The sequence below is a fragment of the Sinorhizobium sp. NFACC03 genome (assembly GCF_900103435.1).
GTDB lineage: Bacteria > Pseudomonadota > Alphaproteobacteria > Rhizobiales > Rhizobiaceae > Ensifer.
Genome location: NZ_FMXF01000010.1, coordinates 1 through 114675 on the forward strand (window position 1 = coordinate 1; position 114675 = coordinate 114675).

Here is a 114675-nt window from a genome sequence, read left to right on the forward strand (position 1 = left end):
GATCAATGTCCTATGGCCACGGCTGTCGTTGGCGAAGCGCCGGCTCACACCGTCGCTCAGCCTGTGGACGTCGAGATGGTCTTTCGAGATGTCGACCCCGATGCTATCGTTCATCATCTTTCGCTTGTCCTGTGCTTGTCATCCGGAGCCGAACTCCGGGTATCCGTTCAGGCCTCAAGGGAAAGACGAGGGCGATCCGACTCTAGCTCGACCCATCAAAAGGTCCGCAATTCCAACGATCCGACCCTCGCCGCTGCGGGAGGGCGGCGACCCTCCCGCAGCGGTTCCTTTCTGACCTGTTCGGCAGCCAATGTCATAAGACAAGCAATTCCAGGAAAAGTGTGAAGCGGTTTTCCGTCCGGAATTGCGCTATTTCAAAGACTTAGATCATTTCACCGTTTCGACGAAAAAATGAAATCATCTAGAACCAGCCGCGCCCAAGGCTGTCGAGCCTCCGGCAACAGCCCACAAAAAAGCCCCGCATCGCTGCGGGGCTTTTTTCATGCTTGGGAGTAAACCGTTTATCGCGGCAGGGTGGTTGAGCCCATCAGCGCCTCGTCGATCGCACGGGCGGCCTGGCGGCCTTCGCGGATCGCCCAGACGACCAGAGACTGGCCGCGGCGCACGTCGCCGGCGGTCCAGAGCTTCTCGACCGAGGTCTTGTAGTCGCGCTCGTTGGCAACCACGTTGGTCGAGCCGCGGCGGTCGGTGTTGAGCGTCAGCTTGTCGCCGAGATCCTTCAGCACGCTGCTGGTAAACGGACCGCGGAAGCCGATGGCGATGAAGGCAAGATCCGCCTTGATGATGAACTCCGTGCCGGCGACCGGCTTGCGGCGATCGTCCACCTGGCAGCACTTCACGCCGGTGAGGTTGCCATCCTCGTCGCCGATGAATTCGAGCGTTGCCACCTGGAACTCGCGGATCGCCCCTTCGGCCTGGCTGGACGAGGTGCGCATCTTCGTTGCCCAGAACGGCCAGACGGCGAGCTTGTCTTCCTTTTCCGGCGGCTGCGGGCGGATGTCGAGTTGGGTCACCTTGACCGCGCCCTGGCGGAAGGCGGTGCCGACGCAGTCCGACGCGGTATCGCCACCGCCGACGACCACGATGTGCTTGCCGCCGGCGAGGATCGGCTGCGACGGCCAGCCGACGCTGTCGATGTTCTCGCGGCCGACGCGGCGGTTCTGCTGCACGAGATAGGGCATCGCATCATGCACACCGGCGAATTCGACACCGGGGATGCCCGCGTCACGCGGCGTCTCCGAACCGCCGCAATAAAGCACAGCATCGTGGTCGTCGAGTAGGCGCTGCATCGGCACGTCAACGCCGACATTGATGCCGCAGTGGAAGGTGACGCCTTCGCCCTTCATCTGTTCGACGCGGCGGTCGATGAAGTTCTTCTCCATCTTGAAGTCCGGAATGCCGTAGCGCAGCAGGCCGCCGGCCTTGGTCTCGCGCTCGTAGACGTGAACCTCGTGGCCGGCGCGGGCAAGCTGCTGGCCTGCCGCCATGCCGGCCGGGCCGGAGCCGATGACCGCGACTTTCTTGCCGGTCTTGGTGACGGCCGGCTGCGGCACGATGTAGCCCATCTCATAGGCCTTGTCGGCGATCGCCTGTTCGATCGTCTTGATCGCCACCGGCGTGTCTTCGAGGTTCAGCGTGCAGGCTTCCTCGCACGGCGCCGGGCAGACGCGGCCGGTGAATTCCGGGAAGTTGTTGGTCGAATGCAGGTTGCGGATCGCCTCATCCCAGTTGCCGTTGTAGACGAGGTCGTTCCAGTCCGGGATCTGGTTGTGCACCGGGCAGCCGGTCGGCCCATGGCAATAGGGGATGCCACAGTCCATGCAGCGAGCAGCCTGCTTCTGCACTTCCGGTTCTGACATCGGAATGGTGAATTCACGGAAATGGCGAATGCGGTCGGATGCCGGCTGGTACTTTGCCACTTGCCGGTCGATCTCGAGAAATCCAGTTACCTTACCCATCGTACTATCCTGAAAGCTTTGCGTCTGAACAGGCGCTTTTGACAAGCGCGCGTGAGGGACCCCCGAACCAGTCTGTGATGAACCGGGAGCCTTGGTCACCGGGGCCTCCTATTCAGCCGCCTCTGCCATTTTCATGCGTTCCATATCCTCGAGCGCACGGCGGTATTCGACCGGCATGACCTTGCGGAATTTCGGCCGGTAATCCGTCCAGTGATCGAGAATCTCCTTCGCCCGGGGCGAACCCGTGTGGTGAAGGTGGTTGGATATCAGCTGATAGAGCCGCTCTTCATCGTGACGCGTCATGTCGCCGGAGACGTCGACCATGCCCTTGTGCATGATGTCGCCGCCGTGGTGATGCAGCTTCTCGAGCATGTCGTCCTCTTCCGGAACCGGCTGCAACTCGACCATCGCCATGTTGCAACGACGGGCGAAATCACCCTCCTCGTCCAGCACATAGGCAACGCCGCCGGACATGCCGGCCGCGAAGTTGCGGCCCGTCGTGCCGAGAACGACGACGACGCCGCCGGTCATGTATTCGCAGCCATGGTCACCCACGCCCTCGACGACCGCGACCGCACCGGAGTTGCGCACGGCGAAGCGCTCGCCGGCAACGCCGTTGAAGTAGCACTCGCCCGAGATCGCGCCATAAAGCACGGTGTTGCCGACGATGATCGATTCCTGCGGAACGATCGTCGCGTTTTCCGGCGGCCGGACGATGATGCGTCCGCCCGAAAGACCCTTGCCGACATAGTCGTTGCCGTCACCCACGAGATCGAAGGTGATGCCGCGTGCCAGGAACGCGGCGAAGGACTGGCCGGCCGTGCCCCTGAGGGTCACGTGGATGGTGTCGTCCTTCAGGCCCTTGTGGCCCCAGCGCTTGGCAAGCGCACCGGCGAGCATCGCACCGGCCGAGCGGTCGACGTTCTTGATCGCAGCTTCGATCTTGACCGGCGCCTTGGTTTCGAGCGCGACCTTGGCTTCCTCGATCAGCTTGCGGTCGAGAATGTCGTCGATCGGGTGCTTCTGGCGTGTGGTCCAGTAGGTCTCTTCCTTGGCGGCTTCCACCTTGTGGAAGATTTTCGAGAAGTCGAGGCCGTTCGCCTTCCAGTGGGCAAGTGCACCGTCCTTTTCGAGCAGCTCGGAGGCACCGATGATCTCGTCAAGCTTGCGCACACCAAGCGAAGCCAGGATCTCGCGCACTTCCTCGGCGACGAAGAAGAAGTAGTTGATGACGTGCTCGGCCGTGCCCTTGAAGCGCTTGCGCAGAACCGGGTCCTGGGTGGCGACACCGACGGGACAGGTGTTGAGATGGCACTTGCGCATCATGATGCAGCCGGCAGCGATCAGCGGCGCGGTGGCAAAGCCGAACTCGTCGGCACCGAGCAGCGCCCCGATGATGACGTCACGGCCGGTCTTGAGACCGCCGTCGACCTGAAGGGCGACGCGCGAGCGCAGGCCGTTCAGCACCAGCGTCTGCTGGGTCTCGGCAAGGCCGATTTCCCAGGGGCTGCCGGCGTGCTTCAGCGAGGTCAGCGGCGAGGCGCCGGTGCCGCCATCGAAGCCGGCGACGGTGATGTGGTCGGCGCGCGCCTTGGCGACGCCGGCGGCAACCGTGCCGACGCCGACTTCCGAGACGAGCTTGACCGAGACGTCCGCTTCCGGATTGACGTTCTTCAGATCGTAGATCAGCTGCGCCAGATCTTCGATCGAATAGATGTCGTGGTGCGGCGGCGGCGAGATCAGGCCGACGCCAGGCGTCGAGTGACGGGTCTTGGCAACTGTCGCATCGACCTTGTGGCCGGGCAACTGGCCACCTTCGCCGGGCTTGGCGCCCTGCGCCACCTTGATCTGCAGCATGTCGGCATTGACCAGGTATTCCGTGGTCACGCCGAAGCGGCCGGAGGCGATCTGCTTGATCGCCGAGCGCTCGGGGTTCATCGAACCGTCCGGCAGCGGCAGGTAGCGGTCGCTCTCCTCACCGCCCTCGCCGGTATTCGACTTGCCGCCGATCCGGTTCATGGCGATCGCCAGCGTCGTATGCGCCTCGCGGCTGATCGAGCCGAAGGACATGGCACCGGTCGAGAAGCGCTTGACGATGTCGGTAGCCGGCTCGACCTCGTCGACCGAGATCGGCTTGCGGCCGAGAGCCTCGGCGCTCTTCACCGTGAACAGGCCGCGAATGGTGTTCATGCGTAGCGCCGAGTTGTTCACCATCTCGGAGAATTCGCGATAGCGGTCCTGCGCGTTGCCGCGCACGGCATGCTGCAGAGATGCGATCGCGTCCGGGGTCCAGGCGTGGCTTTCACCGCGCATGCGGAAGGCATATTCGCCGCCGATGTCGAGCGTGTTGGCAAGAACCGGGTCGGCACCGAACGCCGCCTTGTGGCGGGCGACGGTCTCGGCCGCGATCTCTTCGAGGCCGATGCCTTCGATCGTCGTCGCCGTGCCGAAGAAGAACTGGTTGACCAGCTTCGACGACAGACCGACGGCGTCGAAGATCTGCGCGCCGCAATAGGACTGGTAGGTCGAAATGCCCATCTTGGACATGACCTTGAGGATGCCCTTGCCGACGGCCTTGATGTAGCGATAGACGACCTCGCTCGCATCGACCTCCTTGGGGAACTCGCCGCGCTTGTGCATGTCGATCAGCGTATCGAAGGCGAGATAGGGGTTGATCGCCTCGGCGCCGTAGCCGGCGAGCAGACAGAAGTGGTGCACTTCGCGTGGTTCGCCGGACTCGAGCACGATGCCGACCGAGGTGCGCAGGCCCTTGCGGATCAGGTGGTGGTGCACGGCGGCGGTCGCAAGCAATGCCGGGATCGCCACGCGGTCCGGACCGACCTGACGATCAGAGAGCACGATGATGTTGTAGCCGCCCTTCACCGCCGCTTCCGCGCGTTCGCAGAGACGGTCGAGCATATCGGGCATGCCTTCGGCACCGCGCGAAATGTCATAGGTGAAGTCGAGCGTCTTGGTGTCGAAGCGATCCTCGGTGTGACCGATCGAGCGGATCTTTTCGAGATCGCCATTGGTCAGGATCGGCTGGCGCACCTCGAGCCGCTTGGCATGGGCCATGCCCTCGTGATCGAGGATGTTCGGGCGCGGTCCGATGAAGGAGACGAGGCTCATCACCAGCTCTTCGCGGATCGGGTCGATCGGCGGGTTGGTAACCTGCGCGAAGTTCTGCTTGAAATAGGTATAGAGCAGCTTGCGCTTGTCCGACATCGCCGAGATCGGCGTATCGGTGCCCATCGAGCCGATCGCCTCCTGGCCGGTCGTCGCCATCGGCGACATCAGGATCTTGGTGTCTTCGAGCGTGTAGCCGAAGGCCTGCTGGCGGTCGATGAGCGAGACGTCGCGACGCAGCGCGCGCGGCTCCACCGGCTTCAGTTCTTCGAGGATGAGCTGGGTGTCTTCAAGCCACTTGCTATAGGGGTGCTTCTGGGCGAGCGAGGACTTCACCTCCTCGTCGGAGATGATGCGGCCCTGCTCCATATCGATCAGCAGCATCTTGCCCGGCTGCAGGCGCCACTTCTTGACGATCTTGTCCTCGTCGACCGGCAGCACGCCGGATTCCGAAGCAAGGATGACGCGATCATCAGAGGTGACGATGTAGCGGGCCGGACGCAGGCCGTTGCGGTCGAGCGTCGCGCCGATCTGGCGGCCATCGGTGAAGGCGACTGCCGCCGGTCCGTCCCACGGCTCCATCAGCGCCGCATGGTATTCGTAGAAAGCCTTGCGCTCGGGCGACATCAGCTGGTTGCCGGCCCAGGCTTCCGGGATCAGCATCATGACAGCATGCGACAGCGAGTAGCCGCCCTGCACCAGGAACTCGAGCGCGTTGTCGAAACAGGCGGTGTCCGACTGGCCTTCATAGGAGATCGGCCAGAGCTTTGAGATATCCTCGCCGAAGAGCGGCGAAGATACCGACGCCTGACGCGCGGCCATCCAGTTGACGTTGCCGCGCAGCGTGTTGATTTCGCCGTTATGCGCGACCATGCGGTAGGGATGCGCGAGCTTCCACGACGGGAAGGTGTTCGTCGAGAAGCGCTGGTGCACGAGCGCCACCGCGCTCTCAAACCGCGGATCGGACAGGTCCTTGTAATAGGCGCCGACCTGGTACGCCAGGAACATGCCCTTGTAGACGATCGTCGAGGACGACAGCGATACCGGGTAGAAATTGCTCTCCTCGCCCTTGTATTCGTCATAGATGCGGTTGGAGATCACCTTGCGCAGCGTGAAGAGACGACGCTCGAACTCGGGGTTCGTGGCGGCGTCGCGGCCGGCACCGATGAAGATCTGGACATGGCGCGGCTCGGTCGCGGCAATCTCGGGCGCCTTCGACAGCGACGCGTTGTCGACCGGCACGTCGCGGTAGCCGATGAGCACCTGGCCCTCTTCGGCGACGACGTCCTTGATCACCTGCTTGAAGTGTTCGACGAGCGCATCGTCCTGCGGCATGAAGATATGGCCGACGGCGTACTCGCCCGCCTTCGGCAGGGTGATGCCCTGCTTGGCCATCTCCTCGCGGAAGAAGCGGTCGGGAATCTGCACGAGAATGCCCGCGCCGTCGCCCATCAGCGGGTCGGCACCGACGGCACCGCGGTGCGTCAGGTTTTCGAGCATGAACAGGCCGTCGCGCACGATCTGGTGCGACTTCTGACCCTTCATATGCGCGACGAAACCGACGCCGCAGGCGTCATGTTCGTTGCGCGGATCGTAGAGACCCTGTTTTCGCGGCAGGCCAGTCGGGAATGCGGGCGTTTTTTCAGCCGTCGCAACGCTGTGTGCGAGGTTGAGCCCAGATTGCTGTGATGGCGAATGATCCGTCATCGTTTTCCCTCCTGTTAAACCCGGCACCGCCGGGCATGGCACCGCCCGCGCATGGCTCTTCGTTGCGCGCAAAGGCACGCCAAAAAGCCGGGGCACTATCGTCTCATGATCCTGATCAGGTCGCAAATAAGCACGGCATCATCAGGCACTGATGTCTGCGACCATCCTGACGGCAGGCGATAACAACCGGATGAAATCCGGCAAATCCTCCCGCTTCGCACGCCGGGTGCCATTTTTTTAGGCACTCGCGGCGATTGTTCCGGTCCCTAGACCGAAATAGGACAGCAAACCTGTCCTATTTCATGTGCTCTATGCCAGAAACTACCCCCCTCCGCAAGAGGCATATCAGCAAATAATAGAGAAGATTTTGCCGAACATTGCCGGAAGTTTCCGGCTTTTATAATTTAATTACGGCTTTCCGGCGTTTTCTTCCTTTTGGTTTCAAACTGGTCTCCAGTTGGCCTTTCGGCCGCTGACCGTGATTGATCCGGCCGAGAACTCGGCTAAGGTCGGCCAAATCCGTCGAAAAGACTGTAATACAGGGTGGAATGTGATGATTTTTTCGTCTGACAACTGGGCTGGCGCCCATCCCGCGATTGCCGAAAGCCTGATGGCGCATGCCGGCGGATATGCGTCCGCCTATGGCACCAGCGAGCTTGACCGGAAGGTGGAGAAGAAGTTCGCGGAAATCTTCGAAAGGGATGTCGCAGTCTTCTTCGTCGGCACCGGAACGGCTGCCAATTCGCTGGCACTTGCGACAGCCAATCGCGCAGGCGGCATCGCCTTCTGCCATCGCGAAGCGCATGTCATCGCCGATGAATGCGGCGCGCCGGAATTCTTCTCGCACGGCGCCAGGCTGAAGCCTGTCGATGGACCGCGGGGCAAGATGGAGGCCGCGCGCCTCGAAGCCGAGATCCGGCGCTTTCCGCTCGACAATGTCCACGGTGGCCAGCCGACAGCGGTCTCGCTGACCCAGGCAACGGAAAGCGGCACGGTCTATTCGCTCTCGGAGATCGAGGCGATCGCGGCCGTTGCCAAGGCGCACAAGTTGCCGCTGCATATGGATGGTGCCCGCTTCGCCAATGCGCTCGTCGGCCTTGGCGCAACGCCCGCTGAAATGACCTGGAAGCGCGGTGTCGATCTCGTCTCCTTCGGCGGCACCAAGAACGGCTGCTGGTGCGCCGAAGCGCTGGTGCTCTTCGATCTCTCGAAGGCGCACGAAATGCATTTCCTGCGCAAGCGCTCGGCCCAACTCTTCTCCAAGTCGCGTTTCGTCTCCGCACAGTTCGACGCCTACTTCGCCGGCGATCTCTGGCTGAACCTCGCGCGCCATGCCAACGCGATGGCTGCACGCCTCGCCGAGGGCATCGCCGCCTCGAAGACGAGCCGCCTCGCCTGGCAGGCGGACGCCAACGAGGTTTTCCCCATCATCAGGAAAGACGTGGCCACGAAGCTCAGGCAGGATGGCGCCGTCTTCTACGACTGGCCCGTGCCCCACGACCTCGATGGAAGTCTTGCGCCGGATCAGGGTCTCTACCGCCTCGTGACCAGCTTTGCGACGAAGGCCGACGACGTCGACCGGTTCGTCGCCGCGTGCTGAAGCAGTTCCAGGAAAACGGCCAGCTTTTCCATCCGGACGACCATCTCGCGACCTGAGCGGGGTGATCCCCCGCATCAAGCCTGTCCCTGCAGTGTCCTCACATTGGAGAGGATCTCGGCCGATAGTGCTGCACTCAGCTTGCGGTCCACGCCCTTGCTCGGCACCAGCACGAACTCGACGTCTTCGAGCGGCGGCAGGGCGCCGGCGGGGATCTCCTTCAACCCCTGCGGCACCATGCTGCGCGGCTGCACGAGCACCCCCATTCCGGCGCGCGCGGCCGCCGTCAGCCCGCTGAGGCTGCCGCAGGTGCAGACGATGCGCCACGGCAGGCGATGCCGGTCGAGCACTTCGAGCGCGACGCTGCGGGTGATGCTCGGCGGCGGAAAGGCGATCAGCGGCAGCACCTTGTCACGCCTGATCCTTTCGGGGTCGCGGGCGAGCCAGACGAGCGGCTCGCGATAGACGAGCTCGCCTCTCACGTCGCCGAGCCTGCGCTTGGCGAGCACGAGATCGATCTCGCCGTTGTCCTGCATCTGGTAAAGCACGCCGCTGAGCGCCACGGTCAGTTCGAGATCGACCGACGGATGAGCACGGACGAAATCTTCGAGTACCGCCGGCAGCCGGCTCATGACGAAATCCTCGGAAACACCAAGCCGCAGGCGACCACGCAGACTGCTTTCGGCAAAAAGCGCACGCACCTCACCGTCGATCGCCAGCATCGAACGGGCATGGGCAAGCAGTGCCAGCCCATCCGCCGTCAGCGACACGCGGTGGGTATCGCGGGCGACCAGGGTTCGCCCGAGCGAGGCCTCAAGCCTTTGAATATGCTGGCTGACGGTCGATTGCCCAAGCGACAGTTTCTCCGCCGCCAGCGTGAAACTGCCCATCTGTTCGAGCGCGACGAAGCTGCGCAACTGCACGAGATCCAACATGACTCATCCCAAATCGCGATAACTGTTATTCCTTGCATCCTGCTTCATAATGAGTGATCCCGGCAAGACGTTTCATCACCAGCAAGTGACCGGATATGCGCCGCTACCTTCCCGATACCTTCACCATCCTGCTTCTGGCGACGGTGCTCTTGGCATCCGTCCTGCCGATCCATGGTGAGGCGACCGCCTGGTTCGGATTGGCGACCAAGGTGGCGGTCGGCATGGTCTTCTTCCTGCACGGCGCCCGCCTCTCGCGCGACGTGGTGATCGCCGGCATCCTGCACTGGCGGCTGCACCTGACGATCCTCGCCTCCACCTTCGTGCTCTTCCCGCTGATCGGTCTTGCAATCGGCTTCGTCCCGACCTCGATCCTTCCGCAGTCGCTCTACACCGGCATCCTGTTCCTCTGCGTGCTGCCCTCGACGGTGCAGTCTTCGATTGCCTTCACCTCGATGGCCGGCGGCAATGTGCCGGCCGCGATCTGCTCGGCGTCTGCGTCCAACATCTTCGGCATGTTTCTGACGCCGCTGCTGGTCGGGCTGCTGTTTACCGCCGGCAGCCACGGCGGCGTGACGCTCGATGCACTGGAGCAGATCCTGCTGCAGCTGCTCGCCCCCTTCGTCACCGGCCAGCTGCTGCAGCCCTTGATCGGCAACTGGATCCGGGCGCGCAAGGGCCTCTTGGCGCCCGTCGATCGCGGTTCGATCCTGATGGTCGTCTATCTCGCCTTCAGCCAGGCGGTGACATCGGGCCTTTGGCAGACCTATTCGCTGGCAGATCTCGGCGTCCTGGTCGTTATCGAGATCGTCATGCTGGCGCTCGTGCTTGCCGTCACCATGTTCGGCAGCCGCCTGCTCGGCTTCGACAAGGCGAATGAGATCGCCATCACCTTCTGCGGCTCGAAGAAGAGCCTTGCGAGCGGCGTTCCGATGGCGAGCGCCATCTTCGCCGGGCAGAACATCGGCGCGATCGTGCTGCCGGTGATGCTGTTCCACCAGATCCAGCTGATGGCCTGCGCCGTCATCGCACAGCGCTACGCCGCCAAGAAGCAGGCCTCCGCCGTGCCCGCGCCGGCCAGATCCTAAAGCCTGTCGCGCAAAAGTGCGCAGCGGTTTTGCGACAACGACATGCGAAACATCAAAAACTTGAAGCGCAAGGAGCGAATCTGAAAGATCGTGACGCGCTTTAGAAAGTCAGGAAAGTCCGAAGCGGTCTCCCTTCGGAACTGCGTGATTTCAATGAACCAATAAAAAAGCGGCGCCCCTGGGGGACGCCGCCTGTCTTGGGAGATTGTCTTCGCGGTTAGAGGGTCTGGGCCTCGATCTGCTTCGGCTGCGAGGCAACGGACGAAATCTCGATCCGGCGGGGCTTGGCTGCTTCCGGAATCTCGCGGGTGAGGTCGATGTGCAGCAAGCCGTTCTTCAGCGAAGCGGACTTGATCTCCACGTGATCGGCGAGCTGGAAGCGACGCTCGAAGGCACGCTTGGCAATGCCACGATGGAGAAACTGGCTTTCGTCGCCCTTTTCCTCGGCTTTTTCGCCCTTGACCGTCAGAGTGTGCTCACGGGCCTCGATCGAAAGCTCGCTCTCGTCAAAGCCAGCAACTGCCATGGTGATGCGGTAGGCGTTTTCGCCGGTGCGTTCGATGTTGTAGGGCGGATAGGTCTGGGCTTCACCCGGCTGACCGAGGCTGTCGAGCATCGTGAACAGGCGATCAAAGCCAACGGTGGAACGGTAAAGGGGAGAGAAATCAAAGTGACGCATTGTGTCCTCCTTGGAGCAACGGTTTGCGATGTCTGGTCGGCCACCCCATTCTGGCAGCGGCAAGACCGGTGAACGGACCCGTCTTCGGCGCCCGTGACCCTGATTTGGGGAGGCAAATTCGCGACTTCAAGACGCGAGCGCTTACGATTTTCCCGTGAACCCGACATGAACGGCCGCTTCGGCTTCCGTTCAGCCCCGGTGGGCTAGAAGAAAACTCTGGGCGGCAACTCCCAGGCTGAAGTGATACGTCCCTTCCTCTTCAGCAGCCGGAAACGGTGATCGTCCGGATTTCACCCACCGTTTCCGGCTTTTTTCTTTGACGACTGAGACCCTGCCGCCTATCCCTTGATGATACCGATCAACCCGCTCTTGGCCGTCACCACGTCATGACCTCGATCCTCCACTCGACACCGGACAATCCGACCCCGGAAAACTACGTGGCTGGGTTCTTCGATGGCGTCGGCGGTCGCAAGATTCGCTACGCGATCTTCAGGACGAAACAGCCTGTTGCGCGCGGCACGGTCGTCCTGCTGCAGGGCCGCAACGAATCGATCGAGAAATATTTCGAGACGATCGCTGATCTCACGGCTGCAGGTCTTTGGGTCGCAACCTTCGACTGGCGCGGCCAGGCGGGCTCCGAGCGGCTGCTGCCACACCCGGGCCGCGGCTACGTCGACCACTTCTCCGACTATGAACGCGACCTCAGCACCTTCCTCGAACAGATCGTGCTGCCGGATACGCGCCTGCCCTTCTCGATCGTCGCCCATTCCATGGGTGCGCTCGTTGCCCTGTCGCTGGCACCGATGCTAGCAAGCCGGATCGACCGGCTGGTGGTGCTGGCACCCTTCGTCGGCCTTGGCGGACAGGCGCTCGGCGAGCCCAGCATTGCGGCGATTGCGACCCTCATGCGCTGCATCGGCCTCGGCACCCTGCCGGCCCATCCCGACAAGGGCAACCGCCCGTTCGAAAGCAACGTGCTGACGGCGGACCGGCGCCGCTACCTGCGCAACATCGCACTGACCGACACGCATCCGGAACTGAGGCTTGGCCCGCCCACCGCGCGCTGGCTGAGCGAGGCCTTCCGCGCCATGCGCCGCGTCATCCGTCGCGAGCATCTGACGCGCATCACCCTGCCGACGATCATCCTGGCGCCGACGGCTGACCGTCTGGTGCCGCATCTCGCCGTCGAGTGGTTGGCGCGCAACTTCCGCGCCGCCCAGATGATCCCGATCGATGGCGCCCGCCACGAACTGCTGCATGAAGCGGATCGCTATCGCGCCCAGGCGATGGCCGCGATCCTTGCCTTTGTCATCCCCGAAGAGGGTGACGAACGCGAAAACAGCGCCGCCTGATACAGGCGGGCACACTCGCCAATCGTTTGATTTCGCATCTCGCTTCGGTATCAGCGCCGGAGCGTGGCGGCCTCAGCCTTTGAGGATTTCCAGCGCCTGAGCATGCAGTTCGGCGCTGCCGGCAGCGATGACTTCGCCGCCCATTTCCGCCGGTCCGCCCTGCCAGTTGGTGACGATACCGCCGGCCTGCTCGATCAGCGGAATGAGGCCGCCGACGTCGTAGGGTTTCAGTCCGCATTCGATCACCAGGTCGATATGACCCGCGGCGAGCAGCGCGAAGGCGTAGCAATCGCAGCCGTATCGGAAGAGCCGGACCTTGCTCTGCAGCGCCTCGTAGCGAGTCTTGAACGCGCCGGTGTAGAGGTGCGGCGATGTGGTGAACAGCACCGCATCCGAAAGCGAATTGCATGCACGGGTCGAAAGCACCTTTTCGCCACCGGGACCCCGGTAGGTCGCCTTCTCACCATCGGCGAAATAGCGCTCCCCGGTGAACGGCTGATCCATCAGGCCCATGACCGCTTCGCCATTGCGATAGAGGCCGATCAGCGTGCCCCAGACCGGAAGGCCGGAAATGAAGGCGCGCGTGCCGTCGATCGGGTCGATGACCCACACATATTCGCGGTCGAGCCCGACATTGCCATGCTCTTCGCCAAGGATGCCATGCTCCGGAAAATGCTTCTCGATCAGCGCACGGATCGCAGCTTCCGCCGACTGGTCCGCCTCCGTTACCGGATCGAAGCCGCCTTCGATCTTGTTGACCACGCTGGTGCCGATCCGGAATCGCGGCAGGGTCTCTGCCTTGGCAGCTTCAGCAAGGCGATCGAAGAAGGCGCGGTCAGGCAGCATGGCTCTCTCTCAGGGAAGCATGGACGAAGGAAGGTTCGTCCTGCATAGACGAAATTTACCGAAAGGCAAACGCGCTGATGCGATGGCAGCGGCCGCCAAATCGCCTGTGTTTTCATAATTCTAGCGTTTCAATCGGTTCAGATACCGCTTTCGACTGAAAAACGTTTGATGCACTGCAAAAGTCTTCACTGCTTCAACTTGACATTTGTGCAGTGCAATATTAAGGTTTGGGTACAGTCACCTGTGACTGTAAATACCCTCCTTGGGTGTTTCCTCCCTAGACTTGACCGCGCCGTTGGCGCGGTTTTTTTTGAAGCTCCGCGACAGATAATCCGAAGGTCACTCCGCTGCGAGCGGGAGGTAGGCGCCGTAGTCTTCGACATGGCGGGCAAGCGACGCGACGAAGGTCGTGAGATCTGCAACCAGCACGCCGAAGCCGGGCTTGCGCACCAGCGTCGTCTCATCCACATAGAGCGCCCGGTTGATCTCGATCTGCAGCGCATGCAGCCCGCGTGTCGGGCGACCGTAATGCTCGGTGATGAACCCGCCCGCATAGGGTTTGTTGCGCACGACGCTATAGCCGAGCTGCTGCAACAGATCGACTGCGGCGCGCGACAGTTCACCCGCGGCACTGGTGCCGTAGCGGTCGCCGATGATGAAGTCGGGACGCTGGGCGCTGCCGGGCAGATGCACGTTCCCGGGCATCGAGTGGCAATCGATCAGCACCGACAGGCCGAACTGCACGTGGGTGCGCGCGATCAGTTTGCGCAGGGTGGCATGGTAGGGCTTGTAGATCGTCTCGATCCGCGTCAGCGCGTCTTCCACCGGGAAACGTCCGCGATAGATCTCCATGTTCTCGGCGACCAGCCGCGGTATCGTGCCGAGGCCGCCGGCGACACGCATCGAGCTGATATTGGCGTGCGGCGGCAGCGGGCCGTCGAACATGCGCGGGTCAAGCTCATAGGGCTCACGGTTGACGTCAAGGAAGGCGCGCGGGAAATGCGCCAGCAGCATCGGCGCTCCGAGAAAAGTCGCGTTCTGGAACAGCTCATCGACATAGTGGTCTTCAGACCGACGAATCGAAACAGCGTCGAGCCGCGACTGATCGAGAAAGCGCTGGGGATAGGACCGGCCGCTATGCGGTGAATTGAACACAAAGGGAATGCGCTGGATCGGAGGTTCCAGGACCTCGAACAGTTCCCTCTCCGCAATTTCCCCCATCTGAACCCTTTTTTACCATATGCGGTTCTTACAATTGTCATCATGTTGCCAGTTGGTCCGCTCTGTGTCCATAGTGACCAATCACAGCTACCGGGGAATTGACGTCCCGCGTTCACGAGATATTTACCGCGTTGGGGTTTGGATAAAACGCCGCAATCTACGCGCAATAAACTGAAAAAAGAGAAGCACGGCCGAATTCATGACTGCGAAAATCCTTCTTGCCGAAGACGACAACGATATGCGCCGGTTCCTGGTCAAGGCGCTCGAAAAGGCCGGCTACAAGGTCATGTCCTACGACAACGGCGCCAGCGCCTATGACCGGCTTCGCGAGGAGCCCTTCTCGCTTCTCCTCACCGACATCGTCATGCCCGAGATGGACGGCATCGAGCTGGCGCGCCGCGCGACCGAACTCGATCCGGACCTCAAGGTCATGTTCATCACCGGCTTTGCCGCCGTTGCGCTCAATCCCGACTCCAAGGCGCCGAAGGATGCCAAGGTGCTTTCGAAGCCCTTCCACCTCCGCGACCTCGTCGACGAGGTCAACAAGATGCTGGCCGCCGCCTGAGCCACCACGGTTTTCCACAGTCGCTGCCGCTTGCGGCACACTGTGGCGACAAGCCAAGACGATTTCCGATCGACCGCCGCGATCCACAAGGATCTCCGGCGGTCTTTTCGTTTCAAGGCCTTAGCAGGAATCCCGCAAATCCGGGCCCTCGCCAGGCCGCCGCGACCGACCCCCGGATGGGAAAACACATGCCTTCGAAATTTCTCTCAAAAAACCTTCGAAAACCCTATTGACGCGACAACGGGTTTTGTGGTCTATGCGCCGACATCGGATGGGCGTGTAGCTCAGCGGGAGAGCACTACGTTGACATCGTAGGGGTCACAAGTTCGATCCTTGTCACGCCCACCATTCGAATTCCAAGGGCCTTTCGAGAAATCGAGAGGCCCTTTTCGTTTGTCCCGAGGCGCGCCGGTTGGCGACACCCTCCACCCATCCCAATTCTGTACGAAGTTTAATGTCCTGCGCCATGGAAGCGCCCCGTTCCGCGCCCTAGTTTGCATTCGCAATCCGATCGCACCCGCAGACCTTTAATCGCATCCGTAGACCAACGGCCGGCCACCCATCTCCCGTCTCGATACGCGAACGCGACGTCGTGCCGACCTCATCTTCTCTGAATGAGAAAGGAACGGACAATGCCTGGCCGTCAAGAACATCCTGCTCGTACACGGCGCCTGGGGCGATGCTTCCCATTGGCGTCACGTGATCCCGCCACTCCACGCCAAGGGCTACAGGATCGCCGCAGTGCAGAACCCACTGACCTCGCTTGCCGACGACGTCGAGCGCACGCGCAAACTGGCGGAATCGCTTGATGGCCCGACCCTGCTTGTCGGCCACTCCTATGGCGGCGCGGTGATCAGCGGCGCCGGCCATGCAGCCAATGTCATCGGCCTGGTCTATGTCGCGGCCTTCGCCCCCGATGAGGGCGACAGCCTCGGCAGCATCTTTGCGCGGCGCGACCCACCCTCCGGTGCTGCCAGTATCCGGCCCGACAAGGATGGCTTCCTCTGGTTGGCGCAAGACACCTTCCGCCAGAGCTTCGGCCAGGATTTGAACGAGACCGACGCGCTGGTCATGGCGGTGACGCAGAAGCCGATTGCCGGGCGTTGCTTCGAGGACAAGGCAGGGTCGCCGGCCTGGAAGGAAAAGCCCAGCTGGTATCAGGTATCGCGCCACGACAACATGATCCCGCCAGAAACCGAGAGTGGATGGCTGAACGCATCAAGGCAAAGAAGATCATCACCCTCGATGCCAGCCACGCTTCGCTTGCATCGCATCCAAAGGAGATCATCGCACTGATCGACGAGGCGATCGCTTCGCTCGGCTAAAGCATGTCGCGCGAAAGTGCGCAGCGGTTTTGCGATAACGCCGCGACGAAAAACCCCGTCGATCACCGGACCGACGGGGCCTTGTTCCAGGACCGCCGCCGACACCAACCGCCGTCGACGGATAACCATCCAAAGTCGACGCCTTAATGCACCATGGCGGAGGCGGCGGACATCAATTCGTCGCGACGCGGGGCGCCGAACATGTTCTGGCCGCCGTCCGGGACTTCCGTGAAACTCCAGCACACAACGCCATCACGATCGAGCAGGAACTCGCCGACGAGTTGCCCGGCCCCGGTCGCTATCATCCGTTCGTCAGCCTCGGTGATCTGGTAGTCTTCCGCCTTGTCGAGATAGGCCATAGCTGCGATCGGGTCCATCGGTTCCGGCAATTCGCCCGGCATATTCACCTTCATCGCCATGATCGTCTTCTGGGCGATCTTGTACGGCCAGGCGTCCTCGTCCTCGGTGAATTCGAGGTTGGGCAGCCCGAACGCCCGATGCGAGACCCGTTCCGGATCGGCGGCGGCCAGCAAATTCGGCACAGGATGATAACGGAAATAGAGGCGCGCTCGATCGATCGGCGTATTGACCACCGTCAGGCTCTCGATGCCCCGCTCCCGCAAGGCGCCGTCGAGTTGCGCCATGGCGGCGATCTGCCGTCTGCAGAACGGACAATGCAGGCCGCGGAACAGGCCGACCAGGACCGGTTTGCGGCCGCGAAAATCATCAAGGGCGATCTGACCTTCCTGCGTGATTGCGTCGAGCACCACGTTCGGCGCTCGGTCGCCCAGCTGCAACGGCCGTCCACTCAGCGGCTCAACCATGTTTCGTCTCCTCATCCCGGCCGGAACGCTCCAGCTACGCCTTGTGGCAAGGCAGGCGCTTTTTCTCCGGCAAACTGTGTGCAGCAATCAAAGCGCAGACGCCGCGCCCCAGGCGACGATCGGAAGTATCAGTCGAGAAACGGCAAAATCATCAACGCCTCGGGATCGAGACCATGTTGCGCACATATGTCTCTCGCCAAGGCGAAGTACCTTTCCGCTGCATCGAGATCGCCGGCTTCCAGGCAAAGCGTCGCCAAGCCATCATAACACGGAAACAGGAGCTGCGCCTCTTGCGTTTCTCCGCAAAGGTCGAGCGCCTCCTGATAAAGGCCGCGGGCGACATCTGCCCGGCCATGACACTGATGGATCTGGCCGAGCACCAGCAGCGACACCGGCAAGTGGTCGCGCTGGTCGAGTTCCCGGTCAATCGCAATCGCGCGCTCGGCTGCCGGCACGCCGTCCGGCGCACAGCGATCGGTGAAGGTGCAATAGGCGACGGCAAGGTTGGCGAGCAGACGCGCCTGAAAACCGAGGTCGCCGATACGCCTTGCCATGTCGAAACCGCAGCGGCAAACCTCAATCGCACGTCTCGGATCGGTGACCGCGTAGAACACCGCCAGATTGGTATAGCCGCGGCAGGCGGCATTCAACAGGTTCGCGCCTTCCGCTGCCGCGACGCTTCGCTCGACGATACCGATCGCTTCGGCGCTGCGGCCAAGGCGGGCAAGCGTCACGGCCTTGGTGTTCAGCGCTTCGGCCATGACCCGCATCGCCTCCCGCTCAGTCTCTGGGGTCTCCGGCGTATATGCCGCAATGCGATCCAGGGCGTCGTCCGCCGCCTTGAGGGCGCCGGCATAGTCTCCCATGCGGAAGGCGAGGTGGCCGCATTCCTGTGAAAGATGCGCACCTTCAATCGGCGCGCTCACGCCTTCGAGCAGCTCGGCGGCTGCCGCGAAGGAAGCCAACGCCTCGTCACGCCGCCCGGTTTCCCAGAGATGATGGCCGAACTTGCGCCGGATTCGTGCCGCGGCAATCCGGTCGTCCATGGCGCTGTAAATCTCCAACAGTGCGCCGTAGTGCTGAACCGCCGCCTCACGCTGGCCGGTCGGGCCCAGGAGATCAGCGACGCGTTCGCGTGCGGCAAGCCATTCGGGGCCCTGTTCGCCGGTGGCCGCCAGTGCCGCCATCGCCTGTTCATAAAGCCGGATGGCATCATCATTGGCATAGAGCGCCCGCGCCCGGTCTCCGGCCGCGACCAGGTAATGTGCGCCCTTGGCCTTCTGTTCGGAGAGGCCGAAATGGTGGCCGAGCAGCGCCATTTCCTCGGGCCGGTCGGTATCCTCGCCGAACCGGCGCTCCAGCACCTTGCCGATTAATGCATGCCCGTCCGTGCGCCGACTGAGCAGCAGATTGTTGTAGACCACCTCCTGCAGCAACGTCTGGGTAAACCGATAGGTCTGTGTGCCCAGGAACCCGCCGCCGTCCCTGGCTTCTTCGATGATCTCCGCATCGCAGAGCAGATCAAGAATCGTATCCACCGGTGTCCGCCCCGAAACCGCTTGCAGCAGATCCGCATCGAATCGCGGCCCGATCATCGCAGCGTGGTGCAGCATTCGGCGGGCGTCCGGCGGTAGCCGATCGACGCGGCCGAGCAGTATCGCCTCGATGGTCACCGGAATGTCGGCGGCCGCTTCGCGCTCCACCACCCGCCAGGTCGAGCCGACCCGCTGCACGGCGGATACATCGATCAGGCCGCGCACGATTTCCTCGATGAACAGGGGATTGCCCCCGGCCCGTGCCAAGATGCGCTCGGCGAGCGCCTGAGGCAGCCCATCCCTACCGAAGAATGCCGCAAGCAGCCGACGCCTGTCGGCTTCCGAAAGCGGTGCGAGGCGCAACGCCGTCAAGTTTGTATGGCCGGGCTTCAGCTGATCGGCATCGGCGTCGGGCCGCTGGGTGGTCAGCAGCATCAACGGGCTGCCTTCCGTCCGCTCGAGGACGAAGGATATGGCCTCGAGCGAGGCAGCGTCGGCCCAGTGCAAATCCTCGATCACGAGCAGTAAGGGCGTTCGTGACAGGCGTCGTTCAAAAATCGCCCTCACCCCTGCGAAAAGCTGCCGGCGCATCTGTTCCGGCTCCACATGGCGCAACAGCTCATCCTGGGAACCCAAGCCCAGGATCCGCAGAAACAGCGGTACGAGCTGTTCGAGCTTGTCTTGCGCAAATCCGATCTCGGCCAGTCCCGCGGCGAGTAGCTCTGTCGTCCGCTGCAGGCTGTCGCTCATCGAAATCCCGTAGGCACCGCGCAGCACCGCCGCGAGAACGCCATAGGACGGTTCTCCGAGCGACGAACTGCCGGCGCGGCGAACGACGACGTTCGAAAAGCGCGGATCCGCGGCCACCCGTTCGAGGAATTCTTTGATCAGCCGCGATTTTCCGAGCCCTGCCTCTCCCGTCAGACGCACCAGTTGCGCCGTCCCGCCGCAGGCAAGCTCGAGGCAATCAATGAGGCGCTTCATCTCCGCCTCACGTCCGATCAGCGGCGCACCGAGCCCCAGCGCTTCGAGACCGCGTGCCGTGCGCGGTGCCTCCAGAGACTGCGTCAGCCTGTAGACCTCGACGCTTTCCGCTTTGCCGCGCAGCGTCATCGCGCCAAGCGCCTCGTAGGCAAAGGCGTGGCAGGTCAACCGATAGGTCACAGGCCCGACGAGGATCTCCCCAGGCCCTGCCAGCGTTTGCAGCCGCTGCGCCGTGTTGACTGCGTCGCCGGTCACCGAATAGGCCTTGCCGTCGCCAGCGCCCAAACGCCCCGCCACGACGGTTCCGGTGTTGAGCCCGATATGGAGGTTCAGTGGCTCGCCGATCCGCCGCTGCCAGCGTTCGCCGACCCGCCTTGCCCGAACGGTCATGTCGAGCGCAGCACGAAGCGCTCTCTCGGAGTCGTCTTCGTGCGCCACCGGCGCGCCGAAGAGGGCCAGCAACGCGTCGCCGATGAATTTGTCGACGAAGCCACCGTAAGCCTCGACCGCCTCGGTCAGTTCTTCGAAGAGTTCGTTCTGGAAAGCCCTGAGGACTTCCGGATCCACCTGCTCGCTGAGACCAGTAAAGCCGCAGAGGTCGGCAAAGAGAATGGTGGCTGTGCGGCGGTCGGCGCCCGCCTCCTCTCCGCCAGAAGGTCGCGCCCGAGGCGTCTGTGCCGTCGCAGGTGGCGAAACCGTCGGCTTTATTGGTGCCGGGCTTCCAAGCCGGGTGCCGCAGGTGGGACAAAAGGAGAAGTGTGGCGGGCAGAGTGCGCCGCAACCGGGACACGGGCTATGCTGCTTGGCACCGCAATTCGGGCAAAACGCAAACCCGCCTTGGATCTCGCAACCGCACTCGTGGCAGTTCATCGACGACGAACCTTCGAACGAACCAGGCTGGCACGGCGAATGCGGAGCCAGCCGGGACATGATGGCTTCGAAAGAATGGACCCGCGTCACCTGCTTTGCAAGCAACAGCAACAATCTCGATGGGAGACCGCGAATGCGGCCTCCTCCAGGGCCTCCCGACGGTTTCCCGATCGAACAGTCCGGCAATGGTTCGTCGGCAATGTCGGCCTCAAGCGCTGTCAGGAGTGGGCACGGCGCGGCTTCGGTGGACGGGAAAACGTATCGAGATCGATGGCTGCACCTTCCGGCGCGCGGCACACCTCCTCCGGATGCCGATCGCTGGCCTCGACAGCGAAGTGGATCGCCGCCGTCTCGTTGGTGAAGAGGCCGCCAACGACGCCCTTGCGGTCGGAAACGACCCACCAGCCGTGCCTATCGCGGCCAACACGAAACGTGCGCGCGCGCGAAAACCACGCCGAATCTGCTGCGTACTGCCCATGATGGAATGATCCTCGTTGATCGGAAAAAGGCTTAACCGGCAATCCACGGAATGGCGGCCTGGATGCCATAGGCAAGGCCGAGAACGATACCGAGGCGGACGCCGATGCCGAGAAAGGCGTCGCGAACCGCGCTGTCGTTATCGTGGCGGTTCTCGATGTTGCCCTGGGCGCGTCGGCGCTGCTCGGCTTGAGCGGCAAGATGCGGCAAGCGTGACATGATCTGTCTCCTTTTTGGCATAAGGTCCCGCGCGCCGAGCTCAACGAATGAGGGGATGCTGGCAGGACGGGAATTGTTGAGGGAACTCAGCTCGCGAGCGCGATGCGGACGCCGCGGCCGATATGGGTGGAGGACGGAAGTTCGGTGAGCGGCTCGAGTGCCGCACGAATCTCGGCCGCCGTTTCCGCCGCAACCGGCGTCAATGGCAAGCGCAGTTCGGGGCTGAGGGCGCGCGCCAGATGCAGCGCATATTTGATCGGTCCCGGATTGGTCTCGCGCTCCAGTGCCACCAGCAACGGCCTTATCCGTTCATGGATGGCAAGCGCCGCCCCTGTATTGCCGGTCGTGATTGCCTGATGCATCGCCACCACCAGCCGCGGAACGACATTGGACGCCACCGATATGGTGCCGTGTCCGCCGCAAAGATTGAACGGCAGCGCCGTCTGGTCATGGCCGGAAAGCGGACGAAGGCGGTTTTTCAGCTCAGCCGACATCGAAAGAAGCCAGCCGATGTCGCCGGTCGCATCCTTGATGCCGACGATGCCGGGAAGCTCCGCCAGCCGCTCAAGCGTTCGCGGTGTCAGATCGACGCCGGTGCGGGCGGGCACGTTGTAGAGGATGACCGGCAAATCGACCGCCCTGGTTACCGCCTCGAAGTGCCGATAGAGCCCCTCCTGCGACGGCTTGCTGTAATAGGGCGCGACAATGAGCACCGCATCGGCGCCGAGCGCCTTGGCTTCCGCCGTCAGGTCGATCGTCGTCTCGGTACTGTTGGTGCCGGTTCCGGCGATAACGGGGATCTTCCGCTCGGCGACCTCGACGCAGCGCTCGATCACCATTGTCCGCTCGGTACGCGACAGCGTCGGCGCCTCGCCGGTGGTACCGCAAGCGACGATGCCGGAGATGCCGTGGCGTATCTGCCATTCGACCAGCGACATCAGACCGGCGACATCGACCTTGCCGTCGCGAAACGGTGTGACGAGCGCCGTGATCGCCCCGTCGAGGCGCAACGAGTGCATGTTCATGGAAATATCCTTCAGGTGGGAAACTGGCCGCGGTCGGTAGCCGCGATGGCAAGCTGATAGCTGCGGCAGGAGCGCAGGAAGGCGCCGAGGATTGCGGCGGCCAGATCGGCATGCCGCGCCTTGAACGTGAGCCGACCCGCACCTGGCGGCTGATAGCGCAGCGCACAGGTCCAAAGCCCGAGTTCGTGGCTGAGTGTTCTGAGACAGAGCTTTGCCTCAGTCGTAGACGTCAGGTGGATGACCGCATCGACCAGGGCATCGGCCGCCATCAGATCGCGGAACCGACGCGACGGCCACTCGTCCACGGCGAGACCGGGCAGTTCCCGGATCACGCGGACAGCCTCCCAGACATGATGCTCACGCAGGCGGCGAACCGCGCTCAGCCGAAGCAGTAGCACATCCAGGGGATCTGCATTCGCCTCGACAGTAACGGGCCGCTGGCGCAAACCCATATCGGGCAGAAGGCTCCGGACATGATGACGCAAGCTGAAATCGTGAAGAGACATGGAACTCATCCGTATTCGATGAGGGGAACCTAGCTCCATCAGGCGTCCGGATTCGATTCCGACTTCGCGCGCCCGGCATAAGATTTCCGTAAAGCCTCCCGATTGGTGCTGTCCAAGGCATTCATGCGCGGCTAGATTGACACTCGAAGGGACAGAAAACCCCGCGAAATGCAGGCGCGCGGCGTCGAAATAATCTGACGCAAAAGATGACGTGCACGCAATTTTGCGCTAGGTAGCCCCTTCTGTGGCGATAAGGATCGCCATATTTCGCGCAATGCCCTGTCCGTGAAGGAACATGCCCATGCCTGCCTATCGCTCACGTACCACCACCCATGGCCGTAACATGGCCGGTGCCCGCGGCCTCTGGCGCGCGACGGGCATGAAGGACAGCGATTTTGGCAAGCCGATTATTGCAGTGGTGAACTCATTCACCCAGTTCGTGCCGGGCCACGTGCACCTCAAGGATCTCGGCCAGCTCGTCGCCCGCGAGATCGAGGCGGCCGGCGGCGTCGCCAAGGAATTCAACACCATCGCCGTCGACGACGGCATCGCCATGGGCCATGACGGCATGCTCTATTCGCTGCCGTCGCGCGAGATCATCGCCGACTCGGTCGAGTACATGGTCAATGCCCACTGCGCCGACGCCATGGTCTGCATCTCGAACTGCGACAAGATCACGCCCGGCATGCTGATGGCGGCGCTCCGCCTCAATATCCCCGCCGTCTTCGTCTCCGGCGGCCCGATGGAAGCCGGCAAGGTCGTGCTGCACGGCAAGACGCATGCGCTCGATCTGGTCGACGCCATGGTCGCAGCCGCCGACGACAATGTTTCCGACGAGGACGTCAAGGTCATCGAGCGCTCCGCCTGCCCGACCTGCGGTTCCTGCTCCGGCATGTTCACCGCCAATTCGATGAACTGTCTGACCGAGGCCCTCGGCCTGTCGCTGCCCGGCAACGGCTCGACGCTCGCGACCCACGCCGACCGCAAGCGCCTCTTCGTCGAGGCCGGCCATCTGGTCGTCGATATTGCCCGCCGCTACTACGAGCAGGAGGACGAAAGCGTCCTGCCGCGCAACGTCGCCTCCAAGCAGGCTTTCGAAAACGCCATGGCGCTCGACATCGCCATGGGCGGTTCGACCAACACCGTGCTGCACATTCTCGCCGCCGCCCATGAGGGTGAAGTCGATTTCACCATGGCCGACATCGACCGGCTGTCGCGCAAGGTTCCGTGCCTGTCAAAGGTGGCGCCTGCGAAAAGCGACGTGCACATGGAAGACGTGCACCGCGCCGGCGGTATCATGTCGATCCTCGGCGAACTCGAGAAAGGCGGCCTCATCAACCGCGATTGCCCGACCGTCCACAGCGCCACGATCGGCGACGCCATCGACCGATGGGACATCACTCGCACATCGAGCGAAACGGTGCGCAACTTCTTCCGCGCGGCGCCGGGCGGCATCCCGACGCAAGTTGCCTTCAGCCAGGAGGCGCGCTGGGACGAGCTCGACACCGACCGCGAAAAGGGCGTCATCCGCTCGGTCGAACATCCCTTCTCCAAGGACGGCGGCCTCGCTGTGCTTAAGGGCAACATCGCCATCGACGGCTGCATCGTGAAGACCGCCGGCGTCGACGAGAGCATCCTGAAGTTCTCCGGCCCCGCCCGCGTGTTCGAAAGCCAGGATGCATCGGTCAAGGCGATCCTCGGCAACGAGATCAAGGCCGGCGACGTGGTCGTCATCCGCTACGAAGGCCCGAAGGGTGGCCCGGGCATGCAGGAAATGCTCTATCCGACGAGCTACCTGAAGTCGAAGGGCCTCGGCAAAGCTTGCGCGCTGATCACCGACGGCCGCTTCTCCGGCGGCACCTCCGGCCTCTCGATCGGCCACGTTTCTCCGGAAGCGGCCAATGGCGGCACGATCGGTCTCGTGCGCGAAGGCGACATGATCGACATCGACATCCCGAACCGCACGATCAGCCTGCGCGTCGACGAGGCGGAGCTTGCGAGCCGCCGCGCCGAGCAGGACGCCAAGGGCTGGAAGCCGGCCGAGCAGCGCAAGCGCAAGGTAACAACGGCACTCAAGGCCTATGCCGCATTCGCCACCTCGGCCGACCGCGGAGCAGTGCGCGACCTCGGCGACCGCTGAGACGAAAAAAACAGAGACAGTCCGAAGGCCCCCGATGTTCGGGGGCCTTTTTTCTTTGGCCGGATGTCAGGCTCTGGCCTGTTGCGCATCGCTGCCTTCTTTGCCCGGCAGCGTGCATCTGTTATTTTAGGCCACCCTAAGATTAAAACAGGTGGGTCATGGCGAACGCTTCCAAACTGCTCGGCACCTGGAAGATGCTCTCCTGGAAACGCAAGGTTGTCGCCACCGGCGAAACCAGCGATGCCATGGGGGCCGATCCTATCGGCTACCTCTCCTACTATCCCGATGGCCGCGTCAGCGCCGTCGTGGTGAGGCGTGATCGCCCCGCATTGAAAGGCGCCGTACCGACGAGCGACGAAAAGGCGGCGCTGTTCGACTCGATGCTCGCCTATGCCGGATCCTACAGGCTTGAGGATGGCCGGGTCATCCACCAGCTGGATGCGAGCTGGAACCCGGCCTGGGGCATGTCCGATCTGATCCGCCCGTTCTACGTGGAAGGCGACAGGCTGGTGATCTACGGCGCACCAGCCATCGACCCCCGGACTGGAGAAGAGGTCACATACAATCTCGAGTTTCGTCGGATATGACCAGCCGCCATTGCCAGACGTCAGAGATGACGCGTCTCGGCCGGCGCGTGGAACCAGTTGTTGTTGCGTCCGTCCATATATTGCACCGGCACCTCGGCGAGCACCGCCGGATCGAGGTCGTCGAGGCAGGCGACGTTGACCGAATAATAGGCACCGCCGATCTCCTCGATGTAGCCGTGGCCGAAGGCCGCGACGCCACAGATCTTGCAGAAACGGTGATGCACGCTGTTGCTGCTAAACTGGTAGTCGGCGATGTTGGCTTCGTCACACTGCAAGCGGAAACCGTCGGGCTTTACGATCGCGCCCCAATAGCGCCGCTTCCAGCAGATCGAGCAATTGCACTTGCCGGTGCCGGCATCGAGGTCGACATCGGCCTCATAGCGGATATTTCCGCAATGGCAGCTTCCCTTATAGGTCAGTTTCATAACCGTCACTCCTGCTTTCCGGGCCCAGGCAGACCCCACTTTGCCGCCCACCAATTTGACAACACGCTGTCAGATGAAGCTTATGCAATGCATTTGCCACATTGACAATATATTGTCAACTGAAAGCAATTGCTCGGTGCGCCCGTCAGAGATGGCGAACCTCGGCAGGTCTTTCTTCCCATCGGTCGTTGCGGCCATCCCGATATTCCACCGACACCTCGGCGAGGACGGTCGGATCGACATCATCCAGGGTGGCGACATTGATACAGAAGGCGCAATTGCACTTGGTCGTCCCGGCATCGAGATCGAAAGCCGCCTCCTATCGCACCTTGCCGCAATGGCAGCTGCCCTTGTAAGTCCTCTTCGCCATGCTCTCTTCTCCCTTGCTGAAAGGGCTTGCTGAAACGAGAGCACCATGACAATATGATGTCATTCAAAAAATTTTCACACAACGGGTGGCACTGTCAACATGAAAGACCCTGAACGCACGCACGCCGGCGACGCCTTTGCGGAATTTGCGATAGCCGCGTTGCGGCTTGCCGGTCCGCTGACGCAGGCCGGCGACGCACTCGCCAAGCCTTCCGGACAGACGAGCGCCCGCTGGCAGGTACTGGCAGCAGCAAACCACGCCCCCATGTCGGTCGCCGATGCCGCGCGCGCCCTCGGCCTCGCGCGCCAGGGCGTGCAGCGCATCGCCGACCTGTTGGAAGCGGAAGGCCTGATCGCCTACAGAGACAATCCGACCCACCAAAGGGCAAAACTCATGGTCCTGACGGCGGCCGGCGAAACGGCGCTGCACGAAATCAAAGAGCGGCAGGCGGCTTGGGCCGACAGGCTCGGTGCCGAATTGGGTGAAAGACGCCTGCGACAGGCCTCGGCCTTGATGGCGGAGATCATCGAAGTCCTCAAGGAACGATCCTCACCGGAAGATCCCGCCCCCTAGAGCATCCCGCTCTCAAGTGGAATCACTGGAGGCGGAAAGATGCTCTAGATTCAAAGTGCTAGAGCGTCCTTTGTGCGTTCACTTGAACGCACGGCGCTCTAAGCAACCGCCGTTCAAGCCAGCGTCAGGAGATCCGCGCGCAGGCGGTCCGGTCCACCTTCGCCAAGCACCGGATCGAGCGCCTCATGCAATGCCTTCCAGATGGGTATGGCACGCGCCAGCAGCGCTGCGCCCTCCTGCGTCAGCCGCAGCCGCCGCGACCTTCGGTCCTCCGGATCTGGAAAGATCTCGATCAGGCCCCGCCGTTCCAAGGGCTTCAGCGCCGCAGTCAGCGTCGTTCGGTCCATGGCGAGCAGCGACGCAACCGATCCCATGTTCGGAGGCGCCGGACGATTGAGCGACATCAGCAGGGAGAACTGCCCGTTGGTGATATCGAGGGACCGCAGCGCCTCATCGAACCGGCGGGCTATGGCACGCGCGGCACGCTGCACATGCAGGCAGAGGCAGGTATCCTTCACATGCAGGGTGGTCTCGAATGGAATTAAAGGCATCTTTGACATGGCTGATTAATGTTGATATCAACGTAATTAGTCAAGTGCAACGTTGGAAGGAGGAACGGGCATGAGACAGGACCACGCAGTCGTATCACCTCGGGAGTGGTTGGAAGCGCGCAAAGCACTGCTCGCGCTTGAAAAGGAACACACCCACGCACGCGACAAGGTCAATGCCGCCCGGCTGGCTCTGCCCTGGGTGAAAATGGAAAAGACCTACGTTTTCAACACGGTGACCGGGCGCAAGTCGCTGTCCGAACTGTTCGACGGTCGCAGTCAGCTCATTGTCTACCATTTCATGTTCGGCCCCACCTGGGAGGCCGGCTGCCCCGGCTGCTCCTTCCTGGTCGACCACTTCGCCGGCATGCTGCCACACCTCAACCACCACGACGTGACGCTGATCGCCGCATCGAATGCGCCGCTGGCGAAGATCGAAGCCTACAGGAAGCGCATGGATTGGCACTTCCCCTGGGTCTCTGCGGAGGGCAACGGCTTCAACCATGATTACCACGTCGCCTTTTCTCCTGACGAACTGGCAAGCGGCAAGGTCGCCTACAATTTCACCGAGATCGAAAGCGCCAACGCGCATGAGGAACTGCCAGGACTGAGCGCCTTCCAGAAAGGCGAGGACGGCGCGATCTATCACACCTATTCGTCCTATGCCCGCGGTCTTGAGGAACTGGTCGGCACGCTGATGCTGCTCGACCGCGCGCCGAAGGGCCGCAACGAAGACCACACCATGAGCTTCGTCCGCCGCCACGACGAGTACGAAAAGGTGCGCGGGCGCAAGGCAGACTGATCCTCCTCGTCCTTCGCGGGCGGAACCTTTCGCCTGCGAAATCGTTTCCAGAACGCTCGCGTGCCGGGCCGATGACCTGCGCCCGGACCAAGAAGGAAATCCCGTGAAAGCAGAACCGGAAGAAGCGCATCGCTGGCTCGAACAAATGCTGGGCTACTGGCAGGTTCGCACGGCCGGATCCGATGGCGAGCCCGACGGCAGCGGCCCCTGGACCGAACACGTTCGCTCGCTTCATGGCCTTTGGATCGTCTGCGAAGGTCAGGGAACGATGCCGGGCGGCAGCTTCGGCGAAACGCTCATGACGCTCGGCTACAATCCCGAGACGAAACGCTACATCGGTACCTGGGTCGGCTCCATGCTGACCCATATGTGGGTCTATGACGGCGAACTGGATGCGGAAGGCAGATCCCTGTCTCTCTACTGCGATGGACCGGATTTCGAAAACCCCGGCAGAACCGCGCGGTACCGGGACGTCATAACGCTCCTCGATCACTCCCGGCGCTTGCTGACGGCGCAAGTGCAGGCGCCGGACGGAAGCTGGAAAGACATGATGACGGCGGAATACCTGCGCCGGGATTGACCGCGGGACGAGCGACCGTGCCCGGTTCCCGGCCGCGTCCCGCTTCAACCCGCTCCGACGTCGGCCCATTCGAACATGCAACCAAGCGGCACGAAATGCGCCGCGCCAAGCAAACTGGAGGAAGGCAATGGCAGATCACGGCAAATTTGTTTGGTATGAACTGATGACGACGGACATGGCCGCGGCGGAGACCTTCTATAAGGACGTCGTCGGCTGGAATGCCCGCGATTCCGGCATGCCCGGCATGAGCTACACGCTGTTCAATATCGGCGAGCTGCCGGTTGCCGGATTGATGACGATGCCGGAAGGTGCGCTCGAAATGAAGGTACCACCCGCCTGGCTCGGTTATGTCGGCGTCGACGATGTCGATGCGACCGCCGCCAAGATCGCCGCCAAGGGCGGCAAGGTTCATCGGGCGCCGGATGATATCCCGGGCATTGGGCGCTTTGCCGTCGTCACCGACCCGCACGGCGCCGTGTTCGCGATCTTCAAGGGTATGGGCGATCCGCCGCCGGTCACCGATCCGATGTCGCCCGGCCTGGTCGGCTGGCACGAACTCGCGTCCGGCGACCTCGACACCGCCTTCCCCTTCTACGCCGAGCTCTTCGGCTGGACGAAGGACCAGGGCATGGACATGGGCGAGATGGGCACCTACCAGATCTTTGCCCATGGCGGCGCTCCGATCGGCGGGATGATGACCAAGCCGAAGGAAGTGCCCGCGCCCTACTGGCTCTACTACATCAACGTGCCTGCGCTCGACGCATCGATCGAGCGTATCAAGGCCGGTGGCGGCAAGGTCGTGCTCGAGCCGATGGAGGTGCCCGGCGGCGCCTGGATCGTCCAGGCGCTCGACCCGCAAGGTGCCCTTTTCGCGCTGGTCGCGCCGAAGCGCTGAACGGTCGCGTCAACCGACAAGCACGCGCATGAGACAGGGCCCGCCTCCCATCAGGAGGCGGGCCTCTTTTCTATCCGATGGGCGGTGTGCGGTGACGGAATGCAAGCCGCTGCCCTGCACCACGCGCATCCCTCGGTTGCGGCGCGACCCCTAGTATTTCAGGGTATTTCAAGGTTATTTAACACCTTATACGATAACAGGGGCAACGAGCACACTGATTTCGGATGGGTTTCTTGTCGCACGACAAGAATTGTCGCGACAGCCCAAGCGATGAGCGGCGACATGAGTGGAGCAACTTCGCGTAAATGAAGAACAAAGGCGGCAGCTATACGCCCCCGGAAACGGGCGTTGCAGAAGCGCGCACGGCGAAGGCGCTGCGCCGCAAGCTCCAATGGCTGCTCGCCATCGTCGTTGCCTGCACCGGCGTGCTCGCCACCGAGATCATCGCCGCCTCCTATAGCGATTTCGTCATCGCTCGCCGCAACCTGACCGAAGTCATAGCCTTCTGCCGCGTGCTCGACGCTGCAAACTACCTCTCGGCCGAGCGCGGCCCGTCCAATGGCGTGCTCGGCATCGGCGTGGCACCCGGTTCGCCGGTCCAGGCCCGGCTTGCCGAGTTTCGTACCCGCAGCGACGCGGCGCTCGCCAAGCTCACCGAGGACATCGACGGTGCCAGCCGCACCGAACGTGCCGGCGCCCTCTCCCCCATTCTCGTCGAAGTTCGCCGCCGCCTGATGCTGGCGCGCGCCGAGATCGACCGCATTGCCGCGCTTCCGCCCGAACAGCGGGACCTGACGGAGATCCAGGCTACGATCGAGGCAATGTTCGGCGTCATCGACGCGCTTCGCCCGGCGATCGACTGGAACATCCAACGCCTGACCAACACCGACCCGAACCTTGCCGGCATCGCACTTGCGGCACAGATGCTCGCCAATCTGCGCGAGGACGGCGGTCGCCTCGGCTCGCAGGTCATGGCCCCGGTTGCTGTCGGCCAGCCGCTCGAAGCAAAGAACATCGCCGATAGCGAGCGCACACGCGGCAGGCTGCAGGAAATCTGGTCGATCGTCGGCAAGCCCGGCGCCCTTCCCGGCCTGAAACCGGCCAATATCGCAGATCTCGCCAGGATCGACCGCGAGTTCTTCGGCGAAGGATTTGCGATCATCGACAGCATCGTCGCCATCGGCAGACAATCGGGCGCCTATCCGATGACCGCCGAGCAATTGACCGACCGCTTCGTCCCGAAGATGAAGCCGCTCGAGGATCTTCGCCGCGCCTTCATGGATGCGACCGTCGAGCGGCTTGCGGCAAACAAGACGAGGGCCTCGGTCAAGCTGGCGGTCGCCAGCCTTGCGACCTTCGCCCTGTTCCTAGTCTTGCTGGTTTTGATGCGCCGCGCCCGCTCGCTCGTCTTCGAACCGCTGCTCATCGCACGCCACAGCATCATCGAGCTCGCCAACGACCGTCCGATCGCCCGCCTTCAGGGCAAGGGCGGTGAAGGCGAGATGGGGCGCCTGTTCGACGCGATCGACGTGCTGCGCAAACGCCTCGACGAACGCGCGCTGTTGATGCAGCACCTTGAACATCAGGCTGAAACCGATGAGCTGACCGGCCTGCTCAACCGCCGGGCGCTGGAACTCATCGGCGGCGCGGAAGACACGGCCGACAGCAGCCAGGACGCCTGTCTGATCCTGATGGACATCGACCATTTCAAGCAGATCAACGATACCCACGGCCATCTGGTCGGCGACATCGTGATCAAGGAAATCGCCCGCGTCATCCGCAACTCCGTGCGCAACTCCGATCTCGTCGCCCGTTTCGGCGGCGAGGAGTTCGCGGTCATCACGCCCGGCGACAACATCGAGTCGGCCCTTGCGCTGGCGGAGCGGATCCGGGCCAACCTTGCGCGCGAGCCGATCGTCGTTGCGGATGGACAGCAACTGAAGGTCACCGCCAGCTTCGGCGTGGCGGAGGGCCGAACCGCAAACGGCGGCTGGAAGCACCTGATCGAGTGCGCCGACACGGAGCTCTATCGCGCCAAATCCGAAGGCCGCAACCGCGTCTGCGGCCACCCGGCAGAGGCGACCCTTTCCCACTTCACAAAGACGAAATCCGCGCGCGCGTAGCCAGAAAATCGAGCACGACCCGCACACGCGACGGCAAGGCTCCGCCTTGGCCGAGAAACACGGCATGAAAAGTCTCGATATCACCGGGATTGAGATGCTCGACCAGCGGCAGCAGTCGGCCGGCCTGGATATCTTCCCTGACCGTGAAGGTCGGAAGCCGGGCAAGGCCCACACCCGCAAGCGCAAGCTGGCGCAAGCCCTCGCCATCGCTGACCCGCACCCGTTCCGTCGGCGGCAGAACGATCTGCTTTTCATTCGACAGCAACGGCCAGCCATCGAACGCCCGTGTGTAGCTATGGCTCAGCCGGTTGTGCACCTCGATATCCTCGATGGTCTGAGGCACGCCAAAACGATCGAGATAGGATGGGGCACCGACGATCGTCATCGATGTGGTGCCGAGCTTGCGTGCGATCAGGCTCGATGTCTTGAGCGGTCCGGCGCGCACGGCGATATCGACCCGCTCCGCCATCAGGTCGACCACGGCATCCGTCTGCAGGATATCGAGGGAGACCGACGGAAACGCCGCCAGGAATTCGGGCAGCACCGGCATCAACGCATGCGTCGCATAGGACGCGCTGACATTGAGGCGCACCCGGCCCTCCGGCGTTTCGCCGGCGCCCGCCGAGCGCTCCGCTTCATCAATGTCGGCGAGGATGCGTACGACCCGCTCATAGAAGACGCAGCCTTCCGCCGTCAGTTGCAGCCGCCGCGTCGACCGATTGACGAGCCGGACACCAAGCCTTTCCTCCAGTCGCTGGACGAGTTTGCTGACAGCCGAGGGCGTCATGCAGCAGACTTTTGCCGCAGCCGAGAAGCCGCCAAGCTCCACCACCTTGGCAAAAACCGCCATCTCCCCAGAACGATTGACCGGCAAGCGCGACATGTGACTTCAACTCACAAATGATGTTCCTTCATGAGGTCTACATCGCAAATGACCCCAACACCACCTTCTCCTTGAAGCGAGCATCGACGGCCGGTGTCTCGCGCGAACAAAGCCAACGAGGAGATTGAAGACATGGAATACAGACGGCTTGGATCATCGGGACTGAAGGTGCCAGCCTTGAGCTTCGGCGCAGGAACCTTCGGCGGCAAGGGGCCGCTTTTCAGCGCCTGGGGCAACAGCGACGCAGCCGAAGCGCGACGACTGATCGACATTTCGCTCGAAGCCGGCGTCAACCTCTTCGACACGGCCGACGTCTACTCGGACGGCGCCTCCGAGAGCGTGCTCGGCGCCGCGATCAAGGGACGGCGCGATGCCGTGCTGATTTCGACCAAGATCGCGCTGCCGATGGGCGACGGGCCGAATGATGCCGGCACGTCGCGAGCGCGCCTGATCAAAGGCGTCGACGACGCCCTCAAGCGGCTCGGCACCGATTACATCGACCTCCTGCAACTGCACGCCTTCGACGCTGGCACGCCGGTCGATGAGGTGCTGTCCACCCTCGACAGCCTCGTTACCGCCGGCAAGCTACGCTACATCGGCGCCTCCAACTTCGCCGGCTGGCAGTTGATGAAATCTCTGGCCGTCTCGGAGAAGCACGGCCTCGTGCGCCATGTCGCCCACCAGGTCTACTATTCGCTCGTCGGCCGCGACTACGAATGGGAACTGATGCCGCTCGGCGCCGACCAGGGCGTCGGCGCGCTGGTCTGGAGCCCGCTCGGCTGGGGCCGCCTCACCGGCAAGATCCGCCGCGGCCAGCCCTGGCCGGAAGGAAGCCGCTTGCACGATACGGCCGCTTACGGCCCGCCCGTCGACGACGACAAGCTCTACGATGTCATCGACGTGCTCGACCAGTTGACCGAGGAGACCGGCAAGACGGTTCCGCAGATCGCCATCAACTGGCTCCTGCGGCGCCCGACCGTTTCGAGCGTCATCATCGGCGCCCGCAACGAGGAGCAGCTCCGCCAGAACCTTGGTGCCGTCGGCTGGTCGCTGTCGCCGGAACAGATCGCCCGGCTCGATGAAGCGAGCAAGACGACGCCGGCCTATCCCTACTTCCCCTATTACCGCCAGGAAGGGTTTGCCCGCATCACCCCCCCGCTCGTCTAACCGCAATGGAGCCAGTCTTTCGCACGCCTGAACGGGCGTGCGAAAGCGCTGCAGCGCCTTGATTTTCCTCAGCCACTTTCGCGCTTGCTTTCTTACTTTGCATTGCACAAACTTCCCGGAGATGGGGGCGCAAGACCTACCACGAAGGGGATCAAATTCGGCATGTCGATCAAGGCCAGTATCTATCACCTGACCCACTACACCTATGACCGTCCCGTAAGGCTGTCGCCGCAGATCATCCGGCTGAAGCCTGCGGCTCATTCCAAGACGAAGGTCATCAGCCACTCGCTGAAGGTTTCGCCCGCCAATCATTTCGTCAACCTGCAGCAGGATCCCTACGGCAACTACCTTGCCCGCTTCGTCTTTCCCGATCCGGTCAGCGAGTTGAAGATCGAGGTCGATCTCGTCGCCGACATGACCGTCTACAATCCTTTCGACTTTTTCGTCGAAGAAGAGGCGGAACACTGGCCCTTCCCCTATCCTGCAGATCTCAGCGATGATCTTGAGATCTATATGACGCCAGAACCGGTCGGGCCGGCGCTTGGCGCTTTCCTCGCGACAGTCGACCGCGCGCGGCAACGCACGATCGATATGGTGGTCGGGCTCAATGCGCGCCTGCAGCAGGAGATCGGCTACGTCATCCGCATGGAGCCCGGGGTCCAGACGCCGGAGGACACCTTGACGTCGGCCCGCGGTTCCTGTCGCGATTCGAGCTGGCTGCTGGTCCAGATCCTGCGCAATCTCGGCTTCGCCGCCCGTTTCGTCTCTGGCTATCTCATCCAGCTCACGCCCGATCTCAAGGCGCTCGACGGCCCCTCGGGCACCGACCACGACTTTACCGACCTGCATGCCTGGGCCGAGGTCTACCTGCCCGGCGCCGGCTGGGTCGGGCTCGACCCCACCTCGGGCCTCTTGACCGGCGAAAGCCACATTCCGCTTGCCGCAACGCCCCATTATCGCAACGCCGCGCCGATCTCCGGCGGCTTCTTCGGCGATCCCGACACCCGAACCGATTTCGCCTTCGACATGAAGGTGACACGTGTCGCGGAACATCCGCGCATCACCAAGCCGTTCTCCGACGAAAGCTGGGAAGCCTTGAACGCGCTCGGTGAACAGGTCGATCGCGTGCTCCAGGAAAACGACATACGGCTGACGATGGGCGGCGAGCCGACCTTCGTTTCGATCGACGACTTCGAGTCCGAGGAGTGGAACACTGACGCGGTCGGCCCAACCAAGCGCGAGAAGGCGGACGCGTTGATCCGCCGCCTGCGCGAACGCTTCGCGCCCGGCGGTTTCCTGCACTATGGCCAGGGCAAGTGGTATCCCGGCGAAAGCCTGCCGCGCTGGACCTTCTCGCTCTACTGGCGCAAGGACGGCGTGCCGATCTGGCGCCGCCCCGACCTCATCGCCGAGGAGGCAGGCCACCACGACGTCACCGCGAAGGACGCCGAACGTCTGTTGCATCTGATGGCAGGCGAATTGAGCGTGCCGACCGAGATGGTCCAACCGGCCTTCGAAGATCCCGCCGACTGGCTGCTGAAGGAGGCAAACCTCCCCGAGAACGTCGATCCCTCCAATTCCAAGCTGAAGGACCCCGAAGAGCGCAGCCGCATGGCCCGCGTCTTCGAACGCGGCCTGACGGCACCGACCGGCTACGTGCTGCCTGTGCAGGCCTGGAATGCGCGTGCCACTGGCGTGCGGTGGATGAGCGAGAAATGGCAGACGCGCCGCGGCCGCATCTTCCTCGTTCCCGGCGACAGCCCCGTCGGTTATCGCCTGCCGCTCGGCGCCTTGCCCTATGTCGCGCCCTCCGCCTATCCCTATATCCATCCGGTCGACCCGACCGTTCCCCGGAACGATCTGCCTGATTTCGCCGAAAGCAGCGCCCGCCCGCAGCATTCCCGCTTTCAAGCCGCGGAAGTACCGGAAAGCCCGCAGGCACAGCCACGCGACGAAATAGCCGGGCTGGTGCGCACCGCCATCAGCGTCGAGCCGCGCGACGGCAGGCTCTGCGTCTTCATGCCGCCGATGGCCAGCGTCGAGGAATATCTCGACCTCATCGCGTCCGCGGAACGCGCTGCAGCCGCGATCGGACTGCCCGTGCACATCGAGGGCTATGCGCCGCCTCAGGACCAGCGCATCAACGTCATCCGCGTTGCGCCGGATCCGGGCGTGATCGAGGTCAACATCCATCCGGCTGCCAGCTGGCAGGATTGCGTCGACATCACCACGGCGGTCTACGAAGAGGCGCGGCGGAGCCGGCTTGGCGCCGACAAGTTCATGATCGACGGGCGCCACACCGGTACCGGCGGCGGCAACCATGTGGTCGTGGGCGGCGCCAATCCCAATGACAGCCCGTTCCTGCGTCGTCCGGATCTTCTGAAGAGCGTCGTCCTGCACTGGCAGCGCCACCCGTCGCTTTCCTATCTGTTCTCCGGCCTGTTCATCGGCCCGACATCACAGGCGCCGCGCATCGACGAGGCCCGGCACGATCAGCTCTATGAGCTTGAGATCGCGCTCGCTCAGGTGCCGATGCCGGGCTCGGCGACCCCGCCGCCCCTGCCCTGGCTGATCGATCGGCTGTTCCGCAATCTGCTCGTCGATGTCACCGGCAACACCCACCGTGCCGAGATCTGCATCGACAAGCTGTTCTCGCCGGATGGTCCGACCGGGCGTCTCGGCCTCGTCGAGTTCCGCGGCTTCGAGATGCCGCCGAACGCCCGCATGTCGCTTGCTCAGCAACTGCTGGTGCGCGCGCTCATCGCCCGCTTCTGGAAACACCCTGTTGATGGCCGCTTCGTGCGCTGGGGGACGACGCTGCATGATCGCTTCATGCTGCCGCACCATGTCTGGCAGGATTTTCTCGAAGTGCTGGCCGATCTTCGCGCCCACGGCTTCGATTTGAAGCCCGAATGGTTCGAGGCCCAGCTCGAGTTCCGTTTCCCCTTCTGCGGCGAGGTCGAATATCAGGACGCCAGGCTCGAAATCCGTCAGGCGCTCGAACCCTGGCACGTGATGGGCGAACAGGGCGCGATCGGCGGCACAGTGCGCTATGTCGATAGCTCGGTCGAGCGCCTCCAGGTCAAGCTCGATACCGCCAACCCCGAGCGTTACGCGGTCGCCTGCAACGGCCGGCCCGTGCCGCTGACGCGCACCGGCTCCAACGGCTCGGCTGTTGCCGGCGTCCGCTACAAGGCCTGGCAGCCGGCCTCGGGCCTGCACCCGGTCCTACCGGTCAACACTCCCCTTACATTCGATATCTATGATACATGGTCGAATCGGGCGATTGGCGGATGCATCTACCACGTCGCCCATCCGGGTGGGCGCAGCTACGACACGTTTCCGGTCAACGGCAACGAGGCGGAGGCTCGGCGCCTGTCGCGGTTCGAGCCCTGGGGTCATTCGCCAGGAGGATATCCGCTTCACCCGGAAAGCCCGTCGATGGAATTCCCGATGACGCTTGATCTCAGGCGTCCGCCAGGAGCGTAAATGGCGAAAAAGCAAACAGCCGCCGAGAGCCATCGGGGCACCGAGGACGATCCGGTGTTCGGTTACCGCGCCCTTCCTGATATCGCCGACGAGATGCTCGACCGGGAGGGCAATGTCCGCCCCGTCTGGCAGCGGCTACTCGCGACCCTGGGGCGGCTCGACGAAACGGAACTTGCCAACCGCTTCGCCCGCGCCGACCGCTACCTGCGCGATGCTGGCGTCTTCTACCGTGTCTACGGTGCCAAGGAGGCCTCTGACCGGAACTGGCCGCTGTCGCATATCCCCGTCCTGATAGACGAGAAGGAATGGGCAACGGTTTCGCAAGGGCTCGTGCAGCGTGCCGAACTCCTGGAGAAGGTGGTCGCCGATGTCTACGGCGAGAACCGGCTGGTGCGCGAGGGCCTCCTGCCGCCGGCACTGGTCGCCTCAAACCCGGAGTTCCTGCGGCCGCTCGTCGGCGTGAAGCCGGCCGATGGTCATTTCCTGCATTTCGTATCCTTCGAGATCGGCCGCGGCCCCGACGGCAATTGGTGGGTGCTTTCGGACCGCACGGAAGCGCCCTCCGGCGCCGGCTTCGCATTGGAGAACCGGGTCGCGACCACGCGCGCCTTTTCCAATCTCTACGCGGAATCTCATGTCCACCGACTGGCGGGCTTCTTCGGTGAGTTCCGAGACGCGCTTCAGAGCCGCAAGCTGCATCCGGATGACCGCATCGCCGTGCTTTCGCCCGGCATCGCCAACGAGACCTATTTCGAACACGCCTATATCGCCCGCTACCTGGGCTTCATGCTGCTTGAAGGTGAAGACCTGACGGTCCTGGGCGGCCGGGTGATGGTGCGAACCGTCGCCGGCCTCAAGCCGGTGGGCGTGCTCTGGCGCCGCCTTGACGCGGCCTTTGCAGATCCCCTCGAGCTCAACCAGTCTTCGCATATCGGCACACCCGGCATCGTCGAGGCGCTTCGCGCCGGCTCCGTCTCGATCGTCAACGCGCTCGGCACCGGCATCGTCGAGACGCGCGCCTTCCTCGCCTTCCTGCCGGCGATCTGCCACCATTTGCTCGGCGAGGAGCAGAAGCTGCCCTCGATCGCCACCTGGTGGTGCGGACAGCAGACCGAGCGCGAACAGGTCGCTGCCAACCTCGATCGCATGGTCATCGGCCCGGCCTATGCGACGCGCCCCTTTTTCGATGACAACGGCCAGTCGGTGCTCGGCGCCACGCTCGACGAGAATGCCCGCGCCTCGATCGCCGATTGGCTCGGCGCCGAGGGCGGCAATCTCGTCGGCCAGGAGGTCGTCACGCTCTCGACCACCCCCGCCTGGGTTCGCGGCCGGCTGACGCCACGGCCCATGAGCCTGCGCGTCTTTGCAGCACGCACCCGTGACGGCTGGCAGATCATGCCCGGCGGTTTCGCCCGCATCGGCTCCGGCGACGATGTCGCGGCAATCGCCATGCAGGCAGGCGGCACTGCCGCCGACGTCTGGATCGTCAGCGACCGGCCGGTGGAACGCACGACACTGCTTCCGGCTGAGGAAAGCTTTACCCGCAACATGCCGGGAAGCCTGCCGAGCCGCGCAGCCGACAATCTCTTCTGGCTCGGCCGCTACATCGAGCGTTCGGAAGGGGCGCTGCGCATCCTGCGCGCCTGGCACGGCCGCTTCGCCGAAACCGCCGATCCGGACCTGCCGCTCCTGAGGGATGTCAGCGACTATCTCGGCGCGCTGGACATCGACACGCGCCAGGCGGTGCCCGACAGTCTGCTTGCCAACATCTCCAGCGCCCTTTTCAGCGCCGGCAACATCCGCGACCGGTTCTCCCCGGACGGATGGTTGGCGCTCAACGACCTGTCGCAGACGGCGCGCAAGTTTCACGCGACGGTGCAGGCCGGCGACGATGCGACCCGCGCGATGACGGTGCTGCTCCGCAAGCTCGCCGGCTTTGCCGGTCTCGTGCATGAAAACATGTACCGTTTCACCGGGTGGCGCTTTCTGTCGATCGGCCGATACCTGGAGCGCGGCCTTCACATGACGCGGCTGCTCGGCCATATGTCGGGCCCGGATGCGCCCGACGGCGCCTATGACATGCTGCTCGAGATCGGCGACAGCGTCATGACCCACCGCCGGCGCTACAATGTCAGCACCGCCGCCTTGACCGTGACCGACCTTTTGGCGCTCGACCCGCTCAACCCACGCTCGGTGCTCTACCAGTTGAACGAGATCAAGACCGAGGTGGAACTGCTGCCGAACGCCTTCGTCAACGGGCAGATGTCACCCTTCTACCGCGAGGCGATGCGCCTGCATTCGGGCCTCGCGGTGATGACGCCGGAAGCGATGAACCTGGGTGTCTACAATCGCCTGGAGCGGGATCTCGAAAGCCTGTCCGATCTGCTCGCGCGAACCTATCTCGGCTAGCGGGCGAAGGGACGGACATGCTCTACGATATCAGCCTGAAGATCACCTATGACTATGAAGTACCGGTTTCCGGCGGGCGCCATCTCGTGCGCGTGATGCCAGCGACGCTCCCCGGTCGCCAACGGCTCATCGTCGGTTCGCTGAGCTGCCAGCCAATGCCGGCCGAGCGCGCCGAAAGCATCGACTTCTTCGCCAACCCGTTCACCTCGATCCTGTTTCGGTCCTCTCACGACGACCTGACGATCCGCATGCAAGCGCGGGTACAAGTAGAATCGCAGCTTTTGACCGCGGATTTTTCGCCTGACCTCGCCGGCCTGCCGGCCGAGCTCTCCGCTTGCTGGTCCGTCGACGCCGACGCACCGCACCACTTCACGGGACCAAGCCCGCTCCTGCCGGAAGCACCTGACATTGCCGCCTATGCGCGGGCAATCGTCACGGACACCATGACGGTCCGACAGATCGCCGCGGCAGTTTGCGAGCGCATCCACCACGATTTCACCTATGACGGCGAGGCCACGACGGTGAACACGACACCGGGCGAGGCGTTCAAACTGAAGCGCGGCGTCTGCCAGGATTTCGCCCATGTAATGATCGTGGCGCTGCGAAGCCTCGGCATCCCCGCCGGCTATGTCAGCGGCTTCCTGCGGACAATCCCTCCACCCGGCAAGGAACGCCTCGAGGGTGCCGACGCCATGCACGCCTGGGTGCGGATCTGGTGCGGTACCACAGGCGGCTGGCTCGAACTCGACCCGACCAACAATATTCCGGCAGGAACCGACCATATCGTCGTCGGTCACGGGCGCGACTATGGCGACGTTGCGCCCGTCATCGGGGTCCTGAAGAGCTATGGCAGCCAGACGACGAAACAGGCCGTCGACGTCATTCCCGTGCCCTGACCCGAATTGACACACCGCAATTCTCGTTTTCAAACACGGCATGTGCCGCGGAACCCGCTGTAAGCACTGGTTTTCCTGCATTCCGTTAAAATTGCAGCGATCGTCGGAACGAATTCGTAAGCCATCGACGCTATTGATGCCCGCAAGCTTGCAACGTGTTCCTTTGGGGTGTGCAAAGATGGGAAGACGATACACTGTAGGCCGGTCCTTCGCAGCGATGCTCAAGGACCGGGGTGGCAATTTCGGCATTATGGCCGCACTCGCAGCGCCATTGATATTGGCAGCCGGCGGCGTCGCCATAGATATGGCCGGCATGATGACGGCCAAGAACCAAATGCAGGATGCAGCGGATGCCGCAGCGCTTGCGGCGGCCTCTTCTCTGGTTGCGAAGGATCCACCGACGATTGCGAAGGCAAAGGAAATAGCCGCGGCCTTCCTCAACAACCAGTCGGGCGGCACCGCCGTCGACGTTCCTGGCGGGCAGGATCCAGGCGGCACGGGATCGCTGGCCAAAACCGCTTCGGCGGAAGCGTCGACCGCCGGCCAGCCGGTCATCGAGATCATTGAAAACAGCAATGGCCCTGCCGGTAAGGCCTACAACGTCACGGTCCTGAACAAGCAGACGTTCCAGTTCAACGCGATGACACGCCTGCTCGGGAAGACATCAATCAACATCGAAACCCGTGCCACCGCCGAAAGCGCGACAGAGAGCAAGAATGCGCTCTCGATGTATCTGGTGCTCGACCGCTCCGGCTCCATGGCCTGGAAAACCAATACCAAGGACACGACCAAGACGTCGTGCCCGAACTACACGGAATCGAACTGGAGCAAGTATCCGAACCTGAAGGCAAGCAACCCCTGCTATGTGACGAAGATCGACGCGCTGAAAAGCGCTGTCGGCGATTTGGTCAAGCAGCTGAACACCGCCGACCCGAACACTCTGTATGTCCGCACGGCGGCCGTCTCCTACAATTCCGCGCAGGACACGGCAGGGAACCTCGCATGGGGTACAACCGGCACCTCGACTTATGTGAACGCCCTTGTCGCAACAGGTGGCACGGCATCGGGCAACGCGTTCAAGACAGCCTACAACCGCGTTGCCGCGACGACCGAGGATGACGCCCACAAGGCTAAGAACGGCCAGGTTCCCACAAAGTACATCGTCTTCATGACCGACGGCGACAACAACAACACGAGCGACGACACGACAACCCTGACGTGGTGCGACACCGCACGAAAGAACAAAGTTCAGGTCTATACCGTCGCATTCATGGCGCCGGATCGCGGCAAGGCGTTGCTCAAGGCCTGCGCTACGACCGAAGCGAATTACTTCCAGGCGGAAGAAGCCGCCGATCTGATCGCAGCCTTCAAGGCGATCGGTGAAAGAGCCTCGGCCATGGCTACGCGCCTGACGAAATAAAACACCAAACCTGTGCCCTTCTTGCCGCCCGGTCCTGCCGGGCGGCATTTGCTTTCGGTATCGCCGGCCTGCTCCACCAACGACTTCCCACCGTTTGAGACAGTTCTAATCCATTTAAAAACATCTGTTGCAAGCGCTTCGGATCGATGCATAAATTGCCTTTATCCCCGGTCGGGTCCGGCCTGCGACCTCCCAACGCAAAAGGGTAAAGACAGTTTCATGATGAACAGGCTCTCCACCAACGACGTGCCGCAGCCCGCCCTGAGGTCGTCCGAACCCGGCCAGCTCGCCGTCGAAATCCTCGAACGCCTGAAGTATCGCATCGGCAAGGATCCGAAGGTTGCCAAGCCGCACGACTGGCTGACGGCCGCGATCCTGGTCGCCCGCGACCGCATCACCGACAAGTGGATGGATTCCACCCGCAAGACCTATGCGACCGGTGCCAAGCGCGTTTACTACCTCTCGCTCGAATTTCTCATCGGCCGGCTGATGCGCGACGCCATGACCAATATCGGCCTGATGGACGAGATGCGTGATGCGCTCGCTTCGCTCGGTGTCGATATCGATGTCGTTGCCGAACTCGAGCCGGATGCGGCGCTCGGCAATGGCGGTCTTGGCCGTCTCGCCGCCTGTTTCATGGAATCGATGGCGACCGTCGACGTGCCCGCCTATGGCTACGGCATCCGCTACATGCACGGCCTCTTCCGCCAGCAGATGGCCGATGGCTGGCAGGTGGAGTTGCCGGAAACCTGGCTTGCCCACGGCAATCCCTGGGAGTTCGAGCGGCGCGAAAGCTCCTACGAAATCGGCTTCGGCGGGGTGGTCGAAACCGCCAATGTCGATGAGGAAATCCAACGTTTCGTCTGGAAGCCGGCCGAACGCGTCATCGCCACAGCCTTCGATACGCCCGCCGTCGGCTGGCGGGCAAAACGCGTCAACACGCTTCGCCTCTGGACGGCGCAGCCGATCGACCCGATCCTGCTTGCCGCCTTCAACGCCGGCGACCACATCGGCGCGCTGCGGGAGAGCAACAAGGCGGAAAGCCTGACCCGCGTTCTCTACCCCGCCGACGCGACGCCTGCCGGCCAGGAACTGCGGCTGCGCCAGGAATATTTCTTCTCCTCCGCCTCTCTGCAGGACATCCTGCGCCGGCATCTGCAGCAATATCCGGACTTCACCTCGCTGCCGGACGCCGTCGCCATTCAGTTGAACGACACCCACCCGGCCATCTCCGTTGCCGAACTGGTGCGCCTCCTGACGGATCTGCACGGCCTCGATTTCGAGCAGGCCTGGGACATCACCCGCCGCACGATCTCCTACACCAACCACACGCTTCTGCCGGAGGCGCTCGAAAGCTGGCCGGTGCCGCTCATCGAGCGGCTGCTGCCGCGCCACATGCAGATCGTCTACGCGATCAACGCCAAGATCCTCATCGAGGCTCGCCGGCAGAAGGGCGCAACGGACGACGAGATCCGCAACATCTCGCTGATCGACGAGAGCGGCGAACGTCGCGTGCGCATGGGCAACCTTGCCTTCGTCGGTTCGCATTCGATCAATGGCGTTTCGGCACTGCATACGGAGCTGATGAAGGAAACGGTCTTTGCCAACCTGCACAGGCTTTATCCCGATCGCATCAACAACAAGACCAACGGCATCACCCCGCGCCGCTGGCTGATGCAGTGCAATCCCGGTCTTTTCGGCCTGATCCGCGACGCGATCGGCGACGAGTTCATGGACAATACCGAGGCGCTGCAGGCACTCGATGCCTTTGCGGACAAGGCGGATTTCCAGGAGCATTTCGCCGCCGTCAAGCGCGCCAACAAGGTCCGCCTCGCCCAGCTCGTTCAGAGCCGGCTCGGCATCAGGCTCGATCCGTCGGCGATGTTCGACATCCAGATCAAGCGCATCCACGAATACAAGCGCCAGCTTCTGAATATCATCGAGGCGGTGGCGCTCTACGACCAGATCCGCTCGCATCCGGAACTCGATTGGGTCCCGCGCGTCAAGCTCTTCGCCGGCAAGGCGGCGCCCAGCTATCACAATGCCAAGCTGATCATCAAACTCGCCAACGACGTCGCCCGCGTCGTCAACAACGACCCGGCAGTGCGCGGCCTCTTGAAGATCGTCTTCGTGCCGAACTACAACGTCTCGCTCGCCGAGATCATGGTTCCGTCCGCCGACCTCTCCGAGCAGATCTCGACCGCCGGCATGGAAGCGTCTGGCACCGGCAACATGAAGTTCGCGCTGAACGGCGCCTTGACGATCGGCACGCTTGACGGCGCGAACGTCGAGATGCGCGACTGGATCGGCGAGGAAAACATCAAGATCTTCGGCATGACCGCCGAAGAGGTGACGAAGGCCCGCGCCGAGGGCCACAATCCGCGCGCCATCATCGAAGGATCGCGCGAGCTGTCGCAGGCACTGCAGGCGATCGCCTCGGGCGTCTTCTCGCCGGACGACCGCAATCGCTTCTCCGGTCTTATCGACGGCATCTACAATCACGACTGGTTCATGGTTGCGGCCGATTTCGAGGCCTATGCCAAGGCGCAGCGCGAGATCGACCAGCTCTGGACGACACCGTCCGACTGGTATGCGCAAGCGATCCGCAACACCGCACGGATGGGCTGGTTCTCATCCGATCGCACCATCCGGCAATATGCCGGGGAAATCTGGAGAGCTGGATGACGCCTTCGGCCGGCAAGGACCCGGAACCCGCAGCTTCAGGTCTGCTGTCAGCGCCGGATATCGCGGCCATTCTTTCGGGCACGCACGAAGACCCCTTCGCGGTCCTCGGCGTGCACCCCGCCGGCAAGGCCGTCCTTGCCCGCTGCTTCATCCCCGATGCCGAGACCGTGACGGTGGAAACGCTCGCCGGCAAGGAACTCGGCACGCTCGAGCGACGTGACGACGCCGGCTTCTTCGAAGGGTCCGTGTCGCTGAAGAAACCGCAGCCGGTGCGCTACCGCGCCCGCAATGAGGGCGGCGAATGGATCGTCGTCGATCCCTATAGCTTCGGTCCGGTGCTCGGCCCGATGGACGACTACTACATCCGCGAAGGTTCGCACCTCCGGCTCTTCGACAAGATGGGCGCGCACCCGATCCACCACGACGGTGCCGACGGCTACCACTTCGCCGTCTGGGCACCCAATGCCAAGCGCGTTTCCGTCGTCAGCCAGTTCAACGACTGGGACGGCCGGCGACACGTCATGCGGCTGCGCACCGACACCGGCATCTGGGAAATCTTCATTCCCGGCGTCGAAGGCGGCCTCGCCTATAAATACGAGATCCTCGATCGCAACGGTACGCGGCTGCCGTTGAAAGCCGATCCTTTTGCCCGGCGCTCCGAGCTTCGCCCCAACACCGCTTCCGTGACGACGCCGGAGATTGCGCAAACCTGGGACGACGAGGCACATCGCAAGCATTGGGCAACGGTCGATGCCCGTCGCCAGCCGATCTCGATCTACGAGGTCCATGCCGGCTCCTGGCAGCGCCGCGACAATGGCGAAATGCTCTCCTGGGACGAACTGGCGGACCGGCTGATCCCCTATTGCGTCGACATGGGCTTCACCCATATCGAGTTCCTGCCGATCTCCGAGTTTCCCTTCGATCCGTCCTGGGGCTACCAGACGACAGGGCTCTATGCGCCCACCGCCCGCTTCGGCGAGCCGGAAGGCTTCGCGCGTTTCGTCAACGGCTGCCACAAGGTCGGCATCGGCGTCATCCTCGACTGGGTGCCGGCGCATTTCCCGACCGACGAGCACGGTTTGCGCTGGTTCGACGGCACGGCACTTTACGAACACGAAGATCCACGCCAAGGCTTTCACCCGGACTGGAACACCGCAATCTACAATTTCGGCCGCCAGGAAGTCCTGTCGTTCCTCGTCAACAACGCGCTTTATTGGGCAGAGAAGTTCCATGTCGACGGCCTGCGCGTCGACGCGGTCGCCTCGATGCTCTACCTCGACTACTCGCGCAAGCACGGCGAGTGGGTGCCGAACGAGTATGGCGGCAACGAGAACCTTGAGGCGGTTCGCTTCCTGCAGACGCTGAACACGGAAATCTACGGATCCCATAAGGGCATCCTGACGATCGCCGAGGAATCGACCTCCTGGCCGAATGTATCGCATCCGGTCCATGCCGGGGGTCTCGGCTTCGGCTTCAAGTGGAACATGGGCTTCATGCACGACACGCTGCAATATCTGTCGCGCGAGCCGGTGCACCGCAAGTTCCACCACAATGACCTGACCTTCGGCCTGCTCTACGCCTTCAGCGAAAACTTCGTTTTGCCGCTGTCCCATGACGAAGTCGTGCACGGCAAGGGATCGCTGATCGCCAAGATGGCCGGCGACGACTGGCAGAAGTTTGCCAATCTCAGGGCCTATTACGCCTTCATGTGGGGCTATCCCGGCAAGAAGCTCCTGTTCATGGGACAGGAATTCGCGCAATGGCGCGAGTGGTCCGAGGAGCGCGCGCTCGACTGGAACCTGCTCGAATATCACCTGCACGAGGGCATGCGGCGCCTCGTGCGTGACCTCAACGGCACCTACCGCGCCAAGCCCGCCCTTCATGCCCGCGATTGCGAAGGCGACGGCTTTGAGTGGCTGCTTGCCGACGACCGCGACAATTCGGTCTTTGCCTGGCTGCGCAAGGCGCCCGGTGAAAAACTCGTCGCCGTCATCACCAATTTCACCCCCGTGTACCGGGAGAGCTACGCCATCCCGCTGCCGGTTGAAGGTCGCTGGAAGGAGATCCTCAACTCTGACGCGGAAATCTACGGAGGAAGCGGCAAGGGCAACGGCGGCGCCGTCTATGCCGGGAAGAGCACCACGGGAGCGATCATGGCCAACATCACGCTGCCGCCGCTGGCGACACTGATGCTGGAGCAGGAGTAAACTTCATCCGGTCCGCCCGCCGAAATCGGCAGGCGGAACGAGACTGTAAAATTCGAGGGCCGCAAGGCGTCGCCAAAAGCCGCCGTGACGACCCCGGAAGTCAATGATTGGGGAGGACAAATGGTGGAAAAGCGTTCGCAACCTCTGGCACGTGATGCCATGGCCTATGTTCTCGCTGGCGGTCGCGGCAGTCGTCTGAAAGAACTGACGGACCGACGGGCGAAGCCGGCGGTCTATTTCGGCGGCAAGGCCCGCATCATCGACTTCGCGCTATCGAATGCGCTGAACTCCGGTATCCGCCGCATCGGCGTCGCCACCCAGTACAAGGCGCATTCCCTGATCCGACACCTGCAGCGCGGCTGGAACTTCTTCCGCCCCGAGCGAAACGAAAGCTTCGACATCCTGCCCGCCAGCCAACGCGTTTCCGAAACGCAGTGGTACGAGGGCACCGCCGATGCCGTCTATCAGAACATTGACATCATCGAGGACCACGGCGTCGAGTACATGGTGATCCTTGCCGGCGACCATATTTACAAGATGGACTACGAATTGATGCTGCAGCAGCACGTCGATTCCGGCGCCGACGTCACCATCGGCTGCCTCGAAGTGCCACGCATGGAAGCGACCGGCTTCGGCGTCATGCATGTCGACGACAAGGACCGCATCATCGCCTTCGTCGAGAAACCGGCCGATCCGCCCGGCATTCCCGGCAATCCCGACATGGCGCTTGCCTCCATGGGCATCTATGTTTTCCACACGAAGTTCCTGATGGATCTCCTGCGCCGCGACGCCGCCGATTCGAAATCGAGCCGCGACTTCGGCAAGGACATCATTCCCTACATCGTCGACAACGGCAAAGCCGTCGCCCACCGCTTTGCTCAGTCCTGCGTGCGGTCCGATTTCGAGCGCGAGGCCTATTGGCGCGACGTCGGCACGATCGATGCCTACTGGCAGGCCAATATCGACCTGACCCATGTGACGCCCGAGCTCGACATCTACGACAGCACCTGGCCGATCTGGACTTTTGCCGAGATCAAGCCGCCGGCGAAATTCGTGCATGACGACGAGAACCGGCGCGGCTCGGCGACGTCGTCGCTCATCTCCGGCGACTGCATCATCTCCGGTGCTGCGCTCAACCGCAGCCTTTTATTCACAGGCGTCAGAGTTAATTCATATTCCCGTCTGGAGAATGCCGTAGTTCTTCCCGATGTGAAGATCGGTCGCCATGCGCTCTTGAGCAACGTGGTCATCGACAGCCGTGTCGTGATCCCGGAGGGGCTCGTTGTCGGTGACGATCCGGAGCTCGATGCCAAGCGTTTCCGGCGTTCGGAGAACGGCGTCTGCCTGATCACGCAAACGATGATCGACAAGCTGGGAATGTAGGCACTCCATGAACGTCCTGTCCGTTGCGTCCGAAGTCTATCCGCTGATCAAGACCGGGGGGCTCGCCGATGTCGTCGGCGCGCTCCCGGCAGCGCTTGTGCCGCACGGCGTCAAGACCCGCACCCTGGTGCCCGGCTATCCTGCCGTGCTGCAGAAGCTGAAGAAGAAAAAGAAGGTCGGCAGTTTCGCCAACCTGTTCGGCAATCCGGCGACAATTCTCGCCGCCGAGGTCGACGGGCTCGACCTGCTGGTCCTTGATCAGGCCGCACTCTACGCGCGCGACGGCGGGCCTTACGTCGATGCGACCGGCCGCGACTATGTCGATAATTTCCGCCGCTTCGCAGCACTCTCGCTTGCGGCGGCCGAGATCGCCGGCGGCGATGTCGTTTCCGGCTGGAAGCCCGATATCGTCCACGCTCATGACTGGCAGACGGCGTTGACGCCGGTTTACATGCATTTCGGCTCCGCTGCCGCGACCCCGACGGTCATGACGATCCACAATATCGCCTTTCAGGGCCAATTCGGCGCCTCGGTCTTCCCCGAGCTTGCGCTTCCCCCGGAAGCCTTCTCGATGCAGTTCGTCGAATACTACGGCGATGTCGGCTTTCTGAAGGGCGGTCTGCAGACCGCAAACGCGGTCACCACGGTCAGCCCGTCCTATGCACAGGAGATCCTGACGCCGGAATTCGGCATGGGCCTCGAAGGCCTGTTGAAGAGCCGCGTCGCCGATCTCTCGGGCATCGTCAACGGCATCGACGCCGATATCTGGGATCCGCAGACCGATCCGCACATCGCCCAGCATTTCAGCGCGACGACCTTGAAGCAGCGCGCCGGCAACCGCCGGGCGCTCGAAGAACGCTTCGGCCTCGAAAAGGGCAACGGCCCGATCTTCTGCGTCGTCAGCCGGCTGACCTGGCAGAAAGGCATGGACCTCGTCGCCGAGGTCGCGGACGAAATCGTCGCTATGGATGGCAAGCTCGTCGTGCTCGGTTCTGGCGATGCGGCGCTCGAAGGCGCGCTGCTGGCCGCCGCCTCCCGCCATCGTGGCCATATCGGCATGGTCACTGGCTACAACGAGCCGCTGTCGCACCTGATGCAGGCGGGGTCCGACGCGATCCTCATCCCGTCGCGATTTGAGCCCTGCGGGCTGACCCAACTCTATGGCCTGCGCTACGGTTGCGTGCCGGTTGTCGCCCGGACCGGCGGGCTTGCCGATACTATCATCGACGCGAACGAGGCCGGGCTTGCGGCCAAGGTCGCCACCGGCTTCCAGTTCACGCCAGTGAATGCCGACGGGCTGCGGCTTGCGATCCGGCGCGTGCTGCGTGCATACAGCGAACCCAAGGTCTGGGCGAAAATTCAGACCCAGGGCATGAAATCGGACGTTTCCTGGGCCACAAGTGCCGATCGTTACGTCTCTCTATATTCCGGTCTTCTCGGGAAAGGTTAAGTCAGCATGAAAAGAACGGTTACCACAACCCCCTATGGCGACCAGAAACCTGGCACGTCGGGGCTGCGCAAGAAGGTCCCGGTCTTCCAGCAGAAGAACTACGCCGAGAACTTCATCCAGTCGATCTTCGATTCGCTCGAAGGCTTTCAGGGCGAAACACTGGTGATCGGCGGCGACGGCCGCTACTACAACCGCGAAGTCATCCAGATCGCCATCAAGATGGCGGCGGCGAACGGCTTCGGCCGCGTACTCGTCGGCCGTGGCGGCATTCTGTCGACGCCGGCCGCCTCCAACGTCATCCGCAAATACAAAGCCTTTGGCGGTATTGTGCTCTCGGCCAGCCACAATCCCGGCGGCCCAACGGAAGATTTCGGCATCAAATACAATATCGGCAATGGCGGCCCGGCACCGGAAAAGGTCACCGACGCGATCTATGCCCGCAGCAAGGTGATCGACAGCTACAAGACGTCTGACGTCGCCGACATCAACCTCGATGCCGAAGGCAGCCAGGAGATCGACGGCATGACGGTGACCGTCATCGATCCGGTGGCCGACTACGCCGAGCTGATGGAAAGCCTGTTCGACTTCGCAGCCATCCGCAAGCTGATCTCGGGCGGCTTCCGCGTCGTCTTCGACGCCATGAGCGCGGTGACCGGTCCCTACGCCAAGGAGATCATCGAGAAACGCTTGGGCGCCCCCAAGGGCTCGGTCATGAACTTCATTCCGCTGCCGGACTTCGGCGGCCACCACCCGGACCCGAACCTGGTGCACGCCCGCGCGCTCTATGAGACGATGATGGCGCCCGACGCGCCGGATTTTGGCGCCGCCTCTGATGGCGACGGCGACCGCAATCTCGTCATCGGCCGCGGCATCTTTATCACGCCCTCCGACAGCCTCGCGATGCTTGCCGCCAACGCGCATCTGGCACCCGGCTACGCCAAGGGCCTTGCCGGCATTGCCCGTTCGATGCCGACCAGCGGCGCGGCCGACCGCGTCGCCGAGAAGCTCGGCATCGGCATCTACGAGACGCCGACCGGCTGGAAGTTCTTCGGCAACCTGCTCGACGAGGGCATGGCGACGATCTGCGGCGAGGAAAGTGCCGGCACCGGCTCCAACCATGTACGTGAAAAGGACGGCCTCTGGGCCGTCTTGCTCTGGCTCAACATTCTCGCCGTGCGCAAGGAAAGTGCCCTCGACATCGCTCAGAAGCACTGGGCGACCTACGGCCGCAACTACTACTCGCGCCACGACTACGAGGAAGTGGATAGCGATGCCGCCAACGGTCTGATCGCCAACCTGCGCGACCAGCTTGCCAGCCTGCCTGGCAAGTCCTTCGGCGCGCTCAAGGTGGCGACATCGGACGACTTCGCCTACAACGACCCGGTCGATCATTCCGTCAGCAAGAACCAGGGCATCCGCATCCTCTTCGAGGGCGGCTCGCGCGTCGTCTTCCGCCTGTCAGGCACCGGCACCTCGGGCGCGACTTTACGCGTCTACATCGAGCGCTTCGAGCCGGATGCGGCGCGACATGGCATGGAGACGCAAGGAGCACTGGCCGATCTCATCGCCGTTGCCGACGAGATCGCCGGCATCAAGACCCGCACCGGCCGCACCGAGCCGAGCGTCATCACCTGAGATACTGGGCCGCTTTATGCGGCCCTTTTTCTGTCGACCGAACACCCCCTTTGCCCGGAAGGGCAGAGGGGGTGTTCGGGCACATCTAGAACAAGAGGGCCGCCTTCATGCCGACCACCGGAAATCCACCCCTCGGCGCCACCGTCACGCCTGAGGGCACAGTGTTTTCCGTCTGGTCGCGCAACGCCGCGCGCATCGATCTCTGCCTCTTCGACAAGACCGGCTCCAGGCAATTGCGGCAGCTACCGATGGCGCGCAAGGGCGACCTGCACAGCCTGACGATCACCGATGCCGCGAAGGGCACGCGCTACGGCTTTCGCGCCGATGGCGTCTATTCCCCCGACCACGGGCTCTGGTTCGACCCCTCTAAGCTCCTGGTCGATCCCTATGCCGTCGAACTCGACCGAGCATTCCAGCATGATCCGCGCCTAATGATTTTTGGCGAAGACACCGCTGATCTGGTGCCAAAAGCCATTGTCACCGAGGCGAAGATCGTCAAGCCGAAGGCGCCACTCTTCCGTGCTGGCGGCCTTATCTACGAGATCGCCGTCAAGCCCTTCACGATCCTCCATCCGGATATCCCGGAAGCCAAGCGTGGCACCGTGGCGGCACTGGCCGAGCCCGTCATCATCGAGCATCTCAAGCGCCTCGGTGTTTCCGCGATCGAACTGATGCCGATCGTCGCCTGGATCGACGAACGCCACCTGCCGCCCCTCGGTCTCAGGAACGGCTGGGGCTACAATCCGATCGCGCCGATGGCGCTCGATCCGCGCCTGGTTCCGGGCGGTATCAAGGAACTGCGCAAGACGGTCGAGGTGCTGCGCAAGGCCGGCATCGGCGTCATCCTCGATCTCGTCTTCAACCACTCCGGCGAAAGCGACCGCTTCGGCACCACGCTGTCGATGCGCGGCCTCGACAACCTGACCTATTATCGTCATGTCACCGACCGCCCGGGCGAACTCATTAACGACACCGGCTGCGGCAATACCATTGCCTGCGACCACCCGGTGGTCGAGGCGCTGATCCTCGACAGCCTGCGCTATTTCGTGCGTGCCGCCGGTGTCGACGGCTTCCGCTTCGACCTTGCCTCGATCCTCGGCCGCGACATGGGTGGGTTCCATCGCGACGCCCGGCTCTTCCAGGCGATCTCGGCCGATCCGCTGCTTGCCGACCGCGTGCTGATCGCCGAACCCTGGGACGTCGGCCCGGCCGGCTACCAGCTCGGCAACTTCCCCTCCCCCTTCCTTGAATGGAACGACCGCGCGCGCGACGACATGCGCATCTACTGGCGCGGCGACCGTCATGCGATCGGCGCCTTGGCGACGGCGCTCGCCGGCTCGTCTGGCAGTTTTGCCCGCTGGGGCGAGAGCGGGACACGCACCGTCAACTTCATCGCCGCCCATGACGGCTTCACGCTCGCCGACATTGTCTCCTATGCCGGCAAACACAACGAGGCGAACGGCGAAGAGAACCGCGACGGCCACAACGAGAACCACTCCTGGAACAACGGCGCGGAAGGCGCCACCGGAGATCCGGAAATCCTGACGGCCCGACGTCATGACGTGATGGCGCTCATCGGCACGCTGTTTTCCTCCCGCGGGACGATCATGCTGACGGCCGGCGACGAAGGCGGGCGCAGCCAGAACGGCAACAACAACGCCTATTGTCAGGACAACGCCATCACCTGGCTCGACTGGACCGCGATGGACGACGATATCGTCGCCCACACTGCCGCCCTGTCAGCAATGCGCGGCCGTTTCAGCGTTTTCGATGAGACCGCGTTCCTGACCGGAAACGGCGATGTCGATTGGCGGCGGCTGGACGGACAGCCCATGGCCGTCGGCGACTGGGAGCATCCGGCGACGGACAATCTGATGATTGTGCTCGCCACCCGTGACCGCACGCAGAAGCGGGCGACGCGCCTTGCCGTCGTCATCAACCGCAGCCACGCGCCCCACCCCGTCAGGCTCCCCGACAGCATCGACGGAAAGTGGCAGAACGTGCTGGCAAGACCTGCCATTCCAGACCATGTCGCGCCGCGGTCCGTCACCTTCCTTGTCGAAGTTTTCTAAAGCTTTTCCACCGCTTGCAGGTTGCACCGGGCGGGCCTATAGATCGTTCGGGGGGCTTGTTTCGGGGCGTTTACATGCTGCAGGACATATCACTTTCTGAGATCAAGGTACTGGTCGGCAAGGAGGTCGGCGTTTCCGACTGGATCACGGTCACTCAGGAAACGATCGACAAGTTCGCCGAAGCGACCAGCGACTACCAGTATATCCACGTCGATCCGGTCCGCGCCGCCGCCGAAACACCCTTTGGCGGCACGATTGCACACGGGTTCCTGTCGCTCTCGCTGCTTTCGGCCATGAACTACAATTGCCTGCCGAAGATCCGCGAACAGACCATGGGCATCAATTACGGCTTCGAAAAAGTGCGCTTCATCGCTCCGGTGAAGAGCGGCGCCAAGGTGCGCGGCCACTTCGTGATGGCCGATGCGCGCTTCCGCGGCGCCAGCATGCTGATGATCACCTACGACGTCAGCGTCGAAATCGAGGGCGAGCGCAAGCCGGCGCTGACGGCCACCTGGCAGACGATCATCCAGTTCGATCCGAAGGATCGCCCCGCCGACGCTTGAGGCGGCATGGCCCACGCGTCCTGCCAGCACAATGAGAGCGGACAATTTTCAGACGGTCTGAGAAAGCCGGGAAGCGCTTGCAGGCACTTCCCGGCTCTTCTATTCAATGCCCCGCGTCGGCAGCACCTTCGGACAGCAGACCGAAGACGAAGGGCGAGAACGACCGCCAGCACTCGACCCGGAACTGGTCCTCACCGGTGCGGAGGAGAATGATCTCCGCCTTGCCGAAGATGGTGCGCGAGCAGGCGCCGACAGGGAAGATCGGCAGCGACAGATCCTGCGGGCAGCCGCTGTTAACAGCCACGTGCGCGCCCGCACCGCTGACGATGACGGCAACGTTGCGATGCGAAATGTCGACCGCCGAATGTAGTGTCCCGCTCGAAGCAGCCGCCGCCATCAGGTCGGCTTCGCCTTCATCGAACACCAGCCACTCGTCCGGCCCGATCCACAGGGCATGACGCTGGCCTGATGAGGCCGAGGTCTTCGGCCGCGTCGGCAGGGTGACGCCGAGCGCTGCCGAGAGCGCCGGCAGTGCATCGGCACCGGCGCGCAACGAGATGCGTGTCGCCGCCGGTGCCGGCGTCAGGATCGCTTCGGCCGAGCCGCCGCGCGAGGTGAGCGCCGCCTTGCGGCTTGCAATTGCCTGATCAACCATGGAGGCGACCCCCTTCCTTGTCAAAGAACACCATGTCGCTCACCTCGACGGCGATCGTGCGATCGGCCATCGGCACGTAGAGTGTCTGGCCGAGGCGCTCGCGCCCGCCGGCAACCATCGCCAGCGCGATCGAACGACCGCAGTTTTCCGACCAGTAGGACGACGTCACATGGCCAAGCATGGTCATCGGCTTTGGCTGGTTCGGATCGGCGACGATCTGCGCCCCCTCCTCCAGCACCACGTTCGGATCCTTGGTGAGCAGGCCAACGAGCTGTTTGCGGCCATCCTTGACGAGATCCGGGCGCTTCAGGCCGCGGATACCGACGAAGTCGGGCTTCTTCTTCGACACCGCCCAGGAGAGGCCGGCATCGTCGGGCGTCAGCGTACCGTCGGTATCCTGGCCGACGATGATGTAGCCCTTCTCGGCGCGCAGCACGTGCATGGTTTCGGTACCGTAGGCACAGGCGCCCATTGGCTCGGCCCGCGCCCAGATCGCTTCCCAGACCGCCTGGCCATAATCGGCAGGCACGTTGACTTCGAAGCCGAGCTCGCCAGTGAACGACATGCGGAAGAGCCGGGTCGGGACGCCGCAGATCTTGCCTTCGGCAACGCTCATATGCGGGAAGGCCTCGTTGGAAAGGTCGATGCCTTCAACCAGCGGCGCGATGATCTCGCGTGCCTTCGGCCCCTGGACGGCGATGACGGCCCACTGTTCCGTCGTCGAGGTCAGCCACACCTTCAGATGCGGGAACTCGGTCTGCAGATAGTCTTCCATGTGGTTCATGACGCGCGGCGCACCGCCGGTCGTCGTCGTCACGTGGAAGCGGTCCTCTGCCAGGCGGCCGACCACGCCGTCGTCATAGACGAAGCCGTCGTCGCGCAGCATGATCCCGTAGCGGCAGCGGCCCGGCTTCAGGTTGTCCCAGGCATTGGTGTACATGAGATTGAGGAACTGCGCGGCATCCGGGCCGACGACCTCGATCTTGCCGAGCGTCGAGGCGTCGAAGACACCGGCGACGTCACGCACGGTCTTGCATTCGCGCCCGACCGCCTCGTGCATGTCTTCGCCGGCGCGCGGATAGAACCAGGCGCGCTTCCAGTTGCCAACGTCTTCGAACTCGGCGCCATGCGCCTCCTCCCAGGCATGGATGGGCGTCTTGCGCGCCGGATCGAACAGGGGTCCACGCGAATGGTTGACGATCGCGCCGAAGGTTATCGGCGTATAGGGCTGGCGGAAGGTGGTGAGGCCCACCTGAGGGATGTCCTTGCCAAGCGCTTCGGCGGCGATCGCCAGACCGTGCATGTTGGACAGCTTGCCCTGGTCGGACGCCATGCCGTTGGTGGTGAAGCGCTTGATATGCTCGATCGAGTGCATGCCTTCGCGCACCGCCAGTCGGATGTCCTTGGCGCAAACGTCGTGCTGGAAGTCGATGAAGGCCTTGACCGTCGTGTCGGGGCCAGCCCCTTCCGCAGCGCCGATCATGCCGCCGGTCCAGCCGAAGCGATTTTCACCAGAAAGCGCCACCTGCGCCCCGCCTTCGGCACCGGCCGCACGGGCGGTCAGTTCGCCGGCGGCAAGCGCCTCGTCGATCGTTGCCTGAAGATCGTCGGTGCCGTTGCAGGCGCCGATCGACAGGCAATCCTGCAGATAGGTGCCGGGCAGGAAGCGCTGCGTTGCCGCATCGAACTTCACCTTGCCGCGCGACTGCGAGAAGAGGTGCACCGACGGCGTCCAGCCGGCCGAGACCAGCAGCGCGTCGACGGCGATCTTGCGGGCCGAACCGCCACCGTTGCGGGCAACGCTGATCGAGTTCACGCGCAGCTTGCCGCCGGCCTTGATCACCGAATGCCCGGTCAGCACTTCGATGCCGAGACGGCGTGCCTCGGCGAGAACCGCCTCGCCGGGATTCTCGCGGCAATCGACGATGGCCGCCACGGTAACACCGGCGCGCTTCAGGTCGAAGGCGGCTTCATAGGCGGAGTCATGGGCGGTGTAGACGCCCACCTTCGAGCCGACGGCGACGCCGAAATGGTTGAGATAGGTGCGGCCGGCCGAAGCGAGCATGATGCCCGGCCGGTCGTTGTTGGCAAACACCATGTGCCGTTCGATCTGGCCGTTGGCGAGGATCACTTTCTTGGCGCGCACCTGCCACAGCCGCTCGCGCGGCAGCGACTTGTCGAGCGCCGCCAGATGATCGGTCACCCGTTCGACCAGGCCGACGAAATTGTGGTTGTAGTAGCCGAACCCGGTGGTGCGGGTCAAAAGCGTGACGTTGTCCATGGCGGCAAGCGCCTTGGCAGTCTCCTGCGCCCAGTCCCAGCCGTCCTTGCCGTCGATCGTCGTGCCGCTTTCATAGCGCAGCGCACCGCCCACTTCCGGCTGTTCGTCGCAGATGATTACCTTGGCGCCCGCCTTGGCGGCGGCAAGTGCTGCCGAAAGTCCGGCAACCCCGGCACCGATGACGAGAACGTCGCAATGGGCGTAGCGGCTCGCATAGTGATCCGGATCGGCTTCCGTCGGGGCGACGCCGAGACCGGCCGCGCGGCGGATGAAGGGTTCATAGATCGCGTGCCAGGCGGCCTTCGGCCACATGAAGGTCTTGTAGTAGAAGCCGGCGGCGAAGAACGGCGACATGAGATCGTTGAGACCGCCGACGTCGAAGGCGAGCGACGGCCAGCGGTTCTGCGATTCCACCTTCATGCCGTCGAAGACTTCCTGCACCGTGGCGCGCACGTTCGGCTGGCGACGGGCGGCATCACGCGAGACGTCGAGCAGCGCGTTCGGCTCTTCCGCACCGGCCGACAGAATGCCGCGCGGGCGGTGATACTTGAACGAACGACCGACGAGATGAATGCCGTTGGCCAGCAGCGCCGAGGCGACGGTGTCGCCCTCGAGCGCCGTCAACGTGCGGCCGTCGAAGGTAAAGCGCGCGGTGCGGGCAGGTGTCAGTCGGCCGACGCCTGGAATGCGATTGGCCCCCATCATTTCGCAGCTCCCTTATCCTGCTCGCTCTCAAGAATGGCGGCGATATCAGGCTTCGGCTCGCCAGCCTTGTAAGTGGTGTAGAAGCGGTCGCTGACCGTGTCGCGCGCGGCGTTGAAGAAACGGCCGCAGCCATGGATATGGCGCCAACGCTCGAAGATCAGACCCTTCGGGTTCTGACGCAGGAAGAAATATTCCTCGAATTCCTCGTCGGTGATGTCGGCGATGTTGGTCGGACGGGCGATATGGGCGTCGCCGGCGCCGCGGAATTCGAGCTCGGAGCGCTCTTCTTCGCAATAGGGGCAGTAGATCAGAAGCATCTCGAAATCCTCAGTGCGCAACGGCAGCGGCAGCCGCCTCGTCGATGAGCCGGCCGGTGCGGAAGCGCTCCAGCGTCAGGCCCGCGGCGAGACGATGCGGCTCGCCCTTGGCGATCAGATGGGCGAAGAGATTGGCCGAGCCCGGCGTCGCCTTGAAGCCGCCCGTACCCCAGCCGGCATTCAGGAACAGGCCCGGAACCGGTGTGACCCCCTGGATCGGCGAGCGGTCCTGGGTGACGTCGACGATGCCGCCCCACTGCCGCATCATCTTGACGCGGCGGAACATCGGAAAGAGCTCGCAGATCGCATCCAGCGTATGGGTGATGATCTGCAGGCCGCCGGTCTGCGAATAGGAATTGTACTGGTCGGTGCCGGCGCCGATGACGAACTCGCCCTTGTCGGACTGCGATATATAGGCATGCACCGAGTTCGACATGACGACGCAGGGGAAGATCGGCTTCAGCGGCTCGGAGACCAATGCCTGCAGCGGCTGGCTCTGCAGCGGCACACGCACGTCGGCCATCTGCATCAGCACCGAGGAATGGCCGGCGGCGGAGACGCCGACCTTCTTGGCACCGATGTAACCGCGGTTGGTGTCGACGCCGACGACCCGGCCGATCTCGTCACGGCGGATGCCGGTCACTTCGCAGTTCTGGATGATGTGCACGCCGCGGTCAGAGGCGGCGCGTGCGTAACCCCAGGCAACCGCATCGTGGCGGGCCGTGCCGCCGCGGCGCTGAAGGGCCGCGCCGTTGATCGGGTAACGCGCCGTCTTGGCGATATCGAGCGGCGGACAATAGGCCTTGGCCTGTTCCGGCGTCAGCCATTCATTGTCGATGCCGTAGAGGCGGTTGGCATTGATATGGCGCTTGAACGACTGCTGGTCGTGGATGTTGTGCGACAGCATCATGACGCCGCGCGGCGAATACATGACGTTGTAGTTCAGATCCTGCGACAGGTTTTCCCAGAGCTTCAGCGAATGCTCGTAGATGTCCATGCTCTCTTCATAGAGATAGTTGGACCGGATGATCGTGGTGTTGCGACCGGTATTGCCGCCGCCGATCCAACCCTTTTCGAGCACCGCGACATTGGTGATGCCGTGCTCCTTGGCGAGGTAATAGGCCGCACCGAGGCCATGGCCACCACCGCCGATGATGATCGCATCATACTCTTTGCGCGGCTCCGGCGACGCCCATTGCGGCGCCCACCCCTTGTGGCCGCGCAACGCCTCGCGCGCCACGGCGAAAACTGAATATTTGCGCATCGGCCTCACTCCATGAACCCCGTTCTCATTGGCGTTAGAGATCGCAAATCCGACGCCCGCGCAACGTTTCTTTTGCGACGCAATTGCGTGGACTTGCGCGCAGTTGCGACATGGTCTCCGATCGGCTACTTCCGGGGCGGGAACAGGTGCCGCCCCGCATCCCAGGATTTTTCAGCGCTTCCTCATGTCGTCGCTGGACTTTCGCCTGATGATCTGGTATCCGCTCCTCTAATCGTAAAGCTTCCAGCTTAGCGAATGTCATTCTTTTGCCTCCGGCACCTGACGGAGTCACAAACAACTCGAACCAAAGGAACGGGATTTCACGTGCAGGTACTTGTCCGCGATAACAATGTCGATCAGGCGCTCCGCGCTCTCAAGAAGAAGATGCAGCGCGAAGGCATTTTCCGCGAAATGAAGATGCGCGATTTCTATGAAAAGCCGTCCCAGAAGCGCGCCCGCGAAAAGGCTGAAGCCGTTCGCCGCGTCCGCAAGCTGGCACGCAAGCGTGCACAGCGCGAAGGCCTCCTGGCCCGCTGATTTGTCGTTTTTTCGACGCTTTCCGATGTAAGTCGTGGCGGGGGCGAAATATCGCCACCGCCTTTTTTTGGTATGGACATCTTTTCCGCCGACAGGCTAGCGTGATCGACGCTGCCGGTGACGGATGGCCGGCCGGAGCGTTTAACCGGACGGCTTGCCGAGGCACGATGAAGCCCGGCTGCGGAGTCCGCGGGAGTTTCAGCGGCTCTACTGCATAGTTCCTTAAATCGGGTTCGATTTAAGGGCAGAATTATGCAGAAACTCAACGTGTTACAGCGACCTTGGCGCGTCATGAAGACACGCGGCGCTGTAGGAACGGAAGCCGATAGCTTTCGAGACCTTGTCGATTTGAGGGATCAACCTTTGACACTTGCTGCCATGACTGCGGACGTCTCCGGTTTTACTGTCCATGAGGCGTCTCGCCGCCACCAGCGCAAGCCGAGGCTTGCCGCCATGCTGCTCCTTGGTTCGGTCCTTCTTCTCGCAGGCTGCACGACCGACGGCCCGGACTCGATGACCAACAAGGTCGAGCGCGAACAGGGCTCGCAGGAAAACATCGCCTCGCTCTCGAGCGTCATCGCCTCCAACCCGAGCGATCCCGAAGGCTACAATGTCCGCGGCTCGTCCTATGGCCGCGCCGGCGAATACCGCCGCGCCATTGCCGATTTCGGCCAGGCGATCCAGCTGAACCCACGCTTCTACCAGGCCTATGCCAACCGGGCGCTGGTTCACCGCAACATGGGCAACACCCAGGCGGCGCTTGCCGACTACAACATGGCGCTGCAGCTCAACGCCAACTACGACGTCGCCTATATCGGCCGCGGCAACCTCTATCGCCAGGCCGGCCAGCTCGATTCCGCCTTCAACGATTTCAACAAGGCGATCCAGCTCGACACGACCGATCCCCGCGCCTATCACAATCGCGGCCTGATCTACCAGGCACGCAACCAGCACGGTCAGGCGATCGAAGACTTCTCGACCGCGATCTCGCTGTCGCCGAGCTCGCCGGAGCCCTATAACGGCCGCGGCATTTCCTATGTCGCCCAGGGCGACGACGACAACGCCTTCTCGGATTTCAACACTGCGATCAACCTCAATGGCAAGCTCGCCGAATCCTGGGCCAACCAGGCGCTGATCTACGAGCGCAAGGGCGACAAGGCCAAGGCATCGAAGTCCTATTCGCACGCCTTGCAGCTCGACCCGAAATACGAGCCGGCGCGCGCCGGCCTTGCCCGCGTCAAGGCTTCGTAAGCCCTTCCCTATCATGTTCCTCGAAACGCCCGCGACAGTTCGCGGGCGTTTTGGTTTGTGCCGGTTGCCACTTGCCCTTTCCGCCAAAGCGGAACCTTCCCGGCCATCGTTCGTTTGCCAGAGGCGTCACACTGCCTGTTTCCTCGGATCGGCTCCGATCCAAGGGCAAGACATGCAGCTATTCGAAGTACTACCGCGACCAAGCGCCCTAAGGGACGCGCGGCGCAGTAAGAACGGAGACCAAGCCATGATCAAACGAACCCTCGTCACTGCGCTGGCACTGGCCGCGCTTGCCAGCGGCCCGGCCGCCGCGCAGAACTATGTCGCACTCGGCCGTCTCGTCTGCGGTTCGGAAGGCGGCACCGGCATGATCGTGACCTCGACGAAGAACCTGATGTGCACGTTCACCCCCACCAATGGCGGACCGAAGGCCGTCTATGCCGGCACGATCCGCAAGATCGGCATCGACATCGGCAAGACGGGCAAAAGCACGATGGTCTGGGACGTCTTTGCCAAGACCGGAACGCCGGTTAGCGCGTTCGCGCTTGCCGGCGAATACTACGGCGTCGGCGCCGATGCGAGCCTCGCGGTCGGCGGCGGCGCCAAAGTGATCGGCGGTGGCACGAACAAGGCCTTCATGCTGCAGCCGGTCAACGTTCAGGTCCAGGAGGGGCTGAACGTCGCGGTCGGCATCGACCAACTGACGTTGGCACCGGCCGGTTAGATCGGCCTCGAAGACGCATGACGCCTTGTTGCGGAATGCGTCGCATGCCCCACAATGCCTTCCAACGCAAAACGCCCGCCGAAAGGCGGGCGTTTCATTGTCGATCGATGCGAACAGCGTTAAGCGTGCAGCGCCTTGACGATATCTTCCGTCACCTTCTTGGCGTCGCCGAGCAGCATCATCGTGCCATCCTTGTAGAACAGCGTGTTGTCGATGCCGGCATAGCCGGAGCCGAGCGAACGCTTGACGAAAAGGCAGGTCTTGGCCTTGTCGACGTCGAGGATCGGCATGCCGTAAATCGGCGAGGACTTGTCATCGCGCGCGGCCGGGTTGGTGACGTCGTTGGCGCCGATGACATAGGCGACATCGGCCTGCGCGAATTCGGAGTTGATGTCCTCGAGCTCGAACACTTCGTCATAGGGGACGTTCGCTTCCGCGAGCAGCACGTTCATGTGGCCGGGCATGCGGCCCGCGACCGGGTGGATCGCGTACTTGACCTCAACGCCCGCAGCCTTGAGCTGGTCGCCCATTTCGCGCAGCGCATGCTGTGCCTGGGCAACGGCCATGCCGTAGCCCGGCACGATGATCACCTTGGAGGCGTTCGCCATCAGGAAGGCCGCATCGTCGGCAGAGCCCTGCTTGACCGTGCGCTGAATGCCATCGTCGCTGGCGGCCGCCGCGGTCTCGCCCCCGAAGCCGCCGAGGATGACCGAGATGAACGAGCGGTTCATGCCCTTGCACATGATGTAGGAGAGGATCGCACCGGAGGAGCCGACGAGCGCCCCGGTGATGATCAGCGCCAGGTTGCCGAGCGTGAAGCCGATGCCTGCTGCGGCCCAACCCGAGTAGGAGTTGAGCATCGACACGACCACCGGCATGTCGGCGCCGCCGATCGGGATGATGATCAGCACGCCGAGCACGAGCGACAGCGCGACGATCAGCCAGAACACCGTGGTGCTCTGGGTCAGCACGAGCATGACCACCAGCACGACCAGCGCGATTGCCAGACCTGCATTGATGGCGTGACGTCCCGCAAGCATGATCGGCTTGCCGGACATGCGCCCGTCGAGCTTCAGGAAGGCGATGACAGAACCGGTAAAGGTGATCGCGCCGATGGCGACGCCAAGCGACATTTCGACCAGCGCCTGGGCGTGGATGTCGCCGAGGGTGCCGATGCCGAAGCTTTCCGGCGCGTACATGGCGGCAGCCGCCACCATGACGGCGGCAAGACCGACCAGCGAGTGGAAAGCGGCAACGAGCTGCGGCATCGAGGTCATGGCGATGCGACGGGCAATGACAGCACCGGCGCCGCCGCCGATGGCGAGGCCGAGCACGATCAGCATCAGGCCACCGAAGCTGGGCTTTGCCAAAAGCAACGTCGTGACGATGGCAATGCCCATGCCGACCATGCCGTAGGTATTGCCCTTGCGGCTGGTGGTCGGATGCGAAAGTCCACGCAGCGCCATGACGAACAGGACGCCGGAGACGAGGTAGAGGAAGGCTGCGAAGTTAGCGTTCATCGGGCCGGCCTCACTTGTCTTTTTTCTTGTACATGGCGAGCATGCGCTGGGTGACGAGGAAGCCGCCGAAGATGTTGACGGCGGCAAGCACCAGCGCCACAAAACCGAAGCCGGTGGCAAGCCCAGAGGCGGAGATGCCGACGGCAAGCAGAGCACCGACGACGATGACCGAGGAAATCGCGTTGGTGACCGCCATCAGCGGCGTGTGCAGCGCCGGCGTCACCGACCAGACGACGTAATAGCCGACGAAGATCGCCAGCACGAAGATCGCCAGGCGGAAGACGAAAGGATCGATCGCGCCGCCGGTCGCGCCATGGGCGACAGCACCAGCCGCGTCCGGCACGTATTCTGCAGCGGTGCGGACCGCTTCCACCGCCCGGTCGAGATCGGCGAGCGCCTTGTCGAGAAGTTCATTCGCCATCACTTGTCCCCCTTGCTGGCGCCGAAGTTCGGATGCACGACCTCACCGCCATGGGTGAGCGCCGTCGCCTTGACGAGCTCGTCCTCCATGTTGAGCGCGAGCGCCTTGGTTTCCTTGGACACCATCGTTTCCAGGAAGGTGACGAGGTTCTTGGCGTAGAGACCGGACGCGGAGGCCGCGATGCGGCCCGGCACGTTGAGATGGCCGATGACCTTGACGCCTTCGACCTCGGCGACCTTGCCGGGCTCAGCACCCTCGACGTTGCCGCCGCGTTCGACCGCAAGATCGACCGCGATCGAGCCGGGTTTCATGCTTTTCAGCATGTCACGGGTGACAAGCCGCGGCGCCGGGCGGCCGGGGATGAGTGCAGTGGTGATGACGATATCCTGCTTGGCGATATGCTCGGCAACGAGTGCGGCCTGCTTGGCCTGATACTCCTTAGACATCTCCTTGGCGTAGCCGCCAGCCGTTTCAGCCGCCTTGAATTCCTCGTCCTCGACGGCGATGAACTTGGCGCCGAGCGAGGCGACCTGTTCCTTGGCTGCCGGACGCACGTCCGTCGCCGAGACCACGGCACCGAGACGGCGGGCCGTCGCGATTGCCTGCAGGCCGGCAACGCCCGCGCCCATGACGAAGACCTTGGCGGCAGGAACCGTACCGGCCGCCGTCATCATCATCGGCAACGCCCGATCATATTCGCAAGCCGCGTCGATCACGGCCTGGTAACCGGCGAGGTTCGCTTGGCTCGACAGCACGTCCATCGACTGCGCACGGGTGATGCGCGGCATCAGTTCCATCGCAAAGGCGGTAAGCCCGGCCTTGGCCATCTCGGCGATCGCCGCCTCGTTGCCATAGGGATCCATGATGGCGAGCACGATAGCGCCCGACTTGTAGCCGCCAATTTCGGCGGTCGTCGGCCGGCGCACTTTCAGCACGACATCGGCCGTCTTGGCGTCGGCGATCGTCCCGATCCGGGCCCCGACCTTTTCGAACTCAGCGTCCGGAATGCGCGACAAAAACCCGGCGTCCGCCTCGATGACGACGTCGAAGCCGAGGCTTTTCAGTTTCTTCACGGTGTCCGGTGATGCGGCAACGCGACCCTCGTTTGGGTCCGTTTCCTTGGCGACAAAGACAATCTCGCTCACAAATCCCCCTCCTTGGCCGCATCGAGCCAAGGCCGGAATGCGGGCATTCTCTCCGACTGCAAAGCGTGCGGCCAATCGAGCCTGCACGCCCCCATATGCCAGGCACTGGGGTGCCAGGCACATATATTCTGGAAACAGACACCCAAGGTGTTCGAACCGCAGGCGGTCCGACGCCGATCGACGCCGAACCGTGCTCGGCATCGCGGGTCTGCATTCCACTCCCCCCTCACGCAGTGAGGAAACACGTCCCATTGCAGTGAATGCCCGGGCGTGGAGATCTCTAGGCTCTACAGCACTGCACACCCTATTGGCTGCACAAAGGTCGCTGTAGCATTTTGAAGTGCTGCGCAGCGTCGACGCCTCCAGTCGACGGCATGCACCTTCGTCCGGGCTCGCGCCCGGTTGCCGAGGAAACGTCAAGCCCCTCGGCAATCGGTCCGATGACGCTGATTAGCGCAGGAAGAAGAAACCTGCGACGTTGAGCAGAATGAAGAGCACGAGCGAGGAGAAGAAGCCCATCGTCGTGAAGAATGCGGCAGCCATGGCAATCAACAGGGCCACGCAAAACAGCGTGCCGTACTTCGATGCGCTCAGGAACATGAGATAGGTCTTCTCGTGCTCCGGATAATCCATCGAAGCGCCCACATCGACCGGTCCAGAATGATGCTCAGCCATCGTTCAAATTCTCCCTGAATGCCACGGCGCGACCCTTGATCGCCGCCGCTCCTAATCGAAGCATGGCTCCCGCGAAAAGTCGCGAAAACCCTTATAGCTGCCCTTACACAATGCTTAGGCCGGGTGCAACGAAAACCCGTCCTTTAGCAGTACCTGATGGGGCGATATGTCGCGGCCGGCGGCAAGGGTGGCGCGCACGGGCGCGCCTCACCATCCGATGTCGACATCGAAGACTGCTAGCGGAAGACGGAGGTTCGATAAGAGCGTCCATAACCGGTTTGCGCCATGCGCGCGGTCGGCAGGATCGTCAGCGGCGCGAACGGCACCTCGCTGCGATCGGCAAACATCATGCGGCGTTCGAAAGGCTCCGAATCGAAAATCGGGTAGCGGTCGAGGATCGAGGGCCGCTGCCCCCTCACCTGCGCCACGAGCAGGGCGCCATCGGCATTGTAGACCCCCAGGTTCTCGCGCTTGGCGACCACAGTCTCGGAGGCGAAAATGCGCTTGTAGAAGGCGGTATGGCGCGGCCGGCAGGCCGTCAGGCAACGGTCGGCGGAAAAGTATTCGCAGGCCATGGCGACCGGGCGGAGCGTCAGGTAGGGAAGCGCCCGCATATCGTCACCGATGACGTCAGGATCGACCGCCAATCGGCCCGGATCGACGAGCACCATGCCGGCATCGAGGAACGCGTCGATCTCGGAGCCGAAGATCAGGCCCGATGTGCTGGTGCGATGCTCCGGCGTTACGTGATGTACGCGCACGGTGCTGACGAGGCTCTCGTCGAGATAGATGCCGAAGACATAGGCGTGGCTGTCGAAGTCGAGATCGTCGATCAGCGTGGAGCCCGTCAATTCCATCAGATTGACGGACTTGTAGGACTTGTAACGCAGCCGCGCGATGTCCTCCATGTCCTCGCCGGTTTCGACCCGCCGATATTCGACACGATCGAGCAATTGCATCAGCTTTTCAGAAAAACGCCCAGGCTCCGCCTGGTGAACCGTCTCACCCATATTCCAGACCTCATGGTTAACAAATCGTTAACCTATTGACGGAAAATGGGGCGGCAACCGCAAAACGGAACAGTTCACTGTTAACTTTTTGTTAACCCTAAAAATTCGTAAATTAATTCGGTTGATTTGGAGCAAAACGCACCAAATCGAGATGCATTTGCCCCAACTAATCAAGGACTTGCTGCCGAATGCGCAGCATCAAAACGGAACGGAACTTGGGGTCGCAGCGTCAGGCGATGCGCTTGCTGCTGGGTTTAGCGCCTCGTTTTGGCACACCGTTCTTGCAAAGCGTTGCAATAGCAGAAGCGGGCATGGGGGCGGCGAAGACGAAGCCCTGTATTAAATCGGCACAATTATGCTCGGTGATGAGCTGCAACTGATCCGTCGTCTCGACGCCTTCGACGACGATGCGCAGGCCGAGGGCGCGGGCAAGATTTGCCGTCCCGCGCAGGAGCTTGAAGCGGCGCGAATCCTCACGGATGTTGCGCACGAAGGACCGATCGATCTTGATGATGTCGACCGGCAGGGCATCGAGATAACTGAGACTGGAGTATCCGGTGCCGAAATCGTCGATGGCAATGGTGATGCCGAGACCCCGCAGCTCGCGCAGGATCGCCTGCACCTTGAGCGGCTCGTCCATCAGGCAGCTTTCGGTGACCTCCAGATGCAGCCGCGAAGCATCGAGGCCGGTTGCCTGAAGCGCATCCGTGACCATCGTGACGATTTCGCTGCTGCGTAGATCGAGCACCGAGAGGTTGACGGAGACGGACACATCGCTCGGCCAGTCCATGCAATCCCGGCATGCATGGTCGAGCACGAAACGCGTGATCTCCGTGACCAGCCCCAGTTCCTCGGCGAGCTGAATGAACACGTTCGGCGGCACCGGCCCGCGCTCCGGATGCGTCCAGCGGGCCAACGCTTCGCAGCATTCGACCCGGCCGCCGCTCGGCGCGAACATCGGCTGGTAGGAAAGCGTCAGGCTGAGCGCATTGATCGCCTCGCGCAAATCCGCCTTCAGCTTCTGGCGGTCGACATAGCGGGCGTCCATCTCGACTTCGAACGCAGTGCAGCCACCGCGGTTGCGCAGCTTGGTTTCCGAAAGCGCGAGATCCGCCTTGATCTGCAGGTCTTCGAGTTTCAGATCCACGTTCGGCGCGATGACGAAGCCCGCGCTCATGGTCATGTTGAAGGTGAAGCCGCTGGCAACATAGGTGCCGCGCAGTTCCGTGTGCAGCCCCCGCATCCGCTCTTCCAGATCGGCCACGTCAGCCCTGTTCGGAAAGAACACGACAAACTCGTCGCCCATCAGCCGCGCCGCGATCGCATCATCACCGGCGAGCGCCTTCAACCGGCCGGCGATCGCCTGCAGCAGCTTGTCGCCGACGATGTGGCCGCGCATGTCGTTGACATGCTTGAACTCGGTGACGTCGAGGACCATCAGGCCGACGAGCCGGTCCTCCTTCTCGTCGCCGCATGCGGCGGCCACAACCAGCTCTCCGAAGTAGTCGCGGCTCGGCAGCTCGGTCAGCTTGTCGAAGCGCACCATGTGCAGAATCTGCTTGTCCGCCTGTACGCGTGCCGTCACGTCCTCGAAGATCAGCACGATATCGCCATTGTCGCGGCGGCTGGCGGAAAACTCGAGGTGCAGTTCCTCGCTGACCGGGATCAATACCTGCGGGCGCTTGCCCTTGAGCAGAAGATCGAGCTGGCGCGAGATCGCCTTGGTCTTTTCGGCATCGAGCCGCATGCGCCGCGCGCCGCGCCGGATCACGTCATCGAGCAGCCAATCCTTGAGTTCGGTCCTGTCGCCAAGCGCCAGCAACTCGCTGGCACGCTCATTGGCCACCACCACGCGGCCGTCGCCATCCAGCATGAACAAGCCATGCGTCATATTGTTGAGCGCCGCGTCGAACTGGCCGGCAATCGTCGCGATCTCGCGCGCCGCCAAAACATTCTCATAGAGAAAGGCGCGCACATTGTTGGCCATCATCCAGGTGGAAAGGATGAACGGCAGGATGAGGAAGGCAAGCGCCAGCATGAACACGTCCTGCAGCGTCATCAGGCCGATCACGATCGGCAGGCATGCGGACGAGGACAGGAGAAGCACGGCCCGCTCCGAGCCGTAGTTGCGCCCAACGAGCGAGATCATCGAGGCCAGCGTCACCGATATGGTCGCAAGCTCTGAAAAGGAATCCTGACTGACGGCAATGGCATAACCGCAAGCGATGCCGCAGGTGAGCGTGACGCTGACACCGCCGACGATATAGCGGTTCTCCCATTTGCGGACCATCGCCCGGTCGGCATTGGAGAAATCCTGCCGGTCGAACCGCGCCATATCGACATTGCGCAGCGCCCAGAGCACGAAGATCACGCCGGAGCAGGCGAGATAAAGCGGATCACTGGTCTTGAGATAGACGAGCAGAAACGTCACGACATGCGACAACATGCCGATCAGCAACGTCTTGCGATGTTCGTAGAGCGAGCTCACGGATGACAGATACACGTCAGTCGGAAGAGCGCTCTGTCCAAGTCGCATCATGAACCAAGCTCCGGTTTACCGGATTGTTAGGGGTGATGACTTAACGAATGATTTCGTCTAACGCCCCGAAAAAAGTACCGAATCCCAGAATAACCACAGGGCCGTGCCGGCAAGACCCAAGAGTTCAACTCAATAGTGCGAACCGCGCTGAACAGTACTCGGTTTCTGCAACCAAACATAGGTATCCACGACACAAAAGGCCCGACTGCAACTTCGACAATTCAGCGATGCTGGCGGACGATCCAGAATTTGCGTGCGCGATGGTTACTCGATCTTAAAGAATTACCTGCGATTTCCTGCCGTTTTTAGTTCGTGTTCGCTACCGATCCGCCTTGGATCAGCGCGGTGATCACGCTCACTACGTTCTCAGTTGACTTTCATCAGCATCTGAAGGCAAGGCTTTTCTTAAGCGTATTACGGAGCCTGATGATGTCGAAACCTGTCGTTGCCATCCCCTGCGATTTCCGCGAATTCGACGGCAATGTCTGGCATGTCGTTGCCCATCAATATGTGCGCGCCGCCGTCGAAGGCGCCGGCGTTATGCCCTTCCTCATCCCGGCGCTCGAAACCGGCAACGACATTGACGAAATCCTCGACCGCGTCGACGGCGTGCTTGCAAGCGGCGCCCGCTCCAATGTTCATCCCTCGCTCTATGGCCGCGAGGCCAAGGACAGTGACGGACCTTTCGATCCCGGCCGCGATGCGACCAGCCTGCCCCTGATCCGGCGCGCGATCGAGCGCGGTGTGCCGTTGTTTGCCATCTGCCGTGGCATCCAGGAACTGAACGTCGCACTCGGCGGCACGCTGGCGAGCGAAATCCAGGATCAGCCGGGGATCTGGGATCACCGCAAGCCTGACGTGAAGGAACTCGACGTTGCCTATGGCATCCGCCAGGACGTCATCGTCAAGGAAGGGAGCTGCCTCGCGCCCGTGCTTGGCGCCGGCCGCATCCGCGTCAACTCGTTGCACCGACAGGCGATCGGCGCCGCTGCTCCGCGCCTGGCTGTCGAAGCGGTGGCTGACGACGGCACGATCGAAGCGGTTTCGGTGATCGGCGCCAAGGCCTTTGCCGTCGGCGTACAATGGCATCCGGAATACTGGGTGCGCACCGACACCCCCTCCGCCAGCCTGTTTAGGGCCTTCGGCGACGCGGTGCGGACTTACGCCGCCGGCCGTTTGGCCGCCTGACATCACGGCTTCCGCATCGCCGCCTGAGGCAACGACGCCGGGTGTCAAATCGCGCGTCGGCTGAACGGCGTTTCCGGCACCGGCGTCAAAGCCCTTCCGGTCGCAAACCAGGCTGCGATATTGTCGACGACGAGATCGGCCATGGCGTTGCGTGTGACCACCGAGGCCGAGGCCACATGCGGCAGGAGCGACACGTTCGGCAAAGCCATCAGCGCGTCCGGCACCTGCGGCTCGTTTTCGAAAACATCGAGCCCGGCGCCGGCGATCACGCCCTTCTGAAGCGCCGCGATCAGCGCCGCCTCATCGACCGTCGAACCACGCCCGACATTGATCAGCACGCCGTTTCCGCCGAGCGCCACGAGAACCTCCGCATTCACCGTATGCCGCGTCGCCTCGGTGCCGGGCACGATGACAATGAGCGTATCGACCGCCGCCGCGAGGCCGACGAGCGTCGGATGGTAGGCATAGGGCAGGCCCTCGCGCGGGCTGCGCGTGTGATAGGCGATCAACACCCCGAAGGCTTCCAGCCGCCTGGCGATCGAAAGCCCGATGCGACCGAGGCCGTAAAGACCGACGCTTCGGCCGCGCAGGGACAGCGGCGACAGAGAAAACGCGCCCTCGCGGCTCCAGCGTCCCTGGCGCAGCCATTGTTCTGCCTGAGGCAATTGCCGGAGTGTATTCAGCAGAAGACCAACCGCCGTGTCGGCCACCTCTTCGGTCAGAACATCCGGTGTATTGCTGACGGCAATGCCCTTGGCGGCAGCATGTGCGACCTCGACGCCGTCATAGCCGACGCCGAAATTGGCGATGATCTCGAGCTGCGGCAGGACATCCATCAGGGCACCGGGCAGCCGGCCGGCTACTGCAACCGCTTTCACGTCCTGCATATCCGGCGTCACCAATGCTGGATCGGCACTCTCGATCCTGACGACTTCGAATTGCCCGACCAGTCGATCGATGACCCGTTGATTGATCTTTCCGGGCACGAGAACGCGCGTGCGGTTCACAGACATGGGCAGCTCCTGTCGGGAGGGAGATCTCAGGCGATGACGCGCAACGGGCCCGTTGATTGGCGGATGCGCATTTCCGGCTTGATCAGATGGATACCGTCGGGTTCGTGGCTGCCGGAAAGCTTGTCGAGGAGCGCGCGGGCAGCACTGCGGCCGACATCGGCCTGGCCATTCCAGACGGTGGTCAATGCCGGCGTGGCGATCGACGCCTCTTCGAGGTCGTCGTAGCCGGTGACAGAGATATCGACGCCGGGCACCAGACCGGCGCGGGCGATGCCGTTCATCATGCCGATCGCCACCAGGTCGTTCCAGCAGACGACTGCCGTCGGCTTCTGCGGCAGGGAGAGCAGATGCACCGCCGCCTCGAAGCCACCCTGCTTCGTGCGGGGACCGGGGATGCGCAGCTCCGGATCGACCTCGATATTGGCCTTGCGCAGCGCGTTGACATAGCCCTGATAGCGGTCGCGCCCGGTCGACGTCTGGTCGGTACCGCCGACCATGGCGATGCAGCGATGGCCAAGGCCGATAAGGTGGTTGGTGGCAAGCGAGATGCCGTAGGCGTCGTCGCCGCGGAAGATCGGCACGTCCACGCCCTCGATCGAACGGGCGATCAGGATCGCCGGCATGCCGTTGTCCTCGGCAAGCTGGATGTCCTCCAACGGCGTACCGATCGCAGGCGACATGATCACGCCATCACCGCCGAGCTGCAGCAGCGTCTCGATGAAATCGCGCTGCTTGTCAACCGAATCGTAGTGGTTGGAGAGAATGAAGGTCTGCTTGTCGCGGTCGAGCTCCGCTTCGATGGCTTTGAGGATTTCCCCGTAGAACGGGTTCATGATGTCGTGCACGACGACGCCGATGATGCCGGAGCGGGATGTTCTGAGACTGGCGGCGCGGCGGTTGTAGATATAGCCGAGCGCGCGGGCCTGCTCCTTGATCTTATCGCGGGTGACGGTCGCCACCAAAGGACTGTCGCGTAGAGCCAGGGATACCGTTGCCGTCGAAAGACCGAGTGTTTCCGCGATCGTCGAAAGCTTAACCTTTTGCGCCACGATGCCCCCTGTAGCCTTGTTCCGCCCCCGGCCGCAGCCCCACAATCCAATCCGAGTGAGGTTCTTGCAGCATGCCTCACGGCACTTTTCGTACATCCCATCGGACGTACGCGTGCCATAAATTTAAATCCCTTTTAAACTGTTTAAATCGCCACGGCAATATGCGGCGAACAAGGCTCAGTCGGCGGCCCGTGCGGCCTGGAGATTACTGTCGACGGCGCGCAGCAGTTTCATCAGCGTGCGCACCTGCTTGTCGGTCAGGCCGCGTGTCGCGAGCTTTTCCGAATGCTGCCCCGCCTCGGCGATGATCTGCAGCCGGTTGCGGCCGGGCTCAGTAAGATAGACCTTGGTGAGCCGCGCATCGTCCTCGTCGGGACGGCGCTCGAGGAAGCCCTGCGCTTCCATCCGCCCGATCGTGCGGGTCATGGTCGGCGCCTTGACCCCAAGCCTGGCGGCAAGCCCACCCGCGGTCATGCCGTCGGCTTCGGCGAGCGCCAGCATTACGCCGTCTTGCCCGGCGTAAAGACCACTTTCAAGAAGATTGCGGGAGAGTACGGTGCGCATGGAACGCGCTGCCTGGACAAGGATAGCGGCAAGATCGTGCGGCTCATTCAGGAACTCGTCCTTCTTCTTGCCGTTCTTGCCTTTCTTTTCGGCCTTGTTCTTCTTGCCCATTGGACCTCCTGCCGAATCCCCGAGTCGAACACTTATAACAATACAGCTTGCGATTACGAACTGTATGACTCAAATAACAATTTTACGACAATTGACGTGGAGGATCGAAGAGAAATGTCGATGCCTGAGCCGCGATGGCAGGACAATCGGACCGACCTTCCGGCCGACGCTCGCCGTGACTGGATCGCCGTGCTGCCGCTCGGCGCCCATGAACAGCACGGTCCGCATCTGCCCTTCGAAACCGACACGCTGATCGCCGAGGGCATCGTCTCCCGCACGATCGCCGCCATGCCCGCCGGCCTGCCGGTAGCCTTCCTGCCGGCCGAGCCGGTCGGTTACTCCATCGAGCACATGGATGTCGCCGGCAGCCGAACCCTTGCCTATGGCGAGGCGGTCGAGCGCTGGCTCGGCATTGCCGGCGATCTCCATCACCTCGGCGTCCGCAAATTCGTGATGCTGAACGCCCATGGCGGCAACTCGCCGTTGATGACGGTCGTCGCGACCGAAGCGCGCATACGCTTCAACATGCTGGCCGTCGCGACGAGTTGGACCCGCTTCGGCCAACCGGACGGCTGGATCAAGCCGGAGGATAAAGCCTTGGACATCCACGGCGGCGACATCGAGACATCGGTGATGCTGGCGCTCCATCCGGACAGGGTCGACATGGCCAAGGCCGAAAATTTCACCTCCCGCCAAGGCGAATTTTCTGAACGCTTCAAGCATCTGCGCGCTTACGGTCCCCACGCCTTCGGCTGGAAGATGCACGACCTGAATGGCGAAGGTGTCGCCGGCAATGCCTCGGTTGCCACGGCGGCACGGGGTGAGATTTTGATCGCCCATGCCGTCCGAGGGTTTATCGAACTCCTTGAAGATGTCAGGGATTTCGATCCCGACGATCTGACCTGAAGCGGGGAGGCAAACACTTTCTTTGCGCTTTTGCGCTATCAGATGCGCAGTTCCCCGCGGGCGTAGGGCAGAAAAACCATGGCGAAGATCATTGCGCTCGGCGCCTATTTCTACCAGGCGGTCATCGCCTTTGGCCTGCTGATCGTCGTCGCCCACTGGCTGGCGCCGGCCGACTATGCCAGCTATTCACTGTTCATCTCCATCTGCCAGTTCGCTGCGATCGCCGCCTTCGAATGGGTGCGTTTCGCCTGCATGCGTTTCTACCCTGGGGCGGATGCGGACAGTGAAGCGGCGGAGCGGCGGGCGATCCTGACCGAAGCCCTCGCCTGCGCCATGCTGTGCCTGATCGCGGCGGGCGTGTCCTTGATCTTCGGCGTGCCGCCGGTCGTGGCGCTTGTCGGCGGCCTGGTCTCGATCGCACAAGGCGGCAGCGATCTGCATCTGACCATGCAGCGTTTTCGCCAGGATTTCCGCGCCTTCTCGGTGCTGCAGGGCTCCCGCGCCACCATTCTCGCCGCGGGTACGCTCCTCGGCGCACTCATCTCGCCAAGCTTCCTGTCGACCGTCACGGGCCTGCTCGCCGGTTACATTGCCTATGGCCTGCTTGCATTCCTTCTTTCCCGCCGCGCCGACACGCGCCCAGCCGCCGCGCTCGACAATGTCCGTATCCGCAAGCATCTCATCTATGGCAGCGTGTCGGCCGGGGCCGCCACTGCCGCCATGTTCGCGCCCTTGGCACTGAAGGCGATCTTCACCTCGGCGCTCGGCGCGACGGGTGCTGCCGGCGCCCTGCTTGCGCTCGACCTGCTGCAACGCCCGTTCGTGCTCATCGTTTCGGCCCTTCAGGCGATCCAATATCCGGAGATCGTTGCCGCGCATGACCGGACCGGCGATCGCGCCGCTCTTCCCCGCCAACTCGGGCAATACTACGCGCTGCTGACGAGCTTTGCGCTGATGATGGCCGCCGGTATCTTCGCTGCACTTCTCCCGGCCACCTGGCTCGTCATCAGCCCGGACCTGCAGCAAGGTTTCCTCGCAACCGCGCCTGCCATCATCGTCCTCTCGCTCGTTCGCACGCTGACGCAGATCATGCTGCCGACGCCGCTGCACCTGAGGCAACGCCTTGCGTTGATCCTGCTGCTCGCCGTAGCCGACTGCGTGCTTCTAAGCCTTGGAGCATTGGCAGTCCTGGCCTTGGCTGGGGCGAACGATGCGGCGTTAGCCTGGGGCAGCGCCATCGGCGCGATCCTCGCCGCCCTCATCGGCCTTCGCCTGATGTCCTCGCTCGCCTTCGATTTCTCCTGGCCGCCCGTGCTCTTCGCCGCCGCCGGACTTGGCGCGGCCGTGCTGGCCTTCTCCCTCTCCGGTGAAACCAGCTACGTTACGATCGGTACCGGTATTGTTGTCGGTGGTCTGTTCTGCCTGCTCTCGCTCAACCAGTTGCGGCTGATGATGCGGTCGCCGAGACCCAGCACGGCCTAGACGCTAAGAAAAACTGCACGAATTTCCGGTTAGATCGCGCCGAAAGAGCGGAGAGCGCCCCATGAACATCGTCGTCGGCATAGCGACCGCAGGCCGCCGCGAGGTCCTCTCCGAAACCCTGCTGCATCTGACGCGGCAGACGCGACTACCGGACGCCGTCGTCATCTGCCCAAGCACGCCGGAGGACGTCGACGAAGCCAGAATCGGCTCGCTTCCCTTGAAGGCCCGTATCGTCGCGGGCAACAAGGGTTCCAGCGCACAGCGCAACGCCATCCTCGACCAGGCGACAACCGCCGATCTGATCGTCTTTTTCGACGACGATTTCCTGCCGCGCAGCGATTTTCTTACCGAGGCTGAAAGGCTGTTCGATCGCGAGGCTGATCTCGTCGTGGCAACCGGCCTGGTTCTGGCCGACGGCATTCATGGCCCGGGCATATCGATTGCCGATGCCAAGGCGATCCTCGAGACGGATCCCGGCGCTCAGCCGCACGATGTCACACAGCCGGCCTTCAACGCCTATGGCTGCAACATGGCCTTCCGCGTATCGGCGATTGCCGCCGAACGCACCCGTTTCGACGAGCGGCTGCCGCTCTATGGCTGGCAGGAGGATGTCGATTTCTGCCGGCGTCTGGCCGCGCACGGGCGCATCGTGAAATCGCCGGCGCTGCGCGGCGTCCACCTCGGCAACAAGCGCGGCCGCACCTCGGGCCTGCGCTTCGGTTACTCGCAGGTCGCAAATCCGCTCTATCTGCGCAACAAGGGCACGGTCGGACTGAAATGGGCACTTCGCCTCATGGGCGGCAACTTCGCCGCCAACATCCTCGGCAGCCTCAAACCGCAAGGCCTCGTCGATCGACGCGGTCGGCTCAAGGGCAATCTGATTGCATTTGGTGATTTTGTCCGGGGTCGACTGGACCCGATGCGGGTTCTCGACCTTTGACGCTCCAAAATCGCGCAGAATGGATCAGATGTGCTGCGCCGCCAGCATGTTGAGCAGCACGACCGCACTCCCGTCCCAGGAAAAGCGCTTCGCATTGTCAAAGCCGGAACGCCGCAAATCTCGGCGAACGGCCTCGTCGGCGGAGATCGTCCGCATCGCGTCGACCAAAGCCTCCGTCTTCAACGGATCGAAGTAGCAAACGGCATCGCCGCAGGCCTCGCGAACCGGCGGAATATCGGCGGCGAGCACCGGGCACCCCTGCGTCATCGCTTCCAGCGGCGGGATGCCGAAACCTTCATAGAGGCTGGGAAAGACGAAGGCGACAGCGCGCCGCTGCAGCCCGGCGATCTCGTCATCGGTCAGGCGGCCCGGAAAGATCAGGTTGCCCTTCGACGTGGGCGCGATATCGCGGAACACGGTCGGGTCGGTGCCACCCACGACCACGAGCTTGTGGTCGCCGGCACCAAGTGCCTCGAAGGCGCGCACCGCAAACTCGACATTCTTGTTGGGCTTCAGCGTGCCGACCAGCAGGAAGAAGGGCGTATCGGCAAGCCCGAGCCGCTGGATGACGCCCTCGTCCGGCTGAAGTCGCGCGAAGTGATCCGTCGCGTTGTAGATGACGTCGATGCCAGCAGCCGGCACGCGGAAGACATCGGCAAGCTCCTGGCGCGAAAAGTTCGAGACGGTGCCGAGCTTTGCCCGCCTTGCAAGGATGAAACCGAGCGCCCCATGAAACAGCCGGTAGCCGCGCCCGAACGAGGCCGGATGGCGAAACAGGGTGACGTCGTGGATCACCACCACCTGGTCGCCGTGCAGCACCGGGCCGCTGCCGCCGAAGCCGATCAGCGTATCGCGGCGCGCGCGCCAATAGAGCGCGCCCTGCTCCCAGACATGGCCCGGTCCGGAGCCGAACGGCTCGACCGAAATCGCCTTGAGCCCGAGATCGTCGACAGCCTTGCCCGGAGTAAGCAGCCGCCAGCGCGCGTCCTTCAGCGCATGCGGCACCTGCCCGGAAGCGATGCGCGCATCCAGCGCTCGGGTCATCTCACGGGCAAAGCGCTGCACGCCGGTAAGCGGCTGGGTCAGGAACCGGCCGTTGATGGAAATCGTCTTCACCTGCACACCCCTAGGATCTGCCGCGCACTCTCTCCGATTTTGATGAAAGGAGGGTTATCGCAGACCGCTGAGGCGATCCGCCCGCGCCCGCCAAAATCGCCCGCGCCATTTGCGCATCGCCGCCGCATCTCCTATATGAAACCCGACTTGGATGCCTGCCCGCCGCATCCGGAAATCCTAGAGGTTCCCATGACCGAAACATCCCCGCAGAAGCCGATCCCCGTCACTGTGCTCACCGGCTATCTCGGCGCCGGCAAGACGACGCTTTTGAACCGCATCCTCAGCGAGAACCATGGTCGCAAATACGCGGTCATCGTCAACGAGTTCGGCGAGATCGGCATCGACAACGACCTGATCGTGGAATCCGACGAGGAAATCTACGAGATGAACAACGGCTGCGTCTGCTGCACCGTGCGCGGCGACCTGATCCGCGTGGTTGAGGGCCTGATGCGCCGCCCCGGCCGCTTCGACGCGATCATCGTCGAGACGACCGGCCTTGCCGATCCGGTGCCGGTCGCCCAGACCTTCTTCATGGACGATGACGTGCGCGCCAAGACCGAGCTCGACGCGGTCGTTGCGCTGGTCGATGCCAAGCACCTGCCGCTGCGGCTAAAGGACAGCCGCGAGGCCGAAGACCAGATCGCCTTTGCCGACGTCGTGCTGCTCAACAAGACCGACCTGGTCACACCTGAGGAACTGGAGCGCATCGAAGCGACCGTGCGCGTCATCAATCCGTCGGCCCGCATCTACCGCACCCAGCGCTCCGACATCGATCTTGCCAAGGTCCTCGATCAGGGCGCCTTCAACCTGGAAAGGGCGCTAGAAAACGATCCGCACTTCCTCGACCAGGACGATCACGAACACGATCACACCTGCGGTCCGGATTGCGGCCACGATCATCACCATCACCACCATGATCACGACCATCATGATCATGACCACGATCACGACCATCATCATCACCACGATGCCCCCTCGCCGATCCACGACGTGACGGTGCAGTCGATCTCGCTGCGCGGCGGCGAGATGAACCCCGATCGCTTCTTCCCCTGGATCCAGAAGATCACCCAGACGGACGGCCCGAACATCCTGCGCCTGAAGGGCATCATCGCCTTTGCTGGCGATGCCGAGCGTTACGTCGTTCAAGGCGTGCACATGATCATCGAGGGCGATCACCAGCGTGCGTGGAAGGAAGGCGAAAAGCGCGAAAGCCGCCTCGTCTTCATCGGCCGTGACCTCGATCGTGAAAAGCTCGAGCGCACCTTCAAAGCCTGCGAGGCGCAGCCGAACTGATGCCGACTGTCGCTCCCCTCGATCTCGAAGGTCACGTCGTCGGCGTGGCCTTTCTCAAAGGCGTCCCCTTCTTCGCCGAAGCCACCGGTGCGATCCATCGCCTCGACCTCGGCCACAAGACGACGGAGGTCCATGAGGGCCTGCTGTCGCTCGTGGTGGACGACGCCAACGACACGCTGCTGACCGGCGGCGAGGACGGCAAGGTCATGCGTACGGCCGCCGACGGCACCACCTCGCTGGTCACCGAAGCGCCACGCAAGTGGATCGCGCAAGTTGCGACAGGCCCGCAAGGCGCCGTCGCCTATGCCTATGGCAAGACTACGCATGTGCGTCTTGCGGAGGGCACGACGAAGGAATTTACCGAGGAACGCACCGTCGAGGGCCTCGCCTTCGCGCCGAAGGGTTTGCGCATCGCCGCTGCCCGCTACAATGGCGTGTCGCTGCATTGGGTCGGCACCTCCGGCCAGCCGATCGATCTCGAGTGGAAAGGTGCCCACACCGGCGTCACCTTCTCGCCGGACGGCCGCTTCCTGGTGACGACAATGCAGGAAAACGCGCTGCACGGCTGGAAACTCGACGCCAAGCCCGGCGCCGAAGCCCGCCACATGCGCATGACCGGCTATCCCGCCAAGGTGAAGTCGGTCTCCTGGTCAGCCAAGGGCAAATGGCTCGCCTCCTCGGGCGCCCCGGCCGCGATCGTCTGGCCCTTCCAGGGCAAGGACGGCCCGATGGGCAAGGCGCCGCTGGAACTCGGCACCCGCGCCGACATCATGGTGACCTCGGTCTGCTGCCATCCGGCCGAAGACATCGTCGCGATCGGCTATCAGGACGGCATGATCCTCGGCGCGCGCTTTGCCGACAGCAAGGAAGTGCTGCTGCGCCGCCCCGGCAAGGGCGCCATCACCGCCATGGCCTGGAACAAGGACGGCCGGCAGCTCGTCTTCGGCTCGGCCGAGGGTGACTGCGGTGTCGTCGATATCGCGGGGTAGCAGGCGAACAATGACCGCAGGCGCAGAAGCTCCACTCTATGCTGGCTCGGCCGTTGTGCCTCTGGCGGACGGCGAAATCTGGAACCGCATCCGTGCGGAAGCCCGGGCGCTCGCCATGCGCGAGCCGGTCATGGAGCAAACCCTGCGGCTGATCACCGAGGCGCGGTCGGATGCGGCGGTGCTCGCAGGTGTTCTCGCTTCCCATCTTTCCGTCGCCCGTGTCGACGAACGGTCGCTGGCGCAGCTGCTTTCGGACGTCTTCGACGCCGATGCAGCAGCTCTGCGCGCTGCCGAGGCGGACCTCCAGGCGGTGATGGAGCGTGACCCCGCCTGCCCGGGCCTCTTGCATGTCCTCCTCAATCTCAAGGGCTTCCAGGCGCTGCAGACCTATCGCGCGGCTCACCGGCTCTGGATCGATGGCCGCAGGCAAGTCGCCAACTGGCTCTCGAACCTCGCCTCGCTTGTCTTCGGTCCCGATATCCACCCGGCCGCAGCAATCGGCAAGGCGGTGATGCTCGACCATGGATCCGGCATCGTCATCGGCGAGACCTCCGTGATCGAAGACCAGGTTTCGATCCTTCAGAACGTCACGCTCGGCGGCACCGGTAAGGAAACCGGCGATCGGCATCCAAAAATACGCCAAGGCGTCATGATCGGCGCCGGCGCCAAGATCCTCGGCAATATCGAGGTCGGAGCCTACAGCAAGGTCGCGGCCGGCAGCGTCGTCCTGAAGTCCGTGCCGCCGCGCACCACGGTCGCGGGCGTGCCGGCAACGGTGGTGCGCATTCACCGTGTCGACGAGGTGCCGGCGGCCGAGATGGACCAGACGATCGTCTGATCCATCTCGGCCCGCGTCAGACCCGCTCCCGCTTCAGATCTTCACCAGCGCGGCGGTGACAAACATGAAGGCGGCGCCGGTCGCGAGACCGGCCAGAACAGGCGGCGTCAGGAACACGTCGCGCCCGCGCTCGCTTTGCCGCATCAGATAGGCGCCGACTTCGATGATCACCTGCAAGATCGCCCCTGCACCAACCGCAAGCGCCAACGCCGACCACTGCGCCGAGGTTGCAAGGCTTCCGAGCCACATGCCGATCACCGCCGGACCGCCGGCAAGCAGCGTCAGCCCGATGAACGTCCAGATGGACGGCCTCTTTTTCAGGATCGGAGCGGCAATGCCGATGCCCTCGGTGACGTTGTGGAGCGCAAAGCCCAGCACCAGGAAGGTACCGAGCCCAGCCGACCCCGCCGCAAAGGCGGCACCGATCGCCAGCCCCTCGCCGAGATTGTGCAGGCCGATCCCGAGCGCGATGTAAGTGGAAAGCGCAAGCCCGGCCGGCGCACCGCTTCGCCGCCCGATCGCTATCAGCAGGAGGAAGCTGCCCAAGCCCGCCAGCACCACCATGACCGGCCCTTGGAAGATCGCGGCCGCCTCGCCGGCAAGTTCGAGCGCTTCTGCACTCGCATCGACAAGCAGGAAGCCGAGCAGGCCGATCGTCAGTGACAGCAGGAACGCCATGCCGTCGCGGCCGACGCCACGCAGCACCGGATAGAACATCAGGCCGACGGCCACCGGCACGATGCCGACGATAATGCCGACCAGCGCCTGCAGTCGCAGTTGGCCTGTCGTTGCCTGCGGCGTCGGCACGGCGACGGCAATGTCGTGCACAAACGTGGCCCCGGTGTTGGTCACCACCTTCACAGCATGCGCCTCGCCCAGCATCCATGGGAATGGCAGGTTCAGCCATGCTGCCCTGCCCCGCGCGATCGGCCCCGACGGATCCTGGGTGAACTGCCAATAGGCGTCATCCACCTGAACCTGCGCCACTGTCATCGGTTCGGATCCACCGGCGCGAACAAGGAGGCGAAGGCCGCTATCGTCGAGCACGGTCCTTTCGAAGGTCAGGTTTTCGATAGGCGGCGCGCCATTGCGGAATCCTGACAACGGATCGGCCGATAGAATCCAGGCAACGGCAATGGCAAAGGCGATGAGAGGCAGCGCCAGCCACACCAGGTTGGTCTTTGCCGCGCGGATAGCAGCTCTCGGCAGGGTCTCGTTCATGCCAGCGCCTCCACCACGTCGAACATGCCGACCCAGCCGAGCTCGGTAAACTCGGTCTGATGCGGGTGGAACATGTAAAGACCGGGCTCATGCTCGGCGAAGGTGAATTCGAGAATGCCGCGCTGTGCCTGGCACTGGGTGATGAGATCGACGGTTTTCAATGTCGGCGTCAGCGTCGTGCCCTGATCGTAATAGTCGAAGAAATTGGCGTGCAGGTGGAACGAGTTGATTGGGTCGAACTCGATGACGTTGACCAGATAGATGCGCACCGGTTTGCCCTTCACGATCCGGATCGGCCGCTTCATGAAGGCGTGAGCGACGGTGTTGACCGCGTAGAACTCGTTTTCCGCATCGAAATTGGTGTCGAAGGCGTTCATCACCATCACCAGTTCCTGCCAGCCGGCATTCTCCGGCGTGCCGAGCAGTCGGGAGCGGGCGACGTCCACATGTTCCGGCCGGCGCTCCGGATCCGGGTCGATGACGAAGGCGCCGTACATGCCCTTGTGAATATGCCGGCGCAGCGGCATCGCATGGCAATGATAGAGATGGCAGCCAAACGGCTTGGCGTCGAACTCGTAAATGAACTCATCGCCCGGATCGACCATGCCCGCACCCGGCACGCCATCCATGCGTGCGGCATGGATGCCGTGGAAATGGATCGAGTGCGGATGAGACGCATAGTTGCGAAAGACGATTCTCAGCCGCTCACCCTCCTTCGCCCGCAGCGCCGGCCCGGGGACACGGCCGTTATAGGTCCAGGCGGGAAACTTGATGCCGGGAGCGATCTCGATCTCGCGATCCTCCGCCCTCATCTCGAAGGTGCGTAGCGTCCGCCCGTCCGGTAGCGTTGAAACGGTCCCGGTCTCCCAATCGGTCAGCATGTCGATCGGATCGAAGCCGTTGGCTGCGCTGTCAACATCGCCGACTGTCATCATCGCCCCATGCCCCATGGCAGGCATCGGGTCCTGGGTGGTGGCCCCCGCCGGCGCAGCATGACCGGCATGGCTCGCCTGCTCTTGGCCCAAGGTGGCGCTGGTGCAGATCGCGGTCCCGCCCGCCGCCGCCAGCCCGCCCATCAGAAGGCTCCGCCTTCGGAGCAGGTCTGGTCTTGTCGGCTTGTCCATTTTCGGCCCTCTCTCGATTGGATAACCCGCGCGCCACGCTGCGATCGGCATACGTCAGCAATGCGCCACATGCTTTTGCAAATCATTTGCAGCTACATCAATAATGCAAATGCAACTCATTCGCAATTAACTTGCAAATCGAGCGATCTTCCGGCCCACGGGACAACTCGGCCAAGGCCGCACCTGCGATCGGCCCTGAAACGAAAACGTCCCCGGAAGCACGCGCTTCGGGGACGTTGATCGGAAGCCGTTGCACGGACCGGAAGCGGGCTCATCCGCGTGGCAAAGCCCGACGAGCGCCAGTCTCACCAATCGAGTTCGAGTTGCGGAAGCCCGTTCGAGGTCTTTTCGATCGTCCGACCCGTCTCATCCACCGTCGCAGTGACCCGTTGACGGAAGGCCGAGAAGCTCTCGAAGGTGACGACGTCGACCGGTTCGTCGAATTTCATCGTCAGGCGATAGCGCCCCGGCTGCGCCGTCAGCGCCTGCACCGACAGGATTTCGCCTTCGAAAGCCTGGCCGAGATAGCGCCCCTTCACCCGCGAGCCCAGCATCCAGGGATTGAAGGGCGGCCGGTTGCCGACGGCAGCGTGCAGCGTGTTCCAGTCGCGAAAGCCGTATTGGGCGGCGATCAATTCAAGCGAACGGGAATGGCCGATGGTTTCGCCTTCGGCAGCAAGGCGGGTACGCAAGCGCCTGGCCTGATCTTTTAGGGCATCGAGTGAGGGAAGCGTGGTTGTTCCGCGCGTCATGAGAGGGTCTCCTGCAGCGGCATGCATTCCTTGGAGATGGGAGCCCGCATTGCCACCGGTTCGCATGCCGTTTCGGCTGACCGTGTCTCGAAGAAGGACTTCACCAAAGCATGACGCTCGCGGACGGCAGGGACCTTCACCCTGCCGTTTCCATAGGGGATGCCGTCTCGGCTGTCAAACCTCGCCTGGAAATGCAGCCTTCACGCCCGCACGAAAGGCGATTGCACAGGCGCAAGAGCTGTGGGACGACTACGGGACACGACGAGGGAGGACATCATGACCGACATAACGATACTCGCATTCGCGCTGGTTGCCTTCATCGGCATCGCGACACCGGGCCCGACGGTTCTGCTCGCGCTCACCAACGGCTCGCGTTATGGCGTGAGACGCGCAACCGCCGGCATGCTCGGCGCCGTGCTCTCCGATTTCGTGCTGATCGGCGCCGTCGCACTCGGTCTCGGCGCCCTGCTCGCCGCCTCCGAATTCTGGTTCACCGTCGTCAAATGGCTGGGCGCCGCCTACCTCGCCTTTCTCGGCATCATGCTGTTGCGGTCGAAAGGGACGATTCAGGTCGCAACCGAGGCAAGCGGCTCCGGTCATCCCGTTTCCGCTGTCGCCATCTTCGTCAAGAGCTTCCTCGTCGCCGTCACCAACCCGAAGGGCTACCTGTTCTTCACCGCCTTCCTGCCGCAGTTCATCGACGCCGCGGCGCCGCAAGCACCACAATATGCCACCCTGACATTCGTCTTCGCCTCGGTCGATCTTGCCGTGATGTTCGGTTACGCGCTGCTCGGTGCACAGGCCGCGGCCTTCCTCAAGCACTCCGGCGCCGTCTGGCTCGATAGACTCTGTGGCGGCGCGCTACTGGCGCTCGCCGGCTCGCTCGCCCTCTATCGCCGCGCCACCGCCTGAAATGCTGTTTCGTCAGCACGTGCTCGCAGCCATCGCCAGCGGCGACGTGACCTTGGCCTTCCGACGCTGGACGAAGCCGACGGTCAGGGCCGGTGGTACGCTGCGCACCGCAGTCGGCGTTCTCGCCATCGATGCCGTCGACGAGATCGAGGAAGGCGCAATCACCGACGGCGACGCGCGCAAGGCCGGCTTTGCCGACCTCGGCGCTCTCTTGAGGGCCGCTGCTATCGCATCGCCTTCCACCGAGCCGGCGACGATCCGCGCATCACGCTGCGGGAAATGTCCGACTTCGGCAGCGAAGAACGGGCAGAGATCGGCCGCAAGCTCGATGACTTCGACCGCAGCGCGGGCATGGCCTGGACGAGACCGGTGCTCACGCTGATCGCTGCCTGCGACGGAGCCACCGCCACGGAATTGAGCGCCGCCATCGGCATGGAAAAACTGAAACTCAAGAGGCGCATCCGCAAACTGAAGGAACTCGGCCTCACCGAAAGCCTAGCCGTCGGCTATCGCCTGTCCGAACGCGGCCGCGCCTTTCTCAAGGGGGCAGTAACGCACAAAAAGGCGGACGGCGCCGAGGACACCATCCGCTTCTCGTCTTGAGGCACATGCGATCCACGGGAACACAGCGCGAACACCATCGTTGCGCGTATCGGTGGCTCCTTCTAATCCCGATTGCCACTGTTGCGTGCCTGGAGCAGGTGTGAGACGACTTGCCACCGAGACGGGCAAGGCGAGGAGACAGGCATGATCGGCTACACCATGGTCGGGACGACGGACCTGAAACGCGCAGAGCGTTTCTATGATCCGCTGATGACGCTGATCGGCCAGGAACGCTGCTATTGTGACGAGCAGGTGTCCTCGTGGGGCCGAAAGGACGACGACAAGGCGCCGCGCTTCTTCGCCTGCTACCCCTTCGACACGCGTCCCGCCTCGGTCGGCAACGGCGCCATGACGGCCTTCCTGGTGGGAAGCGCCGGGCTGATCGACCGGTTGTTCGAAATCGCAATGGAGCGCGGTGGTAGCGAAGAGGGAAAACCGGGCTTCCGCCCGCAATACGGAGACGGCTTCTACGCGGCCTATGTGCGCGACCCGGACGGCAACAAGCTTGCCTTCGTCGGCTACGACGCGCGCACGGAGACCTAGTCGGTCCTTTGCCCGGGCACCCCTAGCGTCGCGTCGACCACCCGAACCAGATCGCCACGGCCGCGAGCATCAGTGCGAGCACGCGTCGCACCAGGCGTTCGCGTGACGGCGAGTTGAGGACCGGTTCCAATGCGCCTGCCAGAAACACGATCGCGGCATGCACCGCAGTCGCGACGCCCACATAGATCGCAGCAAGCGTCAGGTTCTGTGGCAACAGCGGCCGCGCGTCGTCAACGAAGGTCGGCAGGACGGTGACGAAGAACAGGGCCGCTTTCGGATTGAGCAGATTGGTGATCAGGCCACGTCGAAAATAGAAGGATGCGGGTTTGCCGCTCGGACCGGCCTCCTCGCCGTCGGCGTTCCAGGCGTCGAAGGCAAGATAGAGCAGGAAGCCGACCCCAGCCCAGCGAAGTGCGCCGTAGAGCGTGTCCGACTGACCGACGAACTCGGCAACCCCGAAGGAGGCGGCGAAGCCCACGAGTGCCAGGCCGAGCGCGACGCCGGCAACGGTCGCCATGCCGGGCCGACGCCCCTCCGAAGCCGCAACCATGGCGAGGTAGGCCATGTTCGGCCCGGGCGTCAGTTCGATGATGAAGGATGTCAGCAGAAAGGGCAGCAGGGTCGCTGCCCCGAGAATGAACGGATCCATGCGGGAGATTTCCATGCACTTGCAACGAGGCCTTGTCCGCAAGGACAGGTCAGCGACGCCGCGTTGTCAAGGAAGATCAGGAAATCATCGGGAGAGCGCGCGGCCCATGGGGCGTCTGCTCCCTCACCGGTCGCATCGGACCAGCGAGGGAGCAGCGAAAAATCCGCCTCCGCAGGGTTGGAGGCGGAAAGGGGTATCAAGCCGCGCGGCGGACCGGCGGCATCGTCAGCTTACGGCCGCTGGCGACGATCAGGCCGGCAGCGCCCTCAAGCCAGTTGTCCCGAAGCTCGAGCGCCAGGAACCGGTTGCGCTCAAACGGGCCGGGCATGACGAGGTGCTGCGTGCGGCCCGCGAAGAAGCCGAAGCGCTCGTAATAGGCGGCGTCGCCCACGAGCAGGATCGCGCCATGGCCGCGGTTCTTGGCCTCTTCGATCGCCGCCCGCATCAGCATGCCGCCGATGCCCTTGCCCTCATGATCAGGATCGACCGCGAGCGGACCGAGCAGCAATGCCGGCAGGGCATGGCCTTCGCGGTTGACACCGGCTTCAACGTTCCAGAGACGCACCGTGCCGATCACATGACCGTCGATATCACGCGCGACGAAGGCAAGGCCCTCGGCCGGCAGCCGGTCACTGCGCAGCTTTTCCGACGACTTGCGGCGCCGCTCCGGCCCCATGGCACGGTCGAGCAGGTTCTCGCGCGCGACGACGTCGCCCGGATTTTCGGCATCGATTACAAATGTAGTGGGCGCAAAGAATGCGCGCAGGGCGTCAACAACAGCGGCCATCGGGGCCTCCCGTCATCAAAACCGCTTCAGGCGGACCGAACAAAAATTGTGAAATGGCGCTCCCGCCCGAAGACGGGAGCAATCCGGATCAGATTACGTAGGCCTTCAGCGGCTCGAAGCCGTTGAAGGCGACGGCCGAGTAGGTCGTCGTGTAGGCGCCGGTGCCTTCGATCAGAACCTCGTCGCCGATCGAAAGCGTGATCGGCAGCGGATACATGTTCTTCTCATAGAGCACGTCAGCCGAATCGCAGGTCGGGCCGGCGAGAACGCAAGGCTCCATTTCGTCGGCATCGCGCGCCGTGCGGATCGGGTAGCGGATCGCCTCGTCCATGGTTTCGGCGAGACCGCCGAACTTGCCGATGTCGAGGAACACCCAGCGATGGGCGTCGTTGTCCGACTTCTTCGACACCAGAACGACTTCCGCCTTGATCACGCCGGCGTTGCCGACCATGCCGCGACCGGGCTCGATGATGGTCTCCGGGATGTTGTTGCCGAAGTGCTTCTTCAGGGCACTGAAGATCGCCTGGCCGTAGGCTTCCGCCGTCGGGACGTCCTTCAGGTACTTCGTCGGGAAGCCCCCACCCATGTTGACCATCTTCAGCTCGATGCCGCGCTTGGCAAGCTGCACGAAGACGCGCTTGGCATCCGAGAGAGCCGCATCCCAGGCGTCGAGCTTCGTCATCTGCGAACCGACATGGAACGAGACGCCGTAGGAGACGAGGCCATGCTGATGGGCATAGACGAGCACGTCGACAGCCATCTGTGGGACGCAGCCGAACTTGCGTGACAGCGGCCATTCGGCGCCTTCGCCATTGGTCAGAACGCGGCAGAACACGCGGGCGCCGGGAGCGGCACGGGCGATCTTCTCGACTTCCTCGTGGCTGTCGACCGCGAACAAATTGACCCCAAGCGCATGGGCGCGGGCAATGTCGCGCTCCTTCTTGATGGTGTTGCCATAAGAAATGCGGCTCGGGGTCGCACCGGCATCGAGCGCCATTTCGATTTCAGCGACGGACGCGCAATCGAACGAGGAGCCGAGACCGGCGAGAAGGCGCAGGATTTCCGGCGCCGGGTTGGCCTTGACGGCGTAATAGATCGAGCTGTCGGGCAGCGCGTGGCGGAAGGCCTTGAAGTTGTCGCGCACGACGTCGAGGTCGACAACGAGGCAAGGACCTTCGGGTCGTCGGGTGTTGATGAAGTCGATGATGCGTGCCGTGGTCATGGCCATATTCCCCTGATCCAAAATGCTCCGCTTTCGCGGAGGACAAAGGGCATACGCGCACATGCGCTGGAACCAGCCGGTGGAGACCCCGGAACCATGCATGCGCTCGATGCGCGAACGGTGAATCAAAGCCCGCCTAGGCTTCAATTCGGCTTTGTCTGCCATGGATTGGAGGGGATAACCCAACCGCACTTCCGGCAATGAAGGTGTGCCTCTTCAGTAACCCCGGCTGTTGGAAAGCCGGCAGACACCAGAAAGGCCCGCACCGTCGTTGCTTCAAGATGTCCTCGCATTTCCCGGTTGGCCGGAATAGCGACTGGAGGGGTTAGTTCCAGGTACCTTACCGATACCCTCACCTAATCGAGGGTCGGCGGACACCCACAGGCACGTGCGACTTTGGGCAAGGGCGTAGGTAAGAAAAAAGCCTGTCGCAATCAAGAGTTTTTTCGCACTGGCAGTTGAATTTTTTTCCAAGCAGGCAAAACTGGCGGTGTTCACAAACATTGAACGAACTGCGCCGGATCGATCACTGCTGTAAATTATTGAAAAGGGTCATTATTTTCAGCATGCGCCGGCATCCGCCGAAACCGGTGCATCAGGCGCAAGCGACGGACAATCTGCCGCCGGCATCATCGGCGCGAAAAGAGGCGTTCGCATCGAATCGGCGCAACGCGATTGAGAGCACGAAAGAAAGATTGCCATGGACACACTCACCCGCATCCGCGCCTTCATCGACGTCGTGGACGCCGAGGGGTTCTCGGCCGCCGCCAGGCGCGTCGGCAAGTCGAAGGCGCTACTTTCGAAATATGTGCGCGAACTCGAGGACGAGCTCGGTGCGCTGCTGCTCAACCGCACCACCCGGCAATTCTCGCTGACCGAAGCCGGCCATACCTATTACCGCACCGCCTCGGAAATCCTGAAGGAGATCGACAACCTTGCCGATCTCGTGCGCGCCAACAACTCCGACCTGAAGGGACGGCTGCGGATCACAGCGCCGCGCACTTTCGTCGATGCCGAGATCGGCCAGTCGCTCATCGACTTCGGCAAGCAGCATCCTGAGCTCTCGCTGGAGATCGTCTCGGACGACCGCTTCGTCGATCTCGTCGAGGAAGGCTTCGACGCTGCCATCCGCATAACGCGACTGGAGGATTCCACGCTTATCGCCCGCAAGCTCGACGATTTCCAGGTGCTGATCTGCGCCGCGCCGGAGTTTCTTGAGAAATCAGGCCCGATCGAACACCCGGCCGATCTTTCCAAGCTCCCCTGCATTCTCGACACCAATGGCCGCTCCTATTCCAACTGGCGCTTCGTCGAGTCCGACGGCTCGGCCTTCACCGTTCCGGTCAGCGGCCCGATCGAGGTCAACAGTCCGCTTGCCGCTCTGAGGGCCGCCGTCTCCGGCATGGGCGTCGCGGTCATTCCCGATTTCATTGCCCGGCCGAAGATCGCGGCGGGCGAACTCGTGACACTGTTCGACGATTTCCTGCCGCGCGACCGCGGCATCTATGCGATCTATCCGCATCGCCGCTATCTGCCGGCCAAGGTCAGGACGCTGGTCGATTTCCTGCATGCCTGGTTCCGCAAGCCACGCTGACCGCCAAGGAGCAGCCTAACCGACCCACGGACGTGATCGGCCAAGTCCCAATTCCGTCCCATTTCCGGTACATTCCCGGAAACGAATCGCGGGAAGATCGCCCCGCCGAAAGGATTGCCGTTTCATGAGAACCAAACGCCTCATCATGGCCGGCCTTGCCACCCTGCTTGCGCCGTCGCTGGCCCTTGCCCATCCGCACATCTTCGCGGAAGCGCGGCTCGAGGTGGTCTCCGACGACAAGGCCGAAGTCAGCGAACTGCGAAATGTGTGGCGTTTCGACGAGCTGTTTTCGTCGAGCGTGGTGCTCGATTTCGACAAGAACTCGAATGCGACGCTCGATCCGGACGAACTGGCGGAAGTCGGCCAGACCGTGCTGGAGTCGCTGTCTGAGTACAATTACTACACGACGATCCTCGACAACGGCAAAACCATCAAGGTCAACAAGCCGGACAGCATCACCGTCGACTACAAGGACGGGCAGTTGCTGATGATGTTTGCCGTCAAGCCGGCCGAGCCGATGCCGCTCAAGGGCAAGCTTTCCTTCGGCGTCTATGATCCGACCATGTATACGGCGATGGATTTCGCGACCGACAACGACCTGACCGTCGTCGGCGACAAGATCAACGCCTGCGAACACAAGGTCGTCCGCCCCGATCCCGACGAGGTTCTCGCCGAGAACAAGGACACCCTGACCGATGCCTTCTGGAGCGATCCGACCGGCACGGACATGTCGAAGCTCTTTGCAACCAGGATAGAGATCACATGCTGAACACCCGCAGGATCGGACGTCTGGTCACGGCAGCGCTCATCGTCACGGCGCTCTCCGCAACGCTTGCGGCGGCCCAGTCGCCGCTCGGCATCGGAACGGCCGAGCCTGCATTCAAGACGACCGGTTTCCTCGGCGGTTTCTTCGCCTGGGTGAACATGGAGCAGCAAGGCTTCTATCGGCTGATGACCAACGCGTTGAAGGGCATGCGGGAAAACCCCTGGCAGCTCTGGTCGCTGGTCGGGCTCTCCTTCACCTATGGTGTTCTTCATGCCGCCGGCCCCGGCCACGGCAAGGCGGTGATCTCCTCCTACATGATCGCCAACGAGACCGAGCTGAAGCGCGGCGTAATGTTGTCGTTCCTTTCCTCGATCTTGCAGGGGATCGTCGCGATCCTTTTGATCGGCGCCGTCTATCTGCTGCTGCGCGGTTCGTCGATCAACATGACCACGGCGACGCGGTGGCTGGAAATCGCCAGCTACGCGCTCATTGCCGCTTTCGGCGGATGGCTGCTCCTGCGCAAGCTGCGGTCGATGCTACGTCCGGTCGCCGTGGCCTCAGTCGCCGGCGGCGGGCATATCCATCTCGCGCACGATCATGATCATCACGATCACCATCATCACGAACACGGCGGGCACCATGGGCACAGCCATGGCCCTGGCGAAGTCTGCGCGAGCTGCGGGCATGCGCACGCCCCCGATCCGTCGATGCTGAAGGGCGATCGTTTTGCGCTCCGGGAAGCCTGGTCGGCCGTTATCGCCGTCGGCCTGCGTCCCTGCTCCGGCGCGCTGATCGTGCTGTCGTTCGCGCTCCTGAACGGGCTCTATCTCGGCGGCGTGCTCTCGGTCTTCGCCATGTCGATCGGCACCGCGATCACCGTCTCGATCCTCGCGACCATGGCCGTCACGGCCAAGGGCGTTGCGCTGCGCTACGCGTCGAGCACCACGTCAGCAGCCCGCATCTCCAACGGCATCGAGATCGCCGGGGCGGCACTGGTTCTGATCCTGGGGCTCGTTTTGTTGGGCGCTGCGCTGCAGGGGTGAATCACCTACCCGACGGGTACCACAGATGAATTTCGATACGCTTGAGTTCGAGGAAATAGCCGCGAAACTCGGAAAGGACGGCTGGGCCATTAAGTACATATGGTCCGGGGAATCCGCCGCCTTCAGGTTCTGGCTTTCCGAGAAACATGGAATTGGAGCAAGCGACGTTAACGGTGGCTACTCGTTCTGGGTCGTCGATGACTACTGGACGCGGCCCTCCGGCGCGCGGAATGACTATGACGCATGGTATTCGTTCGGCTACTTGCTCGAAGATTGCCCGGAGTCAACGCCCGAACAAGCCGGTTTCACACGTGTGCCAACCAAAAAAAGCGCGTTTGAGCGAGCCGGGCGCGGGCAAGTCTGAGGCAATTCCCGCTCTCGCGACTTCTTGAGGCTAACTCACAGCCCGCGCTTGCGCTGGTAGCGGGCTCGGAGCCAGAACAGCAGGAAGAAGGCCAGCACGAAGATCACGCCGAAGGCGGCGGCAAGCCAGGGCGAGATGTCGCCAAGCTTCAGCATGATCGACGGCAGCACGAAGAAGCCGAGGCCGGCAACGACGAGAATGATCGCAGCGGCGATCGCCGGTGACTTTTCCTTGTTCTGCATGACTTCCCTGCTGTTGTCTGGTGCGACCGAACGTCGGGCGCCTACTTGGACGCCTTCCGCTCCAAGTCCGCACGTATATCTTCAAGCCGCCGCTTCTGGCGACCATCCTCGTCGAAGTTATCAGCTGCGAGCCAGGTTTCGAATGCGGCATTGAGCAGCGGCCATTCGCTGTCGATCATCGAGAACCAGGCCGTGTCGCGGTTTTCGCCCTTGGAGATCATGTGCTGGCGGAAGATGCCCTCGAACGTAAAGCCGAGGCGCGCCGCCGTGTTGCGGCTTGCCATGTTCTCGCTGTGGCATTTCCATTCGTAGCGGCGATAGCCGAGATCCTCGAAGACGTGTTTCGCCATCAGGTAATGGACTTCGGTCGAGAGCGGTGAGCGAGCCATGGCGGCGCCATGGGCGACAGAGCCGACTTCAACGACGCCATTGGCGGGATCGGCACGCATGTAATTGGCCATGCCGACGACGATACCCGTCGCTTTGTCGCGAAACACTTCGGTGACCCAACCGGACTTCTCCTGCGCCGCCGTTAGCCAGGCATCAAAACCTTCAATGTCCTTGAAGTCCGGCTGCGTGAAATACCTGAGCAGCGGATTGATCGCCATGCCGCCGAGACCGTCCCAGAGGTCCTGAAGATGCCGGTCACGCTCATAGGGCTCGAGCTTGACGAAGCGCCCTTCGAGCGCGACGCCCTTCGGCGCCGGGCATCCTTTCCAGTTCTTGAGATCACGCATCGGCCGCTCCTCCGTTACCCCTTGCACTTCGCAATAGGCCAGAGTGGCGACCGATACAAATTCAAACTGGTTATGAACCCATGAGGATCAGGCGAGGATGCTAGGCCGTAGCCGGCACCTTGGCGGCCGATACGGTCGCCTCGATGTGGTCGACCAAAGCGTCCGGAAGGCCGAGGCGGCCGGCCAGCAGGTCGAGATAGCCACGCTCCGCACGCGTCTCCGGCTCGATCGTCAGGCGCGATGCGGTATAGACCTCGACGCGCTCTTCTTCCGTCTTGGCCGCACCGACGATCGCGTCGATATCGACAGGGTTGGCAAGCTCGTTGTCGAGGAAGGCGGCGGCATCGGCCGAAAGGCCGGAGACCGACAGTTTGTCCATGATGTGCTGACGCTCGGCCTCGTCGATGTGCCCGTCAGCGCGCGAGGCCGCGATCATCGCCCGCACCAGGGTCAGCGCGAAATCGTGGCTGACGGCCTCCGGCGCAGAAGGGAAGCCGGAATCGGCCGGCGGCGGCAGGAGTTCCGGTTCCCCCTTGGCAACGGTTGCGCCTCCCGGCGTGTTGCCGGCCTGATAGTTCTTGTAGGCCTGGTAACCGAGACCCGCGATGGCCGCGAGGCCGCCGAGCACGGCGGCATTGCCGGCCAGCTGGCGACCCGACTTGGTGCCGAGCAGGACCGCGGCGATGGCGCCCGTCGCCAGCGGATTGTCCTTGGCAAGCTGCGTTGCCTGGGTCGCGCGATCGCGCACCGTGCCGCCGGCACCGGGCACCTGCGATCCCAGAAACTGATCCAGCAATTTCTTCGCGTCGAACATCGGGTTTCGCTCCTTGTCGGTTCCGGGCGGTTAAGGTCAACCGAAACGGAGCGCCGCCCGCGCTCGCGCCGTCGAATGGATTGAGACATAGGAACGTTGCAGGGGAAATACAAATTCGCGCCAGGCGCGTGTGACGAAGAACACCGCGACCAACGAAAAAGGCCGGGCTTTCGCCCGGCCTGCAAATGTAGAACGCAGTGCTTCCCGCTCAGCCCTTGAGGGCGAAGGCTTCGGCCGCAAGCTTGGTGATTCCGGCCCAATCGCCCTTGGCGACCAGATCCTTCGGTGCAACCCAGGAGCCGCCAACGCAGACGACGTTCGGAAGCGTCAGATAGTCGCGCGCGTTGGAAAGCGAGATCCCGCCGGTCGGGCAGAACATCGTGCCGGCCAGCGGCGAAGACAGCGACTTGAGATAGGCGGCACCACCGGCCTGTTCCGCCGGGAAGAACTTCATGACGTCGTAGCCTTCTTCACGCAGGCCCATGACTTCGCTCGCCGTCGCGGCACCCGGCAGCAGTGGCACGTCGTGGTCGTTCGCGACATCGATCAGTTCCTGCGTCGTGCCGGGGCTGACGATGAACTTGGAGCCGGCTTCGACCGCCGCTTCGAATTGCGCGGCATTGAGGATCGTGCCGGCGCCGGCAACAGCACCTTCCACTTCGTTGGCAACCGCGCTGATCGCTTCGAGCGCTGCCGGCGTGCGCAGCGTGATCTCGATCGCCCTCAACCCGCCGGCAACCAGAGCGCGCGCCAGCGGCACGGCGGTCGCGACGTCGTCGATCACGAGGACCGGAACGACCGGCTGCAATTTGAGGATGGAAAGAAGCCTGTCGGTTTTCGCGCTCATGCCGATCGTCCTTTTTAAAACGATTGAATATGCCCTCCGCATACTCCGCCGGCCACCGGTTGTCGAGACCTAAGGGCGCAAGTGTGCGGCATTCTCATGTAAGCTGAAGATAAAATATTACCTACAACAAAGAGATGACTTGAGCCTTCGCACGAAAGCGATAGTTTGATGACGGCGAGCCTATCGAAATGGCGGATTATCCATGGCGAAGGAAATAGAACGCAAGTTTCTGGTCGCGTCCGACGGGTGGCGAGAGCATGCGGACAAGGGCATCGACCTCAGGCAAGCCTATGTCGTCACCATGGACGACCGCTCGCTGCGCGTGCGCATCCACGGCAACAAGTGGGCGCGCCTCACCATCAAGATCGGCAAGTCGGCGCTGGTCAGAAACGAATATGAATACGATGTACCTATGGACGACGCCCGTGAGATGCTGACGCAGGCGGTCGGCATCGTCATTGAGAAACGACGATATCGCATCCCGTACAAGGGCTTCATCTGGGAAGTGGATGTCTACGAAGGCGCGCTCAGGGGCCTGGTCGTCGCCGAAGTGGAGATGAAGCGCGAGACCGACTTGCCGGCGCTGCCCAATTGGATCGGCCGCGAAGTCACCGGCGACCGCCGTTATTCCAACCAGGCGCTTGCCACAGAGGGGCTGATGGAACCCCAATCATGACCTACGCCTTCCGGCCCGGACGGCCGTTCACCGACGATTTCCGCGCCATTGCCGCCGAGCAATTCACGCAGGCGGTCATGACCCTCGAAGACCGCCCTGATGGCCTCCACGAAGCTATCCATGAGGCCCGCAAGAACTTCAAGCGTCTGCGTTCGCTCTATCGGCTCGTCGCCGCCGACGCGCCGCAATTCCAGAAGCACGAAAACGCGCGCATACGCGACATGGCCCGCAATCTCTCAACCGTCCGCGATGCGGCAGCGCTGGTGGAAAACGCTCAATACCTGAGGGCATCGGCTGCCAGCGTCGAACAGGAGAAGGCTCTCACCCACATTTGCAAGCGGCTGGAGAAACGTCGCGACCGCATCGCTGCCTGCGAGACCGACATCGAGGACCGCGTTGCCGCAACCATCGTCACTTGTGAACACGCCCTGCAAGCACTGGCCCATGTCTCTTTTGACGATCGTCGCCGTAGAACCGCCGCCCGACTGACGAAAGGCTGGCAGCAGACGCTCAAGCGCGCCGCCCGCGCCAAGGAAGCCTGCGGCTCGAGCACCGATGCCGGCGCCTTCCACGAGTTGCGCAAGCGGGCGCAGGACTACCGCATGCATCTGGGACTTATGCGCGACACCTGGCCGTCTGCTATCCAGGCCAAGCGCAGCGAGGCCAAGATGCTGGTCGACACGCTCGGCCACCTCAACGATCTCTCCGTCATGATCCAGTTGATCAACGAAGATCCGGCGCTGGCCGGCAACAGCCAGGACCAGGCCCATCTCATCGCCGCCGTCATTGCCCGGCAGGAAACCTTGCGAGACGACGCGTTGACACTGGCAGCAACGGTCTTCCAGGAGCAGCCCGACGAAGAGAGCCGGACGATCCGTCTGCTCTGGCTCGACGCCGCGCGCTAGCACAGCCACCCCGGCGTATCCGCCCAAGGCGCGACAGAGTGCCCCTCTCGCCTGCCGCGATTGCGCTTGCGGCGCGAAAGCTGTATTTGCACCGGCCATGACCGACATTTCCACCACCCCGCGCCCTGAGACCCATGGTGAGACCCACGGCCAGTTTCTGGTGGCCGCGCTCTATCATTTCGCAAGCTTCCCGCGCTTCGCCGAATTCCGCGAACCGCTGCAGGCCGTCTGCGACGAGAACGGCGTCAAGGGCACATTGCTCATCGCCCATGAGGGCATCAACGGCACGATCGCCGGCACGGATGCCGGCATCGCCACGGTGCTTGCCTTCCTGCGCGCGCAGCCGGAGCTTGTCGCATTGGAGCACAAGGAAAGCCGCGCGTCCTCGATGCCGTTTCTGCGCATGAAGGTGCGGCTGAAAAAGGAAATCGTCACCATGGGTGTCGAGAACATCGACCCCAACAAGATCGTTGGTACCTACGTCGATGCGAAAGACTGGAACGCGCTGATCTCCGATCCCGAGACGATCGTCATCGACACGCGAAACGACTACGAGACGGCGATCGGCATCTTCAAGGGCGCGGTCGATCCGCAGACCAAGACCTTCCGCGAGTTCCCGGACTGGGTGCGCAACCACACCGGCCTGCACAACAAGCCGAAGATCGCCATGTACTGCACCGGCGGCATCCGCTGCGAGAAGGCGACCGCCTTCATGAAGGAACAGGGCTTCGACGAGGTCTACCACCTCAAGGGCGGCATCCTGAAGTATCTCGAGGAAGTGCCGCAGGAAGAAAGCCTCTGGGAAGGCGCCTGCTTCGTCTTCGACGATCGCGTCTCCGTCACCCATGGCCTTGAAGAAGGCGAGCACACGCTCTGCCATGCCTGTCGCCAGCCGCTGACCAAGGCCGATCTCCTCTCGCCGCACCACGAGGACGGCGTTTCCTGCATTCATTGCTACGAGGTCCGCACCGACGAGGACCGGGAACGCTACCGCCAGCGCCAGAAGCAGATCGAGCTTGCGAAGAAGCGCGGCGAACGCCACCTCGGAAGCTGAACGGCGGTTTCGCCCCTCATCCGCGCGGTGAGGGAGGCCCCTCATCCGCCTGCCGGCACCTTCTCCCCGCAAGCGGGCGAAGGGAGATCTGGCGCCGTCTCATCACAGATCAGGCTCCGGCATTTGGGCCGCCGCTTTCAAGCAGGTCCCGACCGGCAGCGAAGGTTCCAGCACGACGGCCGCTGTCGGGCACGTCCCCTCGCCCCGCCTGCGGGGAGAGGGCTAGGGTGAGGGGCAAACCTGCTGCTGCAGCTACCCCGGCAGCGCCTCGCATTCATCCAGCGCCAACGCGCTGCGGTCCCATTCATGCCGGCTGCGGGTGAATATCGCATCGGTCGGCTGGAACACTGAGGGATCGTCGAGCGTGCCGGCATAGATCGACACGCGTGGATCCCCTGGCGGGCCTGAGCCGAAGACCTGGCTGCCGCAGGTTTCGCAGAAATAGCGGACCGACACATTGCCGTTTTCGGCGCGTGTTTCGTAGCCGCGGCAGGTGCCTGACATTACCACGTTCGCGCGATCGAAGATCATGTAGCAGCAATGGCCGGTTCCGGTGGTGCGCTGGCAATCGCGGCAATGGCAGAAGCCGGAATAGAGGGGTTGCCCCTTCGCCTCGTAGCGGATTGCGCCGCAGAGACAGCCGCCTTTCATCACACTCATGTCGTCTCCTCCTCGAAGCGTCGGGAGGATAACCGCGCGGGACGCACGGTCAAAGAAAAACCGCGCGCCGGAATGCGGCGCGCGGTTGCTGTTTCGATCAGATAGAGAAGCTTACCAGCTCGGGATCAGCGCGCCCTTGAAGGTGTCGTTGATGAAGGCCTTCACCTTTTCGTCGTGGTAGGATTCGACCAGCGTCTTCACCCACGGCGCATCCTTGTCGGCCTTGCGCACGGCGATGACGTTGGCATAGGGCGACTTCTCGCCTTCGATCGCGATCGCGTCCTTCTTCGGGTGCAGGCCGGCTTCCATCGCGTAGTTGGTGTTGATGACGGCCGCATCGACGTCCTGCAGCGAGCGCGGCAGCTGGGCGGCATCAAGCTCGGCGAAGGTGATGTTCTTCGGGTTCTCGGTGATGTCGGCAGGCGTGACCTTCAGGCCGGCCTCTTCCTTGACCTTGATCAGGCCCTTGGAGGCGAGAACCAGCAGCGCGCGGCCGCCATTGGTCGGGTCGTTCGGGATGGCGATCGTCGCGCCGTCCTGGAGTTCGTCGAGGCTCTTCACCTTCTGCGAATAGACACCCATCGGCGTGGTAATCGTGGTGCCGACGCTGACGATCTCGAAGCCGCGATCGGCGATCTGGTTGTCGAGATAGGGCTGGTGCTGGAACGAGTTGGCGTTGAGATCGCCATCGGCCAGAGCCTGGTTCGGAACGACGTAGTCGGAGAATTCGAGAATCTCGATGTCGAGGCCCTTGGGTGCCGCGACTTCCTTCACCTTCTCCATGATCTGGGCATGTTCGCCCGGCGTGACGCCGACCTTGATGGTTTCGGCAAGCGCCGTGCCGGCGGTGAGAGCGGCAATCGCTGCCGCGATGATAAGCTTCTTCATGGATGTCTCCTTGTTCACGTTCAGTCTTGGGAGGAAATCAGGTCTTGCGGTTTTTCTTGTCGAAGCGCCGCGCCAGGCCGTCGCCGGCACTCTGGACGAGTTGCACCAGCACGATCAGCACGATGACAACGACGAGCATTACGTCGGGCATGAAGCGCTGGTAGCCGTAGCGGATGCCGAGGTCGCCGAGCCCGCCGCCGCCGACGGCCCCGACCATCGCCGAATAGCCGATGAGACTGACGGCGGTCATGGTGAGCGCCAACGTCAGAGCCGGACGCGCTTCGGCAAGCAGCACCTTGAAGACGATCTGCATCGGGGTGGCGCCCATGGCGCGCGCCGCCTCGATCAGCCCCTTGTCGATCTCGCGGATCGCCGCTTCCACCAGACGCGCGACGAAGGGGATCGTCGCGATCGTCAAAGGCACGATCGCCGCCTTGGTGCCGATCGAGGTGCCGGTCAAAAGCCGGGTAAAGGGAATGATCGCGACGACCAGGATGATGAAGGGCGTCGAGCGCGTGGCGTTGACGATCAGCCCGACGATGCGGTTGAGCGTCGGCGCCGGGAAGAGCTCGCCCTTGCCGCTGGTCGCGAGGAAGATGCCGATCGGCAGGCCGATCAGCGAGCCGATGAGGCCAGCGACGGCAACCATGTAGATGGTGTCGACGGTGGCACCACCGATGCGCAGGAGAATATCAGGCGACATAACCGAGCACCTCCGTTACCAGACCGTTTTCGGTGAAGAAGCGTTCGGCGCGACCGGATGTCTCGGCATCGGCGCCATAGGCAACGACCAGCGAGCCATAGGGCGCGCCGCCGATCTCGTCGATCGTGCCGGCGATGATGTTGACCTCGGCGCCAACCGATTTGATCAACTGAGAGATCAGCGGCCTTTCGGCCGCCGCACCAAAGAAGGTGAGCCGCACGACGGCACGGTCTCCAGGTGCGGGCTGGGCTTTGAGCGCCCGGGCCACCGCGTCCGGAAGCTTGGAGCCCGGCAAGCCCGAAAGCAGCGCGCGCGTCGTCTCGTGTTTCGGATGCGTGAAGACGTCGAAGGTGTGGCCGCGCTCGACGATGCGGCCGTGATCGATGACGGCAACATCCGAGGTCACCGCCTTCACCACTTCCATCTCATGGGTGATGAGCAGCACGGTCAGGCCAAGCTCGGCATTGATCCGCTTCAACAGGTCCAGGATCGACTGTGTCGTCTCCGGGTCGAGGGCCGAGGTCGCTTCGTCGGAGAGCAGCAGCTTCGGCTCGGTCGCAAGCGCGCGGGCGATGCCGATTCGCTGCTTCTGGCCACCGGAGAGTTCGGCCGGGTAGCGCCCGTGCTTGTCGGCAAGGCCGACGAGATCAAGCAGCGGCCGCACGCGCTGATCGATCGCGCGCTTGTCCATGCCTGATATCTCGAGCGGCAGCGCGACATTGCCGAAAACGGTGCGCGAGGAGAGCAGGTTGAAATGCTGGAAGATCATGCCGACGTTGCGGCGAAGCGTGCGCAGCGCCGCATCGTCGAGCCCGCCGACATCGACGCCGTCGACCAGCACCTTGCCGCCGCTCGGCTTCTCCAGGCCGTTAACGAGGCGGATCAGCGTCGATTTGCCGGCGCCGGAGCGACCGATGATGCCGGTGATCGAGCCACGGTCGACCGTCAGCGAGACATTGTCGAGCGCGGTGAAGGCGCCGCTTTGGCCCGAGGCGGGGAAATGCTTGGAAACGCCGTCGAAGACGACGGCTGCGTCAGCCGGTGACGTGGCTTTCAAGGCGGAAACGCTCATCGTTCGGAGATCCCCGAAAGAGGCGCAGTCGGAATGTGCGGATACATTAGGTGCTCTCGGATGTTCAAAACTCGTGATCCCGGCAAAGTCGGGATGGAAGGCGCGTCCGGTCAGGCCGACATTCGACAACGCATTCGGAACAGGGAGCACTTCTCTAGCATCAAGAAACCAGTCAGTTCAACTTTGGCGCCGCATGGCCCGCATGCGACATAATCTACGGCTCTTATGGAGAATTGTCCGGGCGTTTCACAGGCATGATTTTCCGCAATAGGAAGGAGATCGGCAAAACCATGCTCTTTTGCTGCACTGGGTGCCGCATCCCGCAGATCGCCATCTTGGAAATCCTTGTTTGAACGGACTGCACCCGACCGCATTTCATGCTAACGGGCAGGAACAGGGTTACGAGGTAAGAAATGCGCATCGTCTTGACCGGAAGCTCGGGCCGCATCGGCCGGGCGATCTATAACGCGCTCGCCGCAGACCATGATGTCATCGGCATCGACCGCACGCCTTTCGGCACGACCGCGATAGTTGGCGATCTCGTCGACGGCGAATTGCTGGAGCGGGCCATGGAGGGGGCGGATGCCGTGATCCATACGGCAGCACTGCATGCGCCGCATGTGGACATGCTCGCCGACCAGGAATTCGAACGCGTCAATGTGATGGGCACGCATCTGGTGATCGCTGCCGCCCAGGCGACGGGTGTCGGCCGTATCGTCTTTACCAGCACGACGGCTCTTTACGGCCACGCGGTCACCGCCGGAGGCTGCGCCTGGATCACCGAGGAGACACCGCCAAAGCCGCACACCATTTATCACCACACCAAGCTTGCGGCCGAAGCCCTGCTTGAAAATGCCGCCGACCGTGCCCTGCATGTGCGGGTATTGCGCATGTCGCGCTGTTTCCCGGAGGCGGCCGACCGCGTCGCGAGCTATCGCTTGCACCGTGGCATCGATGTGCGCGACGTTGCGGCGGCGCATGCGGCGGCACTCGACAACGGCGGCCCTTTCTTCCAGCGTTACATCATCTCTGGCGAAACGCCGCTGCTTCCGACCGATTGCCGCCGTCTGGCAGAGGACGCCGCAAGCCTGTTGCGCGAACGCGCGCCAAAACTGTCGCAGGCTTTTGCGGATCGCGGCTGGCCGCTGCCCGCCACGATCGACCGGGTCTACGACCCGAGCGCCGCAATCGAGAAGCTCGGCTGGAAGCCGCGCTACGGTTTCAAGGAAGTGCTGGCCCAGCTCGACCGGCAGAGCCTCGAGGTCCTGCCGGTCCGGTGGTGATCTTGGGGTAACGCAAATCCGGGAGAACCGTTTCGCGTTCTTCCCGGAGTTATGCTTGATGCGGGTCGGCTGAAACCACGCGCCCAATTGTCAGGCGTGGTTGCCCTTCGGGAACTCTTCGGCGAGCGCCTGGTACCAGTGACCGCTCTTCTTGATGGTGCGCACCTGGGTATCGTAGTCGACATGGACGATGCCGAAACGCATCTTGTAGCCTTCGGCCCATTCGAAATTGTCCATCAGGCTCCAGGCGAAGTAGCCGCGCATCGGGTAACCCTCGGCAATCAGGTCGGCCGTGACAGACAGATGGTCGGCGATGTAGTCGAGTCGCGGCTGGTCGTCGACGATGCCGTTTTCGACACCCATGTTGTAGCAGGCGCCGTTCTCGGTGATGTAGCAGTCGGGCAGCTGGTAGGTCGCGTTGAGCGTCCTGACCAGGCTACCGAGCGCCGGTGCGTAGACCTCCCAGCCGATATCCGTCTTGGTCTCGCTCACCGCCTTGGCGTTGATCGTCGCCGGGTACTCCGCACTCTTCGCCGGGTCGGCGCTGACCCGCATCGGCGTGTAGTAGTTGAGCCCCCACCAGTCGAGCGGCCGGGAGATCGTCTCCATGTCGCCGTCTTCGATCGTGGGCATGCGGTGGCCGAGCGCGCTCATGAAGCTCTCGGGGTATTCGCCTCTAAAGATGGGGCCGAAGAAGACACCATTGTGGAAGTCGAAGGCCCGTTCGGCCGCTGCTGTGTCGGCCTTGCGGTCGCTGCCAGGGTACACGGAGTGCGCATTGATGACGATGCCGGCAGGCAGGTTCGGCCGCTCCGAGCGGATGGCATCGACGCCGAGCCCGTGCGCCAGATTGGTGAAGTGCAGGGCATGCAGCGCCGCATCCATGTTGCGCTCGCCCGGCGCATGGATGCCGTAGAGATGGCTGAGCCAGACCGAACACCAGGGTTCGTTGAAGGTCGCAACCGCGTCGAGGCGATCGCCGAGGCGGGCGATCACCGTCTTGGCGTAACGCTGGAAGGCGTAGGCCGTCGTGCGCGCCGTCCAGCCTCCCTCGCCCATCAGCGCCAGCGGCAGATCCCAATGGTAGAGCGTGGCGAATGCCCTAATGTTGCGGGCCTTCAACCCGTCGACGAGACGGTCGTAAAAGTCGAGGCCTTTTTCATTGATCGGGCCAGTCCCTTCGGGAATGATGCGCGGCCAGGCAATCGAGAAGCGGTAGGCTTCGACCCCGAGGCTCTTGATCAGATCCAGATCCTCTTCCAGCCGGTTGTAGTGGTCGCAGGCGACATCACCATTGTGCCGCCCGAAGACGCGGCCCGGCATATTGGAAAAGGCGTCCCAGATCGACGGCTTCCGCCCATCGGCCTTGGTGGCACCTTCGATCTGGAAGGAGGCGGTCGCCACCCCGAATACGAAATCACCCGGGAAGCGCTGCGCCAGGATCTTGGGATCGATCATCTCTCTGCCTCGTCTTGTTCCGGCCCCGCCGGAAACGGGACCATGTTGTTTTCTTTTGTATCGCGGCCGACCTAAAGCCGTGCTGGCAAATGTCAACTCGCGAAAAAGGGCGGGAATGCCCCGCCCTTTCGCCGGTTCTTGTGCTCCGCTACACCTTTACCCACGCACCATTTCGTTTGGATGACTGGACGCAGGCGTCGACGAAGACCATGCCCTTCATGCCATCGCCGATGGTCGGATAGGTGACGGCCGGATCGACCTTTTCGCCCTTGCGCTTGGCGAAAATGGCGCGGGCCGCTTCCGTGTAGATATTGGCGAAGCCTTCGAGGTAACCTTCCGGATGACCGGACGGGATCCGGCTGACGCGGTTTGCCGCAGCACCCGCCCCGGCACCTGCCCGGGTGAGCAGTCGCTTCGGCTCGCCGAACGGCGTGTGCCAGAGATAGTTCGGGTCCTTCTGTGTCCATTCGAGCCCGCCCTTGGTGCCGTAGACGCGCACCATCAGGCCGTTTTCGTGGCCGGGCGCGACCTGGCTGCACCAGAGCAGCCCCTTGGCGCGCTCACCGTCCTTTGCCTTGAAGCGCATCATCACATGCGCATTGTCGTCGAGCTGACGACCAGGAACGAAGCTGTCGAGATCGGCCGAAAGCTCCTCCAGTTCGAGGCCGGAGACGAAGGCGCCGAGATTATAGGCGTGCGTGCCGATATCGCCGGTCGAGCCGCCGGCGCCCGAGCGCGCCGGATCGGTGCGCCAGGCCGCCTGCTTCTGGCCGGACTGCTCGATGTTTTCCGTCAGCCAGTCCTGCGGATATTCTATCTGCACCAGCCGCACCGCACCGATCTCGCCATTGGCCACCATCTCGCGCGCCTGCCGCACCATCGGATAGCCGGTGTAGTTGTGCGTCAGCACGAACAAGGCATCGCTGTCCTCGGCCGCCTTCTTCAGCTTCTTGGCGTCGGCAAGCGTCGAGGTCAGCGGCTTGTCGCAGATCACGTGGATGCCGCGCTTCAGAAACTCCTTGGCAGCGGCGTAGTGAACGTGGTTCGGCGTGACGATGGCCACCGCCTCGATGCCGTCCTTCAGCTTCGCCTCGCGGATCGCCATCTGCTTGAAGTCGGAATAGACGCGCGACGGGTCGAGCCCGAGCTCGCGGCCCGAGCTTTCCGCCTTTTCCGGCGTCGACGACAAGGCGCCCGCCACCAGTTCAAAGTGATCGTCGAGCCGTGCCGCGATACGATGCACCGCGCCGATAAAGGCGCCGGAGCCGCCGCCCACCATGCCGAGCCGGATGCGGCGTTCGCGCTTCTCGCTCGTTCCTTCGATTGCCATTTGGATTCTCCCCTGTTTCCGTTCGTGTGTTTTGCTTGTTACGCGTGATCGTTCGCGAGAATTGCCCCTCATTCGCGCGGTGAGGGCAGCCCTCATCCGCCTGCCGGCACCTTCTCCCCGCAGGCGGGGAGAAGGGACTGGATGCGCCCGCTCGCCAGGCCCCAAGCAACTCTCTCTGAGAGCGCTGCAGGTGCAACCGCAGCCACAGTCCGCGTCCCCTCTCCCCGCAAGCGGGGAGAGGGTTAGGGTGAGAGGCAAACGCTACCTCAGATCCCCAGCATGCGCCGGTTGGCGGCCTCGTCCGTGCCGCCGCCGGCGAAATCGTCGAAGGCCTTTTCGGTGACGCGGATGATGTGGTGCTTGACGAAGTCGGCACCCTCGCGCGCGCCATCCTCGGGATGTTTCAGCGCGCATTCCCATTCGACCACGGCCCAGCCCGCAAAATCATTGGCCGCCATCTTCGAAAACACCGCGCCGAAATCCACCTGACCGTCGCCGAGCGAGCGGAAGCGCCCGGCCCGGTTGACCCAGCCCTGATAGCCGCCGTAGACGCCCTGGCGTCCGGTCGGATTGAACTCCGCATCCTTGACGTGGAACATGCGGATGCGGTCCTTGTAGATGTCGATGTTGTCGAGATAGTCGAGGCACTGCAGCACGTAGTGCGACGGGTCATAGAGCATGCAGGCGCGGGCGTGGTTGCCGGTGCGCTCCAGAAACATCTCGTAGGTGATGCCGTCGTGCAGGTCCTCGCCCGGATGGATCTCGTAGCAGACGTCGACGCCACAGTCCTCGGCATGGTCGAGGATCGGTTTCCAGCGTTTCGCCAGTTCGTCAAAGGCGGTCTCGACGAGGCCGGCCGGGCGCTGCGGCCAGGGATAGACGAAGGGCCAGGCAAGCGCGCCGGAGAAACTCGCCATCGCGTTCAGCCCGAGGTTCTTCGAGGCGGTCAGCGCCAGCTTCACCTGTTCGACCGCCCATTGCTGACGCGCCTTGGGATTGCCGCGCACTTCCGGTGCGGCAAAGCCATCGAAGGCTTCGTCATAGGCCGGGTGCACGGCGACGAGCTGGCCCTGCAGATGGGTCGAAAGCTCGGTCACCTCGACGCCGTTGTCGCGCGCCGTGCCGGCAAACTCGTCGCAATAGGCCTTGGACGTCGCTGCCTTTTTCAGATCGATCAGCCGCGCGTCCCAGCTCGGGACCTGCACGCCCTTGTAGCCGCAGTCGGCCGCCCATTTGGTGATCGCGTCCCAGGAATTGAACGGTGCCGCATCGCCGGCAAACTGCGCAAGAAAGAGCCCTGGCCCCTTGATCGTCTTCATCCCGATTTTCCTCCCGATGAAACGGCCATTGATGATGTCGGCCTGTCCGGTCAGTCGGCGACAAGGAGGTACAATGGCACCTTGTTTTCGCCGCAACTGGCGGACCTGAAACGTTGCAGGCGCCAAAGCTAGCAGATTTTCAACCGGGGGCAACTGGCAAAGGCACAGATTCCCGAGAGATTTGTAATCGATTTCATATTGCGGCCCACCTGGTCGCCGACACCCCGTAGTCGTCGCAAACCGGCGGCCCGGAGAGACCGGGCCGCCGCGCGCGCAAACTCGCGAGAGTGCTTAGACGTAGCGGTTGACGACGTTTTCGAGCAGTTCCTGCTTGCCGGACTTCGGCTGCGGGTTAAGGTCGGACTTCAGCACCCAGGCTTCGATCTCCTCCAGCGAGAAGCCGCCGTCGAGCATCTTCTTGGCTTCCTGCACCTGCCAGCCGGCGTAACGCTGATCGAGCGGAGCGGAAAGCGCCTTGTCCTCGATCATCTTCGCCGCTGCCTTCAGGCCACGGGCGCAGCAGTCCATGCCGCCGATGTGACCGATCAGCAGGTCTTCCGGGTCGATCGACTGGCGGCGCAGCTTCGCATCGAAATTGGTGCCGCCGGTCTTGAAGCCGCCGCCTGCGAGAACCTGGTAGTAGGCGAGCGCCATCTCCGGCACGTTGTTCGGGAACTGGTCGGTGTCCCAGCCGGACTGGTAGTCGTTGCGGTTCATGTCGATCGAGCCGAAGATGCCGAGCGCATTGGCAAACGCCAGCTCGTGCTCAAAGGAGTGGCCGGCAAGGATCGCATGGCCCTGCTCGATGTTGACCTTGACCTCGTTTTCGAGACCGTAGTTCTTCAGGAAGCCATAGACGGTCGCGACGTCGTAGTCATACTGGTGCTTGGTCGGCTCCTGCGGCTTCGGCTCGATCAGGATCGCGCCCTTGAAGCCGATCTTGTGCTTGTACTCGACGACGAGATTGACGAAGCGGCCGAGCTGGTCGAGCTCGCGCTTCAGATCGGTGTTGAGCAGCGTCTCGTAGCCTTCGCGCCCGCCCCACAGCACATAATTCTGGCCGCCGAGGCGCTTGGTCGCGTCAAGGCAGGTCTTTACGGTCGCGGCGGCAAAGGCAAAGACATCCGGATCCGGGTTGGTCGCCGCACCCGACATGTAGCGCCGGTTGGAAAAGAGGTTTGCCGTACCCCACAGCAGGTTGACGCCGGTCTCGGCCTGCTTCTTTTCGAAGTGGTCGACGATCTCGTTGAGGTTCTTGGTGTTCTCCGCAAAGCTCTTGCCTTCCGGGCGCACGTCGGCGTCATGGAAGCAGTAGAAGGGAACGCCGAGCAGGTCGAAGAATTCGAAGGCGACGTCGGCCTTCAGCTTCGCCGCGTCCATGGTGTCCTTGAACCAGGGGCGCTCGAAGGTCTGGCCGCCGAAGGGATCGCCGCCCGGCCAGACGAAGGTGTGCCAGTAGGCGACGGCAAAGCGCAGGTGATCTTCCATGCGCTTGCCGAGAACAACCTCGTCCTTGTTGTAATGACGGAAGGCAAGCGGGTTGGCGCTATCAGGGCCTTCATACTTGATCTTGGCGATATCGCCGAAAAATCCTGTGCTCATGGGTTTGGCTCCTCTCAAGGATGATGCGAATGGGATGGATTTCGGCCGGCGTCGCCCGTTCGATAGGCGCGGCCATTACGTGGAAGGTAATTGGTTTCATTCCCTCGTCCGGCGATAGCTGGGGCATCGAAACGCCAAACGAAAGGAACACTTCGATGCACGACTTCAACGCCATCGCCGAAGCCTACATTGCCGCCTGGAACACAACCGACGCCGCCGCCCGCTCTGCGCTGATCGAGAAGGCGTTCACCGCCGACGTCGCCTACCGCGACCCGATCATGCAAGGCGACGGCCACGCCGGCATCGATGCGCTGATCGCCGGCGTCCACGGCCAGTTCCCCGGCTTCCGCTTCACGCTGAAGGGGGCTGCGGACGGTTATGCCGACACGATCCGCTTTTCCTGGGCGCTCGGCCCGGAGGGCGTTGCCTCGGTTATCGAAGGCACGGATGTCTGCCAGATCGAGAACGGCCGCCTGAAGACGATCACCGGCTTTCTCGACAAGGTCCCCGCCCGCTGAGCGGCCGGCACCCGAACCGGATCTGCGGTGCAGCGTCGTCACGACGCCGCACCCCTGATCGCCGGATAGAGCTCGCGGTAGCGCTGGTAGCTCGCCTCATAGACTGAGACCAGCGACGCTTCCGGCGCGATGGTTTCGGCAGTGAGCGGCGCATAGCAGGTGGCGACGGGATCCGCGCCCGTAGCGGCAATCAGGCCCAGGCGGGCTGCCCCGAAGGCGGCACCGAAATCGCCGTCGGCAGGCAGATCGACCGGCAGGTCGAGTGCCGTGGCGATCGACTTCAGCCAGTAGCGTGAGCGCGAGCCGCCGCCGATCGCGGTTACCCGCGACAGCGTCGTGCCGGCGGCGCGAAGGGCCTCCAGGCTATCGCGAATGGCGAAGGACACGCCTTCCATCACCGCCTGGGCCAGCACCACGCGGCTGCTTTCATGCCCTAGCCCGACGAAGGCGCCGCGGATCGCCGCATCGTTGTGCGGCGTGCGCTCGCCGGAGAGATAGGGAAGGAAGGTGACGCCGGTCGGCGCCTTCAGGTCATCACCAAGCTCGGCGCTCAAATCGACAGCACTGCGCCCGGCGATGCCCGAGTACCAGTTGAGCGCATCGGTCGCCGACAGGATGACGCCCATCTGGTGCCAGGTGTTCGGCAGCGCATGGCAGAAGGCGTGTACGGCGCTTTCCGGATTGGGCAGGTAACTCGCATTGGCGGCAAAGAGCACGCCCGAGGTGCCGAGCGAGACGAAGGCATGTCCTTCGCCGACGGTGCCCATGCCGCAGGCGGACGCCGCATTGTCACCGGCGCCGCCGGCAACCACGACGTCACCGGAAATCCCCCAGCGCGCTGCAAGCTCCGAACGCAGCCTGCCAGCCGCCTCGGTCCCTTCGACCAGGCTCGGCATCTGCTTCTCGTCCATGCCGGTGGCGGCAAGCAGGCTCTCCGACCAGCGCCGCTTGCCGGTGTCGAGCCAGGAGGTGCCGGCGGAATCGGACATTTCCGACATGTGCTCGCCGGTCAGCCATAGGCGCAAATAGTCCTTCGGCAACAGTACCCAGCACACCCTGGCAAAGATCTCCGGCTCGTTGGCGCGCACCCAGGCGAGCTTCGGCGCCGTAAAGCCAGGAAAGACGATGTTGCCGGTGATCGCCCGGAACTGCGGGTCGGCGTCGAGCGCTGCCGCCTCGCGGAAGCTGCGGGTGTCGTTCCAGAGGATGCAGGGCCGAAGCACCCGGTCGTCGGCATCGATGAGCGTCGCACCGTGCATCTGGCCAGAAAGGCCGATGCCGCGCACGGCTGCAAGTTCCCTGGGGTGCGCTGCCTTCAGGCCGGCAATCGCCTCCTCGGTTGCGCGCACCCACTCGGCCGGGTCCTGCTCCGACCAGCCGGGATGCGGCCGCGAGACGTCGAGCGCGCCGGAGGCCGAACCGATGATGCGCTGGTCGCCATCGATGAGCATTGCCTTGACGCCCGAGGTGCCGAGATCCAGTCCGAGATACATGCTTGCCTCCATTGAGCAATTCCAGACCGGTTTGCCGTCCGGAACCGCGCAGTTCCAAATCGTTACGCCGGCTCGACCGGCAGGTTATCCCTAAGGAAAATCTCGATGCGGATGCGCTCCTGCGCCCCGATCACCGCGAGTCCATCCGCACGGGCCTTCAGCACGCGGATGGCGCTGCGCACCTCATGCCCGGCATCCTGATTGAGGAGCGCGTCCAAGGTGCCGGAGGCGAGTGCCGCGCGGCTATGCGGTGTCAGCTCGTGCGCGATGGCGCAAATATCAGCCTGACGCCCGGCCTTTTCGAGTGCTGCGATCAGGCCGCGATTGCCGGCGCCGAGACTGTAGATGCCGGCGAGGTCCGCATGATCGGCGACAAGTCCCGACACAAGGTTCTCGACTTCGGTGGGATCGTCATGCCCCTCGACGACGGGCAGAAGCCGGCGGCCCGGGGCGCTTTCGGCCATCGCCGCGCTGAAACCTTCGAGGCGATCACGATGGTCGCGCACCAGCATCGAGCCGGCGACGATCGCGACCGGTCCTTCGCGACCGCTGAGGAAACGCCCCATCAAGGTGCCTGCGGTCCGGCCGGCGGCGATGTTGTCGACGCCGGCAAAGTGATCACGCGACGATCCCGGCAGATCGGAAACCAGCGTCACGACGGCAATACCGTCTTCACGCAGCCGATCGACAGCCGCAACGACCTCGGGCGCATCGATCGCAACCACGGCGACACCGGCAGGGGCGAGTGCCCGCGCCTTTTCCAGCGCCGCAGCCAGGGCCGCCTTATCGAAGGCCGGGACGGAGAGCACGGTGATCGCGGTGCGCTCGACCGCAGACCGCACTTTCGCCGCCTCCACCTCGACCGCAAGGCCGCGCATGAAGGTGTTGTCGCCCTCGGGCAGGATGAAGATCAGCGGGTAGATGCGGCTCTTGGCGAGATTGGCGGCGGCGACGTCACGCACATAGCCGAGCGTCGTTATGGCGCGCTCGACCTTGTCGCGGGTGACACCGCGCACGCCGGGACGATTGTTCAAAACCCGGTCGACGGTGGCGAGACTGACCCCGGCTTTAGCAGCGATATCGTGAACTGTCGGACGCATGTTTTCCTCCGGGTTCTGCCTTTAGAGGAATTTCTGATGTACGTAAATCAGAAATCTTCAAAACGGCGAAAACAGGCGTCCGTGCGCCGGCGGAAGGACGGCACGCTGTCACTTTAAACGATTGATTCCGAATGATTTAACGAGTGTTGTGAAACTTGCCGGATACTAGCCGAGCCGCTTGCTGAAAGCCGCAGTAAACGTGACCTCTCCGTGCGCGGAACCCGCCTCGGCCAACACTACATCCATGAAACCGTCCGTGACACGCACGACCGCAAAGCCGCCCATATAGGCAGCCTTCGGCTTAATGAGGTCGAGCCCGCTCTGCCGGTAGATCATTGCGGTTTCGTGCTGGTGTCCGTGGAACAGGCCGATGACGTTGTAGCCCTTGAGCGAGTCGAGCAGCGCCTGGCGCTGATCGACACTCCACCAATGCGGCGCGCCATCGCCTTCATCATCGAAGGTCTTGGCCTTCACATCCCAGACCTCGGTCGAAAACGCGTCCCAGCCATAGTGCTGGAACAGTATGACGGGCCGGCCATCGCCGGCATAGGCAGCCAGATCCTGTTTCAGCCAGGGCAGCGCATTCACCGCGCCCTTCGTCTCATCGCCGCCGAAGCGCTGCAGCTGCACAAGGTGCAACCCGCCCCAATCCCAGGAGTAGCAGTCCGAAAGCGGGTCGTAGTTGGTCACCGGCACCGGCGGCTTGTAGAAGACCGTCTGGCGATGATTGAGCTCGACATAATCGCGCAGCTCGCGGCGATACCAGTCGACATGCGGCGGCGGGCCGTCCTGGTCGAGGTCATGATTGCCGAGCCCGACGAATACGGGCATGTGGACGCGATCGCTCCCTGCCCCTTCCTGATAGCGGCTGGAGAACTGCTGCAGCTGCCGCCCTTCCCGCGGCTGGCGTACCTGGCCGCCGCCGTCGTCGGTGATGTCACCGCCAAGCACCAGGCCGAGTGGCTTGCCGATCTGCCGTCCGGCACTTGCGAGACCGCTCGGCTTGCCCGCGACCGTTTCCGGCCAGCGCATGGCATGCACGGCGTTGAGCGCCGCCACATGGCGCAGCAGGTTCGCGTCGGTCTTGCCTTCCGCCGCGCAGCTCGGCGCGAGCCCCTCGATCGAAACGAGGCAAGCATGAATGTCGTTGGAGAACAGGAACGTCGCATCGATGGCCGGTGCGGCAGCGCGACTGCGCGAGGCTGCAAGCCCCAGCCCGACGCCGGCAAGGCCCGTCATGAAAGACCGCCGTGAGATAGCCGTCGAAACCCGTTCCTTCATCCCGCCGCCCCTCGCCATCAGTCGACGGGAGTGTGCAGCAAGGCTCGGCTCGCGTAAACCGTGCGGACTTGTCTAAGGATGGAAACGAGGAAAGACGGGCGCTCGCCCGCCTACCTACCTCTCATGGGAAAGTATGATGGGCCGCCTCGACCCATCATCCTCTTGTCCTAGTGACCGCCGCCGCTGGGGCCGGCGCCCTGCGGCTTCTTGATCATCATCACACCGAGGATCAGCGACAGGAACAGCACCGTCAAAAGCACGAAGATATCGCCGAAGGACAGGATGACCGCCTGCTTCTGCGCCATGGCGGCAAGCTGCTTGACGGCGATCGTCGTGCCGTCGAGACCATGGGCGTTGAAGTTGGCGGCCATGTTGTTGAACCGCTCCATCGCCTCCGGATTGCCCCACTGCACATGCTCGGCGAGGCGCGCATAGTGGAAGTCCTGGCGCTGGGTCAGGATCGTATTGATGACCGCGAGCCCGACTGCGCCGCCGAGGTTGCGGGTGAGATTGAAGAGGCCGGACGCGCCGCGCATACGCGCCGGCGGCATGGTGCCGAGCGCGATGTTGTTGATCGGCACCATGCAGAGCATCAACCCGACGCCGCGCAGAATCTGCGGGATGAACAGCTCGTAGAAGTCCCAGTCGGCGGTCAGATGGCCCATGATCCAGGTGCCTGCGGCAAAGCTGGTAAAACCGATCGTCATCAGTGCGCGCGGATCGAGCTTGCCCGAAAGGATGCCGGCGACCGGCGCCGTGAAGAACATCGCAAGGCCCGAGACGAACATCGTCTCGCCGATCATCAGCGAATCGTAGCCGCGGATGCGCCCGAGATAGAGCGGATAGAGATAGGTGAGGCCATAGAGGCCGATGCCCATGACGAAGGAGAACATCGAGCCGAAGGCGAAATTGCGGTTGGCAAAGGCCCTGAGGTCGACGACCGGGAACTCCACCTTGAAGGCCCGATAGAAGAATATGATGGCGGCGATTGCCGAAGCGACTGCGCCCATGACGATGTGCTCGTCGTTGAACCAGTCGTTGGTGTTGCCCTCTTCGAGCACGTATTCGAGCGCGCCGAGGAAGATCGCCATGGATGCAAGGCCCCACCAGTCGAACTTCTTGAAGAGGCCGAGCTCCGGCTTGTCGAAATCGATGAAGGTCCAAGTGAGCGTGGCGACGATGATGCCGGGAATGACGTTGACGAGGAACAGCCAGTGCCAGGAGAAGGCGTGGCTGAGATAGCCGCCGACGGTCGGGCCGATCGTCGGCGCCAGCGTCGCGATCAGGCCGATGATCGGCGAGACGATGTTGCGCTTCGACGGCGGGAAGATGGTGAAGGCTGCCGCAAACACCGACGGGATCATGCCGCCGCCGATGAAGCCCTGGATGGCGCGATAGACGATCATCTGGTCGATGTTCGTGGCCGTCGCCGCAAGCGCGCTCGCCGCGGTGAAGCCGGCGGCCGAAACCGAGAACAGCACGCGCGTCGAGACGATACGCGCCAGCGTTCCCGACAGCGGGATCATGATGACTTCGGCGATGAGATAGGAGGTCTGCACCCAGCCGATCTCGTCCGAGCCGGCCGACAGGCCCGCCTGGATTTCGGCGAGCGAGGCCGAGACGATCTGGATGTCGAGGATGGCCATGAACATGCCGACGACCATGGCGAAGAAGGCGATCAGCCTCTTCGGATCCATATGTTCCTCGACCTTCGGTGCGGCGGCCGCCACCGAACCTGCTGTTGCCGTTGCGGCCATCTCAGCCACTCCTTGCAAAGGCGCGCCCTGAGGCGCGCCGGCGTTTGGGCCTGATTACTTGGTGGCGGCGACCTTGGTCTGATCCGGCGCCGTGCGCATGTCGACGTCGACGACGACGCTCAGGCCCGCACGCAGGTGTCCTTCGGCCAGCACGTCGGCCGGGAGCGTGATGCGCACCGGCACGCGCTGGATCACCTTGGTGAAGTTGCCGGTGGCGTTTTCCGCCGGCAACAACGAGAAGACCGAACCGGAGGCTGGCGAAATCGAGGCAACGGTGCCTTCGATCGCGTGATCCTCATAGGCATCGACATGGACCTTGACCTTGGAGCCCGGCACCAGATGCGCGATCTGGGTCTCCTTGAAATTGGCGTCGATGTAGAGCTGGTCGACCGGAACGAGGGCAGCGAGCCGCTGGCCGGCTGAAACGAGATCGCCAACCTGAACCGCCACGTTGCCGACGATGCCGTCATAGGGCGCCTTCAAGACGGTGAAGCCGAGGTCGCGATTGGCCTTGTCGCGCACAAGCTCGAGAGAGCGGATCTCGCTTTCGGCTTCGGTGCGCTGGGCTTCGAGAACCGTGATGCTCGCATTGGCAGCGGCGATATTGGCGTCGGCGCCGGCGAGGTTCGCCCGCGCCTGGTCGAGCGCCACATCGGCGTTGTCA

At 63.1% G+C, this 114675-nt stretch carries 98 protein-coding genes and 1 tRNA gene (1 of these 99 only partly in view); 48 read left to right on the top strand and 51 right to left on the bottom strand.

From position 1 onward, the window contains the following. Positions 1–521: 521 nt before the first annotated feature. Together BLU35_RS14555 and gltB are read right to left on the bottom strand one after the other, a co-directional pair. Entirely contained in the window at positions 522–1979 is a 1458-nt protein-coding gene (locus BLU35_RS14555) for a glutamate synthase subunit beta (RefSeq protein ID WP_058325223.1), read from the bottom strand. Between the two features lie 108 nt (positions 1980–2087). Further along, a complete protein-coding gene (gltB, locus tag BLU35_RS14560) occupies positions 2088–6812 on the bottom strand; it encodes a glutamate synthase large subunit (RefSeq protein ID WP_058325916.1) in 4725 nt (1574 codons plus the stop codon). Between the two features lie 553 nt (positions 6813–7365). Between gltB and BLU35_RS14565 the strand changes: the two genes are divergently transcribed. Beyond that, complete coding sequence (locus BLU35_RS14565; RefSeq protein WP_058325917.1) at positions 7366–8412, top strand: threonine aldolase family protein; 1047 nt, start codon at positions 7366–7368, stop codon at positions 8410–8412. A gap of 74 nt (positions 8413–8486) precedes the next feature. Here the strand turns inward: BLU35_RS14565 and BLU35_RS14570 are convergent, their stop codons facing one another. Next, entirely contained in the window at positions 8487–9344 is an 858-nt protein-coding gene (locus BLU35_RS14570) for a LysR substrate-binding domain-containing protein (protein ID WP_057254627.1), read from the bottom strand. A gap of 95 nt (positions 9345–9439) precedes the next feature. On the opposite strand from BLU35_RS14570, the gene BLU35_RS14575 reads away from it, so the two are divergent. Beyond that, positions 9440–10429 (top strand): bile acid:sodium symporter family protein, encoded by a 990-nt coding sequence (locus tag BLU35_RS14575; RefSeq protein WP_093233518.1) that lies wholly within the window; start codon positions 9440–9442, stop codon positions 10427–10429. Positions 10430–10646: 217 nt separating this feature from the next. Here BLU35_RS14575 and BLU35_RS14580 read toward each other — a convergent pair whose 3' ends face one another. After that, a complete protein-coding gene (locus BLU35_RS14580; RefSeq protein ID WP_057254625.1) occupies positions 10647–11108 on the bottom strand; it encodes an Hsp20 family protein in 462 nt (153 codons plus the stop codon). A 386-nt stretch (positions 11109–11494) separates the two neighbouring features. Here BLU35_RS14580 and BLU35_RS14585 point away from each other — a divergent pair, with 386 nt between their 5' ends. After that, the gene (locus tag BLU35_RS14585) at positions 11495–12460 is read left to right on the top strand and encodes an alpha/beta fold hydrolase (RefSeq protein ID WP_057254624.1); all 966 of its coding nucleotides are present in this window, start codon (positions 11495–11497) and stop codon (positions 12458–12460) included. Between the two features lie 72 nt (positions 12461–12532). Here the strand turns inward: BLU35_RS14585 and hisN are convergent, their stop codons facing one another. Together hisN and BLU35_RS14595 are read right to left on the bottom strand one after the other, a co-directional pair. After that, positions 12533–13306: a histidinol-phosphatase gene (hisN, locus tag BLU35_RS14590; RefSeq protein WP_058325919.1), complete on the bottom strand. Its 774-nt coding sequence runs from the start codon at positions 13304–13306 to the stop codon at positions 12533–12535. Between the two features lie 339 nt (positions 13307–13645). Further along, the gene (locus BLU35_RS14595; RefSeq protein ID WP_058325229.1) at positions 13646–14527 is read right to left on the bottom strand and encodes an N-formylglutamate amidohydrolase; all 882 of its coding nucleotides are present in this window, start codon (positions 14525–14527) and stop codon (positions 13646–13648) included. Between the two features lie 199 nt (positions 14528–14726). Between BLU35_RS14595 and cpdR1 the strand changes: the two genes are divergently transcribed. From cpdR1 to BLU35_RS14610, 3 genes are all read left to right on the top strand, one after another. After that, a complete protein-coding gene (cpdR1, locus tag BLU35_RS14600; RefSeq protein WP_034786813.1) occupies positions 14727–15092 on the top strand; it encodes a response regulator CpdR1 in 366 nt (121 codons plus the stop codon). 273 nt (positions 15093–15365) lie between these two features. After that, positions 15366–15440: transfer RNA gene (locus BLU35_RS14605), tRNA-Val, on the top strand. 351 nt (positions 15441–15791) lie between these two features. Next, positions 15792–16388: an alpha/beta hydrolase gene (locus BLU35_RS14610; RefSeq protein ID WP_353615030.1), complete on the top strand. Its 597-nt coding sequence runs from the start codon at positions 15792–15794 to the stop codon at positions 16386–16388. A 172-nt stretch (positions 16389–16560) separates the two neighbouring features. Here the strand turns inward: BLU35_RS14610 and BLU35_RS14615 are convergent, their stop codons facing one another. The 5 genes from BLU35_RS14615 to BLU35_RS14640 all read right to left on the bottom strand — a co-directional run bounded on the left by BLU35_RS14615 (position 16561) and on the right by BLU35_RS14640 (position 22857). Continuing rightward, positions 16561–17241: a peroxiredoxin-like family protein gene (locus tag BLU35_RS14615; protein WP_093233519.1), complete on the bottom strand. Its 681-nt coding sequence runs from the start codon at positions 17239–17241 to the stop codon at positions 16561–16563. Between the two features lie 128 nt (positions 17242–17369). Beyond that, entirely contained in the window at positions 17370–20630 is a 3261-nt protein-coding gene (locus BLU35_RS14620; protein ID WP_093233609.1) for an adenylate/guanylate cyclase domain-containing protein, read from the bottom strand. A 510-nt stretch (positions 20631–21140) separates the two neighbouring features. Beyond that, positions 21141–21326 carry a hypothetical protein gene (locus BLU35_RS14630; protein ID WP_057254618.1) on the bottom strand — a complete coding sequence of 62 codons (186 nt, stop codon included), beginning with the start codon at positions 21324–21326 and terminating at the stop codon, positions 21141–21143. Between the two features lie 86 nt (positions 21327–21412). Further along, a complete protein-coding gene (gene dapA / locus BLU35_RS14635) occupies positions 21413–22351 on the bottom strand; it encodes a 4-hydroxy-tetrahydrodipicolinate synthase (RefSeq protein WP_058325922.1) in 939 nt (312 codons plus the stop codon). Between the two features lie 11 nt (positions 22352–22362). Then, entirely contained in the window at positions 22363–22857 is a 495-nt protein-coding gene (locus tag BLU35_RS14640; RefSeq protein WP_093233520.1) for a hypothetical protein, read from the bottom strand. A 301-nt stretch (positions 22858–23158) separates the two neighbouring features. Between BLU35_RS14640 and ilvD the strand changes: the two genes are divergently transcribed. Beyond that, positions 23159–24997: a dihydroxy-acid dehydratase gene (gene ilvD, locus BLU35_RS14645; RefSeq protein WP_058325924.1), complete on the top strand. Its 1839-nt coding sequence runs from the start codon at positions 23159–23161 to the stop codon at positions 24995–24997. A 158-nt stretch (positions 24998–25155) separates the two neighbouring features. Then, positions 25156–25584: a lipocalin-like domain-containing protein gene (locus BLU35_RS14650; RefSeq protein ID WP_093233521.1), complete on the top strand. Its 429-nt coding sequence runs from the start codon at positions 25156–25158 to the stop codon at positions 25582–25584. Between the two features lie 20 nt (positions 25585–25604). Here BLU35_RS14650 and BLU35_RS14655 read toward each other — a convergent pair whose 3' ends face one another. Continuing rightward, positions 25605–26009 (bottom strand): GFA family protein, encoded by a 405-nt coding sequence (locus BLU35_RS14655; protein WP_058325926.1) that lies wholly within the window; start codon positions 26007–26009, stop codon positions 25605–25607. A 469-nt stretch (positions 26010–26478) separates the two neighbouring features. Here BLU35_RS14655 and BLU35_RS14665 point away from each other — a divergent pair, with 469 nt between their 5' ends. After that, complete coding sequence (locus BLU35_RS14665; RefSeq protein ID WP_093233522.1) at positions 26479–26952, top strand: MarR family winged helix-turn-helix transcriptional regulator; 474 nt, start codon at positions 26479–26481, stop codon at positions 26950–26952. Positions 26953–27065: 113 nt separating this feature from the next. On the opposite strand, the gene BLU35_RS14670 is transcribed toward BLU35_RS14665, so the two are convergent. Continuing rightward, complete coding sequence (locus BLU35_RS14670) at positions 27066–27512, bottom strand: MarR family winged helix-turn-helix transcriptional regulator (protein ID WP_093233523.1); 447 nt, start codon at positions 27510–27512, stop codon at positions 27066–27068. A gap of 61 nt (positions 27513–27573) precedes the next feature. Here BLU35_RS14670 and BLU35_RS14675 point away from each other — a divergent pair, with 61 nt between their 5' ends. From BLU35_RS14675 to BLU35_RS14690, 4 genes are all read left to right on the top strand, one after another. Continuing rightward, the gene (locus tag BLU35_RS14675; RefSeq protein WP_093233524.1) at positions 27574–28302 is read left to right on the top strand and encodes a DUF899 domain-containing protein; all 729 of its coding nucleotides are present in this window, start codon (positions 27574–27576) and stop codon (positions 28300–28302) included. Positions 28303–28405: 103 nt separating this feature from the next. Further along, complete coding sequence (locus BLU35_RS14680) at positions 28406–28882, top strand: DUF1579 domain-containing protein (RefSeq protein ID WP_093233525.1); 477 nt, start codon at positions 28406–28408, stop codon at positions 28880–28882. A gap of 127 nt (positions 28883–29009) precedes the next feature. Then, positions 29010–29777 (top strand): VOC family protein, encoded by a 768-nt coding sequence (locus BLU35_RS14685; protein WP_093233526.1) that lies wholly within the window; start codon positions 29010–29012, stop codon positions 29775–29777. A gap of 305 nt (positions 29778–30082) precedes the next feature. Then, positions 30083–31900, top strand: a complete 1818-nt coding sequence (locus tag BLU35_RS14690; protein ID WP_093233527.1) for a GGDEF domain-containing protein — start codon at positions 30083–30085, stop codon at positions 31898–31900. Here the strand turns inward: BLU35_RS14690 and BLU35_RS14695 are convergent. Continuing rightward, complete coding sequence (locus BLU35_RS14695) at positions 31872–32783, bottom strand: LysR family transcriptional regulator (RefSeq protein ID WP_093233528.1); 912 nt, start codon at positions 32781–32783, stop codon at positions 31872–31874. The two genes, BLU35_RS14690 and BLU35_RS14695, sit on opposite strands and share 29 nt — an antisense overlap. A gap of 132 nt (positions 32784–32915) precedes the next feature. Here BLU35_RS14695 and BLU35_RS14700 point away from each other — a divergent pair, with 132 nt between their 5' ends. From BLU35_RS14700 to BLU35_RS14755, 12 genes are all read left to right on the top strand, one after another. Beyond that, a complete protein-coding gene (locus BLU35_RS14700) occupies positions 32916–33950 on the top strand; it encodes an aldo/keto reductase (protein WP_093233529.1) in 1035 nt (344 codons plus the stop codon). A 162-nt stretch (positions 33951–34112) separates the two neighbouring features. Further along, a complete protein-coding gene (locus tag BLU35_RS14705; protein WP_093233530.1) occupies positions 34113–37439 on the top strand; it encodes a transglutaminase family protein in 3327 nt (1108 codons plus the stop codon). Further along, the gene (locus BLU35_RS14710; RefSeq protein ID WP_093233531.1) at positions 37440–39848 is read left to right on the top strand and encodes a circularly permuted type 2 ATP-grasp protein; all 2409 of its coding nucleotides are present in this window, start codon (positions 37440–37442) and stop codon (positions 39846–39848) included. 17 nt (positions 39849–39865) lie between these two features. After that, positions 39866–40744 (top strand): transglutaminase family protein, encoded by an 879-nt coding sequence (locus BLU35_RS14715; RefSeq protein WP_093233532.1) that lies wholly within the window; start codon positions 39866–39868, stop codon positions 40742–40744. Positions 40745–40922: 178 nt separating this feature from the next. Beyond that, positions 40923–42164, top strand: a complete 1242-nt coding sequence (locus tag BLU35_RS14720; RefSeq protein ID WP_093233533.1) for a vWA domain-containing protein — start codon at positions 40923–40925, stop codon at positions 42162–42164. Positions 42165–42383: 219 nt separating this feature from the next. Next, positions 42384–44849, top strand: a complete 2466-nt coding sequence (locus BLU35_RS14725) for a glycogen/starch/alpha-glucan phosphorylase (protein WP_093233534.1) — start codon at positions 42384–42386, stop codon at positions 44847–44849. Continuing rightward, positions 44846–47056: a 1,4-alpha-glucan branching protein GlgB gene (glgB, locus tag BLU35_RS14730; protein WP_093233535.1), complete on the top strand. Its 2211-nt coding sequence runs from the start codon at positions 44846–44848 to the stop codon at positions 47054–47056. Before BLU35_RS14725 ends, glgB begins: the two co-directional genes overlap by 4 nt. Before the next feature lie 120 nt (positions 47057–47176). Then, complete coding sequence (glgC, locus tag BLU35_RS14735) at positions 47177–48439, top strand: glucose-1-phosphate adenylyltransferase (RefSeq protein ID WP_093233536.1); 1263 nt, start codon at positions 47177–47179, stop codon at positions 48437–48439. 7 nt (positions 48440–48446) lie between these two features. Continuing rightward, positions 48447–49889 carry a glycogen synthase GlgA gene (gene glgA, locus BLU35_RS14740; protein ID WP_093233537.1) on the top strand — a complete coding sequence of 481 codons (1443 nt, stop codon included), beginning with the start codon at positions 48447–48449 and terminating at the stop codon, positions 49887–49889. Between the two features lie 6 nt (positions 49890–49895). After that, positions 49896–51524: an alpha-D-glucose phosphate-specific phosphoglucomutase gene (locus BLU35_RS14745; RefSeq protein ID WP_093233538.1), complete on the top strand. Its 1629-nt coding sequence runs from the start codon at positions 49896–49898 to the stop codon at positions 51522–51524. A 107-nt stretch (positions 51525–51631) separates the two neighbouring features. Then, positions 51632–53596, top strand: a complete 1965-nt coding sequence (glgX, locus tag BLU35_RS14750) for a glycogen debranching protein GlgX (protein WP_093233539.1) — start codon at positions 51632–51634, stop codon at positions 53594–53596. Positions 53597–53670: 74 nt separating this feature from the next. After that, positions 53671–54159: a MaoC family dehydratase gene (locus tag BLU35_RS14755; RefSeq protein ID WP_057254595.1), complete on the top strand. Its 489-nt coding sequence runs from the start codon at positions 53671–53673 to the stop codon at positions 54157–54159. A gap of 103 nt (positions 54160–54262) precedes the next feature. On the opposite strand, the gene soxG is transcribed toward BLU35_RS14755, so the two are convergent. The 4 genes from soxG to BLU35_RS14775 are packed head-to-tail and all read right to left on the bottom strand — an operon-like array spanning position 54263 to position 59381. Next, complete coding sequence (gene soxG / locus BLU35_RS14760; protein ID WP_093233540.1) at positions 54263–54814, bottom strand: sarcosine oxidase subunit gamma family protein; 552 nt, start codon at positions 54812–54814, stop codon at positions 54263–54265. Further along, a complete protein-coding gene (locus BLU35_RS14765) occupies positions 54807–57800 on the bottom strand; it encodes a sarcosine oxidase subunit alpha (RefSeq protein ID WP_093233541.1) in 2994 nt (997 codons plus the stop codon). Before BLU35_RS14765 ends, soxG begins: the two co-directional genes overlap by 8 nt. Further along, a complete protein-coding gene (locus BLU35_RS14770; RefSeq protein ID WP_093233542.1) occupies positions 57797–58117 on the bottom strand; it encodes a sarcosine oxidase subunit delta in 321 nt (106 codons plus the stop codon). Before BLU35_RS14770 ends, BLU35_RS14765 begins: the two co-directional genes overlap by 4 nt. Positions 58118–58127: 10 nt before the next feature. Further along, positions 58128–59381 carry a sarcosine oxidase subunit beta family protein gene (locus BLU35_RS14775; protein ID WP_093233543.1) on the bottom strand — a complete coding sequence of 418 codons (1254 nt, stop codon included), beginning with the start codon at positions 59379–59381 and terminating at the stop codon, positions 58128–58130. 324 nt (positions 59382–59705) lie between these two features. On the opposite strand from BLU35_RS14775, the gene rpsU reads away from it, so the two are divergent. The 3 genes from rpsU (at position 59706) to BLU35_RS14795 (ending at position 61893) form a co-directional block, all read left to right on the top strand. Further along, entirely contained in the window at positions 59706–59918 is a 213-nt protein-coding gene (rpsU, locus tag BLU35_RS14785; RefSeq protein ID WP_012709405.1) for a 30S ribosomal protein S21, read from the top strand. Positions 59919–60281: 363 nt separating this feature from the next. Further along, positions 60282–61169 (top strand): tetratricopeptide repeat protein, encoded by an 888-nt coding sequence (locus tag BLU35_RS14790; protein WP_093233544.1) that lies wholly within the window; start codon positions 60282–60284, stop codon positions 61167–61169. A gap of 247 nt (positions 61170–61416) precedes the next feature. Next, positions 61417–61893: a DUF992 domain-containing protein gene (locus BLU35_RS14795; RefSeq protein ID WP_058326849.1), complete on the top strand. Its 477-nt coding sequence runs from the start codon at positions 61417–61419 to the stop codon at positions 61891–61893. Between the two features lie 119 nt (positions 61894–62012). Here BLU35_RS14795 and BLU35_RS14800 read toward each other — a convergent pair whose 3' ends face one another. The 6 genes from BLU35_RS14800 to BLU35_RS14825 form a co-directional block, all read right to left on the bottom strand. Beyond that, positions 62013–63413, bottom strand: coding sequence for an NAD(P)(+) transhydrogenase (Re/Si-specific) subunit beta (locus BLU35_RS14800; RefSeq protein WP_093233545.1), 1401 nt, complete (start codon positions 63411–63413; stop codon positions 62013–62015). Positions 63414–63423: 10 nt separating this feature from the next. Then, a complete protein-coding gene (locus tag BLU35_RS14805; protein WP_057254587.1) occupies positions 63424–63834 on the bottom strand; it encodes an NAD(P) transhydrogenase subunit alpha part 2 in 411 nt (136 codons plus the stop codon). Next, entirely contained in the window at positions 63834–64979 is a 1146-nt protein-coding gene (locus BLU35_RS14810; protein WP_058325253.1) for a Re/Si-specific NAD(P)(+) transhydrogenase subunit alpha, read from the bottom strand. Before BLU35_RS14810 ends, BLU35_RS14805 begins: the two co-directional genes overlap by 1 nt. Before the next feature lie 450 nt (positions 64980–65429). Further along, positions 65430–65654, bottom strand: a complete 225-nt coding sequence (locus BLU35_RS14815) for an aa3-type cytochrome c oxidase subunit IV (protein ID WP_057254585.1) — start codon at positions 65652–65654, stop codon at positions 65430–65432. Positions 65655–65890: 236 nt separating this feature from the next. Then, positions 65891–66664: an N-acyl amino acid synthase FeeM domain-containing protein gene (locus BLU35_RS14820; RefSeq protein WP_093233546.1), complete on the bottom strand. Its 774-nt coding sequence runs from the start codon at positions 66662–66664 to the stop codon at positions 65891–65893. Between the two features lie 229 nt (positions 66665–66893). Continuing rightward, positions 66894–69203, bottom strand: coding sequence for a putative bifunctional diguanylate cyclase/phosphodiesterase (locus tag BLU35_RS14825; RefSeq protein ID WP_093233547.1), 2310 nt, complete (start codon positions 69201–69203; stop codon positions 66894–66896). 429 nt (positions 69204–69632) lie between these two features. On the opposite strand from BLU35_RS14825, the gene BLU35_RS14830 reads away from it, so the two are divergent. After that, positions 69633–70391 carry a gamma-glutamyl-gamma-aminobutyrate hydrolase family protein gene (locus BLU35_RS14830; protein ID WP_057254824.1) on the top strand — a complete coding sequence of 253 codons (759 nt, stop codon included), beginning with the start codon at positions 69633–69635 and terminating at the stop codon, positions 70389–70391. A 44-nt stretch (positions 70392–70435) separates the two neighbouring features. On the opposite strand, the gene BLU35_RS14835 is transcribed toward BLU35_RS14830, so the two are convergent. The 3 genes from BLU35_RS14835 to BLU35_RS14845 all read right to left on the bottom strand — a co-directional run bounded on the left by BLU35_RS14835 (position 70436) and on the right by BLU35_RS14845 (position 73128). Then, positions 70436–71398: a 2-hydroxyacid dehydrogenase gene (locus BLU35_RS14835; protein WP_093233610.1), complete on the bottom strand. Its 963-nt coding sequence runs from the start codon at positions 71396–71398 to the stop codon at positions 70436–70438. A 32-nt stretch (positions 71399–71430) separates the two neighbouring features. Further along, the gene (locus BLU35_RS14840; protein WP_057254582.1) at positions 71431–72453 is read right to left on the bottom strand and encodes a LacI family DNA-binding transcriptional regulator; all 1023 of its coding nucleotides are present in this window, start codon (positions 72451–72453) and stop codon (positions 71431–71433) included. A 177-nt stretch (positions 72454–72630) separates the two neighbouring features. Beyond that, positions 72631–73128, bottom strand: coding sequence for a MarR family winged helix-turn-helix transcriptional regulator (locus BLU35_RS14845; protein ID WP_057254581.1), 498 nt, complete (start codon positions 73126–73128; stop codon positions 72631–72633). Positions 73129–73242: 114 nt separating this feature from the next. Here BLU35_RS14845 and BLU35_RS14850 point away from each other — a divergent pair, with 114 nt between their 5' ends. The 3 genes from BLU35_RS14850 to BLU35_RS14860 all read left to right on the top strand — a co-directional run bounded on the left by BLU35_RS14850 (position 73243) and on the right by BLU35_RS14860 (position 76456). Beyond that, on the top strand, positions 73243–74034 hold the full coding sequence (locus tag BLU35_RS14850) for a creatininase family protein (RefSeq protein ID WP_058325256.1): 792 nt from the start codon (positions 73243–73245) through the stop codon (positions 74032–74034). 78 nt (positions 74035–74112) lie between these two features. Beyond that, positions 74113–75516 (top strand): polysaccharide biosynthesis protein, encoded by a 1404-nt coding sequence (locus tag BLU35_RS14855; protein ID WP_093233548.1) that lies wholly within the window; start codon positions 74113–74115, stop codon positions 75514–75516. Positions 75517–75577: 61 nt separating this feature from the next. Then, positions 75578–76456: a glycosyltransferase family 2 protein gene (locus BLU35_RS14860; RefSeq protein WP_057254578.1), complete on the top strand. Its 879-nt coding sequence runs from the start codon at positions 75578–75580 to the stop codon at positions 76454–76456. 24 nt (positions 76457–76480) lie between these two features. On the opposite strand, the gene BLU35_RS14865 is transcribed toward BLU35_RS14860, so the two are convergent. Further along, on the bottom strand, positions 76481–77572 hold the full coding sequence (locus tag BLU35_RS14865; RefSeq protein ID WP_058325324.1) for a glycosyltransferase family 4 protein: 1092 nt from the start codon (positions 77570–77572) through the stop codon (positions 76481–76483). A 189-nt stretch (positions 77573–77761) separates the two neighbouring features. Here BLU35_RS14865 and BLU35_RS14870 point away from each other — a divergent pair, with 189 nt between their 5' ends. Genes BLU35_RS14870 through cysE form a run of 3 tightly spaced genes read left to right on the top strand, consistent with a single transcriptional unit; the run spans position 77762 to position 80692 of the window. Then, positions 77762–78865, top strand: coding sequence for a CobW family GTP-binding protein (locus BLU35_RS14870; protein ID WP_093233549.1), 1104 nt, complete (start codon positions 77762–77764; stop codon positions 78863–78865). Further along, complete coding sequence (locus tag BLU35_RS14875) at positions 78865–79854, top strand: WD40 repeat domain-containing protein (protein WP_058325259.1); 990 nt, start codon at positions 78865–78867, stop codon at positions 79852–79854. The genes BLU35_RS14870 and BLU35_RS14875 overlap by 1 nt, the downstream gene beginning before the upstream one ends. Before the next feature lie 10 nt (positions 79855–79864). After that, positions 79865–80692, top strand: coding sequence for a serine O-acetyltransferase (gene cysE, locus BLU35_RS14880; protein ID WP_093233550.1), 828 nt, complete (start codon positions 79865–79867; stop codon positions 80690–80692). Between the two features lie 33 nt (positions 80693–80725). On the opposite strand, the gene BLU35_RS14885 is transcribed toward cysE, so the two are convergent. The 3 genes from BLU35_RS14885 to BLU35_RS14895 all read right to left on the bottom strand — a co-directional run bounded on the left by BLU35_RS14885 (position 80726) and on the right by BLU35_RS14895 (position 83789). Next, entirely contained in the window at positions 80726–81913 is a 1188-nt protein-coding gene (locus BLU35_RS14885; protein ID WP_058325261.1) for a ZIP family metal transporter, read from the bottom strand. Continuing rightward, positions 81910–83037, bottom strand: coding sequence for a multicopper oxidase domain-containing protein (locus tag BLU35_RS14890; protein ID WP_093233551.1), 1128 nt, complete (start codon positions 83035–83037; stop codon positions 81910–81912). The genes BLU35_RS14885 and BLU35_RS14890 overlap by 4 nt, the downstream gene beginning before the upstream one ends. 305 nt (positions 83038–83342) lie before the next feature. Further along, entirely contained in the window at positions 83343–83789 is a 447-nt protein-coding gene (locus BLU35_RS14895; RefSeq protein ID WP_058325263.1) for a glyoxalase superfamily protein, read from the bottom strand. 276 nt (positions 83790–84065) lie between these two features. Here BLU35_RS14895 and BLU35_RS14900 point away from each other — a divergent pair, with 276 nt between their 5' ends. The 4 genes from BLU35_RS14900 (at position 84066) to BLU35_RS14910 (ending at position 85847) form a co-directional block, all read left to right on the top strand. Next, positions 84066–84701, top strand: coding sequence for a LysE family translocator (locus tag BLU35_RS14900; RefSeq protein WP_093233552.1), 636 nt, complete (start codon positions 84066–84068; stop codon positions 84699–84701). 1 nt (position 84702) lies between these two features. After that, positions 84703–85083 carry an ASCH domain-containing protein gene (locus tag BLU35_RS35920; protein ID WP_210185136.1) on the top strand — a complete coding sequence of 127 codons (381 nt, stop codon included), beginning with the start codon at positions 84703–84705 and terminating at the stop codon, positions 85081–85083. Next, entirely contained in the window at positions 85071–85304 is a 234-nt protein-coding gene (locus tag BLU35_RS35925) for a hypothetical protein (RefSeq protein ID WP_210185137.1), read from the top strand. The genes BLU35_RS35920 and BLU35_RS35925 overlap by 13 nt, the downstream gene beginning before the upstream one ends. A 144-nt stretch (positions 85305–85448) precedes the next feature. Next, complete coding sequence (locus BLU35_RS14910; protein ID WP_093233553.1) at positions 85449–85847, top strand: VOC family protein; 399 nt, start codon at positions 85449–85451, stop codon at positions 85845–85847. A gap of 22 nt (positions 85848–85869) precedes the next feature. On the opposite strand, the gene BLU35_RS14915 is transcribed toward BLU35_RS14910, so the two are convergent. The 3 genes from BLU35_RS14915 to odc2 form a co-directional block, all read right to left on the bottom strand. Next, positions 85870–86496, bottom strand: coding sequence for a LysE family translocator (locus BLU35_RS14915; RefSeq protein WP_093233554.1), 627 nt, complete (start codon positions 86494–86496; stop codon positions 85870–85872). 196 nt (positions 86497–86692) lie between these two features. Continuing rightward, complete coding sequence (locus tag BLU35_RS14920) at positions 86693–87283, bottom strand: GNAT family N-acetyltransferase (RefSeq protein ID WP_093233555.1); 591 nt, start codon at positions 87281–87283, stop codon at positions 86693–86695. Positions 87284–87371: 88 nt separating this feature from the next. Further along, positions 87372–88511: an ornithine/lysine decarboxylase gene (gene odc2, locus BLU35_RS14925; RefSeq protein ID WP_286161525.1), complete on the bottom strand. Its 1140-nt coding sequence runs from the start codon at positions 88509–88511 to the stop codon at positions 87372–87374. Positions 88512–89205: 694 nt separating this feature from the next. On the opposite strand from odc2, the gene BLU35_RS14930 reads away from it, so the two are divergent. From BLU35_RS14930 to BLU35_RS14945, 4 genes are all read left to right on the top strand, one after another. After that, positions 89206–90099, top strand: a complete 894-nt coding sequence (locus BLU35_RS14930) for a LysR family transcriptional regulator (protein ID WP_093233556.1) — start codon at positions 89206–89208, stop codon at positions 90097–90099. 124 nt (positions 90100–90223) lie between these two features. Then, positions 90224–90868: a DUF1007 family protein gene (locus BLU35_RS14935; RefSeq protein ID WP_093233557.1), complete on the top strand. Its 645-nt coding sequence runs from the start codon at positions 90224–90226 to the stop codon at positions 90866–90868. Further along, entirely contained in the window at positions 90862–91908 is a 1047-nt protein-coding gene (locus BLU35_RS14940; RefSeq protein ID WP_093233558.1) for a nickel/cobalt transporter, read from the top strand. The genes BLU35_RS14935 and BLU35_RS14940 overlap by 7 nt, the downstream gene beginning before the upstream one ends. Positions 91909–91933: 25 nt before the next feature. Beyond that, a complete protein-coding gene (locus BLU35_RS14945; protein ID WP_093233559.1) occupies positions 91934–92272 on the top strand; it encodes a hypothetical protein in 339 nt (112 codons plus the stop codon). Positions 92273–92307: 35 nt separating this feature from the next. On the opposite strand, the gene BLU35_RS14950 is transcribed toward BLU35_RS14945, so the two are convergent. The 4 genes from BLU35_RS14950 to BLU35_RS14965 all read right to left on the bottom strand — a co-directional run bounded on the left by BLU35_RS14950 (position 92308) and on the right by BLU35_RS14965 (position 94912). After that, the gene (locus BLU35_RS14950) at positions 92308–92514 is read right to left on the bottom strand and encodes a hypothetical protein (RefSeq protein ID WP_093233560.1); all 207 of its coding nucleotides are present in this window, start codon (positions 92512–92514) and stop codon (positions 92308–92310) included. Positions 92515–92555: 41 nt separating this feature from the next. After that, entirely contained in the window at positions 92556–93251 is a 696-nt protein-coding gene (locus tag BLU35_RS14955; protein ID WP_058325271.1) for a GNAT family N-acetyltransferase, read from the bottom strand. A 100-nt stretch (positions 93252–93351) separates the two neighbouring features. After that, positions 93352–94065: a tellurite resistance TerB family protein gene (locus tag BLU35_RS14960; protein ID WP_093233561.1), complete on the bottom strand. Its 714-nt coding sequence runs from the start codon at positions 94063–94065 to the stop codon at positions 93352–93354. 208 nt (positions 94066–94273) lie between these two features. Beyond that, on the bottom strand, positions 94274–94912 hold the full coding sequence (locus tag BLU35_RS14965; protein ID WP_057254560.1) for a 2-dehydro-3-deoxy-phosphogluconate aldolase: 639 nt from the start codon (positions 94910–94912) through the stop codon (positions 94274–94276). Positions 94913–95114: 202 nt separating this feature from the next. Between BLU35_RS14965 and BLU35_RS14970 the strand changes: the two genes are divergently transcribed. The 3 genes from BLU35_RS14970 (at position 95115) to trhO (ending at position 97547) form a co-directional block, all read left to right on the top strand. Continuing rightward, a complete protein-coding gene (locus BLU35_RS14970; protein WP_093233562.1) occupies positions 95115–95588 on the top strand; it encodes a CYTH domain-containing protein in 474 nt (157 codons plus the stop codon). Continuing rightward, positions 95585–96493, top strand: coding sequence for a CHAD domain-containing protein (locus BLU35_RS14975; protein WP_057254558.1), 909 nt, complete (start codon positions 95585–95587; stop codon positions 96491–96493). Before BLU35_RS14970 ends, BLU35_RS14975 begins: the two co-directional genes overlap by 4 nt. 97 nt (positions 96494–96590) lie before the next feature. After that, positions 96591–97547, top strand: a complete 957-nt coding sequence (gene trhO / locus BLU35_RS14980) for an oxygen-dependent tRNA uridine(34) hydroxylase TrhO (protein WP_057254557.1) — start codon at positions 96591–96593, stop codon at positions 97545–97547. Between the two features lie 252 nt (positions 97548–97799). Here trhO and BLU35_RS14985 read toward each other — a convergent pair whose 3' ends face one another. The 4 genes from BLU35_RS14985 to BLU35_RS15000 all read right to left on the bottom strand — a co-directional run bounded on the left by BLU35_RS14985 (position 97800) and on the right by BLU35_RS15000 (position 100870). Continuing rightward, a complete protein-coding gene (locus BLU35_RS14985; protein ID WP_244495715.1) occupies positions 97800–98207 on the bottom strand; it encodes a GFA family protein in 408 nt (135 codons plus the stop codon). Positions 98208–98318: 111 nt separating this feature from the next. Further along, positions 98319–99095, bottom strand: a complete 777-nt coding sequence (locus tag BLU35_RS14990; RefSeq protein WP_058325277.1) for a MetQ/NlpA family ABC transporter substrate-binding protein — start codon at positions 99093–99095, stop codon at positions 98319–98321. 37 nt (positions 99096–99132) lie between these two features. Beyond that, complete coding sequence (locus BLU35_RS14995) at positions 99133–99798, bottom strand: methionine ABC transporter permease (protein WP_057254555.1); 666 nt, start codon at positions 99796–99798, stop codon at positions 99133–99135. Next, the gene (locus tag BLU35_RS15000; RefSeq protein WP_093233563.1) at positions 99788–100870 is read right to left on the bottom strand and encodes a methionine ABC transporter ATP-binding protein; all 1083 of its coding nucleotides are present in this window, start codon (positions 100868–100870) and stop codon (positions 99788–99790) included. The genes BLU35_RS14995 and BLU35_RS15000 overlap by 11 nt, the downstream gene beginning before the upstream one ends. A 413-nt stretch (positions 100871–101283) precedes the next feature. On the opposite strand from BLU35_RS15000, the gene BLU35_RS15005 reads away from it, so the two are divergent. Next, the gene (locus BLU35_RS15005; protein WP_093233564.1) at positions 101284–102153 is read left to right on the top strand and encodes an NAD-dependent epimerase/dehydratase family protein; all 870 of its coding nucleotides are present in this window, start codon (positions 101284–101286) and stop codon (positions 102151–102153) included. A gap of 90 nt (positions 102154–102243) precedes the next feature. On the opposite strand, the gene BLU35_RS15010 is transcribed toward BLU35_RS15005, so the two are convergent. The 4 genes from BLU35_RS15010 to xylA form a co-directional block, all read right to left on the bottom strand. Beyond that, on the bottom strand, positions 102244–103611 hold the full coding sequence (locus BLU35_RS15010) for a GH1 family beta-glucosidase (protein WP_093233565.1): 1368 nt from the start codon (positions 103609–103611) through the stop codon (positions 102244–102246). A gap of 148 nt (positions 103612–103759) precedes the next feature. Beyond that, positions 103760–104941: a Gfo/Idh/MocA family protein gene (locus BLU35_RS15015; protein ID WP_093233566.1), complete on the bottom strand. Its 1182-nt coding sequence runs from the start codon at positions 104939–104941 to the stop codon at positions 103760–103762. A gap of 266 nt (positions 104942–105207) precedes the next feature. Next, on the bottom strand, positions 105208–106260 hold the full coding sequence (locus BLU35_RS15020) for a sugar phosphate isomerase/epimerase family protein (protein WP_093233567.1): 1053 nt from the start codon (positions 106258–106260) through the stop codon (positions 105208–105210). A 291-nt stretch (positions 106261–106551) separates the two neighbouring features. After that, on the bottom strand, positions 106552–107862 hold the full coding sequence (gene xylA, locus BLU35_RS15025; RefSeq protein ID WP_093233568.1) for a xylose isomerase: 1311 nt from the start codon (positions 107860–107862) through the stop codon (positions 106552–106554). A 29-nt stretch (positions 107863–107891) separates the two neighbouring features. Between xylA and BLU35_RS15030 the strand changes: the two genes are divergently transcribed. Then, complete coding sequence (locus BLU35_RS15030) at positions 107892–108380, top strand: nuclear transport factor 2 family protein (protein WP_375293082.1); 489 nt, start codon at positions 107892–107894, stop codon at positions 108378–108380. Between the two features lie 38 nt (positions 108381–108418). Here the strand turns inward: BLU35_RS15030 and xylB are convergent, their stop codons facing one another. The 5 genes from xylB to BLU35_RS15055 all read right to left on the bottom strand — a co-directional run. Then, on the bottom strand, positions 108419–109873 hold the full coding sequence (xylB, locus tag BLU35_RS15035; RefSeq protein ID WP_093233569.1) for a xylulokinase: 1455 nt from the start codon (positions 109871–109873) through the stop codon (positions 108419–108421). A 62-nt stretch (positions 109874–109935) separates the two neighbouring features. Further along, positions 109936–110973, bottom strand: coding sequence for a LacI family DNA-binding transcriptional regulator (locus BLU35_RS15040; protein ID WP_093233570.1), 1038 nt, complete (start codon positions 110971–110973; stop codon positions 109936–109938). 165 nt (positions 110974–111138) lie between these two features. After that, positions 111139–112212: a metallophosphoesterase gene (locus BLU35_RS15045; RefSeq protein ID WP_286161526.1), complete on the bottom strand. Its 1074-nt coding sequence runs from the start codon at positions 112210–112212 to the stop codon at positions 111139–111141. Between the two features lie 209 nt (positions 112213–112421). Next, positions 112422–114011: a DHA2 family efflux MFS transporter permease subunit gene (locus BLU35_RS15050; protein WP_093233572.1), complete on the bottom strand. Its 1590-nt coding sequence runs from the start codon at positions 114009–114011 to the stop codon at positions 112422–112424. A 54-nt stretch (positions 114012–114065) separates the two neighbouring features. Then, a protein-coding gene (locus BLU35_RS15055; protein WP_093233573.1) for an HlyD family secretion protein crosses the window boundary here: on the bottom strand, positions 114066–114675 show its 3' portion. The gene runs 599 nt beyond the window's last position; 610 of the gene's 1209 nt are visible here — the last part of the coding sequence; the start codon falls outside the window, past its right edge; it ends in the stop codon at positions 114066–114068.

Excerpts from the sequence above, each read along its gene's own strand:
- BLU35_RS14555 (WP_058325223.1), bottom strand. The coding sequence starts at position 1,979 with ATGGGTAAGGTAACTGGATTTCTCGAGATCGACCGGCAAGTGGCAAAG.
- gltB (WP_058325916.1), bottom strand. The coding sequence starts at position 6,812 with ATGACGGATCATTCGCCATCACAGCAATCTGGGCTCAACCTCGCACAC.
- BLU35_RS14565 (WP_058325917.1), top strand. The coding sequence starts at position 7,366 with ATGATTTTTTCGTCTGACAACTGGGCTGGCGCCCATCCCGCGATTGCC.
- BLU35_RS14570 (WP_057254627.1), bottom strand. The coding sequence starts at position 9,344 with ATGTTGGATCTCGTGCAGTTGCGCAGCTTCGTCGCGCTCGAACAGATG.
- BLU35_RS14575 (WP_093233518.1), top strand. The coding sequence starts at position 9,440 with ATGCGCCGCTACCTTCCCGATACCTTCACCATCCTGCTTCTGGCGACG.
- BLU35_RS14580 (WP_057254625.1), bottom strand. The coding sequence starts at position 11,108 with ATGCGTCACTTTGATTTCTCTCCCCTTTACCGTTCCACCGTTGGCTTT.
- BLU35_RS14585 (WP_057254624.1), top strand. The coding sequence starts at position 11,495 with ATGACCTCGATCCTCCACTCGACACCGGACAATCCGACCCCGGAAAAC.
- hisN (WP_058325919.1), bottom strand. The coding sequence starts at position 13,306 with ATGCTGCCTGACCGCGCCTTCTTCGATCGCCTTGCTGAAGCTGCCAAG.
- BLU35_RS14595 (WP_058325229.1), bottom strand. The coding sequence starts at position 14,527 with ATGGGGGAAATTGCGGAGAGGGAACTGTTCGAGGTCCTGGAACCTCCG.
- cpdR1 (WP_034786813.1), top strand. The coding sequence starts at position 14,727 with ATGACTGCGAAAATCCTTCTTGCCGAAGACGACAACGATATGCGCCGG.
- BLU35_RS14615 (WP_093233519.1), bottom strand. The coding sequence starts at position 17,241 with ATGGTTGAGCCGCTGAGTGGACGGCCGTTGCAGCTGGGCGACCGAGCG.
- BLU35_RS14620 (WP_093233609.1), bottom strand. The coding sequence starts at position 20,630 with ATGAACTGCCACGAGTGCGGTTGCGAGATCCAAGGCGGGTTTGCGTTT.
- BLU35_RS14630 (WP_057254618.1), bottom strand. The coding sequence starts at position 21,326 with ATGTCACGCTTGCCGCATCTTGCCGCTCAAGCCGAGCAGCGCCGACGC.
- dapA (WP_058325922.1), bottom strand. The coding sequence starts at position 22,351 with ATGAACATGCACTCGTTGCGCCTCGACGGGGCGATCACGGCGCTCGTC.
- BLU35_RS14640 (WP_093233520.1), bottom strand. The coding sequence starts at position 22,857 with ATGTCTCTTCACGATTTCAGCTTGCGTCATCATGTCCGGAGCCTTCTG.
- ilvD (WP_058325924.1), top strand. The coding sequence starts at position 23,159 with ATGCCTGCCTATCGCTCACGTACCACCACCCATGGCCGTAACATGGCC.
- BLU35_RS14650 (WP_093233521.1), top strand. The coding sequence starts at position 25,156 with ATGGCGAACGCTTCCAAACTGCTCGGCACCTGGAAGATGCTCTCCTGG.
- BLU35_RS14655 (WP_058325926.1), bottom strand. The coding sequence starts at position 26,009 with ATGAAACTGACCTATAAGGGAAGCTGCCATTGCGGAAATATCCGCTAT.
- BLU35_RS14665 (WP_093233522.1), top strand. The coding sequence starts at position 26,479 with ATGAAAGACCCTGAACGCACGCACGCCGGCGACGCCTTTGCGGAATTT.
- BLU35_RS14670 (WP_093233523.1), bottom strand. The coding sequence starts at position 27,512 with ATGTCAAAGATGCCTTTAATTCCATTCGAGACCACCCTGCATGTGAAG.
- BLU35_RS14675 (WP_093233524.1), top strand. The coding sequence starts at position 27,574 with ATGAGACAGGACCACGCAGTCGTATCACCTCGGGAGTGGTTGGAAGCG.
- BLU35_RS14685 (WP_093233526.1), top strand. The coding sequence starts at position 29,010 with ATGGCAGATCACGGCAAATTTGTTTGGTATGAACTGATGACGACGGAC.
- BLU35_RS14690 (WP_093233527.1), top strand. The coding sequence starts at position 30,083 with ATGAAGAACAAAGGCGGCAGCTATACGCCCCCGGAAACGGGCGTTGCA.
- BLU35_RS14695 (WP_093233528.1), bottom strand. The coding sequence starts at position 32,783 with ATGTCGCGCTTGCCGGTCAATCGTTCTGGGGAGATGGCGGTTTTTGCC.
- BLU35_RS14700 (WP_093233529.1), top strand. The coding sequence starts at position 32,916 with ATGGAATACAGACGGCTTGGATCATCGGGACTGAAGGTGCCAGCCTTG.
- BLU35_RS14705 (WP_093233530.1), top strand. The coding sequence starts at position 34,113 with ATGTCGATCAAGGCCAGTATCTATCACCTGACCCACTACACCTATGAC.
- BLU35_RS14710 (WP_093233531.1), top strand. The coding sequence starts at position 37,440 with ATGGCGAAAAAGCAAACAGCCGCCGAGAGCCATCGGGGCACCGAGGAC.
- BLU35_RS14715 (WP_093233532.1), top strand. The coding sequence starts at position 39,866 with ATGCTCTACGATATCAGCCTGAAGATCACCTATGACTATGAAGTACCG.
- BLU35_RS14720 (WP_093233533.1), top strand. The coding sequence starts at position 40,923 with ATGGGAAGACGATACACTGTAGGCCGGTCCTTCGCAGCGATGCTCAAG.
- BLU35_RS14725 (WP_093233534.1), top strand. The coding sequence starts at position 42,384 with ATGATGAACAGGCTCTCCACCAACGACGTGCCGCAGCCCGCCCTGAGG.
- glgB (WP_093233535.1), top strand. The coding sequence starts at position 44,846 with ATGACGCCTTCGGCCGGCAAGGACCCGGAACCCGCAGCTTCAGGTCTG.
- glgC (WP_093233536.1), top strand. The coding sequence starts at position 47,177 with ATGGTGGAAAAGCGTTCGCAACCTCTGGCACGTGATGCCATGGCCTAT.
- glgA (WP_093233537.1), top strand. The coding sequence starts at position 48,447 with ATGAACGTCCTGTCCGTTGCGTCCGAAGTCTATCCGCTGATCAAGACC.
- BLU35_RS14745 (WP_093233538.1), top strand. The coding sequence starts at position 49,896 with ATGAAAAGAACGGTTACCACAACCCCCTATGGCGACCAGAAACCTGGC.
- glgX (WP_093233539.1), top strand. The coding sequence starts at position 51,632 with ATGCCGACCACCGGAAATCCACCCCTCGGCGCCACCGTCACGCCTGAG.
- BLU35_RS14755 (WP_057254595.1), top strand. The coding sequence starts at position 53,671 with ATGCTGCAGGACATATCACTTTCTGAGATCAAGGTACTGGTCGGCAAG.
- soxG (WP_093233540.1), bottom strand. The coding sequence starts at position 54,814 with ATGGTTGATCAGGCAATTGCAAGCCGCAAGGCGGCGCTCACCTCGCGC.
- BLU35_RS14765 (WP_093233541.1), bottom strand. The coding sequence starts at position 57,800 with ATGATGGGGGCCAATCGCATTCCAGGCGTCGGCCGACTGACACCTGCC.
- BLU35_RS14770 (WP_093233542.1), bottom strand. The coding sequence starts at position 58,117 with ATGCTTCTGATCTACTGCCCCTATTGCGAAGAAGAGCGCTCCGAGCTC.
- BLU35_RS14775 (WP_093233543.1), bottom strand. The coding sequence starts at position 59,381 with ATGCGCAAATATTCAGTTTTCGCCGTGGCGCGCGAGGCGTTGCGCGGC.
- BLU35_RS14795 (WP_058326849.1), top strand. The coding sequence starts at position 61,417 with ATGATCAAACGAACCCTCGTCACTGCGCTGGCACTGGCCGCGCTTGCC.
- BLU35_RS14800 (WP_093233545.1), bottom strand. The coding sequence starts at position 63,413 with ATGAACGCTAACTTCGCAGCCTTCCTCTACCTCGTCTCCGGCGTCCTG.
- BLU35_RS14805 (WP_057254587.1), bottom strand. The coding sequence starts at position 63,834 with ATGGCGAATGAACTTCTCGACAAGGCGCTCGCCGATCTCGACCGGGCG.
- BLU35_RS14815 (WP_057254585.1), bottom strand. The coding sequence starts at position 65,654 with ATGGCTGAGCATCATTCTGGACCGGTCGATGTGGGCGCTTCGATGGAT.
- BLU35_RS14820 (WP_093233546.1), bottom strand. The coding sequence starts at position 66,664 with ATGGGTGAGACGGTTCACCAGGCGGAGCCTGGGCGTTTTTCTGAAAAG.
- BLU35_RS14825 (WP_093233547.1), bottom strand. The coding sequence starts at position 69,203 with ATGATGCGACTTGGACAGAGCGCTCTTCCGACTGACGTGTATCTGTCA.
- BLU35_RS14830 (WP_057254824.1), top strand. The coding sequence starts at position 69,633 with ATGTCGAAACCTGTCGTTGCCATCCCCTGCGATTTCCGCGAATTCGAC.
- BLU35_RS14845 (WP_057254581.1), bottom strand. The coding sequence starts at position 73,128 with ATGGGCAAGAAGAACAAGGCCGAAAAGAAAGGCAAGAACGGCAAGAAG.
- BLU35_RS14850 (WP_058325256.1), top strand. The coding sequence starts at position 73,243 with ATGTCGATGCCTGAGCCGCGATGGCAGGACAATCGGACCGACCTTCCG.
- BLU35_RS14855 (WP_093233548.1), top strand. The coding sequence starts at position 74,113 with ATGGCGAAGATCATTGCGCTCGGCGCCTATTTCTACCAGGCGGTCATC.
- BLU35_RS14860 (WP_057254578.1), top strand. The coding sequence starts at position 75,578 with ATGAACATCGTCGTCGGCATAGCGACCGCAGGCCGCCGCGAGGTCCTC.
- BLU35_RS14870 (WP_093233549.1), top strand. The coding sequence starts at position 77,762 with ATGACCGAAACATCCCCGCAGAAGCCGATCCCCGTCACTGTGCTCACC.
- BLU35_RS14875 (WP_058325259.1), top strand. The coding sequence starts at position 78,865 with ATGCCGACTGTCGCTCCCCTCGATCTCGAAGGTCACGTCGTCGGCGTG.
- cysE (WP_093233550.1), top strand. The coding sequence starts at position 79,865 with ATGACCGCAGGCGCAGAAGCTCCACTCTATGCTGGCTCGGCCGTTGTG.
- BLU35_RS14885 (WP_058325261.1), bottom strand. The coding sequence starts at position 81,913 with ATGAACGAGACCCTGCCGAGAGCTGCTATCCGCGCGGCAAAGACCAAC.
- BLU35_RS14890 (WP_093233551.1), bottom strand. The coding sequence starts at position 83,037 with ATGGACAAGCCGACAAGACCAGACCTGCTCCGAAGGCGGAGCCTTCTG.
- BLU35_RS14895 (WP_058325263.1), bottom strand. The coding sequence starts at position 83,789 with ATGACGCGCGGAACAACCACGCTTCCCTCACTCGATGCCCTAAAAGAT.
- BLU35_RS14900 (WP_093233552.1), top strand. The coding sequence starts at position 84,066 with ATGACCGACATAACGATACTCGCATTCGCGCTGGTTGCCTTCATCGGC.
- BLU35_RS35920 (WP_210185136.1), top strand. The coding sequence starts at position 84,703 with ATGCTGTTTCGTCAGCACGTGCTCGCAGCCATCGCCAGCGGCGACGTG.
- BLU35_RS14910 (WP_093233553.1), top strand. The coding sequence starts at position 85,449 with ATGATCGGCTACACCATGGTCGGGACGACGGACCTGAAACGCGCAGAG.
- BLU35_RS14915 (WP_093233554.1), bottom strand. The coding sequence starts at position 86,496 with ATGGATCCGTTCATTCTCGGGGCAGCGACCCTGCTGCCCTTTCTGCTG.
- BLU35_RS14920 (WP_093233555.1), bottom strand. The coding sequence starts at position 87,283 with ATGGCCGCTGTTGTTGACGCCCTGCGCGCATTCTTTGCGCCCACTACA.
- odc2 (WP_286161525.1), bottom strand. The coding sequence starts at position 88,511 with ATGGCCATGACCACGGCACGCATCATCGACTTCATCAACACCCGACGA.
- BLU35_RS14930 (WP_093233556.1), top strand. The coding sequence starts at position 89,206 with ATGGACACACTCACCCGCATCCGCGCCTTCATCGACGTCGTGGACGCC.
- BLU35_RS14935 (WP_093233557.1), top strand. The coding sequence starts at position 90,224 with ATGAGAACCAAACGCCTCATCATGGCCGGCCTTGCCACCCTGCTTGCG.
- BLU35_RS14940 (WP_093233558.1), top strand. The coding sequence starts at position 90,862 with ATGCTGAACACCCGCAGGATCGGACGTCTGGTCACGGCAGCGCTCATC.
- BLU35_RS14945 (WP_093233559.1), top strand. The coding sequence starts at position 91,934 with ATGAATTTCGATACGCTTGAGTTCGAGGAAATAGCCGCGAAACTCGGA.
- BLU35_RS14950 (WP_093233560.1), bottom strand. The coding sequence starts at position 92,514 with ATGCAGAACAAGGAAAAGTCACCGGCGATCGCCGCTGCGATCATTCTC.
- BLU35_RS14955 (WP_058325271.1), bottom strand. The coding sequence starts at position 93,251 with ATGCGTGATCTCAAGAACTGGAAAGGATGCCCGGCGCCGAAGGGCGTC.
- BLU35_RS14960 (WP_093233561.1), bottom strand. The coding sequence starts at position 94,065 with ATGTTCGACGCGAAGAAATTGCTGGATCAGTTTCTGGGATCGCAGGTG.
- BLU35_RS14965 (WP_057254560.1), bottom strand. The coding sequence starts at position 94,912 with ATGAGCGCGAAAACCGACAGGCTTCTTTCCATCCTCAAATTGCAGCCG.
- BLU35_RS14970 (WP_093233562.1), top strand. The coding sequence starts at position 95,115 with ATGGCGAAGGAAATAGAACGCAAGTTTCTGGTCGCGTCCGACGGGTGG.
- BLU35_RS14975 (WP_057254558.1), top strand. The coding sequence starts at position 95,585 with ATGACCTACGCCTTCCGGCCCGGACGGCCGTTCACCGACGATTTCCGC.
- trhO (WP_057254557.1), top strand. The coding sequence starts at position 96,591 with ATGACCGACATTTCCACCACCCCGCGCCCTGAGACCCATGGTGAGACC.
- BLU35_RS14985 (WP_244495715.1), bottom strand. The coding sequence starts at position 98,207 with ATGAGTGTGATGAAAGGCGGCTGTCTCTGCGGCGCAATCCGCTACGAG.
- BLU35_RS14990 (WP_058325277.1), bottom strand. The coding sequence starts at position 99,095 with ATGAAGAAGCTTATCATCGCGGCAGCGATTGCCGCTCTCACCGCCGGC.
- BLU35_RS14995 (WP_057254555.1), bottom strand. The coding sequence starts at position 99,798 with ATGTCGCCTGATATTCTCCTGCGCATCGGTGGTGCCACCGTCGACACC.
- BLU35_RS15000 (WP_093233563.1), bottom strand. The coding sequence starts at position 100,870 with ATGAGCGTTTCCGCCTTGAAAGCCACGTCACCGGCTGACGCAGCCGTC.
- BLU35_RS15005 (WP_093233564.1), top strand. The coding sequence starts at position 101,284 with ATGCGCATCGTCTTGACCGGAAGCTCGGGCCGCATCGGCCGGGCGATC.
- BLU35_RS15010 (WP_093233565.1), bottom strand. The coding sequence starts at position 103,611 with ATGATCGATCCCAAGATCCTGGCGCAGCGCTTCCCGGGTGATTTCGTA.
- BLU35_RS15015 (WP_093233566.1), bottom strand. The coding sequence starts at position 104,941 with ATGGCAATCGAAGGAACGAGCGAGAAGCGCGAACGCCGCATCCGGCTC.
- BLU35_RS15020 (WP_093233567.1), bottom strand. The coding sequence starts at position 106,260 with ATGAAGACGATCAAGGGGCCAGGGCTCTTTCTTGCGCAGTTTGCCGGC.
- xylA (WP_093233568.1), bottom strand. The coding sequence starts at position 107,862 with ATGAGCACAGGATTTTTCGGCGATATCGCCAAGATCAAGTATGAAGGC.
- BLU35_RS15030 (WP_375293082.1), top strand. The coding sequence starts at position 107,892 with ATGGGATGGATTTCGGCCGGCGTCGCCCGTTCGATAGGCGCGGCCATT.
- xylB (WP_093233569.1), bottom strand. The coding sequence starts at position 109,873 with ATGTATCTCGGACTGGATCTCGGCACCTCGGGCGTCAAGGCAATGCTC.
- BLU35_RS15040 (WP_093233570.1), bottom strand. The coding sequence starts at position 110,973 with ATGCGTCCGACAGTTCACGATATCGCTGCTAAAGCCGGGGTCAGTCTC.
- BLU35_RS15045 (WP_286161526.1), bottom strand. The coding sequence starts at position 112,212 with ATGACGGGCCTTGCCGGCGTCGGGCTGGGGCTTGCAGCCTCGCGCAGT.
- BLU35_RS15050 (WP_093233572.1), bottom strand. The coding sequence starts at position 114,011 with ATGGCCGCAACGGCAACAGCAGGTTCGGTGGCGGCCGCCGCACCGAAG.